Origin of the sequence: Streptomyces sp. NPDC026672, from assembly GCF_040638185.1 — a bacterium.
Classification (GTDB): domain Bacteria; phylum Actinomycetota; class Actinomycetes; order Streptomycetales; family Streptomycetaceae; genus Streptomyces.
Genome location: NZ_JBEZXS010000019.1, coordinates 56,568 through 164,018, shown reverse-complemented (window position 1 = coordinate 164,018; position 107,451 = coordinate 56,568). Strand labels below are relative to the sequence as shown.

General features: G+C 69.1%; 91 protein-coding genes and 15 pseudogenes (1 of these 106 cut by a window edge). 59 read left to right on the top strand and 47 right to left on the bottom strand.

The genetic code is table 11. From position 1 onward, the window contains the following. Window positions 1–1,785: 1,785 nt before the first annotated feature. A complete protein-coding gene (locus AB0F77_RS22985; protein ID WP_361951585.1) occupies window positions 1,786–3,201 on the bottom strand; it encodes an MFS transporter in 1,416 nt (471 codons plus the stop codon). Between the two features lie 370 nt (window positions 3,202–3,571). On the opposite strand from AB0F77_RS22985, the gene AB0F77_RS22980 reads away from it, so the two are divergent. From AB0F77_RS22980 to AB0F77_RS22965, 4 genes are all read left to right on the top strand, one after another. Then, window positions 3,572–5,350 carry a fatty acyl-AMP ligase gene (locus AB0F77_RS22980; RefSeq protein WP_361951582.1) on the top strand — a complete coding sequence of 593 codons (1,779 nt, stop codon included), beginning with the start codon at window positions 3,572–3,574 and terminating at the stop codon, window positions 5,348–5,350. Then, window positions 5,347–12,081, top strand: coding sequence for an SDR family NAD(P)-dependent oxidoreductase (locus AB0F77_RS22975; RefSeq protein WP_361951579.1), 6,735 nt, complete (start codon window positions 5,347–5,349; stop codon window positions 12,079–12,081). Before AB0F77_RS22980 ends, AB0F77_RS22975 begins: the two co-directional genes overlap by 4 nt. A gap of 391 nt (window positions 12,082–12,472) precedes the next feature. Then, window positions 12,473–13,483, top strand: coding sequence for an alpha/beta hydrolase family protein (locus tag AB0F77_RS22970; protein WP_361951576.1), 1,011 nt, complete (start codon window positions 12,473–12,475; stop codon window positions 13,481–13,483). Between the two features lie 4 nt (window positions 13,484–13,487). After that, window positions 13,488–14,735: a glycosyltransferase gene (locus AB0F77_RS22965; RefSeq protein WP_361951573.1), complete on the top strand. Its 1,248-nt coding sequence runs from the start codon at window positions 13,488–13,490 to the stop codon at window positions 14,733–14,735. Window positions 14,736–15,175: 440 nt separating this feature from the next. Here the strand turns inward: AB0F77_RS22965 and AB0F77_RS22960 are convergent, their stop codons facing one another. Continuing rightward, the gene (locus AB0F77_RS22960; protein WP_361951570.1) at window positions 15,176–15,997 is read right to left on the bottom strand and encodes an IPT/TIG domain-containing protein; all 822 of its coding nucleotides are present in this window, start codon (window positions 15,995–15,997) and stop codon (window positions 15,176–15,178) included. Window positions 15,998–17,441: 1,444 nt separating this feature from the next. Between AB0F77_RS22960 and AB0F77_RS22955 the strand changes: the two genes are divergently transcribed. Then, on the top strand, window positions 17,442–17,789 hold the full coding sequence (locus AB0F77_RS22955) for a hypothetical protein (RefSeq protein ID WP_361951568.1): 348 nt from the start codon (window positions 17,442–17,444) through the stop codon (window positions 17,787–17,789). Between the two features lie 59 nt (window positions 17,790–17,848). Here the strand turns inward: AB0F77_RS22955 and AB0F77_RS22950 are convergent, their stop codons facing one another. Beyond that, window positions 17,849–18,337: a MarR family transcriptional regulator gene (locus AB0F77_RS22950; RefSeq protein ID WP_361951565.1), complete on the bottom strand. Its 489-nt coding sequence runs from the start codon at window positions 18,335–18,337 to the stop codon at window positions 17,849–17,851. Window positions 18,338–18,520: 183 nt separating this feature from the next. Between AB0F77_RS22950 and AB0F77_RS22945 the strand changes: the two genes are divergently transcribed. From AB0F77_RS22945 to AB0F77_RS22935, 3 genes are all read left to right on the top strand, one after another. Further along, on the top strand, window positions 18,521–19,867 hold the full coding sequence (locus AB0F77_RS22945) for an aldehyde dehydrogenase family protein (RefSeq protein WP_361951562.1): 1,347 nt from the start codon (window positions 18,521–18,523) through the stop codon (window positions 19,865–19,867). Between the two features lie 119 nt (window positions 19,868–19,986). Further along, window positions 19,987–20,733, top strand: a complete 747-nt coding sequence (locus AB0F77_RS22940; protein ID WP_361951559.1) for an SDR family oxidoreductase — start codon at window positions 19,987–19,989, stop codon at window positions 20,731–20,733. A gap of 642 nt (window positions 20,734–21,375) precedes the next feature. After that, entirely contained in the window at window positions 21,376–21,633 is a 258-nt protein-coding gene (locus tag AB0F77_RS22935) for a hypothetical protein (protein ID WP_361951556.1), read from the top strand. Between the two features lie 123 nt (window positions 21,634–21,756). On the opposite strand, the gene AB0F77_RS22930 is transcribed toward AB0F77_RS22935, so the two are convergent. Next, on the bottom strand, window positions 21,757–22,032 hold the full coding sequence (locus tag AB0F77_RS22930) for a hypothetical protein (protein ID WP_361951619.1): 276 nt from the start codon (window positions 22,030–22,032) through the stop codon (window positions 21,757–21,759). On the opposite strand from AB0F77_RS22930, the gene AB0F77_RS22925 reads away from it, so the two are divergent. The 3 genes from AB0F77_RS22925 (at window position 22,011) to AB0F77_RS22915 (ending at window position 24,221) form a co-directional block, all read left to right on the top strand. Next, window positions 22,011–23,042: a homoserine O-acetyltransferase gene (locus AB0F77_RS22925; protein ID WP_361951608.1), complete on the top strand. Its 1,032-nt coding sequence runs from the start codon at window positions 22,011–22,013 to the stop codon at window positions 23,040–23,042. The genes AB0F77_RS22930 and AB0F77_RS22925 overlap by 22 nt on opposite strands. Window positions 23,043–23,357: 315 nt before the next feature. Further along, complete coding sequence (locus tag AB0F77_RS22920; RefSeq protein WP_361951606.1) at window positions 23,358–23,441, top strand: putative leader peptide; 84 nt, start codon at window positions 23,358–23,360, stop codon at window positions 23,439–23,441. Window positions 23,442–23,657: 216 nt separating this feature from the next. Beyond that, window positions 23,658–24,221, top strand: coding sequence for a winged helix-turn-helix domain-containing protein (locus AB0F77_RS22915; protein WP_361951553.1), 564 nt, complete (start codon window positions 23,658–23,660; stop codon window positions 24,219–24,221). Window positions 24,222–24,450: 229 nt separating this feature from the next. Here the strand turns inward: AB0F77_RS22915 and AB0F77_RS22910 are convergent, their stop codons facing one another. Then, window positions 24,451–24,693, bottom strand: coding sequence for a hypothetical protein (locus AB0F77_RS22910; protein WP_361951550.1), 243 nt, complete (start codon window positions 24,691–24,693; stop codon window positions 24,451–24,453). Window positions 24,694–24,906: 213 nt separating this feature from the next. Here AB0F77_RS22910 and AB0F77_RS22905 point away from each other — a divergent pair, with 213 nt between their 5' ends. Both AB0F77_RS22905 and AB0F77_RS22900 read left to right on the top strand, forming a co-directional pair. After that, window positions 24,907–25,410 (top strand): AAA family ATPase, encoded by a 504-nt coding sequence (locus AB0F77_RS22905; protein WP_361951548.1) that lies wholly within the window; start codon window positions 24,907–24,909, stop codon window positions 25,408–25,410. A 150-nt stretch (window positions 25,411–25,560) separates the two neighbouring features. After that, window positions 25,561–25,702 (top strand): annotated as a pseudogene (locus AB0F77_RS22900) (ABC transporter permease subunit); the annotation flags it as partial. A 635-nt stretch (window positions 25,703–26,337) separates the two neighbouring features. Here the strand turns inward: AB0F77_RS22900 and AB0F77_RS22895 are convergent. Further along, window positions 26,338–26,844, bottom strand: a complete 507-nt coding sequence (locus AB0F77_RS22895) for a cupin domain-containing protein (RefSeq protein WP_361951545.1) — start codon at window positions 26,842–26,844, stop codon at window positions 26,338–26,340. Window positions 26,845–27,043: 199 nt separating this feature from the next. On the opposite strand from AB0F77_RS22895, the pseudogene AB0F77_RS22890 reads away from it, so the two are divergent. The 8 genes and pseudogenes from AB0F77_RS22890 to AB0F77_RS22855 all read left to right on the top strand — a co-directional run. Further along, a pseudogene (locus AB0F77_RS22890) lies at window positions 27,044–27,749 on the top strand (hypothetical protein). 473 nt (window positions 27,750–28,222) lie between these two features. Beyond that, a complete protein-coding gene (locus tag AB0F77_RS22885) occupies window positions 28,223–29,785 on the top strand; it encodes an ABC transporter substrate-binding protein (protein WP_361951542.1) in 1,563 nt (520 codons plus the stop codon). Between the two features lie 45 nt (window positions 29,786–29,830). Next, window positions 29,831–30,619: an ABC transporter permease gene (locus AB0F77_RS22880; RefSeq protein WP_361951539.1), complete on the top strand. Its 789-nt coding sequence runs from the start codon at window positions 29,831–29,833 to the stop codon at window positions 30,617–30,619. Window positions 30,620–30,655: 36 nt separating this feature from the next. Beyond that, on the top strand, window positions 30,656–31,996 hold the full coding sequence (locus AB0F77_RS22875) for an LLM class flavin-dependent oxidoreductase (protein ID WP_361951536.1): 1,341 nt from the start codon (window positions 30,656–30,658) through the stop codon (window positions 31,994–31,996). A gap of 10 nt (window positions 31,997–32,006) precedes the next feature. Next, entirely contained in the window at window positions 32,007–33,743 is a 1,737-nt protein-coding gene (locus AB0F77_RS22870; protein ID WP_361951534.1) for an FAD-dependent monooxygenase, read from the top strand. A gap of 20 nt (window positions 33,744–33,763) precedes the next feature. Further along, the gene (locus tag AB0F77_RS22865; protein ID WP_361951531.1) at window positions 33,764–34,594 is read left to right on the top strand and encodes an LLM class flavin-dependent oxidoreductase; all 831 of its coding nucleotides are present in this window, start codon (window positions 33,764–33,766) and stop codon (window positions 34,592–34,594) included. A 1-nt stretch (window position 34,595) separates the two neighbouring features. Then, window positions 34,596–35,351 (top strand): alpha/beta hydrolase, encoded by a 756-nt coding sequence (locus tag AB0F77_RS22860; protein WP_361951529.1) that lies wholly within the window; start codon window positions 34,596–34,598, stop codon window positions 35,349–35,351. Between the two features lie 56 nt (window positions 35,352–35,407). After that, window positions 35,408–35,566, top strand: a pseudogene (locus AB0F77_RS22855) (FMN reductase (NADPH)); the annotation flags it as partial. 225 nt (window positions 35,567–35,791) lie between these two features. Here AB0F77_RS22855 and AB0F77_RS22850 read toward each other — a convergent pair. After that, a complete protein-coding gene (locus AB0F77_RS22850; RefSeq protein WP_361951526.1) occupies window positions 35,792–36,601 on the bottom strand; it encodes a LysR family transcriptional regulator in 810 nt (269 codons plus the stop codon). Window positions 36,602–36,798: 197 nt separating this feature from the next. On the opposite strand from AB0F77_RS22850, the gene AB0F77_RS22845 reads away from it, so the two are divergent. Next, on the top strand, window positions 36,799–37,284 hold the full coding sequence (locus AB0F77_RS22845; RefSeq protein ID WP_361951523.1) for a nuclear transport factor 2 family protein: 486 nt from the start codon (window positions 36,799–36,801) through the stop codon (window positions 37,282–37,284). 122 nt (window positions 37,285–37,406) lie between these two features. On the opposite strand, the pseudogene AB0F77_RS22840 reads toward AB0F77_RS22845, so the two are convergent. From AB0F77_RS22840 to AB0F77_RS22830, 3 genes and pseudogenes are all read right to left on the bottom strand, one after another. Beyond that, window positions 37,407–37,992, bottom strand: a pseudogene (locus AB0F77_RS22840) (transposase); the annotation flags it as partial. Continuing rightward, complete coding sequence (locus tag AB0F77_RS22835) at window positions 37,967–38,905, bottom strand: DUF6192 family protein (RefSeq protein ID WP_361951520.1); 939 nt, start codon at window positions 38,903–38,905, stop codon at window positions 37,967–37,969. The gene AB0F77_RS22835 and the pseudogene AB0F77_RS22840, both read right to left, overlap by 26 nt. Further along, on the bottom strand, window positions 38,880–39,293 hold the full coding sequence (locus tag AB0F77_RS22830) for a hypothetical protein (RefSeq protein WP_361951517.1): 414 nt from the start codon (window positions 39,291–39,293) through the stop codon (window positions 38,880–38,882). Before AB0F77_RS22830 ends, AB0F77_RS22835 begins: the two co-directional genes overlap by 26 nt. A 172-nt stretch (window positions 39,294–39,465) precedes the next feature. Between AB0F77_RS22830 and AB0F77_RS22825 the strand changes: the two genes are divergently transcribed. Next, on the top strand, window positions 39,466–39,609 hold the full coding sequence (locus tag AB0F77_RS22825) for a hypothetical protein (protein ID WP_361951514.1): 144 nt from the start codon (window positions 39,466–39,468) through the stop codon (window positions 39,607–39,609). Window positions 39,610–39,823: 214 nt separating this feature from the next. Here AB0F77_RS22825 and AB0F77_RS22820 read toward each other — a convergent pair. The 7 genes and pseudogenes from AB0F77_RS22820 to AB0F77_RS22790 all read right to left on the bottom strand — a co-directional run. Beyond that, window positions 39,824–40,148: pseudogene (locus tag AB0F77_RS22820) on the bottom strand (hypothetical protein); the annotation flags it as partial. Between the two features lie 82 nt (window positions 40,149–40,230). Next, entirely contained in the window at window positions 40,231–41,610 is a 1,380-nt protein-coding gene (locus AB0F77_RS22815; protein ID WP_361951511.1) for an LLM class flavin-dependent oxidoreductase, read from the bottom strand. Further along, on the bottom strand, window positions 41,607–42,980 hold the full coding sequence (locus AB0F77_RS22810; protein WP_361951508.1) for a hypothetical protein: 1,374 nt from the start codon (window positions 42,978–42,980) through the stop codon (window positions 41,607–41,609). The genes AB0F77_RS22815 and AB0F77_RS22810 overlap by 4 nt, the downstream gene beginning before the upstream one ends. Then, window positions 42,980–44,176, bottom strand: coding sequence for a membrane dipeptidase (locus tag AB0F77_RS22805; RefSeq protein ID WP_361951505.1), 1,197 nt, complete (start codon window positions 44,174–44,176; stop codon window positions 42,980–42,982). The genes AB0F77_RS22810 and AB0F77_RS22805 overlap by 1 nt, the downstream gene beginning before the upstream one ends. Before the next feature lie 258 nt (window positions 44,177–44,434). After that, complete coding sequence (locus AB0F77_RS22800; RefSeq protein ID WP_361951616.1) at window positions 44,435–44,605, bottom strand: hypothetical protein; 171 nt, start codon at window positions 44,603–44,605, stop codon at window positions 44,435–44,437. An 85-nt stretch (window positions 44,606–44,690) separates the two neighbouring features. Further along, window positions 44,691–44,807, bottom strand: a pseudogene (locus tag AB0F77_RS22795) (alkene reductase); the annotation flags it as partial. Between the two features lie 33 nt (window positions 44,808–44,840). Next, on the bottom strand, window positions 44,841–45,005 hold the full coding sequence (locus AB0F77_RS22790) for a helix-turn-helix domain-containing protein (protein ID WP_361951502.1): 165 nt from the start codon (window positions 45,003–45,005) through the stop codon (window positions 44,841–44,843). 128 nt (window positions 45,006–45,133) lie between these two features. On the opposite strand from AB0F77_RS22790, the gene AB0F77_RS22785 reads away from it, so the two are divergent. The 3 genes from AB0F77_RS22785 to AB0F77_RS22775 all read left to right on the top strand — a co-directional run bounded on the left by AB0F77_RS22785 (window position 45,134) and on the right by AB0F77_RS22775 (window position 48,503). Beyond that, a complete protein-coding gene (locus tag AB0F77_RS22785; protein ID WP_361951499.1) occupies window positions 45,134–46,045 on the top strand; it encodes an alpha/beta hydrolase in 912 nt (303 codons plus the stop codon). Window positions 46,046–46,804: 759 nt separating this feature from the next. After that, entirely contained in the window at window positions 46,805–47,812 is a 1,008-nt protein-coding gene (locus AB0F77_RS22780) for an alcohol dehydrogenase catalytic domain-containing protein (protein ID WP_361951496.1), read from the top strand. 109 nt (window positions 47,813–47,921) lie between these two features. Further along, on the top strand, window positions 47,922–48,503 hold the full coding sequence (locus AB0F77_RS22775) for a nitroreductase family deazaflavin-dependent oxidoreductase (protein WP_361951493.1): 582 nt from the start codon (window positions 47,922–47,924) through the stop codon (window positions 48,501–48,503). A gap of 123 nt (window positions 48,504–48,626) precedes the next feature. On the opposite strand, the gene AB0F77_RS22770 is transcribed toward AB0F77_RS22775, so the two are convergent. From AB0F77_RS22770 to AB0F77_RS22760, 3 genes are all read right to left on the bottom strand, one after another. Next, complete coding sequence (locus AB0F77_RS22770; protein ID WP_361951491.1) at window positions 48,627–49,001, bottom strand: nuclear transport factor 2 family protein; 375 nt, start codon at window positions 48,999–49,001, stop codon at window positions 48,627–48,629. Window positions 49,002–49,273: 272 nt separating this feature from the next. Continuing rightward, window positions 49,274–49,660, bottom strand: a complete 387-nt coding sequence (locus AB0F77_RS22765; RefSeq protein WP_361951488.1) for a TfoX/Sxy family protein — start codon at window positions 49,658–49,660, stop codon at window positions 49,274–49,276. Window positions 49,661–49,748: 88 nt separating this feature from the next. After that, window positions 49,749–50,738, bottom strand: coding sequence for a YafY family protein (locus tag AB0F77_RS22760; RefSeq protein ID WP_361951485.1), 990 nt, complete (start codon window positions 50,736–50,738; stop codon window positions 49,749–49,751). Window positions 50,739–50,909: 171 nt separating this feature from the next. Here AB0F77_RS22760 and AB0F77_RS22755 point away from each other — a divergent pair, with 171 nt between their 5' ends. Beyond that, a complete protein-coding gene (locus AB0F77_RS22755) occupies window positions 50,910–51,287 on the top strand; it encodes a nuclear transport factor 2 family protein (protein ID WP_361951482.1) in 378 nt (125 codons plus the stop codon). A gap of 239 nt (window positions 51,288–51,526) precedes the next feature. Here the strand turns inward: AB0F77_RS22755 and AB0F77_RS22750 are convergent, their stop codons facing one another. Together AB0F77_RS22750 and AB0F77_RS22745 are read right to left on the bottom strand one after the other, a co-directional pair. Next, on the bottom strand, window positions 51,527–52,969 hold the full coding sequence (locus AB0F77_RS22750) for an aldehyde dehydrogenase family protein (RefSeq protein WP_361951479.1): 1,443 nt from the start codon (window positions 52,967–52,969) through the stop codon (window positions 51,527–51,529). 485 nt (window positions 52,970–53,454) lie between these two features. Then, window positions 53,455–54,321 carry an SDR family NAD(P)-dependent oxidoreductase gene (locus tag AB0F77_RS22745; RefSeq protein WP_361951476.1) on the bottom strand — a complete coding sequence of 289 codons (867 nt, stop codon included), beginning with the start codon at window positions 54,319–54,321 and terminating at the stop codon, window positions 53,455–53,457. Between the two features lie 99 nt (window positions 54,322–54,420). Between AB0F77_RS22745 and AB0F77_RS22740 the strand changes: the two genes are divergently transcribed. Together AB0F77_RS22740 and AB0F77_RS22735 are read left to right on the top strand one after the other, a co-directional pair. Next, a complete protein-coding gene (locus AB0F77_RS22740; RefSeq protein WP_361951473.1) occupies window positions 54,421–55,086 on the top strand; it encodes a TetR family transcriptional regulator in 666 nt (221 codons plus the stop codon). A 608-nt stretch (window positions 55,087–55,694) separates the two neighbouring features. Further along, a complete protein-coding gene (locus AB0F77_RS22735; RefSeq protein WP_361951470.1) occupies window positions 55,695–56,288 on the top strand; it encodes a hypothetical protein in 594 nt (197 codons plus the stop codon). 109 nt (window positions 56,289–56,397) lie between these two features. On the opposite strand, the pseudogene AB0F77_RS22730 reads toward AB0F77_RS22735, so the two are convergent. Then, window positions 56,398–56,955: pseudogene (locus AB0F77_RS22730) on the bottom strand (transposase); the annotation flags it as partial. A gap of 190 nt (window positions 56,956–57,145) precedes the next feature. Further along, window positions 57,146–58,699 (bottom strand): glucosidase, encoded by a 1,554-nt coding sequence (locus tag AB0F77_RS22725; RefSeq protein ID WP_361951467.1) that lies wholly within the window; start codon window positions 58,697–58,699, stop codon window positions 57,146–57,148. Window positions 58,700–58,959: 260 nt separating this feature from the next. Between AB0F77_RS22725 and AB0F77_RS22720 the strand changes: the two genes are divergently transcribed. The 4 genes from AB0F77_RS22720 (at window position 58,960) to AB0F77_RS22705 (ending at window position 61,755) form a co-directional block, all read left to right on the top strand. Beyond that, a complete protein-coding gene (locus AB0F77_RS22720) occupies window positions 58,960–59,316 on the top strand; it encodes a hypothetical protein (protein WP_361951464.1) in 357 nt (118 codons plus the stop codon). Between the two features lie 199 nt (window positions 59,317–59,515). Next, entirely contained in the window at window positions 59,516–59,908 is a 393-nt protein-coding gene (locus AB0F77_RS22715; protein WP_361951461.1) for an FAD-dependent oxidoreductase, read from the top strand. 130 nt (window positions 59,909–60,038) lie between these two features. Then, window positions 60,039–60,479: a hypothetical protein gene (locus AB0F77_RS22710; RefSeq protein WP_361951458.1), complete on the top strand. Its 441-nt coding sequence runs from the start codon at window positions 60,039–60,041 to the stop codon at window positions 60,477–60,479. Between the two features lie 631 nt (window positions 60,480–61,110). Next, window positions 61,111–61,755, top strand: a complete 645-nt coding sequence (locus AB0F77_RS22705) for a dihydrofolate reductase family protein (RefSeq protein ID WP_361951603.1) — start codon at window positions 61,111–61,113, stop codon at window positions 61,753–61,755. An 18-nt stretch (window positions 61,756–61,773) separates the two neighbouring features. Here the strand turns inward: AB0F77_RS22705 and AB0F77_RS22700 are convergent. Continuing rightward, window positions 61,774–62,000, bottom strand: a pseudogene (locus tag AB0F77_RS22700) (IS630 family transposase); the annotation flags it as partial. A 401-nt stretch (window positions 62,001–62,401) separates the two neighbouring features. Next, window positions 62,402–62,779, bottom strand: a complete 378-nt coding sequence (locus AB0F77_RS22695) for an HIT family protein (protein WP_361951455.1) — start codon at window positions 62,777–62,779, stop codon at window positions 62,402–62,404. An 81-nt stretch (window positions 62,780–62,860) separates the two neighbouring features. Here AB0F77_RS22695 and AB0F77_RS22690 point away from each other — a divergent pair. Both AB0F77_RS22690 and AB0F77_RS22685 read left to right on the top strand, forming a co-directional pair. Then, window positions 62,861–62,993 (top strand): annotated as a pseudogene (locus AB0F77_RS22690) (IS5/IS1182 family transposase); the annotation flags it as partial. A 42-nt stretch (window positions 62,994–63,035) separates the two neighbouring features. After that, the gene (locus tag AB0F77_RS22685) at window positions 63,036–63,485 is read left to right on the top strand and encodes a tyrosine-type recombinase/integrase (protein ID WP_361951600.1); all 450 of its coding nucleotides are present in this window, start codon (window positions 63,036–63,038) and stop codon (window positions 63,483–63,485) included. Window positions 63,486–64,017: 532 nt separating this feature from the next. Here the strand turns inward: AB0F77_RS22685 and AB0F77_RS22680 are convergent. Continuing rightward, window positions 64,018–65,337: a NucA/NucB deoxyribonuclease domain-containing protein gene (locus AB0F77_RS22680; protein ID WP_361951452.1), complete on the bottom strand. Its 1,320-nt coding sequence runs from the start codon at window positions 65,335–65,337 to the stop codon at window positions 64,018–64,020. 382 nt (window positions 65,338–65,719) lie between these two features. Here AB0F77_RS22680 and AB0F77_RS22675 point away from each other — a divergent pair, with 382 nt between their 5' ends. After that, a complete protein-coding gene (locus tag AB0F77_RS22675; RefSeq protein WP_361951449.1) occupies window positions 65,720–66,265 on the top strand; it encodes a hypothetical protein in 546 nt (181 codons plus the stop codon). A 248-nt stretch (window positions 66,266–66,513) separates the two neighbouring features. Here the strand turns inward: AB0F77_RS22675 and AB0F77_RS22670 are convergent. The 6 genes and pseudogenes from AB0F77_RS22670 to AB0F77_RS22645 form a co-directional block, all read right to left on the bottom strand. Continuing rightward, window positions 66,514–66,741 (bottom strand): annotated as a pseudogene (locus tag AB0F77_RS22670) (transposase); the annotation flags it as partial. A 29-nt stretch (window positions 66,742–66,770) separates the two neighbouring features. Further along, window positions 66,771–67,090 (bottom strand): annotated as a pseudogene (locus tag AB0F77_RS22665) (RacP protein); the annotation flags it as partial. 2 nt (window positions 67,091–67,092) lie between these two features. Next, window positions 67,093–67,266 (bottom strand): annotated as a pseudogene (locus AB0F77_RS22660) (DUF6192 family protein); the annotation flags it as partial. Between the two features lie 70 nt (window positions 67,267–67,336). Continuing rightward, window positions 67,337–67,594, bottom strand: coding sequence for a hypothetical protein (locus AB0F77_RS22655; protein ID WP_361951446.1), 258 nt, complete (start codon window positions 67,592–67,594; stop codon window positions 67,337–67,339). A gap of 625 nt (window positions 67,595–68,219) precedes the next feature. After that, a complete protein-coding gene (locus tag AB0F77_RS22650; protein WP_361951443.1) occupies window positions 68,220–69,239 on the bottom strand; it encodes a carbon-nitrogen hydrolase family protein in 1,020 nt (339 codons plus the stop codon). Window positions 69,240–69,567: 328 nt separating this feature from the next. Further along, window positions 69,568–70,545 carry a zinc-binding alcohol dehydrogenase family protein gene (locus AB0F77_RS22645; protein WP_361951440.1) on the bottom strand — a complete coding sequence of 326 codons (978 nt, stop codon included), beginning with the start codon at window positions 70,543–70,545 and terminating at the stop codon, window positions 69,568–69,570. Window positions 70,546–70,768: 223 nt separating this feature from the next. Here AB0F77_RS22645 and AB0F77_RS22640 point away from each other — a divergent pair, with 223 nt between their 5' ends. From AB0F77_RS22640 to AB0F77_RS22620, 5 genes and pseudogenes are all read left to right on the top strand, one after another. Beyond that, window positions 70,769–71,674: a helix-turn-helix transcriptional regulator gene (locus AB0F77_RS22640; protein WP_361951437.1), complete on the top strand. Its 906-nt coding sequence runs from the start codon at window positions 70,769–70,771 to the stop codon at window positions 71,672–71,674. Window positions 71,675–71,755: 81 nt separating this feature from the next. Continuing rightward, a complete protein-coding gene (locus AB0F77_RS22635) occupies window positions 71,756–72,955 on the top strand; it encodes a homogentisate 1,2-dioxygenase domain-containing protein (protein WP_361951434.1) in 1,200 nt (399 codons plus the stop codon). Window positions 72,956–72,957: 2 nt separating this feature from the next. Continuing rightward, complete coding sequence (locus AB0F77_RS22630) at window positions 72,958–73,812, top strand: hypothetical protein (protein WP_361951431.1); 855 nt, start codon at window positions 72,958–72,960, stop codon at window positions 73,810–73,812. After that, the gene (fahA, locus tag AB0F77_RS22625) at window positions 73,809–75,038 is read left to right on the top strand and encodes a fumarylacetoacetase (protein WP_361951428.1); all 1,230 of its coding nucleotides are present in this window, start codon (window positions 73,809–73,811) and stop codon (window positions 75,036–75,038) included. The genes AB0F77_RS22630 and fahA overlap by 4 nt, the downstream gene beginning before the upstream one ends. A gap of 181 nt (window positions 75,039–75,219) precedes the next feature. Then, window positions 75,220–75,650, top strand: a pseudogene (locus tag AB0F77_RS22620) (DUF5937 family protein); the annotation flags it as partial. A 330-nt stretch (window positions 75,651–75,980) separates the two neighbouring features. Here the strand turns inward: AB0F77_RS22620 and AB0F77_RS22615 are convergent. After that, entirely contained in the window at window positions 75,981–76,313 is a 333-nt protein-coding gene (locus AB0F77_RS22615) for a metalloregulator ArsR/SmtB family transcription factor (RefSeq protein ID WP_361951425.1), read from the bottom strand. Window positions 76,314–76,371: 58 nt separating this feature from the next. Here AB0F77_RS22615 and AB0F77_RS22610 point away from each other — a divergent pair, with 58 nt between their 5' ends. Both AB0F77_RS22610 and AB0F77_RS22605 read left to right on the top strand, forming a co-directional pair. Beyond that, the gene (locus AB0F77_RS22610) at window positions 76,372–77,631 is read left to right on the top strand and encodes an MFS transporter (RefSeq protein ID WP_361951423.1); all 1,260 of its coding nucleotides are present in this window, start codon (window positions 76,372–76,374) and stop codon (window positions 77,629–77,631) included. A 127-nt stretch (window positions 77,632–77,758) separates the two neighbouring features. After that, window positions 77,759–77,932: a hypothetical protein gene (locus AB0F77_RS22605; RefSeq protein ID WP_361951420.1), complete on the top strand. Its 174-nt coding sequence runs from the start codon at window positions 77,759–77,761 to the stop codon at window positions 77,930–77,932. A gap of 327 nt (window positions 77,933–78,259) precedes the next feature. On the opposite strand, the gene AB0F77_RS22600 is transcribed toward AB0F77_RS22605, so the two are convergent. From AB0F77_RS22600 to AB0F77_RS22570, 7 genes and pseudogenes are all read right to left on the bottom strand, one after another. Next, window positions 78,260–79,069 (bottom strand): IclR family transcriptional regulator, encoded by an 810-nt coding sequence (locus tag AB0F77_RS22600; RefSeq protein WP_361951597.1) that lies wholly within the window; start codon window positions 79,067–79,069, stop codon window positions 78,260–78,262. Between the two features lie 50 nt (window positions 79,070–79,119). Continuing rightward, window positions 79,120–79,938: a phosphosulfolactate synthase gene (locus AB0F77_RS22595; RefSeq protein ID WP_361951418.1), complete on the bottom strand. Its 819-nt coding sequence runs from the start codon at window positions 79,936–79,938 to the stop codon at window positions 79,120–79,122. Between the two features lie 208 nt (window positions 79,939–80,146). Then, a pseudogene (locus tag AB0F77_RS22590) lies at window positions 80,147–80,837 on the bottom strand (IS5 family transposase); the annotation flags it as partial. Beyond that, a complete protein-coding gene (locus AB0F77_RS22585) occupies window positions 80,818–81,684 on the bottom strand; it encodes an alpha/beta hydrolase (RefSeq protein WP_361951415.1) in 867 nt (288 codons plus the stop codon). The gene AB0F77_RS22585 and the pseudogene AB0F77_RS22590, both read right to left, overlap by 20 nt. After that, window positions 81,684–82,097 (bottom strand): hypothetical protein, encoded by a 414-nt coding sequence (locus tag AB0F77_RS22580; RefSeq protein WP_361951412.1) that lies wholly within the window; start codon window positions 82,095–82,097, stop codon window positions 81,684–81,686. The genes AB0F77_RS22585 and AB0F77_RS22580 overlap by 1 nt, the downstream gene beginning before the upstream one ends. A gap of 112 nt (window positions 82,098–82,209) precedes the next feature. Next, window positions 82,210–83,112: an arginase family protein gene (locus AB0F77_RS22575; protein WP_361951409.1), complete on the bottom strand. Its 903-nt coding sequence runs from the start codon at window positions 83,110–83,112 to the stop codon at window positions 82,210–82,212. Then, a complete protein-coding gene (locus tag AB0F77_RS22570) occupies window positions 83,105–84,550 on the bottom strand; it encodes a cytosine permease (RefSeq protein WP_361951406.1) in 1,446 nt (481 codons plus the stop codon). The genes AB0F77_RS22575 and AB0F77_RS22570 overlap by 8 nt, the downstream gene beginning before the upstream one ends. Window positions 84,551–84,826: 276 nt before the next feature. Between AB0F77_RS22570 and AB0F77_RS22565 the strand changes: the two genes are divergently transcribed. The 4 genes from AB0F77_RS22565 to AB0F77_RS22550 all read left to right on the top strand — a co-directional run bounded on the left by AB0F77_RS22565 (window position 84,827) and on the right by AB0F77_RS22550 (window position 88,303). Further along, window positions 84,827–85,738, top strand: a complete 912-nt coding sequence (locus AB0F77_RS22565) for a helix-turn-helix domain-containing protein (protein WP_361951594.1) — start codon at window positions 84,827–84,829, stop codon at window positions 85,736–85,738. Between the two features lie 106 nt (window positions 85,739–85,844). Continuing rightward, the gene (locus AB0F77_RS22560) at window positions 85,845–86,528 is read left to right on the top strand and encodes a cyclase family protein (RefSeq protein ID WP_361951403.1); all 684 of its coding nucleotides are present in this window, start codon (window positions 85,845–85,847) and stop codon (window positions 86,526–86,528) included. A gap of 146 nt (window positions 86,529–86,674) precedes the next feature. Further along, the gene (locus tag AB0F77_RS22555) at window positions 86,675–87,769 is read left to right on the top strand and encodes an MBL fold metallo-hydrolase (protein WP_361951400.1); all 1,095 of its coding nucleotides are present in this window, start codon (window positions 86,675–86,677) and stop codon (window positions 87,767–87,769) included. Window positions 87,770–87,823: 54 nt separating this feature from the next. Beyond that, window positions 87,824–88,303 carry a hypothetical protein gene (locus AB0F77_RS22550; protein WP_361951398.1) on the top strand — a complete coding sequence of 160 codons (480 nt, stop codon included), beginning with the start codon at window positions 87,824–87,826 and terminating at the stop codon, window positions 88,301–88,303. Window positions 88,304–88,363: 60 nt separating this feature from the next. Here AB0F77_RS22550 and AB0F77_RS22545 read toward each other — a convergent pair whose 3' ends face one another. From AB0F77_RS22545 to AB0F77_RS22530, 4 genes are all read right to left on the bottom strand, one after another. Further along, entirely contained in the window at window positions 88,364–90,472 is a 2,109-nt protein-coding gene (locus AB0F77_RS22545) for an MMPL family transporter (protein ID WP_361951395.1), read from the bottom strand. A gap of 245 nt (window positions 90,473–90,717) precedes the next feature. Continuing rightward, window positions 90,718–91,635, bottom strand: a complete 918-nt coding sequence (locus AB0F77_RS22540) for a 2-dehydropantoate 2-reductase (protein WP_361951392.1) — start codon at window positions 91,633–91,635, stop codon at window positions 90,718–90,720. Window positions 91,636–91,712: 77 nt separating this feature from the next. Then, entirely contained in the window at window positions 91,713–93,281 is a 1,569-nt protein-coding gene (locus AB0F77_RS22535; protein ID WP_361951389.1) for an MFS transporter, read from the bottom strand. A 63-nt stretch (window positions 93,282–93,344) separates the two neighbouring features. Continuing rightward, a complete protein-coding gene (locus AB0F77_RS22530) occupies window positions 93,345–93,527 on the bottom strand; it encodes a hypothetical protein (RefSeq protein WP_361951386.1) in 183 nt (60 codons plus the stop codon). 550 nt (window positions 93,528–94,077) lie between these two features. On the opposite strand from AB0F77_RS22530, the gene AB0F77_RS22525 reads away from it, so the two are divergent. Both AB0F77_RS22525 and AB0F77_RS22520 read left to right on the top strand, forming a co-directional pair. Further along, window positions 94,078–95,055: a helix-turn-helix domain-containing protein gene (locus tag AB0F77_RS22525; RefSeq protein ID WP_361951383.1), complete on the top strand. Its 978-nt coding sequence runs from the start codon at window positions 94,078–94,080 to the stop codon at window positions 95,053–95,055. Between the two features lie 170 nt (window positions 95,056–95,225). Next, window positions 95,226–95,501 (top strand): hypothetical protein, encoded by a 276-nt coding sequence (locus AB0F77_RS22520; protein ID WP_361951380.1) that lies wholly within the window; start codon window positions 95,226–95,228, stop codon window positions 95,499–95,501. Window positions 95,502–95,600: 99 nt separating this feature from the next. Here AB0F77_RS22520 and AB0F77_RS22515 read toward each other — a convergent pair whose 3' ends face one another. Next, the gene (locus AB0F77_RS22515) at window positions 95,601–97,883 is read right to left on the bottom strand and encodes a SpoIIE family protein phosphatase (RefSeq protein WP_361951377.1); all 2,283 of its coding nucleotides are present in this window, start codon (window positions 97,881–97,883) and stop codon (window positions 95,601–95,603) included. 350 nt (window positions 97,884–98,233) lie between these two features. Here AB0F77_RS22515 and AB0F77_RS22510 point away from each other — a divergent pair, with 350 nt between their 5' ends. The 3 genes from AB0F77_RS22510 (at window position 98,234) to AB0F77_RS22500 (ending at window position 100,537) form a co-directional block, all read left to right on the top strand. Then, window positions 98,234–98,572, top strand: a complete 339-nt coding sequence (locus tag AB0F77_RS22510; protein ID WP_361951374.1) for a 4Fe-4S binding protein — start codon at window positions 98,234–98,236, stop codon at window positions 98,570–98,572. Then, window positions 98,569–99,537 (top strand): amidohydrolase family protein, encoded by a 969-nt coding sequence (locus AB0F77_RS22505; protein ID WP_361951372.1) that lies wholly within the window; start codon window positions 98,569–98,571, stop codon window positions 99,535–99,537. Before AB0F77_RS22510 ends, AB0F77_RS22505 begins: the two co-directional genes overlap by 4 nt. 169 nt (window positions 99,538–99,706) lie before the next feature. Further along, window positions 99,707–100,537, top strand: coding sequence for an IclR family transcriptional regulator (locus AB0F77_RS22500; protein WP_361951369.1), 831 nt, complete (start codon window positions 99,707–99,709; stop codon window positions 100,535–100,537). Window positions 100,538–100,582: 45 nt separating this feature from the next. Here the strand turns inward: AB0F77_RS22500 and AB0F77_RS22495 are convergent, their stop codons facing one another. Next, a complete protein-coding gene (locus AB0F77_RS22495) occupies window positions 100,583–101,446 on the bottom strand; it encodes a fumarylacetoacetate hydrolase family protein (RefSeq protein ID WP_361951366.1) in 864 nt (287 codons plus the stop codon). Between the two features lie 222 nt (window positions 101,447–101,668). On the opposite strand from AB0F77_RS22495, the gene AB0F77_RS22490 reads away from it, so the two are divergent. The 7 genes and pseudogenes from AB0F77_RS22490 to AB0F77_RS22460 form a co-directional block, all read left to right on the top strand. Then, entirely contained in the window at window positions 101,669–103,126 is a 1,458-nt protein-coding gene (locus AB0F77_RS22490; protein WP_361951363.1) for an aldehyde dehydrogenase, read from the top strand. A gap of 137 nt (window positions 103,127–103,263) precedes the next feature. Beyond that, window positions 103,264–104,259 (top strand): NAD(P)/FAD-dependent oxidoreductase, encoded by a 996-nt coding sequence (locus tag AB0F77_RS22485; RefSeq protein WP_361951360.1) that lies wholly within the window; start codon window positions 103,264–103,266, stop codon window positions 104,257–104,259. A gap of 109 nt (window positions 104,260–104,368) precedes the next feature. Further along, on the top strand, window positions 104,369–105,151 hold the full coding sequence (locus AB0F77_RS22480; protein WP_361951357.1) for a fumarylacetoacetate hydrolase family protein: 783 nt from the start codon (window positions 104,369–104,371) through the stop codon (window positions 105,149–105,151). Next, window positions 105,148–105,948: a fumarylacetoacetate hydrolase family protein gene (locus AB0F77_RS22475; protein ID WP_361951354.1), complete on the top strand. Its 801-nt coding sequence runs from the start codon at window positions 105,148–105,150 to the stop codon at window positions 105,946–105,948. The genes AB0F77_RS22480 and AB0F77_RS22475 overlap by 4 nt, the downstream gene beginning before the upstream one ends. Window positions 105,949–105,972: 24 nt before the next feature. Further along, window positions 105,973–106,191 (top strand): annotated as a pseudogene (locus AB0F77_RS22470) (tautomerase family protein); the annotation flags it as partial. Then, a complete protein-coding gene (locus AB0F77_RS22465; RefSeq protein ID WP_361951351.1) occupies window positions 106,188–106,928 on the top strand; it encodes an alpha/beta hydrolase in 741 nt (246 codons plus the stop codon). The pseudogene AB0F77_RS22470 and the gene AB0F77_RS22465, both read left to right, overlap by 4 nt. Then, window positions 106,925–107,451: the 5' portion of an aromatic-ring-hydroxylating dioxygenase subunit beta gene (locus AB0F77_RS22460; RefSeq protein WP_361951348.1), read on the top strand. The gene runs 28 nt beyond the window's last position; 527 of the gene's 555 nt are visible here — the first part of the coding sequence; the start codon lies at window positions 106,925–106,927; its stop codon lies beyond the right edge, outside the window. The genes AB0F77_RS22465 and AB0F77_RS22460 overlap by 4 nt, the downstream gene beginning before the upstream one ends.

Here is a 107,451-nt window from a genome sequence, read left to right as displayed (position 1 = left end):
CCGTAAAACACACCCACCATCCCGGCCAACGGCACCCATCTACCCCCGGACACCAAAACAAGAATCACCCCGGACAACGCAGCGAAGACCTCCACGGGGCCGGTGTGCCCGGTGAGGTGAAGTCCATGGACGGCGTCACGGAGCAGGAGCAGTGCGCGGCGGTGGGAAGAGTCCGCAGCGGCTCTCTGCAGTCGGCTTCCTGGCGCAGGCCTGCGGTGCTTGTGGCCCTGATGCTGGCCGTCTTCACCTTCAACACGGTGGAGAACCTGCCCGTCGGCCTGCTCGAGTTCATCTCTGGAAGCCTTCGGGTACCGGTGTCAGCGGTCGGTCTGCTGGTTACGGGGTACGGCGTGACGGTGGCTGCCGCGTCTGTGCCGCTCGCCCACGTGACGCGGTCTGTGCCCCGGCATCATGTGCCCGCAGGTGCTGGCCGTGCAGGTCCTGTCCAGTGGCTTGGCGGCGCTGGCCACCTCGTACCGGCTGCCCCTGGTGGCACGGCTGCTGACCGCACTCGCCCAGGCACTGTTCTGAGCCGTGATGGGCCCCGTCGCAGTAGGCCTGTTCACGCCCGGGGGCCCGCGGGCGTGTGGTCGGAACGCTGCCGATCGCCGGTTCGCTCCCCCTCATACTCGGGATTCCCGCCGGAACCCGGCCGGGCCGGCACAGCGACTGGCAGGTGCCCGTCGCCATACCGACAGCGTTGGAGCTCGTCTCTCCGGTAACGATCGCCGTTCTGCTTCCGACATCACGTCCGGAAGGAACCCGCCGCCTACACGGCCCGTCCCCACGTGCAGCGGTCCGGGACCGTACTGGCGGCCGGGGCCCTGCCCGCCACCAGGACGTTCGCGGGACACACCTACATCGTAAAATTCCCGGGCGACATCAGCGGGTTCTCCCCCAGCACGGTCAGTATCCTGCTCGTGGTTTTCAGAGCCACCTGCCTGACCGGAATGAACACCACCGGAACGTTACTGGACCACTTCTCGGAGTCCGTCACTACCCACCACCATAACCACACAGGCCATAACCACACAGGCCATAGGCACACAGGCCATAGGCACACAGGCGACGGGCATGCTCAGCCTGCACCCAGCCAGCGCCCATCCAGTCGCAGCAGTCATGCCCCTGGCCCTGACGGACGCTACACCCGGACCAGCACTCACAACCACCCCAAAACCACACACCCCACCACACACACCCAACTCCAACACCTACAACGCCGGTATCGCGGCCGGCGCCGCCCTCGGGGCACTCGTCCTGCCGCTCGCCGGGGTGCGAGGCATCTTCCTTGTCGGTGGGCTGCTGAGCGTCGGGGCCTGTGCGGTACTGCTCGGTGGCCGGCTGCTCTCCGGGAGCCCGCTCCAGCGCTCCCCCGGCCGGTGCTCGGTCGGCGGCCTGCGCTGACGAGACCCGTCTTATGTGCCTCAGCCGACCACGCTCGTCCGGCCTGGGAAGGCAGGTGCGGGATTCGGAAGGGCGCCGTGGGCAAACCGGACGAGATCATGCCTGGTCACACCGTTCGGGGCACAGCACGCCTCGTCAGAAGCGGCCCCGGGTGTCCTCGGCCCACGATCCCTCCGGTGGCCTCCCGCACCAACGGCCGACTCATGCGCGGACAGACGGACGCGGCCCTCCGCGTGCGCGTGCGCGTCAAGTGGCCGGCACATGCTCGTTCTTCCCCCTGCCGTATGCCCGGGGCTCGCGCTCGCGCACCGGGCAGGCGGGGGACGCTCAGTGGTAGTCGTGGCCTCGCAGTGACCGGCAGTTGTGGTAAGTCGCGCCGTTTTACGGCCTTGGTTCCGGGGTGCGTGTGGGGGTGTCTCTGTCGGTTTTCAGTGGGCTTCTGTGCTGTCGGAGCGCCCATAGAGCTACGGGTGCTCCGGCCGCGACCAGTGCCGAAGCGAGACAGAGGCCGGCTTGGTAGCCGGAGAGGAATGCGCCGGAGTTGTCGGATCCGGTGGCGGCTGCGGTGTGTTCGGCGAACGATACGATGGCGCCTACCAGGCCGATCCCGATGACTCCCGATGCCTCGCGGACGGCGCTGAAGAATCCGGCGGCGATGCCGGAAAGGTGATCCGGTGAGGATTCCAGGGCGCGGGTGGTGAGTGGAACGGCCAGTGCGGAGCCGAAACCGATGGCCGATAGTCCGGGCAGCATACCGACGAGCTTTCCTGCCGAGCTGCCCCACATGACCATCAGCAGCCCGAGGCCGACAAGGAGCAGGCCCGCAGCGGAGATCCGGCCGTCCCCCCATCGGCGTGCCATTCGCGCGATGAAAGGAATGGTGATGATCAGGGAAAAAGCTACGGGTGTGAATGCCAGTCCGGCCGGCGTCGGGGCGAGGCCGAGGCCGTTCTGCAGGAACCGTGATGTGAAAAAATAGACGCCGCTCACGCTCAAGCCCCATAGCATTTGAGTAATGATTCCGCCGACGAAAGGGCGTTGCCGGAAGAGAAGTCGCAACACGGTGTTCCTTTGCGATCTCAGTTCGCGGAACAGAACAACGGCCAGCGCGACGATGACGCCTCCTGACAGGGTGACGGGAAAGGCGTCGAAACCTTGTTCAGGTCCTTCGATCAAGCAGTATGCGAGGGCCGCCAGCGAGCAGCAGGCCAATGCGACGATGCGCAGTGAGAGCGTGGCCGAGGCCGGGGGCGCGGTGCGGGCTGAGGGTCCGGGCCGGGGGATGAGGAAGCCGACGAGGAAACTCGCGGCGCCCAGTGGCGCGTTGAGGGCGAACACGGACTCCCAGCCCAGGTGTTGTGTCATGACGCCGGAGACCACGGGGCCGCAGGCCAGCGCGGACGCCAGCGCGGCGGTGGCGGCGCTGAAGGCGGCGGTGCGCAGGCGGGGCGGCAGATCGTGCGACTGGATCGCCAGTGAGGCCGGCAGGATCAGTGCGGCGCCTGCTCCCTGCAGTCCCCGGCAGGCGATGAGGGCCGTCCCCGAGGGTGCCGCGCTGCATCCCATTGATGCGGCGGTGAAGAGGGCGACACCGAGCGACAGTGTCGCGCGCCGTCCGGCGGTGTCCGCCAGATGGCCGCCCAGGAGCAGAAGGCTCGCGAGGGCGAGGGGATAAATGGCCGCCGTCCATTTGAGTTCGGCCTCGCTCAAGGCGAGTTCGGCTTGAATCTGAGGCAGTGCCACATTGACGACGGTGTTGTCCAGAGCGGTCATGAAGGACGGCAGCAGTACGGCCACGAGGATGGTGAGGACATGCGGTCGTCTCACGGTACCTGCCTTGATTAGCCCGAATGGCGGTAAGGGGTTGCCGTGTTCCGCGCGCCCTTATTCGTACTCTGCCTCGCGGGCATGGCCGGCGCGACTCTCGAACGCCCTGGTCGTGGTGTCCGGCGACTGCCGGATAAATACCGGCCGTTCCAGTGGGTCGGCCGGGCGGGGCTCTCGGCGTGGCGCTGCATGTCTGGTATGTCAATATGTTTAACTGATCGCGCATCAGTGCTACGCATTGGCGATCGATGACGGGCGGAGGCGGAGCTCGCCCATTTGACCGACAGGCCGACGGCCGGGGAGACCCGCTGCGTGTCATGGACAAGGGTTCGGTGACTTCATGCTGAAAACCATGGATGAGACGATCAGTCATCATCTCACCCGGGCCGCAGCGCAGGCCCCGGTCGATAAAGCGTTCACTTTCGTGGACTTCAGCACCGATCGCGAAGGCGTGTCCACCTCTCTGACGTGGCGCCAGCTGGAAAAGCGGGTACGGATCCTGGCGGCGGCCCTGCGTCACGGCGGTGCGGCCGGTGAGCGGGTGGCCCTCGTGGGGCCGCAGAATCTGGATTACGTCGTCGGTTTCCTCGCGGCCACCTGCGCCGGTGCGATCGCCGTTCCCCTCTTCCCCCCTGTTCTGCCGGGGCATGCGGAGAAATTGGCCGCCGCGCTCGCCGACGCCGACCCGGTGCTGGCTCTCACCAGTCCCGGCTCGCTTCAGGACGCGGAGAAGTTCTGCGCCGACCAGAGCGGCCTGCGCGTCCGGGTGACCACCGAGGAGGACCTGCTCTCGGGCTGGACCGCACCGGGCGAAGCAGCGGACGGCGGGCCTTCTCATCCGGGCCCCGGGCAGCTCGCCTACTTGCAGTACACCTCGGGCTCCACCCGCATGCCGTCGGGCGTGGAGATCACCCACGCCAACGTCTGCGCCAATGCGCGCCAGGCGCTGACGGCGTACGGCATCCGCGCCGGGCGCAACTGCACCGTCGGCTGGCTCCCGCTCTACCACGACATGGGGCTCGTGCTGGCGGTCGTACTTCCCGTCGTGGGCAACGTCCATTCCGTGTTCATGGATCCGCTCGCCTTCGTGCAGCAGCCCGTGCGGTGGCTGCGGCTGCTCAGCGGCCACCCGGGAGCGCTCACCGCCGCCCCCAACTTCGCGTACGACTACTGCGCGCGCCGGGTCACCGCCGAGGAGCGCGCGACGCTGTCGCTGGGGTCGGTCACCGCCATGGTCAACGGCAGTGAACCCATCGCCGAGCAGACGCTCCAGCGGTTCCAGCATGCCTTCGGCCCGGTCGGCGCGGTCCCCACGGCGATGCGTCCGTCCTACGGGCTGGCCGAGGCGACCGTGTTCGTGTCTGCCTCACCAGCCGGTGAGGTGCCGACCGTCACCTCCTTCGACCGCGACGCGCTGGCGGCCGGCACCGCCCGGCCGGCCGAAGGCGGCGGACAGGCCGTGACCTGCCTGGTCGGCTGCGGGCGGCCCACCGGCCAGGAGGCCGCGATCGTCGACCCGGTCAGCCTCGTCCGGCTGCCGGAGGGGCGTGTGGGTGAGATCTGGCTGCGCGGGCCCAACGTCGGACGCGGTTACTGGCAAAACCCAAAACAGAGCGAGGCGACCTTCCGCGCCGCCCTCCACGGCGACGACCCTGGCGAGAGGCCGCAGCGCTGGTTGCGCACAGGAGATCTCGGAGTGCGGCACGACGGCCACCTCTACATCACCGGTCGTCTCAAGGACCTCGTGATCATCGACGGGACCAACCACTATCCGCAGGACATCGAGCACACCGTCGAGAACGCCCACCCGGCGATCCGCCGTCATCACACCGCGGCGTTCTCCGTCCCCGCCGACGGCGGGGAACGTCTGGTCGTTGTGGCCGAGCACGCCCGTGACCTCGCGGAACCCCACAGGGTCGGGGACGAGGTGACACGCGCTGTGCGGATGGCGGTGTCGGCTGCTCACGCCCTCGCGGTGCACGATTTCGTCCTCGCCCCTCCCGGCACCGTACCCCAGACCACCAGCGGGAAGATCGCTCGCGGCGCTTGCCGTGAGCGCTACCTCCGAGGTGCCTGGATCTCCGCCCCGTGTGCACAGAAGGAGACCGACAACGTATGAACCACCCAGGCAGACACCAGGACACGGTCAAGGGCGACACCGGGGCCAATGCCTCCAGCGGGGACGGCCGCCGCGGATCTGGCGCTGCCGAGCTGCGGAGCGCTCTGGTGCGGCTGGTCTCGGACGTCAGCGGTATCCCGCCGGAGCAGCTCGATGACGATCAGCCACTGGCGGAGTACGGTTTCACCTCGCGCGACGCCGTGGGGCTGACCGGCGAACTGGAGAAGATCCTCGACCGATCGCTGCCCGCCACGCTGTTGTGGGAGTACCCCACGATCGGGCAGCTCGTGGCCGGCCTGGCCGACGCCGGCCAGGGCGATGCCGCGCGGTCGGGCCGGCAGTCCGGTACGTCCTGCGAGGCGGACGCCGCCGCCTGCGCCGGTGCCGGTGCCGTCGCCGTCATCGGTATCGGGTGCCGGCTGCCCGGCAACGTGCACGGGCCGGAGGCGTTCTGGGACCAGCTGGTGACGGGAACGGACACGGTCGGCCAGGTGCCCGAGAAACGCTGGCCGAACTTCGCCGGGACGGCGCCCGACGTCACCGCGCTGATGGAGTCCACCACACAGTGGGGTGCCTTTCTCCATGACATCGAGGGGTTCGACGCCAGGTTCTTCGGCATCACGCCTCACGAGGCCGAAGTCATGGATCCCCAGCAACGGCTGCTGCTCGAGGTCGTCTGCGAGGCGCTGGACCACGCGGGGGTGTCCGCGCCCTCCCTGCAGACCACGCCGACCGGCGTGTTCGTCGGTCTGAGCGCCCTGGAATACGGGCATCTGACGACGTCGGATCCCACCCGGTTGACCGCGTGGACCAGTACGGGAGCTGCCGGCAGCATCGCCGCCAACCGCGTGTCCTATCAGCTCGACCTCCGCGGCCCCAGCATCACCGTGGACACCGCCTGTTCGTCGTCCCTCGTGGCCGTGCACCTGGCCTGCCGCAGCCTGCGCAGCGGGGAGTGCGACACGGCGCTGGCCGCGGGAGTCAACCTCATCCTGTCCCCGACGGTCACGGCCTCGCTCGGCCAGGCCGGCGCGCTGGCCGCGGACGGCAGGTGCAAAGCCTTCGACGCCGCGGCGGACGGGATCACCCGCGGTGAGGGCTGCGGCGTCGTCGTACTCAAACGGCTCGCCGACGCCCAGCGCGACGGTGACCGGGTGCTGGCCGTCGTCAGGGGCACCGCCGTGAATCAGGACGGCCGTTCCGCGGGCCTCATGGCGCCCAACCCGGCCGCGCAGGAGGCGTTGCTGCGTGACGCCCTGCGGGACGCGCGCCTGCACGCCACCGATGTCGATTACGTCGAGGCGCACGGGACCGGCACGCTGCTGGGAGACCCCATCGAGGCGACCGCCCTCGGGACGGTCGTCGGACGTGGCAGACAGCCCGACCGGCCGCTGCTGATCGGATCGGTCAAGAGCAATCTCGGCCATCTGGAGGGCGCGGCCGGCATCATCGGCCTGATCAAGACCTCACTGGCCCTGCACCACGGCCGTATCCCCGCGAGTCTGCACTTCCACAATCCCAACCCGCACATCGACTTCACCGGCCTGGGCCTGCGGGTGGTCACCGAGCCGACCCCCTGGCCCGCCGCCGGGGACCGTCCGGCGCGCGCCGGCGTCTCGGCCTTCGGCTTCGGCGGTACGAACGCGCACGCCGTACTCGAGCAGGCGCCCGCGGCCGGCCGCCGGGCGCGGGCCGAGGACGAGGACGTGGACGTGGAGATGGGCCGCCCGCACATCCTGGTGGTGTCGGCCCGTTCCTCGGACCGGCTCGCCGACGTGGCCGCGGGTCTGTCGCGTTGGGTGGCGTCCGACAGCGCGCCCTCTCTCACCGACATCGCCCACACGCTTGCCTCGCACCGCCGTGGCCCGTCCTGCGCCGCCGTCGTCGCGCGGACCCGCACGGACGCGGCTGCCGGGCTGGCCGCGCTGGCCCGGGGGGAGACGGTGCCCGGTGTGGTCGCCGCGTGCACCGACGCACGGGCGACGCAGCCGTGCGCGGAACGGCGGCCGGTCTTCGTCTTCTCCGGATACGGGTCGCAGTGGGAGGGCATGGGGCGGCGTCTGCTGACCGACGACGCCGTCTTCGCCGCCCATGTGCGCGCGCTCGACCCGCACTTCCGCACCGAGACCGGCTCCTCCCTGACCGATATGATCATGTCCGAGTCCGCTGGGACGATCGACCGGGTCCAGCCGCTGATCTTCGGACTCCAGCTGGCCCTGGCGCGGACCATGCAGGACCACGGTGTGCAGCCCGCCGCCGTGATCGGCCACTCGATGGGCGAGATCGCGGCCGCCGTGGTCGCCGGTGTTCTCGACGACCGCGACGCAGTGCGTGTCATCGCCCGCCGGTCGGCCCACCTGGCCACCGTCGAAGCCGAAAAGGCCGGCGCGATGGCCGCGGTGGAGCTGCCGGTGGAGTCCCGCGCGGCCGTCCTCGGCCGCTTTCCCGGAGTCGAGGTCGCCGTCGAGTCCTCCCCCCAGCGGTGCACCGTGGCCGGCCCGGCCCGGGCGGTGCGCGACCTGGTGGACGAGCTGACCGAGCAGGGCCTGCTCGCCCGGCTGCTCGAGCTGAACGGGGCCGCCCACACAGCCTTCGTCGACCCCGTCCTGACGCGACTGCGCGAAGACCTCGCCGACCTGCGTCCGCACGCACCCGTCACCCCCTGGTACAGCACCGTCCTCGATGATTCCCGCGCGGGCACGCCGGCCGGTACGGCCTACTGGTGCGCCAACGTCCGGCGCCCGGTACGCCTGCAGCAGGCGGTGACAGCGGCGGCCGAGGACGGCCATACGCTGTTCCTGGAGATCTCACCCCACCCGATCGTCGTCCTCCCGATCGCGGAGAGCCTCGACGGCACACCGGCGGGCGACCGGGCGCTGATCGTCCCGACCCTGCACAGGAACACCGACGAGAGCGTCCAGGTGCGGGCTGCGCTGGCGCGGCTGCACTTCGCCGGCGTCCCGCTGAGCGCCGGGCTGTGGCCCGCCGGTGCGCGCACCGCGCTGCCCACGCCCGCGTGGCGGCACGAACGGTTCTGGTTCCCCCGCTCCGCCCCACCGGCCGAAGCCGGCGGCCATCCCCTGCTGGGGGTGCGCACCGACGACCCGAGGACCGGCGCCGTGCTGTGGCAGGGAGACGTCGGCACCCGCCGGCACGGCACCCGCCAGACCGTTCACGGCAGAGCGGTGCTGACCCTCTCCGAGGCCGCCGAGCTGATGATCGAGGCCGGCCTGGACCTGTGGGGCCGGGAAGGCCTCACCCACCTCGGCATCGAGGACCTGCAGATCCACCAGTGGCTCGCCATCTCCAGCAGCACCCCCCTGACCACGGTGTGGGAACCGGGTTCCGGCACACACGGAACCCTCGCCCTGCATGCCCGCGGAGCCGACACCGTGTGGCGCTGCTACGCCTCGGCCCGCATCACCCGGGACCCGGAACACCAGGGCAGGCCGGAACACCAGGGCAGGCCGGAACCGCAGCCGGCGCTCGTCCAGCACTTCGTCCCCGAGGACTCGCGGCCGTCCCGCCGGTCGTCCTACGCACCCGTCCTGGCCGCGATGCTGGCGGCGCACAGCACCGCGGACACCGCGCCGGCCGGCGACCGCGCGCACACCGTCCCGGTCGGCGTGGGATCCCTGCTCGTCAAGGGCCCCGGCATCATCGACGTCGGCTACGACATCGCCTGCACGCCCGTCGGCGGTGCCGGCCCGGCGGGCGCGGGCGCCGGGCAATGGCACGTCTGCGCCCGGGGGGACACGAGCGAAATCGTCGCCCGGTCCCTTCAGCTCCGGCCCGTCGAGCCGCACGAAGTGCCGCGCTCCCTCGAGACGTGCACGTACGACATCCAGTGGGAGAAGTCGACCCTTCCCCTGCCCGTGCGGCGTCTTTTGCGTGTCCTGCTCATCAGCGACGAACCGGACGCCACGGGCGGCGCCACGGCCTCACTCGCGGCGGCCCTGGAAGCCGGCGGTGTCGAGACCACGGCGGCCGACGCCGGGGACGGCACCTGCGATGCCGTACTCGATGCCTGGCTGCAGACTCCGCAGGACGGCCCGAGCGCCGTGGTCCTCCTCTTCCAGCAGCACGAGCACGACGACGACATGCGGCCACTGCACAGGGCGGCACGGCTGGCACGCCGCCTGGCCGACGCCACGCACCGGCAACCGCCGCGCCTGTGGATGGCCACCGTGCTGGCACAGGCGACGGGCTCCGGGAACCCCGGAACGCCGTCCCTGGCCTGCCTGCGTGGACTCGTCCGGGTCCTCGCGCTCGAACACCCCCAGCTGCGGGCCTCACTGGTGGACATCGATGGACAGCCCGGGGCGTTCGACGACCTCGCCGACGAACTCGTCTCGGACGACGCCGCGGACGAGATCGCCTGGAGGGCCGGCACACGCCTCACCGCCCGTCTGGCACGGGCCGACCTCGACGCCCTGCGCAACGACGCGGTGCCCTTCGCCCGTCCCGACGGCGCGTACATCATCACCGGCGGCCTGACCGGCCTGGGCCTGGCCACGGCGGACCGGCTCGCCGGGCAGGGTGCCGGGCGCATCGTCCTCAACGGACGCCGTGACCCGAGTCCCGAGACCCGGGCCCTCCTGGCCGGACTCCGGGAACGGGGCACCTCCGTCACCGTCGTCCAGGGGGACATCGCAGATCCCGGCGTGGCCACCGACCTGGTACGTGCCGCACTCGCCGACGGCCACACCCTGCGCGGCATCGCGCACTGCGCGGGTGTCCTGCACGACCGTCTGATCACCGACCTGGAACCGGCGGACATCGATGCGGTGCTGCGGCCGAAGGCCCTGGGAGCCCAGCACCTCGAGGCGGCCACCGCCGGGCACGATCCGGACTGGTGGGTGGTCTACAGTTCCGCCGCGGCACTGCTCGGCTCACCCGGACAGTCCGCCTATGCAGCCGCCAACGCCTGGCTCGACGCCGTGGTCCACCGGCGCAGAGCCGAGGGCCTGCCCGCGACCTCCATCGCCTGGGGCCCGTGGGAGAACGTCGGCATGACGGCGGGGAACCCCGTCCTGGCGCTGGAACCCATCCGGATGAGCGAAGGAATGGACGTCCTGCAGGCGCTCCTCACCCGCGACTGCGCGCACGTGGGCGTCGTCCACCTGGACGCGGAGCGCGTGCTGGAGGCGTTCCCCGGCCTCTCCGCCCTCCCCTTCTTCTCCGACATCTGCGAGGACGGTTCACCCGGCGCCGACGACTGGGCCGGCCCCCACCGCATCGAGGCACTCGGCAGCTCCGCCGCACACATGGTGTACGCCCGCCTGGTCGGCAGGACGGCGGCCCTCATGGGGTTCGCGGCCGCCGAACTCGGCGAGACGGTCCCGCTGACCGATCTGGGCCTGGACTCCCTGGTGGCGGTGCGCATCCGCAACACGATCCGCCAGGACTTCGGTATCGACCTGCCCACCCCGCAGTTGCTGCGCGGTGCCAGCGTGCAGGAGATCGGCCGCGCGGTCCTCGAACAACTGGGACTGGACACCACCGCGCAAACGGCCGGTGGCCGGCAGCCGGCGCCCGACGGCACGCACCGGGCCGACGGCACGCATCAGGCCGACGGCACGCACCGGGCCGGGCCGTCCGGGCCGTCCGGGCCGTCCGCGCTCACGCTGCCGAGCTTCCTCGGCCCCAGGGATGCCGCGGAGCGGCTCGTGGCGAGCTCCTGGGGCGAAAGCCTGCGGCAGGGTCCCCGGGACATCCGGGAGGACTTCACCACCGCCGGCGGCGACCGGGACGCCGCCGCGGCTGTGGTGGACGTCATCCGCCGTCGTCTCGGCGGCGACACCGAGTTGAGCCTCACGGCCGACGACATTCTCGAGCGGCGCACCGTCGCGGCCATCGCCGAACTGATCCGGCCCGTCGTCAACAGAACCGGCAGATCGGCGCTGACCACCCTGCGTCCCCCCCTGCCCGGGTCGCCATGGCCGCCGCTGTTCACTTTCCACCCCGCCGGCGGCCCGACCTCCGTCTACCTGCCGCTGACGGGGCTGCTGCCGGCCGAACAGCCCGTGTACGGGCTGGAACGCGTCGACGAGCTGAGCACCATGGAGGAGAAAGCGGCCCGCTACCGCACGCTCCTTCGGGACGTCCAGCCGGAAGGGCCCTACCACCTGCTCGGCTGGTCCTTCGGAGGGTGTCTCGCCTACGAAGTGGCGCGTCAGCTGGGAGAAGAGGGACAGAAGGTCGGGTTCCTCGGGCTGATCGACACCATCCTGCCCCCGCCCCTGCCGGAACCGGAGTCGGGGGAGTTCCTGCTGGAGCGTTTCGGCCGCTTCGCCGAGTACATCGAGAAAACGTACGGACACCGTCTCGACCTGCCCTACGAAGAGCTGGCGGCCACTGCGGACAATCAGCAGATCGACGTGGTCATGCGTCTGGTCGCCGAAGCGGGGCTCGACATGAGCCCGGGGATCATGGAGCACCAGCGGACCTCGTACGTCGACGCCCGCGTCGGCGAACGCTATGTCCCCCGCCCCCAGGCGGGCCGCGTCGTCCTCTACCGCGCCAGGCAGCCACAGCAGCTCACCACCGCTCTGGACCCGCGCTATCTGCGGCAGGACGCCGACCTCGGCTGGGCGCCGCTGTGCCAGGACCTCGAGATCGTCCCGGTCGACGGCGACCATCTGTCCGTCATCGACCCCCCGCACGTCCACACCATCGCGCGGCACGTCACCCGGGCCATGGGGTGGCCCATGGGGTGGCCCATGGGGTGACCCATGGGGTGACCCATGGGGTGACCCATGGGGTGACCGGCGCAGTGCGCCTGTTGTGCGGGGCCCACCCGCGGAGCAGGCGCAACCGCTCCCCACCGTCCGGGATCCCCCGGGAGCGGGTGACGCCTCTCACCCCGCGAACGCGGCTCGGCTCGGCTCGGCCGTACGGGCCATTGCCTCCGTCGCGCGAACGCAGCCCGGCTCTACGGGCCAGGCCATTGCCCTCCGTCGCCCGAACGCGGCTCGGCTATACGGGCCATGCACTGCGTTGCGCGAACGCAGCTCGGCCATACGGGCTATTGCCCTGCACCCCGCGAACGCGGCTCGGCTGTACGGGCTATTGCCCTGCATCGCGCGGGGTGTTGGCTGGTGGTGATCAACGCGCTTCGTCATGCTCCCGCCTGTGTGGATCATTTTCAGGAAGTACGCAAAAAAGAACTTGCTCTGCCTCTCGCTCGCCGCCGCTCTCCTCTCGGCCGAGGCACACGCGGCCGAGCGGAAACCGGACGCCTCGCACCGGCCTCACCCCACGGACGCCCGTGTCACCGGCGTGAAAGTCCTCGACAAACGGACGCGCGATGTCACCGTCCGTTCCCCGGCGATGGGCACATCCGTCCCGGTCCGCGTCATTCTCCCCGTGAACTGGAACCGAAAGCCGAAAGCCACCTTCCCGGTTGTCTACATGTTCCACGGCGGCGACGACGACTACACGTCGTGGACACGCGAGACGGACGTGAAGGCGTTGGCGAAGAACTCCGACGTGCTGGTCGTCATGCCGGACGCCGGAAGGAACGGTTACTACAGCGACTGGTTCGCCGGCGGTCCCCGCTGGGAGACCTTCCACACCCGCGAGCTCGTGCGGCTCATGGAGAAGGAGTTCCGCGCGAGCCGCTCACGGGCCGTCGTGGGACTGTCCATGGGAGGCCTGGGCGCGCTCAACTACGCGGCGCACCACCGGGGGATGTTCCGTTACGTGGCCTCGATGAGCTCCTACGTGGACCTGAACGACCCTGCCGTGCGTCTGGAACTGGCACTCGGTACCAGGCAGGAGGGCATCGACATCAAGGACGTCTGGGGCGACCCGGTGAAGAACGCCAAGGTCTGGCAAGCGCACAACCCCGCCGCGATGCCGCGTGCCTTCCGCGGAACGCACATCCATCTCTCCGCGGGCAGCAGCGAGCCCGGCCCCCTGGACGAGGGACGCTCCTCCGGTGTGGTCCTGGCGAGCGTGCTGGGCGAGGCACCGCTGCAGGGACAGGTCACCGCATTCGCGCGGTCCCTCCGCTCCGCGGGCGTCGACGTCACCACCCATCTGTACAGGCCCGGGACGCATTCCTGGCCGTACTGGCGGGCGGAGCTGCACGGCATCTGGCCGTCGGTCATGAAATCGATCAGGCAGTGACGTCATGCGGACAGTGGTGATTTTCGCCGCGGGATCACGCGGCGACGTCCAGCCCTGCCTGGCACTGGGCCGGGCCCTGTCCCGGCGGGGTGACACCGTGAGGATCCTGGCCAGCGACCGCTACCGGCACCTGGTCGCCGAAGCGGGCCTGGATCTTCATCCCCTTCCGGTCGACCCGGTGGAGATCATCGAGTCGGCCGAGGGGCAGGAACTCCTCGCCGGGCGACGCAACCCCGTGGCGTTCATCCGCCGTATGGACCGGGTCCTGCGACCCCGCATGATGTCGATGCTCGCGCAGACACAGACCGGCGCGAAAGGAGCCGACCTGGTCCTGGCACCCACCTTCAGCTTCCTCGGCCTTCACCTCAGCCAGTACCTCCAAGTGCCGCACGCCATCATCCACTTCCAGCCGAGCCAGCCGACGAAGGCTTTCCCGCATCCGTTCGTACCGGCCGCCCGGCTGCTGGGCGGCACGGGCAACCGGCTCAGTTTCGGTGCCGTCGACCTCGGATCCTGGACGGTGTTCCGACGGTTCGTCAACACATGGCGCACCGAGGGCCTGGGCCTGCCGCCGCTGTCCCTGCCGGCCCCCTTCCAGCAGGTCCGCCGAGCACCCGTACTGTGTGCGTTCAGCCCCACCATCGTGCCGCGGCCCTCCGACTGGGGACCGAACGTCCACGTCACCGGCTTCTGGCACCACGACCGGCCCCTGTGGAAACCACCACGGCGACTGCTCGCCTTCCTGGCCGAAGGCCCCCCGCCCGTCTACGTCGGATTCGGCAGCATGAAAACCGGCGACCCCGAGGCGACCGACGCCCTGGTACGCCAGGCCCTGCGCCGGGCGAACCTGCGCGGAGTACTGCCAGGAGATCCCGCCACCAGCGAGGACGACATCCACGTCGTGGACGACACCCCCCACGACTGGCTGTTCCCCCGGATGGCCGCTGTCGTCCACCACGGCGGAGCCGGCACGACGGCCTCGGCACTACGCGCGGGAAAACCCTCCCTGATCTGCCCGTTCTTCGGAGACCAGCCCTACTGGGCCGCGCGGGTGCGGGACCTCGGCGCGGGACCCGCACCCCTGCCGGCGGGTGAACTCACCGTCGCCGCCCTCACCCAGCGACTGCACACCCTCACCCGCCACGCCGCCTACACACAGACCGCACGCACACTCGGCCGGGCTCTGACAGCCGAGGACGGAACCACCCGGGCCTGCCAGGCCCTGGACCCCTTCCGAGCCGACCGCAGGTAACCGCACGCGACCGCACCTGACCGCGTCTGATCGCGTCTGACCGTGTCTGATCAGGACGTCAGGGACCGCACCAGGGCCCGCACCGGTCACCGGCCGGCATCGGCGGAGGATCCGCGACCGGCGTCAGCGGGGGATCCGCCTTCGCGGGCGGGCGACAGCCGGCAGCCGGTAGCCGGAGAGCGCGGTCGAACGCCGGGGGCGGTTCCCACGACCTGCCCGGCGTCGTCACCTCCGGCCTCCACCACACCCGGTCTCCACCACGCCCGGTCTCCACTGCGCCCGGTCTCCACCACACCCGGTCTCCACCGCGCCCGGTCTCCGCCGGGTCTTCGGAGCGGACGTCGAGGCGGGTCGTGTGTCACGCACAGGGCCGCGGACGGGGCCGCGGACACGGACGCGCCAGTGGCCCGGCCGGACGGCCGGGCCACAGCGCCGCGCGGTCAGACGTAGGTGAACCCACCCGGGACGGTGGCACTGCCCGACGGGGTGGTCACCGTCACGGCGACGTTGCCGGCCGCTCCCGCAGGAGTCAGGCCGACGAGCACCGTGCCGTTGGCGGTGACGACGACGTTGGCCGCCGGGGTGCCGCCGAAGGTGACACCGGCACCGGTCAGCGCCGAGCCGGTGATCACGAACGGCGTACCGCCCGCGCTCGGCCCGATCGGCGGGGTGATGGCCGTCACGACCGGCGGGGGCGGCGCGATGTAGGTGAATCCGCCGGGCACGGTGGCACTGCCGGCCACAGTGGTCACCTGAACGGTGGCGTTGCCGGCCGTTCCCGCAGGAGTCACACCGGTCAGCAGGACACCGCCGATCACGTTGACGCTGGTGGCCGCAACACCGTTGAAGGTGACCGAGGCACCGGTGAGGTCGGTGCCCACGATCGTGAACGGCGTACCACCAGCGGTCGGCCCGGCCGGCGGGGTGATGGCGAGGACGGTGGGCGGCGGGGGCACCGGAGGCCCGACGTAGGTGTAGCCGGCCGGGTTGCTGGTCCCCGCGGGGGTGGTGACGACCACGGGGACGTTGCCGGGCGCGTGGGGCGGTGCGGTGACGGTGAGCAGGACACCCGACGGGTCCTGCGAGACGATCGTGGCCGGCGTACCGCCGAAGGTGACGGACGTCGCCCCGTTGAGGTTGAGGCCGATGAGCAGCACGGCGTTGCCACCCGAGGTGGGCCCGAAGCCCAGCACGGCGGCGAACAGCGTCGGCTGCGTCAGGACGGGAGGCAGAGGCAGGCCGGAAATCAGTTCTGCGGACATGGACGTCTCCTGAACACGAGTCACTGGTGTGGTTCGGTGGATGTCCGCGGAGACGCACACACGGCCCGAGCAGACCGGCCCGGTCCTGGGCGCGGCGACGCTCCCTGCCCTGCGTGCGGTGGATGACTCCGGCCGGGACGAGAGGCCACCGGAATCCTCGTGGTGAGCGGATTCCGTGTGGATCGCCGTACGGCCTGCTTGCCCGTTGCCCGAGCGAGGCAGCGGAGAAGAAACTGAAACAGCTCTCCGAGGCAAGTCGGCGGACATCCCAGATGTGGCTGTCCGGCACGGATGGGCGGCCTACCGGTATCCCAGTAGTAGAGGCAGAACGTCACCCCAGGCAAGAGACCCGCATAAGATTCACCCGATGGTGGAAGCATGTCACCTTGCCCCCACACACCCGCCCACCGCGGAAAACGTGACGGCCGGCATCCCCCGTCCCACCAGGGCCATGAGGACCGGCGACGAAACCACCCGGTTCATGTCCTGCCGGCCGACTGCTCCTGCGATTCCGACCCGGCGGACGGCGTCACGACTACCGCCAGCCGACCCGACTACAGCCAACCCGCCTGCGGCCGATGCGCGCCTGCGGCCGATGCGCGCCCGCGGTCGATGCGCGCCTGCAAGGGCGCACAGTCGTATGCCACCCCACGGTCTGCAGGGGCGCAGTTCGGGGTTGGCGTGGTCGGGTGGCGTGGTCGGGTGGCGTGGAAGATCGTACGGGCGACCAGATCGGCTGCACCCAGCACGGGAACGTGTCCGCAGCCGTGCAACGGCACCAGCCGGGGCTGGGGGAACACGGCCCGGGACCCGGGCAGCCCGCCAAGACGGCAGGATGCGGTCGCAGGTGCCCCAGGCGACGGTAACCGGCACATCGGGGATACCACCGGTGAACAGACCCGGCACGCGCCCGGCCCGCACAACTGCGACCGCGAGTGTCCACTTCAACGACCACAGGACCGCGGACACTACCCGCGGCGAGCACGCCTCAGCCCAGCCATACAGGGCACCGGACAACACCGCACGGGCAGGAGCACGGTGCTCACCACTACCTCCAAAACCGACCCGGACAGCAACCACACACCGCAAAAGGCGGCGTGCGAGCACGGCATAGATGTAACGGCGCCCGACGGGAATCCACAAGCCCGCCGGGCCAGCACGGTGACACTGCACGCAAGACCAGCCTCCCCCAGGCACAGGGCGAGCAGCCCACCCAGCAAATGGCCCACCACATACGGCCACTCCACCCCCAGGACGGTGAAGACCCAGCTCAGCCAGAGCAAGGCCGCCTCCGGGCCACGGAGAACACCGGAAGCCAGAACGGGAGACCGCCCGGAACCGGACAGACCCACCGCGATGATCTCCCAGTGGGCCCGCGGCGGTCAGCAGCGGGACGACCGGATCCCAGGACTACCGGAGACATCCCAGGCCATGCAGCCAGGCCATGCAGCAGGACGACCGGCTCACCGATCCCCTGCCGCACATACACCACCCCCACACCAGCCACACCAGCCACCCGGCGGCGGAGGAATGGCGGCGACGCTACCCACTCTTCCCACGGCTGCTGTTCGTCCTGGACCGCACCGGACCCACCGGGGTCAAGAACCGCATCACCGCCCTGCACGCCGCAGCTCAGGACCTGACGGCGTCCCCCTACCTCTACGACGTCCCCCTCCTCGCGGCACCGCTGGCCGACCTCCTCCAACACAGCCCCTCCGCACCCGTATGGCGCCCCGTCCACAACCCCGACCAGCGAGCCGACTGGACCATGGACAGGCGCCGGCCGACGTGACGTGCGGGCCGCCAGTGTGGGAACTGAGGCGAGCCATGTGCCGCAGGATTTAGGGTCGTTCAGATGCCGTTCTTGGGGAAGACCTGGGCGAGCAGGTCGTGGAATGCCTGCCGCTGGGCGGGGTCCAGCTGTTCCAGAGCGGTCATGCCGGACATCAGGTCGGCCCGGATCAGGCGGATCACCTCGGTGCCCTGCTCGGTCACCGCGACGTTCTTGATCCGCCGGTCGTTCTGGTCGGTCTCGCGGCGGACGAGATCGCGGGCCTCCAGCCGGTCGACGATCCCGGTGACGTTGGAGGCGTCGCAGCCCATCAGCTCGGCCAGCCCGCGCATCGACATGGGCCGTCGCAGCAGGCTCAGCATCTTGCCCTGCATGAAGGTCAGGCCCTGTTCCGCGGCCACGACGCCGAAGGTCCGGTAGTAGTCGGAGGCGGCCTGCGCGAACTGCTCCATCAGCTCGGCCGGCGTCGGTGCCGGGGCGTCTGCAGGAGTCGATGGCGCGGCGTCCGCCGAGTGCGTCGACCGGCGCCGCGCGGAGAGATCGGTCATGGAACCAGTCTAAACGGATTGCTTGACGACCTCAAGCATTGAGGTTTACCGTCGATTCATCGCTTGAGGTCTTCAACCATTGAAGTTGGCGACCTTTTGGCCCACGTGTCGGTGCGGGCAGCCGCCGGGCGTGCCGCCCCGGCCCCGCAGCTCCGGCACACCTCCCGCCTCCTCCGAAGGACCATGACCATGACCTCATCAACAGCACCGGCGCCTGTCAGGCACTCGGAGAGCGCCGACGCGGTCGTCGCCCGGCTGCGCCGTACCTTCGAGTCCGGCCTGACCAGGCCACTGGAGTGGCGGCTGGGTCAGCTGGCCGCCCTGCGCGCCCTGCTGACCGAGAACGGCGACGAACTGCGAAAGGCCCTGCACGCCGACCTGGGCAAGAGCCCGAGCGAGGCGGACCGCTACGAGATCGGCTACCTGATCGGCGACATCGACCACACCGTGCGGCATCTCGCGCAGTGGCTGGCCCCCAAGCCCGCGGCAGTCCTGGAGCGGTTCCTTCCCGCCGAGGCGCGGGTCGTCCGGGACCCGCTGGGTGTCGTCCTGGTGATCGCTCCCTGGAACTACCCGCTGCAGCTGGCCCTCGCCCCGACGGTGGGCGCGCTGGCGGCCGGGAACACGGTGGTCGTCAAGCCCAGCGAGATGGCCCCGGCCACCTCGACGGCGATCGCCCGCCTGCTGCCCCGCTACCTGGACGCGCAGGCTGTCGCCGTCGTGGAAGGCGGCGTCCCGGAGACGACCGCCCTGCTGGAACAGCGTTTCGACCACATCTTCTACACCGGCAACGGCGTGGTCGGCCGGATCGTGATGACCGCCGCCGTCCAGCACCTCACCCCGGTCACGCTGGAGCTCGGCGGCAAGAGTCCGGCCGTGGTCGAGCCCGGTGCCGACCTCAAGGCCACCGCCCGGCGGATCGCCGTGGGCAAGTTCGTGAACGCCGGCCAGACCTGCGTCGCACCGGACTACGTGCTCGCCATCGGCGACACCGCCGCGCTGCTGGAGAGCGAACTGACCGCCGCCATCAGGGAGCTGTACGGGGACGACCCGGCGGCCAGCCCGGAGTACGGCCGGATCATCAACGACCGGCACTTCGAGCGCCTGACCGCCTTGATGGCCGACGGCCGGGTCGTCACCGGCGGCGGCCACGACCGGTCGAGCCGCTATCTGGAGCCGACCGTGCTGGCCGACGTCGACCCCGCCGCGCCGGTGATGCAGGAAGAGATCTTCGGCCCGCTGCTGCCCGTCATCAGCGTGCCCGACCTGGACGCGGCGATCGCGTTCATCAACGACCGGGACAAGCCGCTCGCGCTGTACGCCTTCACCGAGTCCGAGACGACCAAGCAGCGGCTGACCGAGGAGACGTCCTCCGGGGGCCTCGCCTTCGGGATCCCGGTCGCCCACCTGGCCCTGCCCGAACTGCCCTTCGGCGGTGTCGGCGCGAGCGGTATGGGCCGCTACCACGGCGAGTACTCCATCGACACGTTCAGCCACTCCAAGGGAGTCCTCGACAAACCGGTCAGCTGAACAGACCCCGGTTCCCCGATCACCGTTCCCCGCACGCCCCGGGGCCGCAAGCCCGTAGACCAACACATGTCCGCGGCCGGCCCACGGCCCCGGCGATCCAACGAACAGAGAAGAACACCATGGCTTCAGACAACCTGACGGGGCGCACCGCCCTGGTGACGGGCTCGACGAGCGGCATCGGCAGGTCCACCGCCCTGCTCCTGGCCGAACGCGGCGCACACGTGCTGATATCCGGCCGCAACAAGGAACGCGGCGCGGCGGTCGTGGACGCCGTCCACAGCGCAGGGGGCAAGGCCGCTCTCCTGACCGCGGACCTGGTCGACGCCACCTCCGGCATCGACCTCGCCGAGCGCGCGCTCGAAGTGACCGGTGCGGTCGACATCCTGGTCAACAACGCCGGCACAGGCACCCCCGCCTCGACCGCCCTGACCACCGAGGCGGACCGGGACGCCACGATCGGCACCAACGTCAAGGCGCACTTCTTCCTCGTCGGCCGGCTCGCGCCGCTCATGACCGAACGCGGCCGCGGCGCCATCGTCAACGTGACAAGCATGGCCGGGCAGTACTCGGTGGCCGAACTGGGCACCTACGGCGCAAGCAAGGCCGCGCTCAACCTGCTGACCAAGTCCTGGGCGGCCGAGTTCGCGCCGCACGTACGCGTGAACACCGTGGCACCCGGCACGGTCCTCACCCCCCTCGTCGAACCCATGGGCGACTGGATCAACACCCTCGCGGCGCAGGCCCCCCTGAGCTACGTCGCACAGCCCGGCGAACTCGCCACGACGATCGCGTTCCTCGTGAGCGACCAGGCAAGTTTCGTCACCGGCGCATTGCTCAACGTTGACGGCCGCCGCACCGCAGTCTGACCCCGCACATCCTGCACAACCTCATCCGGCCCGGCGGGACCGCTGGCAAGGACCAACCGGCCCCGAGGACCACGGAGCCGGCACCCGGAGCCGGCACCCCGGGCCGGCACCCAGAGCCGGCCGAGGCACCCCGGGCCGGCCGAGGCACCCCGGGCTGCGGACACACCCGCAGCCGAAAGCCGCTCCCTGCACACCCGGACCCCCGGCCCGCATGACCACAACGCCCCTCCCGGAGCCCGCCCGGCAACCATACTTGGACACATTCATGACAAAGATCCCGCGCCTGAGCAGCGTTCACCACCTGAAACTCCCGGCCGCCGACCACGAACGATCGATCCGCTGATCCGCTGGTACGCCCACGTACTCACCTACCAGAAACCCACCGAGGTCATCAAAACCGGACACCTGACGGATGCCTACCCGCGCCACCCCCACAGCAGCCCGGACCTCGCCCTGCGGCTGGACCCGGAACACACCCACCGCACCGCCGGCTTCGAGTACTTCGTCATCGCCCTCCCCGACCTCACGACGATCCAGGCCCTCACCGACGCCCTCACCACCAAGGCGGAGAAGCACGCCGACGTCATCGAAGCGGCCTCCGGCTGAATGCCACCCAGACTGCACGACCCCGACAACGCGGCGATGACTTACATCGCACCGGCCGACGCACCGGACGCCAGCGACGTACTCACCTCACTGATGCAACTGGGCCCGGTACTCGGCGTCGCCGTCTACGCATCCGTGTTCCTCTCACTGGCTGCGCATCACAAACCCCACCCGACAGCAGTCGCCGAGCACGACACACCGTTCCTGGTCGCCGGAGGAAGCATCGCGGCAGCCGCAGCGGTCGCGGGCACGCCCGCCCTGACCCACCGACACCACAAGCGGCTACTCACCTAGCAATACAGTCCCTCCGCGGGGCACCAGTCGCTCACGTGCCTCCCTGACCCACCACCGCCGGAGCATGACCGCCACTCCTGCAGACCATCAAACTCCGCGCCGCCGGCGCCTGAGTGCCAGTGATCAGCTGCCGGCACCGGACGCCTGGGCCTCCCAGGCGTAGTACCCGGGCCCGAGAACGCTGTCCACCTGCGCAACATCGACCTCACCGCCATCCTCGTCAACAAAAGCGAAATGCACGCGCCAGTTCGTCTTGCTGTCAACGAGCACCGAGAAGGGGCCGTAGCCATTGGGGCAATTTACGTTGCCCCACTCAAGGAACGCACCGACCTCAAGGCGGACCTGGAGGCAGGCTTCCGTGCGGCGAAGGGCGCGTCCTGAACACCGTACTGGCGACATCCGAGGTCCCCCTCCCGCCGGCCTCCGGGGCCTGGCGGGAGGGGTACCCTCCGGGGCGCCGCCAACGGCACGTACGGGAGAAACCGCTGCCGCTCGAAGCCGGAGGTGAACTGCCCGGTGTGCGGCTCGCGTTCGAAACCTGGGGACGGCTTGCACCGGACCGGTCCAATGCCGTACTCGTGCTCCACGCGCTCACCGGCGACAGCCATGTCGCCGGTCCGGCCGAACCCGGTCATCCCACCCCAGGCTGGTGGGACGGGCTCGTCGGGTCCGGTCTGGCACTGGACACCGACCGCTGGTTCGTCGTCGCTCCCAACGCGCTGGGCGGCTGCCAGGGCAGCACCGGGCCGGCGTCCTTCGCACCGGATGGACGCCGCTGGGGTGGCAGCTTCCCTTTCCTGACACAGCGTGACCAGGTGGCCGCCGAGGCGGACCTGGCGGACGCGCTGGGCATCGACCGCTGGGCACTGGTCGTCGGCGGGTCGATGGGCGGAATGCGGGCGCTGGAATGGGCCGTGTCGCATCCGGAACGGACGCGGGCGCTCTTGCTGCTCGCCACGACTGCCGCAGCGCGCGCGGAGCAGATCGCCTGGGCGAACATCCAGCTCCACGCCATCCGCGGCGACCCTCACTGGCGCGGCGGCGACTACCACGACGCCGGCCCCGGACTCGGCCCGCACGCGGGACTCGGCCTGGCCCGTCGCCTCGCCCACGTCACCTACCGCAGCGAGCCGGAGCTTCAGGTCCGCTTCGGCCGCACGCCGCAGGGCACGGAAGACCCCTGGACCGGCGGCCGGTACCAGGTCGAGTCCTACCTCGACCACCACGCCGCCAAGCTCGTGCGCCGCTTCGACGCAGGCAGCTACCTCACATTGCCCCAGCAAGCGGAGTTGGCGGCCGGGATCCCTACAGCGGATCACGTCCGGGTGGTCGAATCCCCGTACGGTCACGACGGCTTCCTCATCGAAGTGGAACAAGTCGCCGCGCTCGTGGGCGAACTCGTCGGCTAGACGGCCCTGGGCGGCCGCGTGGGCTCGCCCTCCGGCCCTCGCCGGACTACCGGTCACGACTAACTACGTCGTCACTGTCGTCATCTTGTTCCTCATCACAGCCCGACGCCCTGGCCGCGCCCGCCGTTGCACCGGGTCCTCCCGAAACCGCCTCATGGCGCACGTTCTGATGCCCTGTCCGAACTGACCGCCGCTGTTCGGACCACTGCGTCAACCGCCACTTCCAGCAGCCCCGCTCAGTGAGATTCCCCACTATCCCTACCGATTCAGTAGGGAAACGTTGACGCCGTCGATGCGCTCACCCACCATGGGGCCATGTCCCGCGCGCAGCTGCCTCTTGTACGCCGCCTGCACGTCGACTTCCGTCGAGTGGCCAGCGCCGTCTGCCGACGCGGCTAGGAAGCGACCGGCGCTCTGGGGCGCACCTGGTCGACCATCGCTTTCCTCTCCTTCGACTCGTAGGTCCAACAGGTGGCTGAGCCGTCGCCGGGCCAGGTCTCCAGCGATCTCCCATCGAACAGTGCCTCCGGCTCGTCCGGGTTTCTATCTATCTGGCTCGACGCCTCGACCTGCCCCCCTATACAACTCCCCCTACGCCGAGAAGGAACTACAGCCATGGCGTCGACACCCTCGCCTCACCTCACTCTGCTCCACGCCTCACCGACCACCCCTCGTCGCCTGCATCTTGTGTATGAAGACACGCAAGAAGAAGGAGGGGACCGCACACCTCCCGACGACGGATCACCGCTCGTCGGCTATCTGGTGTTCCTTCCCAAGGATGTCGACCCGGCCGCCCTTTTCGCCGACGCAGGGCTGCGGCCACAGATCCACCCGGTCACCTCCGACGCCGTACCGCTCCCGACGCACACGCAGGACCAGCCGGCCTCGGCTGGCAACCCGATCCGTATCGACACCGAACGCCATGTCGCCGAGCTGGAGGGAAAGGAACTCGACCTCACTTACCTGGAGTTCGCCCTGCTGGCCCGGCTCGTGATTCATCCGCATCGGATCCATACACGCGAACAGTTGGTCGAGCATGTGTGGGGACACCCTCACCTGGGGGACGGACGCACCGTCGACGTGCACATCGCACGTCTGCGCCGAAAGCTGGGCGCGGTCCACCGGCAGCGGATCGTCACCGTGCGACGCGTGGGGTACAAGTACGTACCCGCGACCTGAGACGGCCGTCCGGGACGGTCCCGCGATCGGGACACCCGTCGGTGGTAATCCGGGTCCTCAGTGGTAATCCGGGCTTCGTGAGACGCGGCGGCGGTCCGCCTGCGCGACGCCGAGCGCGTCCGCAGGGCAGTTCGCCGCACCCAGCGGGCCCAGGGAGCCGGCCGTCCAGCATCTTCCGACACGGGCACATCCATACCGGAAAGGTCTGCTCACGTCGGTATCAGCCGTGTCACGGGCCGTTACACAGCGAGGCAGGGTGTGCCGCCGACCGCCGTGCGTACGCCCCCATGTGGGGGTGCTCGGTGATGCGGTGCACCGGGGTGGCGTCCAGGCGGAGGCTGTGCGCCGCGTCCAGCTGCACGAGCGCCGCGCGCAACTGGGCTTCACCCAGAGTGAGTTCACCACCCAGCACGTGCTCCCCGGAGTCGAACCTCCGCTCCGGCGCATTCAGCGTGCGCAGCAGGGTGGCCAAGACGGTGCCGCGTGCCGCCAGTTCGCCATCGGACTGCCCGACGCGATGGGCGGCCCAGGTGATGCCCTGGGGGATGCGACCGACGTACTGCTGTATTGCGGCGCCGCCATTCCGGCTCCGTTCCGCGGGCGGTCCGCGATCTGCACGAACTTTTCGTGCGCAGCGACCAGGCGCACTGCGCTTCTTCGCGACGGCTGACGGAGGGATGCTCCTGTGCTCATCGTCATGGGTGACCTGCCCGGTACCGGCAAGACCACGCTCGCGCGTCTCCTGGCGGCCCGGATCGGTGCGGTGCATCCGCGGGTCGACACCATCGAGCAGGCAATCGTCAGTTCCGGGATGGCCCGGCACCCGGTTGGTCCCATGGGCTATGCCGTGGGATATGCCCTGGCCGAGGAACATCTGCGGCAGGGGCTGACCGTGATCGCGGAATCGGTCAATCCGCTGAGGGTGACGCGTGACGCCTGGCGGGACACGGCCGTCGGGACGAGCGCTCGTGTCATCGAGGTGGAGGTGGTGTGCTCGGATCCGGCGGAACACCGGCGCCGCGTAACCTCGCGGTCGACCGACATTCCAGGCCTGCCGCTGCCGGACTGGCAGCAGGTTGTCGACCGGGAGTACGAGCCGTGGGACCGTGCGCGCGTCGTGGTCGACACCGCGGGACAGAGCCCGCACCAGTCACTGTCTCTGCTCCTCCGTGGCCTGGCATCGGGCTGACGGGTGCCGGGCGGCCGTCTGTGCAAACGCACCCGGCTCGGCCAAGTCGCCACATACATACGGTGGTTCAAGCACCTCGATGTCGGAACCGGATTCGAGGAGGCGGCGCGGCGTCGGGCCACGAGCGGAGAGTTGCAGCGAAGAACAAACGCACGGGCCAAGGGCGCCGGGCGCCGGCGTTCATCTGCGGCATGCGCTGCGCAACACGTCGCTGCCCGCGCTGACGGTCGCCGGTCTGCTGGTCGGGCAGTTGATCGCCGGCTCGGTAGTCGTCGAGACAGTGTTCTCACGCGCGGCCTCGGACAGGTGACCCGGAGCTGCGCCTGGAGCTGCCGTACGAGTTCCATCGCGAGGAGTACGAGCAGATCCTGCACGACGTACGGCATCTGATCGCCCCCGAGCTGGGCCGGCGCCCCGCTCCCCCGGCGTTTCCGAGGACGGGTCGGTGAGTCCTGTTCCGGAGGACCCGGTCCGGCCGGAGATGCACCCCGCGAGCCGTTCGCCCAGGCACACCGCCTCCATGGCGCCTGGGAGTACGAAGCGCTCACCGCAGTCGTCCACTACGGCATGGCTCCGGCGGCACCAAAATTGGTAACGTCAGGAGGCCGAGTCGCCACAACTGGTCACGGCGTCGTAACGGCAGGGCGGTCCGCCGGCAACCGCAGCCCGACATCTGTACCGCGGTGGTCGGAGAAGCGCAGCGCCTGGCCAGGTGCACTCCATAGCTCGACCGTCAGGGCGTCAGCGGCCTGGCGCACGCGATCGTCGTCGGCCACTTCCACGTCGTCCGGCTCGCCGGCAAGAAGCTCTCCACGGTGGAGTGCCGCACCACCTCCGAGATCCAGGCCGACGCGGACACGCCACCGACCCGGAGCAGACGGCCGGACGACGGCCTGCGCAGGGGGCAAAGCACGCCGCGAGTCCTCCTCAGGACTCCCCTGCCCTCAGCGCATACAGCCCCGGAAGGTTCACCACGATCGCCTCCTGCGTGCTGCGCGCGATCACCACCACGGCTTCATCGGCCGGGTCCGGGTTCTCTTCGCGGTGCGGCACGAACGGGGGGACGAAGATGTAGTCCCCCGGGGAGGTGCACAGGCGTACCTCCTCCGGCTCCGGGCCCGTATCGTCGAGGAAGACGAACTCGGGGTGTCCGCTCACCACGTAGATCGCGGTCTCGGACTCGCCGTGGTGATGGTCGGAGGAGGAGGTGGAGGGGGCTACGTGGGTCTCGCCCATCCACAACTTCTCGGAGCCGACCATCTTGCCGCTCACCGCAGCGAATCTGCGCATGCCGCCGCTCTGTGCCGTGTCACCGTCGAGGGCGTCGGCGCGGATGTGGTGCAGACGGGAGCGCAAGGGGGCTGCCGGCTGTCCTGCGACATCGTGAAGATGGGGGTGGAAACCTTCGCCGGGGGCTGTCAACGGCTCGCTCATGGTTGGGGACGCTAGAGCCGCTACGAAAAGGATGTCAAGAGATGTCCATTCAGCTTCACCTGCGGCAATGTTCATGCAATGTGTGAGGCGAACCGGGTGAACCGCCGGCCGGACTCGACTACCCCGGTCCCGCTTCCAGCCTCCCAGGGGTGTGGCGTCGTATCGAGGCCGAAGCCGCCGCCTTCCCGAGGCCAATCCCCTGTACCCCTGGGCGCCCGGGGTTCGGAACACGTGTTCCGTCGGCTCCGCGCGACGCTCGCGGGGCAGGTCCATTGGCGTCGGGCATACCGCATCCTCTTCGACGACGGCTCAGCGCCCGACCTGGCGGCGGAAACCGCCTGGTACGCGCGCTACGTCGAGGACATCAGCGCCCACACCCGTGCCCCGCGGGCCGTCCACCTGCGGCGCGTTGCCGCGAGTTCGTTGCTGGCCTCGCTGGTCGCCAAGGCGGCCGGGGCGCAGGGCGCCGGACGCGGACGGTCGGGTGCTGCGCCGGCTGGGAGAGAGTGTGTTCGTGCTCGGGGAGCCGGCGGGCACCTCCGCCCTGGCGGTGTCCACGGCCTCGGGTCTTCCCGGCCTGGATGTCGGCCGGCTCGCGACCGACGCGGCGTCGGCGGATGTGCTGGAGCGGGCGCGCGTCGACCGGATCGAGGCGCGCCAACCGGTCGACGAGGTGCTGTCGGTGCACGGCTGCGAATCGCCTCATCACAGCGCCGCCAAGGAGGACCCGACGGTCAACACCGGTACGCGCTGGCGACGTTGCTGGTGCGCGGCGCCGTCGGACACCGTGCGGTGCCGGCCGTGTCGACACCGGCAACGGTCCGCTATGGCCGTACCCCGAGGAGGCCACAGTGCACCCCCGCGGTCGGCCGCGGCGCTCCCTCCGCGACCGACCGGTCCTCTGAGCAGCGGTCAGAGGCCGTCCCGCCGAATGAGATACCAATTGGTGTCCATTGACAGCCGCCGACGGTGGGCCCCAGGATGTGGAACATGCTCACGACGCACCCCGGTGTGGTGTGCCGCTACGTGGACCTGCGGCGCACCTGTAGCGCTCTCTGTCGCTGACCCGCCGCCCGCGACCCACAGGCGCCTGACTCCGCTCCCGTAGGTACCGGCGCCCGCCGCCTCGCCGACCGGCGCTCCGTCCGCTCGCGGCGCGTCGTTCGCGCCTCGCCGCCTTTCACTCTGCCTCCGTATCCCGGTCCCCTCTGCGCTCCGCCGACACCTGTCCTGGGCGTGGTATGCCGTCGTGCCCCGCGAAGCCGCACCGGTATGCCCGTCGTCCCGGTGCGTGTGGCGTCCGGTGTCCGGGTGCGCCGCCCCTGCTCCCCCTCCGCCGCCCCGGCGCGGCCGGGAGCTCTCGAAGAAAGAAACAAAGATGTCCGGACGACTCACGCCACGCAGAAACAGGGCGGCCTTCCGGCCCGGTCGACTGCGTGCCGCCGCCCTGGGGGCCGCTCTCGCCACCGTGCTGGTCCCCACGCTCAGCGCCTGCGGAGGGGACACCTCCACGGCCGGCGGCAGCGCCACGCTGAAGTGGGCCTCCTCCTACTTCCCCACCCACTGGGACCCGGTGGTCAGCGGCAGTGGTGCTCAGTTCCGCGAACTGGCCCTCGTTTATGCCTCGTTGACCCGTACCGACGCGAGCGGCAAAGCCGTGCCAGACCTGGCCAAGAGCTGGGAGTACAACGCCAACGGTGACGAGATCACCTTCCATCTGCGGCCGGGCCTGAAGTTCAGCGACGGAGAGCCGGTCGACGGCGCCGCCGTGAAGGCCGCCATCGAACGGGCCAAGAACCAGAAGAACTCAGCGCTCTTCGGCGACCTCACCTCGATCAAGTCGGTGGACGCCGAGGGGCTGGACGCGGTGCTCCACCTCAGTCAGGTCGACTACCAGATCCCCCAACTGCTCGGTGAGCGCGTCCTGCAGATCGCCAGCCCGAAGGCGGCGAAGTCCCCCACCAAGCTGGACCAGAACCCGGTCGGTGCCGGCCCGTTCATCGTCACGCAGCTCGTGCCGGGCACCAAGGTCCTGTTGCGGAAGAACCCGGACTACTGGGACGCCAAGGACATCCACATCGACAACGTCGAGCTGACCTCGGCCCCGGACGCGTCGACGGTCGTCTCCGGGCTCCAGACCGGTGTCTACAACTTCGCAGACATCCAACCCAGTCAGGCCGAGGACGCCAAGAAGGCAGGGCTCGACGTGTTCGTCCAGCCCGGCTTCAACGCCAACAACATCAGCCTCAACATCAACAAGGCGCCGTTCAACAACGACAAGGTCGTCGACGCGGTCCGCTACGCGATCAACCGCCAGGAGTTCGTCGACAAACTCACCTTCGGCTACGGCTCGGTGACCAACCAACCGTTCCCCAAGGGGTACGTGGCCTACGACCCGCAGTCCGCGAACGACTACGCCTACGACCCGGCGAAGTCCAAGAAGCTCCTCGCCGAGGCCGGTTACAAGGCAGGCCAGATCAAGCTGAACCTCGTCATCCCGGCGGAGGACCCCCAGGCGGAGATCGTCCAGTCACAGTTGGCGAAGGTCGGCATCACCGTCACCATCAAGATCAACAAGAACTGGGCGACCCCGTTCTTCGCCAAGAACCTGACGTTCTCGCTGTATGGGACGACCGGACGTGACTCGGCCGCGCAGACCCTGACCGCGCACTTCGGTCCGAACGGCCCGCTCAACCTAAGCTCGCCCTACAAGCCCGCCGGCTTCGAGGCGGCCATCGCCAAGGTCCGGGAGACCCCGCTGGACTCGCCCGACTACGCGAAGGTCCTCCAGGCGGCGACCCGGGCCGGACTGCAGAGCAAGGCGCTGGTCTTCACCTACTCGTCGCCCAACCTCATCGCCAAGAGCAAGTCCGTCTCCGCCCTGCCCAGGAATCCGGCCCACATCGACTGGACCGGTGTGACCGTCTCCGGCGGCAACTGACCGTCCGCCAACTCGCAGGCAGTCCACACAGAGAGGGGGCAGACCATGACGACGACGGAGGCACCGGCCACACCGGCCGACGTCCGTCACCGGGGCGCCACGACCGGGGCGCGGCACACGCTGGGCCGCGTCCTGGTCACCCTCGCCCGGTCAATCGCGATCTTCGTGCCCGTTTACCTGATCGCGACGTTCATGACGTTGGCGCTACGGTCGCTGAGCGGGCTCGGTCCGGCGCGGATCCAGCCGGGCGAGGAAGCGACTCCAGAAACGATGGCGAGAGTTGAAGCACAGTGGGGCCTCAACCGGCCCTTCCTCCTCCAGTACGTGGACTGGCCGGGCGGCGTCCCGCACGGACGACTCGGCACCAGCTGGACCAACGGCGCCGGCATCTCCACGCTCATCGGCCTCGGCCTGGGCATGAGCCTCGCGATGGCGTTCCTCGCACTGATCACCGGCATGATCACGGTCTTCGCCATGGTGATCTCGGTGATGCCCGCCTTCGTCGTCGGCAGCGTACTGGTCGCGGTGTTCGCGGTGGGCCTGCATGTGCTCCCGTCCACCGGGTACATGCCGGCAGCGCTGAGCAGCAGCCTCATCGCCTACCGCGAGAACCATGCGACCGGCGCGGTCGTCCGGGGGCTCAGCCCACACCGGATCTTCTTCGGGCATGTACTGCGCAACGGGCTCGGTCCGGCGCTCGTCGTGCTCGGCCTGGTCAACCAGTCTCGGCCGAACTACACGCGCCTGCTCGTACGGTCCGCTGCGACCCTGCGCAGCACGGCGGTCGGCCGGGCCGAACGCAAGGTCGTCCTGCGCGCCCTGCTACATGTCTGACACTACGTCAACTCCACTGTCCGAAAAGGAAATACCATGTCCCGAAAGCTCCACCTTGCCCTCCACCCCTACGGGGTGGGCGGTCCCGGCCAGCACGGTCTGTGGAAGGACCCGCGGGTCGCGAAGAATGCCAGCATCGACGTCAACTACTACATCCGGTTGGCGCAGACGGCCGAACACGCCCTGTTCGACGCGCTGTTCATCGTCGACAGCCAGTTCATCAACGCCACCTATCCGGCGCACTACCTCAACCGCCTCGAACCACTGACCCTGTTGTCGGCCGTAGCCACCCACACCAAGCACCTCGGCCTGGTGGGCACGGCGAGTTCGACGTACAACTCGCCCTTCAACCTGGCCCGCCGCTTCGCCTCGCTCGACCACATCAGCGGCGGGCGGGCCGGGTGGAACGTCGTCACCAGCTTCGACACCGGCGCGGCACGCAATTTCGGGCTCGACGAGCACCCTGACTACTCCACCCGCTACGGCCGGGCACTGGAGTTCGTGCAGGTCGCCCGGGGTCTGTGGGACTCGTACGAGGACGACGCGTTCCCGGCTGACGTCGAGCGGGGTGTGTTCCTCGACCCGGCCAAGCTGCACGCACTCGATCACGCGGGCGAGCACTTCAAGATCGCGGGCCCGCTGAACCTCTCCCGCTCCCCGCAGGGCCAGCCGGTGGTCTTCCAGGCCGGTGTGTCCGAGGAGGGCCGTGATCTCGCCGCGCAGGTCGCCGAGGGCATCTTCGCGCCCGGGGGCAGCCTGGAGCAGGCGCGGGACTACTACGCCGACATCAAGAAGCGCACCGCCGCCTACGGCCGCGACCCGGACCACGTCAAGATCCTCATCCACGGCGGCCCGGTCGTCGCCGCCACCGACGAGGCGGCGCGCCGTCGGGAGCGGGAGATCTTCGAGGAGGACGACGACTTCGACCGCAACCTGGCGCTCCTCGGCCGCTCCTTCGGGGCGTACGACTTCAGCGTGCACGACCTGGACGCGCCCTTCCCGGATGTCGCCCACCTCGCCGAGAAGGGCGGGCGCACGGGGGCCGCGCAGCTCATCGAACAGGCCCGGAGCGAGAACCTGACCTTGCGCCAGGTGGCGGAATCCGTGAACCAGTTCCGCCGGTCTCCGTTCGTCGGGGACCCGCGGACCGTGGCCGACGCCATCCAGCAGTGGTTCGACGCCGGCGCCTTCGACGGAATCAACCTCGCCTTCCGCACCGAGGAGGAACTCGACTACTTCATCGACAGTGTCGTACCGATCCTCCAGAAGCGCGGCCTGTTCCGTACCGCGTACGAGGCCGACACCCTGCGCGGCAACCTCGGCCTGCCGGTCCCGGCCAACCAGCACACCCACAAGCGCCGCCTCGAGAACGGCTGAGGCCCGCGCCATGAACGAACTGTCCGCGACCGGGGGCCGGGACGTCCACACCGTCCGCTTCCCCACCACGACTCCCCTGCCGGCGGTCGACGTCCTCGTCGTCGGCGCGGGCCCGGTGGGCCTCGCGGCGGCCGTCGAGCTGACCTCGCGGGGCGTGCGGACCGCCGTGGTCGACCGCGCCCGCGCCGCGACCCTGGTGCGGGCCGGTGCGATGGGCCACACCCCTCGGGTCGTGGAGCATCTGCGGCGCTGGGGGCTGCTCCAACGCGTCCGGGACGCGTGGACGTACCCGCCGGAGTGGCACCGGGGCACCAGGCTGGTCACGTCCCTGGCCGGGCACGAACTGGCGCCGGTGCCCGCCCCGTCGTTCACCGACCGGGCGAGCGCCGCCGGACACTCGTCGGACGAGGCGCTGCGCCGTCCGCAGACCGTGTTCCAGCGGGTGTTCCTCGACCATCTGACGGAGCGGGGCGTACCTGTGTCCGGGGGCTGGGAGTTGACCGGTCTCAGCGAGGATGCGGACGGTGTGGACGCGCAGGTCGTGGACGTCGGATCCGGGCGCTCGCACACCATTCGGGCCGCCTATGTCCTGGGCACCGACGGGGGCCGCAGCACCACCCGCCAACTGGCCGGCGTCGACCGTACCGGGGAGCGCGCCAACGAGAAGCGGCTGCGTCTCATCGTCCGCACCGGCGACATCTCCGACCGGGTGGGACCCGCGCCGAGTGCCACGAACATCGTCGTCAACGACCGCGCGTCCGGCTTCCTGGCCGCCGTGAGCACCCGTGAGTGGCGGGTGTACGCCGGCCCGTATCCGCTCGAACACGAGCCCGCCGAGGGCGAGTTGCTGGACATCGCGCGGGCGGCGTTCGGCCTGGACATCAAGCTGGACCTGGTGTCCGCGACGACCTTCTACCACGCCACCCGGATCGCGCAGACGTTCCGCCGCGGCCGGGTCCTGCTCGCCGGTGACGCCGCACACGTGCGTACGCCCGGCGGCAACCTGGGCGAGGGCATCGGTGACGTCGTCAACCTGGGCTGGAAGCTCGCCGCGGTCCTCGACGGCCATGCCCCGCCGAGCCTGCTCGACTCCTACGACCAGGAGCGCCGCCCGCACAACTGGCGCGTCGCCGACCACTCCCTGGAGCGTGCACGCCGCACGCAGACGACGCTGGCCGAGATCCGGGCCGGCGGGATCCCCGACGACGCCGACCACGGCGACGAGGCTGTACGGCGGCGGGCCGAGATCGGCGCACGCCTGCGCCGGGACCGTTCCGGCAGTGACGGCGTCACCTTCGACGAGCGGTACGACTCCTCGGCGGTCGTCTGGTACGAGCCCGGCCAGCTCGCCGCCGAACCCCCCTGGCGCGCCGACGTCTACGAGGACGACCCACGCCCCGGCCACCGCGCTCCCGACGGTCCCGTCGACCCGCACGGCGGAACGCTCTACGACCGCCTCGGCGCCTCCTTCGGCCTGCTGGTCCTCACCGAGGACCGAACCGTCGAGCAGTCCTTCACCGCCGAAGCCGCTGCCCGCTCCCTGCCGTTCACGATCGTCCACCTCACCGACCCGGCCGCGCGTGCCGTCTACGGCACCACCAACGTCCTGGTCCGTCCCGACCAGCACGTGGCCTGGCGCGGCACCCGGCTGCCCGGTGCCGGAGCCGGTGCCGTACTCGACCAGGTGCTGGGGTGGATCGGGTCTTCGGCGCCGCGTACACCGGCTCCGGCCACCACCACAGCCTGACACGGAGAGGCCACCACCCCATGACAAGCGAGAGACCACGCCTCCGGCTCGGCACCGCCATCAGCGTCCTCCCGCTGGAGGATCCGGTCCGGCTCGCCGAGGACATCGCCACCGTCGATACGCTCAGCGGGGGCCGCGTGGAGTTCGGCGCGGGCAGCGGGTCGAGCGGTCTGGAGTACGCGGCGTTCGGCAAGGCCGCGGCCCGCAAGCGTGAACTCACCAGCGACAACCTCGACATCGTGGCCCAGGCCCTCGACGGCCGCGAGGTGGGCGCCCCCGGCTTCCGCATCCAGCCCCGGCCCGGCGACTTCAACGACCGTGTCTGGCAAGGGGTGTTCAGCGAGCAGGGGGCGGCGTTCGCCGCGCGGAGCGGTTCGAACCTGCTCCTCAATCGGGCCGCCTACGGCTACGACGCCCCCACCGACGAGGTCCAACGTCCCTGGGCCGATGCCTACTTGGCCGCCTGGGACCGGCCGCACCGCCCGCGCATCGGTCTGTCCCGCTTCGTGTTCCCGGCCAAGGACCGGCGCACCGCGCTCGCGGCGATCGGCGATGACGTCCACCGGGCCGCGCTGCGCATGGCGGAGCACGGCGCGTTCCCCAAGGGTGTGAACGCGGACGAGGCGTTGCGCCGCTTCCACTCGTTCTTCGGCCATCCCAAGGAGATCGTCGCGGCCCTCGGGCGGGAGAAGGTGCTGCCCGTCGCGACCGACCTGATCACCCAGTTCAATCCCGCCGTCCCCGACCACGACGCCACGATCCGTGCCCTCGAGCTCATCGCGACCGAAGTGGCACCCGCGTTGGGCTGGAAGCCCGCGCAGGCGGCCGAATCCGCATCCGCAGGAGTGTGACATGACCCAGTACAGCGACCACTTCGGCCCAGAGGGCCTCCTCGTCCGCGGCACGGTCCTCGTCGTGCCCGGCCGTGGCGAGACCCGGGCGACCTACGCCCGCTTCGGCAGGCGGCTCGCCGCCGACGCCTACCGAGTCCGTGTGATCGACGCCCCCGACCTCACCACCGAGGACCTGACCTCCCTCGCGGCCCGCCTCACCGAGGCCGCCGAGAACACGACAGCCGAGGAGGGGGCCGTAGGCCCCCTCGTCCTGGTCGGGGCCGACTCGGGCGCCGCCGCGATCGCCGCGCTGCTCGCCCGGGAAACGGCCCGCCAGCCCGACGCCGTGGTCCTCGCTGGCCTCCCAGGCCGCGCGCCCGCGGCCACCCCCGCCGCCGGCACCTGGGACGAGGAACTCGACGTCCGCACCTCCTGCCCCACCCACCGGAGCACCCTCACCCAGGACCCCGAGGTGCGCCGCGGCTCCCTCGACGACGCAATACCGGACGCCGTGCTCGCCGCCGCGTACAACAGCGACGCCGACGTCCCGGCCCTGCTCCTGGTCGGCGACGCCGACCCCCTCGCCGACCACGAGGCGCTCGCCCGTACCGCCAAGTCCCTGGCCCGGGCCCGCCTTTCGGTCGTCCACGACGCCCACCACGACGTCCTCAACGACCTCCAGCACCGCACGGTGGCCGCCGAGGTCATCACCTTCCTGGAAAACCTGCGCAACGACCTGCGGCCCCTGATCACGGTGCGGTCGAGCGCCTGGTGAGCATCGCGCCGCCCGCTCGTCACGCCGTCTGAACCCCGACTCCGGAAGGTCCCGCCATGGCCTCGATCCTGTCCGTCTCCGGAAGCCCCTCCCCCACCTCCCGCACCACCCGACTCCTGCGTCACCTGGACGACCGGCTCCGCCTCCAGGGCCATGACGTCACCCCGCTGGAGGTGCGCACCTTGCCCGCTCAGGCGCTGCTCGGCACCGACTTCGGGTAGCGGTCGCGGGCCGAGCAGGAGCGCGTCTGTGCAGGTACGGATCGCTGCTTTGGCTGAAGTGGGCAGTCAGGCTGGACGCGGAACTCGCCAGCTGTCGCACCGGGGAAGTCACCGTGGCCGGTCGGCCAAGTCGGCTCGTCCTGGCCGATCGTGAATTCCTCGATGCCCAGCGATGGCACGCATTCACCACCGCCCATGCAGGACGTCGAAGACCTGGTCTCAGGTCGGGAGATCGGTGTCGGCAGCGAGTAGCCTGGCGCGCCTCGCGAAGGTGGTGGCTGCCGGCCGGGCCAGGTGATTGGGCCACCCGAGCACCAGCACGGTCGTCGGCAGATCACTCACCGGAACGGCGACCACCCCCGGGATGAGCCGCCGTGCCGTGGCCGATCCCGCAATGGTGATCAGCTTCCCGAGAGCGACCCGGTCGAGGATCTCATCGAGTCCGACGGGCGGGCAGCGCTCCCGCCACCGAGGATCGATCCGCAGTTCGTCGGTCATCACGGCCGTGCCGTCGGCCAGTGCATGGTCGGCGGGAAGGAGCGCCACGGGATCCTCCCAGCCGACCTCGGTGGTCTCCAGGCCGCTGAGATCGTCGGTCTCCCGACACAGCAGCGCCAAGTCGGCGAGGCCGTGGCGTACCGCAGCGGCCTGATCGTGGGTGAAGACGATCTCGGGCTGGTGTGACTCGGCCGCCGACAGCAATCGTAGGAGCAGGTCGGTGCCCATGCCTGGGCGTACCGCGAGCGCGAGGCGGTCGCCCTCGGCGGCTCGCCGGGCACGTGCTGTGACTGTGTCCAATTCGCGCAGCAGGCGCCGACACTCCTGGCTGACCACTTCCCCGGCGGGTGTCAGCACAACGCGCCGACTGGTCCGCTCCAGCAGCCGTACCCCGATCCGGCGCTCCAGACGGGCGACAGCACGCGACAGCGGCGGCTGCGTCATACCGAGCCGCTCCGCTGCCCCGGTGAAGCTCAGTTCCTCAGCCACAGCCAGAAATTGCTCCATCTCACGGGTCTCCATGCGATCCATACTCCAAGAGTATGGCAGCAGGCAAATGGTTCCCACAGCACTCACCAGGCACTCTCTGGCGGGTGTCTTCTCTGATCAGCGCGGATCCCTGCTGACTGGCCATCCGGACCGACCGCACGGGGATCGATTCCTTTTGAGTATGTGTTCATACCCAGGTGATCATTGTTCCGGCCGACCCTGCGCGGTGTACTAGGCCTATGACTGACCGCGAAGAAATCATTGAGGTTCTGGCCCGTTACGTACGCGCCAACGACACCCGCAACGGCTCCGCCCTGGGCACGCTGTTCACCGAGGACGTACTGATCGAAGTGTTCCAGCACGACGGCAGCGGTGGGCGCGTCGAGCTCGCGCCTCCCACCCGGGGCCGGGACACGCTCGTGCACATCTACGACCACCTCATGCCCCCGCACGAGCCGGGCAACTGGAGCCACCACGTCACCTCGGACCATCTCGTCACGGTTGACGGTGACCGTGCCCAGGTGAACGCGCAGTTCATGATGTTCCGCGTACGCGGGGCGGAGCAGCCGGCCGGCGGTTGGCCCGAAGGCACCCGCGGCGCCCAGGGGACCATCACCCCCGAGGAAAGCGGCTACTACGAGACCGATCTGGTGCGCGAGGGCGGTGGATGGCGTATCGCTCATCACCGTGTCCTTCACGACATCCCGTTCGTCATTCCGTCCTGAGTGCCTGAGCTCGATATCGAAACCGGTGAGAGGCCCGGCCTTGGGTGGCGTGTCGGGTGGACAATGCGGGCATGGCGCCGACCGCGGTCCCTCGACGGACGTGACGGCTGCGGGTCGCTCCGGAGAGACCGTTCAACGACCCAGCGGCGTGGCAGGACGATGAAGCCAGGGGTGTTCGGTGGGCAGCGAACTGTTTTGGGGGTGATGTTCAGGCGGTCCTTCGCCCAGGTCACGAGCTGTCCGACATAGCCGAAGTCCGCCCAGACGATGGCGATCGGGGTGCATCCCGACCAGGTGCCGCTTGCGCCCGTTGATCTTCTTCGCGCCGTCGTAACCGCGCGAGTCCCGCCCGACGGTCTCGGAGGCTTTCACGCTCTGGGAGTCGACGACCACGGCGAGGGCCTGCGGGGTTTTGCCGGCGGAGAGCCGGACAGCGCGGCGGAGGTGGTCGCGGATGAGGCCGATGACGCCGGCGGCGGCCCAACGGCGGGCGAATCCGTAGATCGTGCGCCAGGGCGGGTAGTCAGCGGGCATCGCCCACCACTTGATCCCGTTGCCGACGACATAGCGGATGCCTTCGACGATGTCGCGGCGGGGCCAATTCTCCGGCCGGCCCCGGCCCATCTCGCAGGCCGGAGGCGGCAGCAGAGGCTCCAGCAGGGTCCAATCGGCGTTCGTCATGTCAGAGGGGTAGCGGTATCGGCGCATCGGAGGATCGTCGGGGTCCTGGCCGATCCGTGTGGACCGGGGCCGGCCAGGACCCCGGTCCTCTCCGGTCGTTTCGGCGTCCCCGGAGGCGAGTGTTCAGCCGCTCTGCGAGGCCGCCATCTCCAAGGTGGCCTTCACCGCTTCGATCTGGGTGCTGAGGTAGTTCGCCCACTGGCTCTTGGGGAACAGGGCCAGGTGCGGCCCCAGCGTGCCGGTGATCATCCGCTTGAACTGGGTGAGCTTCTCGCTGACCCAGGCCCGCTCCCACTCCTCCAGCAGGGCGATCTGGATCAGCTCGGCATGACGCTCCGCTCACGTCCCGCAGCTTGGGGACCGCCTGGGAGGCTTCGCGCACGAACCGGTGGATCGAGCCGAGCAGGTCGACGAAGTCCTCGGTCGGCTCGATCCGCCGGATCGCCGGCGCGACCGGCGACTTCCGCCGGAATGCCTTGGCTTGCTGGCGCGAGCGTTCGACCTGGGCCTGGTTGACCGCCAGCCGGGCCCGGTCATCAGCCGCCACCCGGGCGGCGATCTCCGGCCGGCGCAGCACGTCAGCGGCCGGCTTGGCCGCCGCGAGGTCGTCAGTGACCACGTGGTGCACAGCCTCCACGCGCTGCTCGGGCGTTCGGGCATCGTTCAGGGTGCGGCGCACGTCGGTGTCCTGGAGCAGACGCGCCGCCACCGCGGGCCGCCGCAGCACGTCCCGCGCCGCGGTGACCACGACGCCCTCATCGAGGGCCAGGTCGTGGATGCGTTCCACCTTCTCCTGGACCGTCCCGGGACGCTCCGGCCGGTGGCCGGCCCGCTTCTTGGCCAGGTCCGTCGTCCACCGCCGCACCCCGGTGACCTCGTCGACGGGCACCTTGTCGATCGCGGCGAACCGCTCCTCATCGTCGGGGATGTCGGCCAGCACGGCGTGGACCTTGTGGGGAGACCCCGTCGCGGCGTCGGCCGGCGGGCCACCGGTGCGAGGTGAACTGGTAATGCAGCACCGTCTTGAGCGACAAGCCGATGTCGGCGGCGTAGATCTGCAACGAGGCGTTCACCCCGAACAGCGCGTCCGAGGCCGGCGCCGATCCCCCGACCGGCCGCACCGGCTCGATCTCCAGCGCGTGGTCGCCGATGGTGAACATCGCCCGGCCGATCTGGGTGACCAACTGCCGGTCACCGGAGACGATCTCGTCGTAACGGCGCCGGGAAACCTGTCCGACTTTCTCTTCCGAGATGGGGAACACCACCCCTTTGTCCGAGGCCGGGTGCGGCACCAGGCGCCGCGAGGAACCCACCGCCCCTTGCTCCATACGGAGGGTCCCCCCGCAGCAAGATCGTCAACAAGACGCGACGTCAACTCCAAATAAACCGGCGCGAGTTGGCCAATCGGAGCGTTCATATCAGCGTCACTGTGACGCTGTTCCGGACGCTTCCTGTCGCTGTCGCCAGGCTCTCGTCCGGCACCGCGGCGAGCAGTAGACCGTGCCCGGCGGATACTCCACCCCCGGCATCCACCGCGTCCCGCACGACGGACACTCCGCGGCGTCCCCGGCCTTGGCCAACGCCACCGCCCTCGCCCTCGCCCTCGCCCGCACCCGCACCCGCACCCGCACCCGACGGGCCTGATGCCAGTGCCTGGAGCGACACACCGCGGAAGAGAACCGGGCTCGCGGGCCGACGTCCGGCCGAAGCCGTTCACCACAGACCGGGCAGTACCGGACCACCGCCCGGTCATCACCATCGGTCACCACTCCAGGCCAGGCCCACCAGAAGATCACTTCAGCGACTTCGAAAAACGGGCACTGAGCGGGGCTGGTAGCGGGCGATGATCCGGTGCTCGGTCCGGCTGGTGTTCCGGGTCTCCGAAGTCAGGGTTGGTGCAGTCCGGGCTGCCGAGGCTCGGGCGCGTGCCCGCGGAGGGCCCGTCGTTCGGGCTGCGGAAACCCAGGCTGGTAGCCGCATTTCGGCAGCCGGGCCGTCGGCGGCGACGGTGGCGTGCGGTGCAGGGTGGCCGCCGTACCGGGGGGGGCGGCGAGTGATTCCCGCAGGAAGGGCAGGATGCCGCGCTCCAGCAGGGCTTTGCGCCAGACCTGCCTGGCCCGGGCCACCTCCTCGCCCAGTTCTCCGTACGGGTCGGCCTCGAGCGAGGGCTGGCTTCGCTGGGCAATGCGCGGCAGGGGCACGAGCGCGTGGGTCGCGACTGCTGTCCCACCGCAAGACCCGAAGTGGGGCCACTCCGCCTCACCGTCATCCTTCGGACGCTCCGACAACCCCTCCCGATGGGTCCGGTTGGATCGCCTCGGTGGGGCCGCTGAACGCCGACGTAGCCACCTCAATGCCCAGATTGCCGCGTAGGGTGGTGCTCTCGTACCGGCTGCGGAACAGGCCCCGGCGCTGGAGTTCGGGCACCACGAGGCGGACGAAGGCGTCGAGGTCCTGGGGCGCGAGGGCCGACATGACGTTGAAGCCGTCCGCCGCGCCTTCGGTGAACCACTCCTCCATCACGTCGGCGACGTCGGTCGCGGTGCCGACCGCCTCCAGATGGCCGTTGGCTATCGCCGTGGCCTGATAGAGCTGACGTATCGTCAATTTCTGTTCGCGCGCCATCCGCAGCCACAGCCGACGGCGGCTCGGCACTCCGGGGTCGTCCTCCAGGTCGGGAACGGGACCGTCCAGGTCCCACTGCGACAAGTCCCCGAGGAAGAGGGCGAGATGGGCCAGACCCAGGTGCGGGTCGATCTGCTCCCGCAGCTCCCGGAGCCGGTCGTGGGCGGCGGCCCGGGTCTCGCCCAGTACGGGCAGGATGCCGGGCAGGACAAGCAGGCCCGCCGGGTCACGGCCGTGGGCAGCCGCGCGCTGCTTGACATCCCGGTAGTAGGCCTGGGCCGCGGGCAGTTCGTTCTGCACGGTGTAGACGATCTCAGCGGTGCGCCCCGCCAGTTCGCGGCCCGCCGGAGAGGCCCCGGCCTGGACGACGACGGGCCGACCGGTCGGCGTACGGGGCACGTTGAGGGGGCCGTCGACGCGGAAGTGGCGTCCTCGGTGATCGAGGCGGCGCACCTTCGCGGGGTCGAAGTACCGCCCTGTCCCCACGTCGTGGACGAAGGCGTCGAAGTCCCAGCTGTCCCACAGGCCGGCGACCACGTCCACCGCCTCCTCGGCGCGCCCGTACCGCTCCGTCTTCGACGGCATGGCCGCCAGCCCGTGGTTGCGGGCCTCCTCCGGCAGGGTGGAGGTGACGACGTTCCAGGCCGCCCGGCCGCCGCTGATGTGATCGAGCGAGGCGAAGAACCGGGCGATGGTGTAGGGCTCCTGGAAGGTGGTGGACATGGTGGCCGCCAGTCCGATGTGGCGGGTCAGCGGCGCGAGCGCGGCCAGCAGGGTCAGCGGTTCGAGATCGGTGACCGTGCTGGCCCGACCGAGTGCGCCGCGCGGGACGTCGTACATCGCGGCGGCCAGCCGGTCGGGGATGAACAGCAGGTCGAACAGCCCCCGTTCGGCGATCTCGGCCATCGTCCGGTACAGCGCGAAGTCCGCCACCGGCGGCACTCCGGGGATCATCCAGCCGCTGGCGTGGTAGCCGAGGCCCTTGACCGAAGCGGCCAGTCGGATCCGACGGGTGGTCATGCCCACTCCCTTTCCGCACAGTCGGTGCGAGCGGCCGGGGGCCGGAACGAGCCGGAAGGCCGCACGGGCAGGGGCTCCACCGTCTCGGCGGCGGGCTCCGCGCACAGGGCCAGTGCATTGCTCGTGCCGGCGTGCACGATGTCGGCGGTGCCGGCCAGCACCATCGCCCCGAGGTAGGTGCCCAGGGCGCACAGCACGCTCAGCTTGGGAATCCGGCCGGTCACGCCCTGGTACTGCGCGTCCCATGCCGCGTCGCGGGCGTCCAGCGCCTCCTGCACGATCCAGGTGCGGCCGGTCGCGGACTGCTTCCGTGCACGTGCCAAGGCGTCACCGGCGCGCGGCGACAGCCGGTCGAGGAGGTGGATGCCGGCGCCACCGCTGCCGCGGTACACGTCGTGGCCCGCGTACTTGAGGAAGTACGGCGTCTTTGGCAGGTCCGCCGCGAAGGCGCGGTGCGGGACCACCTGCCCGTCCGGCATCTGCACTCCATCCGCCTCCAGGACCGCCGTGTAGGGGAACAGCGACCGGTCCGCGTCGGAGAAGAAGTCCCGGGTGAACCGCCAGAACGGCAGCGCGGTCGTGATCTTGCTGAAGAACATGGCGTTCAGCGAGGGGTCGTACAGATACGGCTCCCGTGCCGCACGCGCCATGTGGCCGAACGGATGCTGCTCGGTGAACAGGCTCGGGAAGGAATGGGACCGGATGTGCCGTACGTCGTCGGGGCCCACGCCGGAGTCGAGGCCGTAATAACGGGCCCCTGCGGCGCGCGTGCGCTCCACGAAGTAGCGCACGCCGGTCTGGCCGGTCGCGGTGTCGGTCAGGTACAGCACGGCCGGTTCGTCCGTGCCCACGGCCCGCCGGAGGGCGTCGACGTACCGGTCCGCCACCGTGGCGGCATCGGGGGCGGCGCCGGGGTGGAAGGCGGCGGCGTGGTCTGCGAGCAGCAGGTACTCGCCCCAACCGGAGCCCGGTGCCTGGATCTCGTACAGACGGCCGTCGAGCGACTCGTCGGTCCGGTAGCTCCACGGCACGGAGGCGGCTGCCGCCCCGAGTGAGCGGTGGAAGTCCAGCCCCAGATGTGCCGGGAGGTCCCCGTACAGTGCGCGGGCCACCACGGGCGGCACCTCGTCGTCCAGGACGGCCCGGTAGACGCGCAGGCAGTTCCGGAAGAACGCGTCCACCGCTCGCGGCCGGTCCCGGGACAGCCGCACCCGGGCAGCCGACGGGTGGAAGGGCCGGGGCGCCGGTGTCAGCGGCACGACGGCGCGTCTCCCGAGCCACGTGCGGAGGTGCGTCAGCAGCCACACCTGTTCCCGCCGGGCGAGCCACGGTGCGTCCGCGTTCCCGAGTCCGGCATCGAGACCGGTCATCATCGGCCGGTCCCCCAGATCCGCTCCAGGACGCGCAGCACGTTCCCGCCGAGCACGGCGGCGATCGATGCGTCGTCCCACCCGTCGCGCACCAGGCAGCGCACCAGCGTGGGGAAGCACTCGCCCGGGTTCTCCAGTCCCCGGACGTAGTCGGTCGGCGTGAAGGGCGGACCCGCCGCGTGGAAGGCGGCCAGGCCCAGCGTGCCCGCGAGTTCGGCGTGGAGGGCGACGTGGTCACCGAAGAAGGTGTCCGGGCCGAAGGCCACGTGCTCGACACCCACCAGGTCGACGCAGTACCGCAGGTGGTCGAGGACCGACTCCACGTCGTGCCGCGGGTGCGCGGTGCTGAGGGTGGTGTGCGGCGCGGCTTCCAGGCCGATGAGTCCACCGCGCGCGGCACACGCGGTGATGACCTCGTCGGGTTTCATCCGCCGGGTGTTCCACACGGCCCTCGCTCCCGCGTGGGTGATGAGCACCGGGTGCTCGCTCGCGTCGATGACGTCCAGGGTCGTACGGTCACCGGCGTGCGACACGTCGATCGCCATGCCGAGGTGGTTCATCCGCCGCACCGCCCGGCGTCCGAAGGCCGTCAAGCCGTGGTCGACCGGGGCCTGCAGTCCGTGACCGAGGGCGTTCTCGGCCTGGTAGACGACTCCGAGTTGACGCACTCCGAGCCCGTACAGCACGTCGATGCGGTCGAGGCTGCCGGCGATGGACTCCGCGCCCTCCAGCCCCGTCACCAGGGCGAGGCGGCCGGAGGCATGAGCCTGTCGGATGTCGGCGGTGGTGCGGGCGTGCCGGACGAAGTCCTGATGGGCGAGGTCGCACAGGCGCATACCCAGGTCGGTAACGGTCTCGTCCCACGACCATCCGGGTCCGCCCACGTTGTCGAACACGGCGCTCATCCCGGAACGGGCGAGCCCCGCATAGCCGAGGGCCACCCGTCCCGAACGCTGGTAGGCGCGCAGCTGCGACAGGTCGGCGGGGAGCCGGAAGGGATGGTCGTGCAGCGAGACGACGAGGCTGTCGGCGAGGAGCGCGGTGGCGCGCTCCTCCTGTCGCGGGGTGAGGCCGACGTCGTACGCCGGCAGGCGATCGACGTCCGGCGCCAGCGCGAAGGGCGACGGGGCGGCGTCGGGCTCCAGATAGGAAAACGCCTCGTAGTCATGGAATTCGGAGGACAAGGGTGAAGTCATGCAGTCATCTCCCGGACAAGCACTGAGGACCGCGGCAGGATGTGCGGCGGCCCGATGGGCGACTGGTCTGCGCGGCGACCATAGTGGCTCAGAGGAACACGTTCTTCTCCTGCTGCGAGTGGAGACAGCCCTCCGTCTTGAGCACGGCGATCCCCCCCGGCCGGGTATGTGGTGTACCTCGTGGAGCTGCCCGTACCTCCGGGCAGCTCCACGAGTGCTTTACCCGTCCGCACGGCAGGTCAGTGGCGGGGCGGGGGCTCAGGCATCGACGGTGGGGAAGTCGGTGCGGCCGGTCGGGTCGCCGCCGTAGTACAGGTCGGGGCGGTCCGTGTTGAGGGGAAGTCCCTCGCGCCGGCGCCGTACGAGGTCCGGGTTGGCCAGAAAGGGGCGTCCGACGGCGACGGCGTCGGCGAGGCCCTGGGTGAGCATGGCCGCGGCGGACTGGTCCGTGGAGGCTCGGTGAGATGCGGATGCCGACCCGCTCGGGTCCGATGGCCTCTGCCACCGCCCGCGTGACCTCGATGACGAACCGCGCACGTGCCTGGGGGCTGCCGCCGTAGCCGTCGGTGCGCAGGTTGCTGTTCCGGTCGAGGAACTGGTGCAGCAGGTAGCCGTTGGCGGCGTGCAGCATGCTCTGCGCAGTAGTCCTGCAGAGTCCGCACCTCTACAGACCATGCTTGCTGCCGAAGGCGCTGTACAGGCTCTGCGATGCCACTCCAGTGGCATCGCAGAGGTCCTGCATGCTGGTCGCCGCGTAGCCGTCGCGCCAGAACTGTCTGCGTGCGGCGAGGAGAACCTCGCGCTCATCGAATTTCCTGGGGCGTGCCATGGTGCGAGCGTAACTCATTATTGGTTGCCCGACCAGAAACCAGGTATGCTGCGAGCGTTCTTGGTCGAACGACCAATAATGACGTTGCGCACCGCGCGCTCACCCCCCGGACCGAAAGAGCGATCATCATGAGCAGCCCCGAACTCAAGCACATGGCCGCGTTCTACGAGGACATGGCCACCAAGTTCCTCCTCACCGACAACATCGGCATCTGGCGCGACGTCGCCGAGTCCCTGCACCTGCTCGCGAGTGAGCCGGAGGGTGTCACCTACCGGGATGTCGACGCCGGTGGCGTGCCCGCGCTCTGGGTGGTCCCGGCCGACAGCTCCACCGAGCACGTGCTGCTGCACAGCCACTCGGGCGGTTCGGTGGTCGCCTCCATGTGGATGGACCGCAAGGCGGTCGGCCACCTGGCCCGTGCCACCGGTGTCCCGGCCCTGCTGGTCAACTTCCGGCTGGCGCCCGAGCACAAGTTCCCGGCCCAGATCGACGACGTCGAGGCGGCCTACCGGTGGCTGCTCGACCAGGGGTACGACTCCGCGAAGATCGCCGCAGTCGGCCACTCCATCGGCGGCAACTACGCGGTGAACCTGGCCCTCACCGCCCGGCGCAAGGGACTGCCGCTGCCCGGCGCGGTGTTGTCGATGTCGCCGTGGTTCGACATCGCGCTCGACAACCCCTCGATCGACGGCAAGGCGAAGCTCGACAAGTCGCTCGGCCGCACCCAGCTCACCGCCTTCGGCGAACTGATGCTGGACGGCACCGGCGTGACGAAGACCGACCCCCGGATCAACATCGCGCACGCGGATCTGACCGGGCTGCCGCCGACCTTCGTCCTCTACGGCGACCAGGAGATCCTGACCGATGACAGCGAGCAGTTCGTCGCCCGGGCCCGGACGGCCGGCGTGGACGTGCGCCTGGAGGTGATCCCGGACGGACAGCACAACTTCCTGTTCGGCGCCGGAAAGGTCCCCGAGATCGACGAGGCGGTCGCCGTGATGGCCGCGTGGCTGCGCGAGAAGCTCGCCGTCCCCGCGTAAATGGCCTGATCCTGCACCCTCGGCTCCCCGTCCGTCCGCGCCGTGCGGTACGGCGGGGAGCGCGGCCCTTCTTGCGGCACGAAAGGGACTGATCCGGGGGGTCGGCCGGGCGAGCAGCACCAAACGAGACGATCACGGGGGCTGATGACGTCGGGGAGCAAAGGGGACGGCGGCCGCCAAGTCCGCCGCAACGGCGGGGAAGTGCGCACGGAGCGCAGGGACACGCGCCCGTCCCCGCCTGCGAGGACGGGCGTGACCAGCGGATGGCGTCGCCCGAGCAGACCGGGCGGCCCGACGGGGATGTGAGCGATGACGGCGGCTGATGCCGCCTCGCGAGCTTGTTGCCGTGTCCGCCGAAGGCGGCACGCGGGCGGCGCTGAAGATTCCGGGCGAACAGTTCGCGCTTCCTGCCGAACGCGCCGCACAGGCTCTGCGAGTGAGTCCGGGCCGCTGGCGCACAGGTCCTGCATGCTCCCCCGTCTCGCCCGTGCGCCAGAGCCACTTCCCCCGCATCGCGCGGCTCGTCCTCGTCGAACCTGCGCGGTCGCGCCATGAGCTCGGCGTACGGCTCAGGGAGGCCCGACCGAGGATCCGGCGCTCAGGTGCCGGGGGCGGGTCCAGCGCGGCGGGGGGGCAGCCGCCCAGGTACCGGGTGTTGCCGGCCGGAGCGGTAAGGCCACCAGTTTTTGACCGACCAACCAAAAATGACTTAGGTTGGGAGGCTAGAGGCAGTAACACGCCAGCACCTCAGGAGGAGCGATGCGCGGCATCGTCCATACAAGGCCGGGCAACCCGGCCGACGTTCTCACCTTGACCGACGGGCTGCCCGAACCCCGCCCGCGCCCCGGCCAGGTGGCAGTCACCCTGCGTGCGGCCGCGATCCACGCCGGCGACCTGCTCGGCGTGCGCGAAGGCTGGGCGGCGCCGACCACCGCGCTGCCCGCCGGCGGCGGCTCAGCGGGCAGCGGGGTGGTGCGGGCCGTCGGCGAGGGGGTGACGGGCCTCGTACCCGGCGACCGGGTCGCGTTCTTCGGCGCCACAGGCGCCTGGCAGGACGTGCTGCTGGCACCCGCCGCCCACGTGCACTCCGTACCCGACGCACTGCCGGACGACGTGGCCGCGCTCGCGCTGGTCAATCCGCTCACCATGCGCATGCTCATGCGGACCGTCGACCACCACGGAGCCGGGGCCGCCGGAGTGGACGGACCGATCCTGCACGCCGCGGCCGGGTCCGCGGTCGGCACCCTCGTCAGCGCTGCGGCCGATCGCCACGACCTGGCCCTGGTCGCCCTGGTCCGCACCGCGGACACCGCAGCCCGCTACCGGGCACGATGGCCAAAGGTCCCCGTCATCACCACCTCGGCCGATGGCTGGACCGAGCGCCTGGACGAGGCGATCGGTGACCGGCCCGTACGGGTGGCGCTCGACCCGGTCGGCGGACCGGTGAGCCGGGCGATGTTCGACCGGCTCGGCGAGGGCGGCACGCTGCTCTCCTACGGCCGCCTCGACCCCAGGCCCTCGGGCTTCGAACCGTTCGATCTGGTGCGGCGCCAGCGCGTGGCGGTCGGCGTCAGCATCGAGCAGTGGGCCGGGCTGGACGACGTCACCCGCGCCGACGATGTCGCCTTCGCATTCGACCTGGTGGCCACACACCCCGACCTCGCCGAGATCGCCGGCCACTACGACCTCGCCGAGCACCGCGCAGCGATCGCGCACGCGCAGCGCCCGGGCCGGACCGGCACCGTCCTGCTGACCAACCGCCCCTGACCGCGGCCCCTGACCGCGGCCCTTGACCGCGGCCCTTGGCCAACCGCCCCCACCGCGACCGCGCATGCCCGGGGCCCCGAAACCACCCCGCACCAGGAAGTGAGCCACAGTGCTGTTCCAGGAAACACACATCAAGGCGTACGAGGAGACCGCCGGCGCGGTCGGGCACGAATGGCGTCCTGGCCTGTTCACCCTCATCCTGCACACGGTCGGCCGGAGCAGCGGACTGCCGCGCAAGTTCGCCGTGATCTACCGGGCGACGGGCGACTCCTTCGTCCTCGTCGCCTCCCGCGGAGGCCACGACCGGCACCCCAACTGGTACCTCAACCTGCTGGCTCACCCGGAGATCGAGATCCAAGTCGGCGCCGAACACCTGCGCGTCCGGGCCCGCACGGCCACCGGCGCGGAACGGGACCGGCTGTGGCCGCAGATGGTGGAAACCTTCCCCACCTACGCCGAGTATCAGGCCATGACCGCGCGTGATCCCGGTCGTGGTCCTGGACCGGATCTGACGGGCGCTGCCAGCTCGCCACGCCCCGCATCCGGTTCCGCACCAGGACCGGGGAAAGCTCCCGCTGCTCCCACGCGGTGCACGAGGTCGGAGCCCTGCTCTCCGTCGGCGGTATCCACCACACCGGTCACACGCTGCCCGACGTCGCGCAGCTCCGCGCGGACTTCTACACCTGCTTGAGGGGCGTGCGCGGCGGGATGCGGCGCAGCCCTCCCTACTCGGATGGTGCGCACGCCGAGAGACCAGGAAGCCGAGCTGCGGCCCGCCCCGTGAAGGGGACGGCCGCAGCCTTCGGCAGAGAGATCAGCTCTGAGGAGAAAAGCCGGCCTTGATCGCGGGCGACAGGTCGAAGACGCTGGTTGCGTGGGTGATCTTGCCGTCGGCGACCGTGAGGTACTCCATGCCGCGGAAGTCCTTCGCGAACGGCGTCTGGACGGTGTAGACGGTCGCGACGTGCTCATCGTCGCCCAGCACGTCCACCAGCTCGCCGCCGGCCAGCGACGACGCGAACGGCTCCAGGAACTGGCGGTAGCCCTCCTTGCCGGTGATCGGACCGTAGGGGGCCTGGCAGATGATGTCGTCAGCGATGAAGCCCATCGCCTTGTCGACGTCTCCGCCCAGCCATGCGCGCACGTACTGTTCGGCGACCTTCTTGGCGGATCCGGTGGTGGCGGTCATAGCGCTGATTCCTTTCCTGAGGCGCTGCTCCGCGAGATCCCCGGGCCCGTGGCCGGTGGATCGCTTCCGGAGCGGCGGGGCCGCACCCTGCGACCCGACGACCACAACCCTTCCCGACTTATATGACATCCTCTGTCATATAGGTGAGGGAAATTCTTGAGCGATGAAATCCGACCGCCTGCTCTCGATCCAGCTGCTGCAGAGCCACGGACAGCTGGCCTCCTCCGACCTGGCCCGCCGCCTGGAAGTCACCGGGTGAGTAGGGCATTGCTTCAGCCCCGGCGTTGAGTTCGGCGGCCGGTGGCCTTGGACGGCAGCCTGTGCACGTATGCGATTCCCTGGCCGACCCAGAAGTCGAGCTGGGAGTCGGTTTGTAGGTCGTCGAAGCCGATGCCGGCCCAGCCGGTGAAGGTACGGCTGCCCATCGTGAGCGGATGTGCTTCGGGTCGGCTGAGGAGTTCGTCGGATCGCGAGGGGTCGATACGGATCATGAGTTCGCCTCCGGCGCGGACACCGACTGCGGCGTGGCCTGCCACGAAGGAGGTCACCACGCCGAACATGGACCGTTCGTCGGATGGGGTGTTCATGCTGGCGATGCATGCGCGGACTCGTTCGACCATGTCCTGGCGATCGCTGTCGGGGCCGTCTTCGCGGTTCACGGGCATCTCCTCACGTTGTTCTGGTCGGCACCGATGTGGGATGCCGTCGGTGTCGCAGCACGTGCCGCAGGTGGGCGGCGAGGGGGCGTCATCTGTCGGTGAGGTAGAGCTCGGCGGTCTCTTGGGCTTTGCGGGCCATGAGTTCGCGCAGGTCCTGCGGGGTGAGGACTTCGATGGCGGGGCCGAAGGCCAGGAGGGCAGTGGCGGCGAAGAGTGACTGGAAGCGTAGTTCGACCTCGGTCCATCCTTCTTGCGTGCTCGCTGTGCCGGTGGGGTCGTCCGGGGAGGGGGCGAGGTCGGCTTGGTGTACGCGCAGGAACATGGCGAGTGTGTCGTCGCGGACGCGGGTGGTGACGGTGAGCGGGGTGGGGAGGTCGTCGATGCCTCGGCGCAGGTGCTCCCACAGATCGGTGAGGTCGGTGTCTTCGCGTCGACGGACGGGTGTGGGGAGGACGGTGGCGGTCTGGGTTCGGTCGGTGCGGAAGAGGCGGGGTTCGCCGTTGTGGTCGGCGACCAGGTACCAGACGCCGGCCTTGTTCACGAGGCCGTAGGGGTCGAGGGTGTAGACACTGACGCGGTTGTCCCGGCCGTGGCGGTAGCGCAGTCTCAGGCGGCGGTCGGTGAAGACGGCCTGCTGGAAAGGGGCGAGGTCGACGGCGGGGCGGCGGGCGCCCGGTGTGCCGCGCCAGCGGACGGGGTCGATGATGATGCGCCGGCTCATCAGGTCGGCGTCGGGACGGTGCGCGGCGGGCAGCGCGGTCATGACCTTGCGCAGGGCGGAGCCGAGGGCCTGCCCGAGTCCGAGGTCGGTGTGGGCGGAGCCCGACACCAGGACGAACAGGGCCCGGGACTCGTCCGCCGTCAGACCGGTGACATCGGTGCGGTAGCCGGGGAGCAGAGCGATGCCGCCCTGCGGTCCGCGGACGGTGTAGACGGGCACGCCCGCCGCGGACAGGGCCTCCACGTCCCGCATGATCGTGCGGACCGACACCTCCAGGCGGTCGGCGAGGTCCGCGGACGGTAGCTGCCCGTGGGCTTGCAGCAGAAGCAGGATCGACAGCAGACGGTCGGATTTCATGGCAGCAAAACTCTCTCCTGTATATGGCAGAGGGTGTCATATACAGGGCCAATGATGCAGTCATGGGGCGCGCACCGAGCACGGCCCACTCACCGAAAAGAGAACCCCCTCCGATGCACGGCCGGTCTGTGCGGCCACGGCAACGGTGGGCTGAGGAAGGAAGCAACCGCCATGACTGCCACTCCCGAAACCGCCCGGCAGACCGCCGAGGAGTACGTCCGCGCCTGGCTCGCCGGCGACGCCGACAAAGCGCTCGGCTTCATCGCCGACGACGTCGTGTGCGAGGCACCCGGCGGCCGCATCGAGGGCCTGGCGGCCTACCGCGACTTCCTCGCCCCGTTCGTGGGCGGCCTCCTCGGCGGCCGGCTGACCGACGTACTGGTCAGCGACGACACCCACGCCGCGACCGTCTACACCGTCGACCTGCCCTTCGCCAAGGACTTCCGCGGCATGGAGTACCTGACCGTCAAGAACGGCCGGATCACCGAAGTGGTCAGCGTCTTCGACCTCACCCCGATCATCAACGCCGGCGCCGCCCCCCAGAACTGACCCACCCGTACCCGGACCCGCGACCGCTCCCCCGGCGGTCGCGGTCCCATTCCCTCTCACGGGTCAGGCAGGCCAGGCAGCGGGCGCAGGCTTGCCAGAGCCGTCCGATGATCTGATGCAGCCTCTGGAAGGCGGCCTTCGCCAGGCCCGGCACAACGGCGACCAGTAGGGGACGGGTCAGGGCATGCTCGCTCTCCCGCGCCTGCGCGCCGCCGCGCCCGCGGCAGATGGGTTGGCCCTCACAATTGGATGGCTTTGGTTTCCAGGTGTTCTTCAAGGCCATAGCGGCCGAATTCACGGCCGCCGTTGCCGGACTGCTTATATCCGCCGAACGGGGCGAGCATGTTGTACTGGCCGCCATTGACGTCGACCTGTCCGGTGCGCAACCGGCGGGCAACGGCCAAGGCGTGGTCGGGCTCGCCGAACACGGCGCCGTGGAGCCCGTAGACACTGTTGTTGGCGATGGCCACAGCTTGTTCCTCGTTGGTGTAAGGGATGACGGACAGCACCGGGCCGAAGATCTCTTCCTGGGCGACCACCGAGTCGGGGTCGACGTCCGCGAAAATCGTAGGCCGGACGTAGGCGCCACTCTCCAGGCCCGCCGGTCGGCCGGGACCGCCGAGGACGAGAGTGGCACCGTCGGCCACGCCCTGCTTGATGTAGTCCTCGACGCGCTGCCGCTGGGTCTCCGAAACCAGAGGCCCGAGTCGGGTCGCTTCGTCGGTCGGGTCGCCGACGCGGTACTCCTCGGCTGCGGCGAGGAGCAGGTCGAGAATGTGATGCTGACGGTCGGCCGGAACAAGCAGACGGGTCCAGGCCGCGCAGACCTGTCCGTTGTTGAACCAGGCGCTGGCCAGGCTCCGGGCAGCGGCCGTGGGGATATCGGCATCGCCGAGAATGATGCTGGCCGACTTGCCGCCGAGTTCCAACGCCACGCGCTTGACGGTGTCCGCGGCGGCCGCGGCCACGCGCTTGCCGACCGTGGTGGAGCCGGTGAAGGTCACCATGTCCACGTCGTGGTGCCGGCTGATCGCCTCGCCCACCACGGGGCCGGCGCCGTGCACGATGTTGAGCACGCCGTCGGGCAGTCCGGCCACGGAGGCGGCCTCCGCAAGAATCCGCGCGGTCAGCGGCGTGACCTCGGACGGTTTGACGACGAGGGTATTTCCGGCGAGGAGTCCGGGAGCGACCTTCGACATCATCTGGTTGAGCGGGAAGTTCCACGGAGTGATGGCACCGACCACGCCCAGCGGTTCCCGCACGACCAGCGAGTTGCCGATCTCCTCGCTCCAGGGGAAGTCCTCGACGACTCCGGCGAACGCCCTGGCCAGCGCGATGGGCTGGGCCGCCTGGCCGATCCGGGACTCGGCGGCGGGAGACCCGAGTTCCGCGGTGATGGTGGCCGCGATCTCCTCGAACCGGCCCTCCAGCGCGTCGGCCATGCGGCGTACGACCGCGACGCGCTCGGCCGGACTGGTGGACGCCCAGGCAGGGAAAGCCGCGCGGGCCGCCGCCACTGCCGCGTCTACGTCGGCCGCAGTGCCCGCCGGGACGGCCGCTACGGTCTGGCCGGTCGCAGGATTGACGACGTCGATCGTCTCCGGGCCGCCCTGGACCGGTCGGCCGCCGATCCAGTGGGCGGGTGCAGGGAATTGCGTCTTCTTGTCCTCATGAGTGGTCATAAAGCACCTCCGGTAAAAGGCCATGGGAGTGGTGTGTCAGTGCGGCGCGGGTTGTTCGCGCGAGAGTCAACGCGGACAGGGCGCGCAGGAGAGGTTTTTGAGTGGAATGCGCTATTCGGCAAGGGGAGGTGGCCATGTCCCCTCCGGGGGGGCCGCCTGCTGTGCGGCGACGCCCTGGCGAGGATCTCCGGCGTCGGCAAGTTCGGCGGGGGTGCCCATCTTGGGCGCGCCCCGGTGTCACGGCCCGGTGTCACGGCCCGGTACGAGTTGTCGTCACAGCCGCCGCGAATGGCGGTCCCGCGACTTGCGGGAGTGATGCCCAGGGACCGTGCGGGACGGGCTTCGGGGCGCCCCTGGCAGGGCTGCCGAGGCGAGCCCGACGTCGGCGGGATTGAGTGTCGCCGCCGCGCACGAGGGCCACCGGCCTTGGCGCATGGACGACGTGGTGCGCGATGCGCAGTACCGCTGCCGCCCCGGAGGGGTGTTCAGTCGGCGAGGGCGAGATACGCCTCGGAGGCCGCGGTGACTTTGCCGCCGTCGAGGTCGGCCGCGAGCTTGGGTGCGACGAAGTCGACGGCCCACGGGGTGCTCTGGCGCCGCAGCGGCGGGTTGTCGGAGACGAGCAGGTCCAAGAAGAGCGGGCCGAGTTCCTCCACCGGCTGCACACCCCCGGTGTTCGCGATGATGCGCGACAGCAGATCCCAGGGATCCGGGTAGGGGTTGTCCGGGATCTCCTCGTAGGGCAGGAGGTTCTCCAGGCGGCGCGGGGCCATGACGTCGGTGGCGACGGGGCCGGGTTCGACGATGGTGGTCTTCACACCGAAGCGGGCCACGACCGGGGCCAGGGACTCCACCGCGCCCTCCAGGGCGAACTTCGAGGAGGCATAGGCCTCGTTGTAGGGCGCGCCCATCACGCCGTTCGCGCTCGTGACCACGATCAGCCGGCCCCTGGTTGCGCGCAGGTGGGGCAGGGCGGCCTTGATGACGGCGAGGTTGCCGAAGAAGTTGGTCTCCATCACGAAGCGGTAGCCGTCCATCGTGATCTGCTCGGCCGTGCCCAGGGCGAAGATTCCGCCGGCGTTGGAGACGACCGCGTCGATGCGGCCGTAGGTGTCGGCCACGTCCACGACCAGGGCCTTGACGCCGTCGTGGTCGGTGATGTCCAGGAACTGGATGTCGAGCTCGACGCCTCGACGCACGGCTTCTCGCGCCAGGTCCTTCATCCGCTCCACATCCCGGCCGGTGGCAACCACCGAGTAGCCGGCCGCGGCCGCGTCCAGGGCGACCACGCGGCCGATGCCGGATGTCGTTCCGGTCACGAGCAGAACCTTTTTGCTGCTGTTGGCGGTCATGGGAAAACCTCCATGGGTAACGCACACTCTGTGCGCTATCCACGATAGGACGACTACGGCGGAAGCGCAACGCACTCCCGGTGCGTTAATCTCGGTGCCATGTCCACCCCTGCGTTCCAGCGCGCACGCTCGGCCGAGAGCAAACGCCAGCGCTCCCAGGCCCTGATCGACGCCGCCCGCTGCCTTGCCATCGAAGGCGGAGTCGCCTCGGTGACACTGACCGCCATCGCCAAACGCGTCGGCGTTCACCACTCGGCCATGCGCCGCTACTTCGACTCCCACAAGGACGTACTGCTCCAGCTCGCCGCCGAGGGATGGATCCGCTGGTCACAAGCCGTTCGCGACGCCCTCCAGGGGGAAGAAGCGGTCCCCCCGCAGCGCCTGGCCACGGTCCTGGCCGCCACTCTGGCCGCGGACCCCCTCTTCTGCGACCTGCTGGCCAACGTGCCCCTCCACCTTGAGCACGAAGTCGCCGTCGACCGCGTCATCGACTTCAAGAAACGCACCGGCCGGCCGATCGCCGACATGGTCGATGCCATCACCGCCGCCGTGCCCTCATTGGATGCCAATGGTGCCCGCGATATCGTCCTGGCCGCCGACGCACTCGCCGCCACGCTGTGGCAGGTCGCTCACCCGGCGCAGAGCCTGGCCGCGGCCCAGGAACGCAACCCCGGCCTCACGGTCATCACCGTCACCGACTTCCCCGGCACCCTGACGCGTCTGCTCACCGCCACCTGCCTGGGCCTCGCCGGCGACAACCGATGATGGCCTCGGAGTCCGCCCGGACACCAGCCGCAAAGTAGCGGGTGACCACGCACTCATCGGCACGGGGGCCTGCTCGTCGTGTTCCCGCAGCGTCCGCATGACGGTGGCGGGCGAGAGGTGCTATCCCCTATCGCGCCGGTGACCATACCGAGTCGCTTGGCGATGTCGCGCAGGCTCGTCTCCTGGCCACCCAGGTGGAGCGCCATGGACAGCATGGAGTCGTCAGCGACGCCCGCGCCCCGATGGTCTTGCCGCGCTTGCGGGCGGACTCGTGGCCTTCGACGGTGCGGGCGCGGAGGTATTCGCGCTCCACACCCGACATGGGTCGTGAGCACGGTGAATACGAGGCTGGCCGGGTCGAGTGAGCCCTTCAGTTCCCTGGTGTAAAAAATCCAGGCCAACGTCGCTTGCGCTCAGTTCGTCGGAATGGATGGCGAGCCCGATCGTCCTGGACGGCGTGTCGACGGTCACGTAATTCCCCACCAGCGGCGTCAACTTCCCCGCCCACACGTTCGAACGAGGCGGGTTTCTCCTGCGACCGATGATCCGTATGCGGTTTGCTCCGGTCGGCTCAGCCGATAAGAGCTGGTTCGCGTCCCGTCTCATGCGTGAAGATTCTCGGTGTGGCAGACACAGAACCTACGGAAGAAAAGACGCCGGACGGGCTGCTGGGCTGGTGCCTGGTGGCTAACGTGGCGCGGGAAACCGTGCGCGGAGAGAGTGGTCTCGACATCCAGCGCGGCACGAAGCACTTCCCGGTAGGCGCCCTGCTGTGGATTCCACCCGTGCGCTGGGACCCTGGCTGGGGTCGCTGGCATGCGGTCGGAAGGCACAGAGGCAACGGCCGCCGGTACGTCAACATGGTCGTGCGCGCGGACGACCTGGAGAACTTCCGGGTCAAGGGTGTCTACAGCGAAGGTCTCGTCCGCAGCCTCAACGGCTACGACCACGACCCGGCAGCCCCGCGCACCCTGCAGAACCCGTGGACTCGCGAGCGGGCCCAGAGCTGGGCGGACGGCCGGAACGACCTGCGCGAGAGCATTGTCATCGACGGCCAGCGTCACCCTCGGATCTCCGTTTCCAACCCTCCTCCGGCAGAGCTCCAGGTCGGCGGCGAAATCGTGCACCTCGCCCGGTACGGAACCAGGGGACCCCATTACAGTCGCATGCCCCCTCCCGTGGAATGGGTTCCCGAGACCTGAGGCGTGGCGTTCGAACGTGCGGGCGGGGAAGTTGACGCCGCTCGTCGGGAATTACGTGACGTTCCACACGGCGGCGAGTTTGTCCGGCTGGGTGATGAGGCCGACTGCCGTATCCCTTGCCGGCGTGCAGTTCGTCGGGCTTGCGCCGACGGGGGCCTCGCCGGGATCGGATCGGCGGTATGCCCTTCACGAGCGGGATCAGGGCCTGGCTGTCGTGAACGTTGGCACCAGAGACGCCGACAGGCGGGGGCAGACCGGTCCACTCGGTGATCAGGTGAATCTTCGAGCCGTACGTACCCCGGTCGACAGGATTCGGACCTGCCAACTCCCCTTTTTCAGGGCCCGCATGTTCACCGGGTCCATCGCACAGCGAGACCGGTCCAGGTCACCGCGGGAGCCTAGTTCGTCGAGGAACACGCGGGCCCTCGTCCACTCGGTGAACCGGCGGTGAGCTGTCGCCCCGGACGGTCCGAACGACGACGTCGGCAACTGCTGCCACGTGCGGCCGACGCCGCCACGAACACGATCGCTGCCAGCACCTCACGGCCTCCGTGCGGCGCCGACCACCACCTTGAGACCACGATGGCGCCTCCGGCACGACCCACTGGAACAGTTCCCACAACTCGTCCGACACCAGCCGCCCAATGATCCCCACCACGACCGACAGCCCACTCAGCCAAATGAGATGACGTCTTGGAAGTACGGCACGCTGACGGGACTAGTTTCCCGCTTCCACCCCTGCGCAGCGGGCTCGGCGGCGGCGGGCATTTTCGCCGCGCCTTCTCCGTCACCCGCGTAAGGGGGCCGGCCAGGTACCGGAAGCGTTTTACCAGTACCCGGCCGGGGCCGGACCGGGATCAGTGAGCGGATCCGGCGGTTCCCTTCCATCGATAGGTGGCGAACGAGCCCGCCGGTACGGTCGCCACGAAAGCATGTCCGCCGACGACGACGCGGACGGTGCGGTCGGCCTCGGAGCTGTTGCCGAGGACTGCGACATAGCCGCTCCTGCCGGAGCGGTAGACCACGTTGCTCACGCCGTTCTGCGCGGCGCTGGACTCCAGTCGTCGGTCACCGGGCGAGAGGTACTTCGCGAACTGCCCCATGGCGTAGAGCTCGTCGCGGACGGTGAAGTCCTTGGTGCTCGTGTTCACCTTCACCAGCCGGTCCGGCCACTTGGTGGTAGCCGCAACCTCGTCCCAGTTGATGTTGTTGTCGCGGGCGGGCGTCCAGTGCAGCGTGCCGCCGTCCTGGTCGGTGGTCTGCGCCCACAAGATGTACGAACCGGCGTCGAGACGGAAGTAGTCGAGGATGGTCGACGGTGACAGGTCGCTCGTCTCCGTCATCTCGACCGGCTTGCCCGTCTCCTCATAGGCATCGCGCATGACCGTGGGATCGCCCCAGTACGGATGGAAAGCTATGGCATCGGCCGCCTTGCGCACCTGCTCGCCCTTCACCGAACCGTCCGGTGCGTCGTCGAAGATGCGGTGGTAGTTCTTGGTCCCGGTGCTGTTGGGGTCGCGCCAGTCCCAGAAGTTGAAGTCGTGTACGTACAGCCGGGTCTTGAGCCGGGCAGAGGTGAACTCCCGCTTCATCGCCAGGGCGAGCTTCTGCTGCTGGGCGATGCTGATGTCCATGGCCGGGTAGACGACGTCCATGCCGGGCTCGTTGAGCAGGGTCAGCGCGTCGACGCGGATGCCGTGCCGGGCGTACGCCTGGACGTACTTGACGTAATAGCGGGCGAAGACCTCGATGCAGTCGTCCCGCAGCTTGCCGACCTGGTAGTAGTCCGTGGTGCTGCCCGGCTTGAGCGCGACCTCGCCGGTGAACCGGTTGTTCGTCTTCATCCACGCGGGCGCGCTCCACGCCGAGGCGAAGAACGTGGCGCGCGGGTTGTAGTGCTGGATGAGCTTGATCGTGTCGATGATGTGCAGGTCGACGTCGCGCTGGATGGAGAAGTACTTCAGGCCGAAGTCGTCCTTCACGCCCGCGGGCAGGTCGTCCTCCGACCAGAAGGGCAGGTGCTCGATGAGGTCGGGGCTGCCGATCGTCAGCCGGAACCGGTCGAGGCCCGCGCCGTGCACGGGGTCGACGAGCAGCCGTATGGCCTCACGGCGCTTGGCGGGCGTGAGCTTCCACAGGTTGGACACACTCGTCTCGTCCAGCGAGAAGCCGATGCCCTCGTACTCCTGTCGCAGGGCGCGGGTGTCGGCGATGACGGTGGCGTCGACCGGACCGGAAGAAGAGCCTGTCCGAACGGGCGGCAGCGACTGCCAAGCGTGCGCGGCCCCTGCAGAGAAGGTGCCGGCCACGGCGCTGCCGCGCCCTGCCGATGCCTGGGCGTCCCGGTCCGCGTGGGCGGCAGGGCTTACGCCGAACAATACGGACAACGTCGTGGCCGCGACGGCCGCCATGGTTGTGAAAGTACGTCTCACGGTCGCAACTCCCCACTTCGGCAGCATCGTTGCGAGGCGATCCAAGCAATGTCCGTACTGTTAAGTCAAGGCTTGAATAAAGAAATGAGATCCCAGAGTGGATCCTGTCCGCGGCATTTTCCGGGGACGACGCCGATGACGACGCCGGGTCAGGCCCCGATGGTGGACCAAGATGATGCTGGGCCGACTACCAGACGTTGCTGGCCTACATGTCGACCTATATGACCACGGTGGGCAAGATGTCCACGAACACCTCGCTGGTCATCAGTTTGTTCGCGTTCATCGCCTTCGCGTCCGCGTGCACGCTTTTCGGCCTGCTCACCGACTTCGTCGGGCGTAAACCGGTGCTGATCGGCGGGGCGATCTCGATCGCGGTGATCACGATACCGACTTACCTGCTCATCATGGCCGGTGAGTTGTTGTGGGTGGTGGTCGCGCAATTACTGCTGGTCCTGCCGATCGCTGCAGTGCGGGCAGCGGGCAATACGATGGCGGCGGTCTACGGCGTCGCGATCGCCGTGATCGACATTCCGTTGCTCGCCAAGGGAATCCCGGAGAGCTACAAGTTCTCGATCAAAACCGGACACGCGTCCTAGCCGCCCGTCCTACCGCTGCTGATGCGGTTCGCCGGGAGCGGCAGGGTCAGTCAACGGGCGCAGCCCCGCAGGCAACCGGGGAACAGTTCGGTCGCGGGCGGGACCGGTGTCATCCGCGCGATGAGCATTTCGGCCCGCGATGCCGGTGAAATGGGGTGGACAGCCACGGAACGAACGACTCGCAGAAAGAGCCTCCATCGTGGATGTCGACCATTCCCAGTACGTCGTCGTCGGAGCGGGACTCGCAGGCGCGACCACCGCATGGCAACCGGCCGCGGCCGGGCACGAGGTCACGATCGTCGAGCGTGGCACACCCGCCGACTCAGCCGGCTGCTCGCGCGGATCGGCGAGGATCTTCCGCTGCGCCTACCCATCCGAGTTCTCCACACGCCTGGTCGCGCGTTCGCGCGCACTCTGGGCGCAGCCGGAATCGGCGAGCGCCCAGGCTCTGATCACCACAACTGGCGCTGTGGATTACGGCCACGTCTTCGCCGTCCGGCGAGCGGCTGAATGCCATTGCCAGGCTTCTCGTGCGCTGCTCGAGGTCCCAATCGGCGACACAGCCGTGGGTACCAACGCACCGTTGACGTAACGGCACTTGTGACACCAGTGACAGGACCGCGACAAAAGAGCCCACAACTCTCAGGGGGCCTCCCCGGTCTCACTTGGCGTGGACGGCGACGACCGGCCGTCCAGTCAAGAATCCAACCGGGGGGAACACCATGAAGTCGATCCGCCGCAAGGCAGCTACCGCGGGCGCCCTTGCCGTCCTCGCCCTGGGCGGCACGCTCGCCGCGACCGCACCGGCTTCGGCCGCCACGGCCGGCGCCTACAACGGAGTGTGCGGCACAGGGTATGAGGTCTTCATGTCGACTCCGATCAAGTCCTCGCAGACCACCGTGGTCGCCACCACGTACGTGGCCTACAGCTCCGCGGACAAGCAGTGGTGCGCTGTGACGGTGCGCAACAAGCCCGGCGCCCGCGTGTTCATGGAGGTCACCCTGGACACCTGGCCGACCGGCAACAACCCGGCCAGGGACGCCGGCTCCTACACGACCTACGCCGGCCCGGTGTACAAGGACCTCCCCGAGCCCGGCCAGTGCATGACCTGGAGCGGTTCGATCGACATCTACTACAACTCCGACCAGGGCCTGTGCCCCTGACCCAACGAGCTGCCGGCGTGGTCGACTCCCGGGCCGATCACGCCGGCTGCCTCCGCAGCGGCAAGACCGTCTGCCGACCGCCGGCGCCGCCTGGTCCAGACGGCCGGCGGGCCCGTAATCCGCCTCCCACCCCGCGAACGACACCAGCCGGCACCCGTCCGTCATCCCGCGCCGACGCCAACCGCGATGTTCGCGAAGCCCTCCCGCCACCAGCCCTCCACGGGCTTCGCCAGCGAGATCGACGACATCGTCCTCGCGTGGCACCGGCCGGGTCATCATCCCGTCGCTGTCCATAATGGCCGCCGAACGGCAGGTCGTCGGTGCCAGCAAGCGGCCGTTCAGCGGAGTGCACGTGGTGCTTGCGATGGACGGGCGACATGTCGCGTGGCAGGCGGTAGTAGAGGCGGGAAAACTGCACTGTTCTGTCGCTCAAACCACAGCTGTACACCGGCCACTGGCGCCACTCCACTCAATCCGACCTGATCTTCCGCCTGCCGGGCCGACGATGTCGGCCACAGACCGTTGCCCGGAAAAGGTTGCGGGCCGCTGTCGATCCGGCCGCGTCCCGTTCGACGTCATGGTGTGCGGCACCTCGCTGCACAATGACGCGACAGGACTGGGGAGGACGCACGTGGATCAACTGCTAAAAGTCATGAACTTCAACGTCTCGAGTGATGGAATCGGCGCCGGTGAGCACCAGAGTCTCGAGCGGCCGTTCGGCCACGACCATCCCGAGAGGCTGTTCGCCTGGGCCGGGGCCACGGCGAGCTGGCTCAGGCGCACGGATCCCGGGGGGAGCCGGGGCCTCGACGACTACTTCACGCGGGACTTTGCGCGCAACATCGGCGCCGAGATCATGGGCCGCAACAAGTTCGGGCCCCAGCGTGGGCCCTGGCAGGACCATGAGTGGCGCGGCTGGTGGGGGGAGGAGCCCCCGTTCCGCACCCCGGTGTTCGTCATGACCCACCACACGCGTCCGTCGTTCACGCTCGGCGACACCACGTTCCACTTTGTCGACGGCGACCCGGCCACGGTTCTCGAACGGGCGCGGGACGCGGCGCAGGGCAAGGACATCCGGCTCGGCGGCGGGGTCACCACCATCCGGCAGTTCCTCGATGCCGACCTCGTCGACACGCTGCATGTGGCGGTCTCGCCGGTGAAGCTCGGGGCCGGACTACGGCTGTGGGAGTCCCCCGACGAACTGCTCGACCGGTTCCACCTGGAGGTCGTGCCCAGCCCGAGTGGTGTGACGCACCACCTGTTCTGGCGAAGGTGAGGCGAGGGACCACTCGAGTCAGGCCGCGGCGGTGAGGGGGCGTCCGCCCCAGCGGATGCCCTTCTCACTGCGGATGGGGGCGCGTTCCTTGCGTTCGGCAGCCAGTACCTCGCGGTGGCGGGCGTTGGCGTTGCGCCGGCGGAGGTAGGCGTGCAGGGCCCGGGTCTGCACGGCATGGCTGGGTGATCGGAGTCGGCGATGGTGAACTGCCTCAGCGGTCCGAAGTGCGCTTCGACCGGGTTCGCGCGAGGAGGCGGCGGGCAGTGGTGGCGTTGATGACGGTGCCCTCGAAGCGCGGGGCGCGGGCGGTGTGGTGCGCCGGGCGGCCGAGCCAGAGAGGCCGCCGTCGGCCTGGAGGTCGTCGTTGAGGTCGGCACCGGTATCGGCCACAGCGCGGACGGTTTCGATGTCGATCAGTGTCCCGGTCGACCTGGTCCTCGTAGCGGTCGGCCCGCTTGTCGTCTCGGGACTCGGGAGTCAGAACGGTCAGCGGCTGCTCGTCGACCCACTGAGCGGCCAGGGCCCCGATGCCGGCGGGCCTCCAGGACGGGAGCAGGGCGCTCCTGTCAGGGGGTGGGGCCCGCCAGGACCACGGAGGCTCCGGCGGCGGGCAGGGTTTCGCGGGCCATGACGAGGTTGATGTTGCTCACGAGGAGGTTCCGTTCTGCGCACTGGCGCGGGCGGTGTGCTGCGGAGTCCAGGGCAGGGGCAAGTCGTCGTCCGTCTGTCGGGGCACGACGTGAACGTGGAGGTGGAAAACGCTCTGGGTCGCCTCGATGCCCTTCGAGGTGATGATGTTCGCGGCGGGGAGTTCGGCCATGAGCTCGGCGGCGCGGCGCATCACCGCGGCGGTGGCCCCCGGGTCGGTGCCGGCGTCCCGGACGTGGACGCGCGGCAGGACCATGACGTGCCCCTTGGCCACTCCGCCGCTTTGCGGGCGGATCACGACGGCGTCGGCCCATTCGCGGATGATGACGGCCGGGGCGGTGCCGGCCGCGATGGCGCAGAACGTGCAGGTCTCCATGTCGGGACTCCTTACGAGTTGGTGCGTGACAGCGGGTGAGGCGTCGTGTCTGGCCGGTGGCATGATCTGTCTGTGGTGATCATGGTCAATCGGGCAGTGGTGGCGTATCGGCTGTTCAGAGGAGTTGGCGGAGCCGTGGCAGGCCGGGGTTGAGGGTCGTCGCCATGCCGCACGAGGCGGGGTCCAGAAGCGGGCCTCGGGAGCCGGCGCCCGGCGAGACCCGACCCGACCCCTGACCTACCACGGTGCCCACCGGATGTTCGAGCGCGTCAACGCCTCGCTCGGCGCCGACTGGACACTTCACGACCTGCGGCACAGCGCGGCCGCCCGCATGGTGCGAGACCCGAAGCTGACGCTGTCCGACGTGCAGTGGGTGCTCGGACACGCTCACCTGTGCGCCACGGAGGTATATCTGACGCCGCACAAGGACGAGGTCGTGGCCGACGTGCCGGCGCACCACGCGCGCCAGGTCCGCGAGAACATCCAGCCAGTACCTCCAGACCGGCACCGGGCTACGACCCAGGATCGCTGGACGTCCTGTTCGGGCGCTCGTCATGACGGCTGTCGTCAAGCACGCGACACGCAAGCCGTTGAAGATCACGCACGTGACCGCGGAGCAGGCCCAGGCGCGGAACAGCCGGCTACGCGAGCAGTTCCCGGCCCGGACCGCGGAGCGGTGGTGGTCCCAGACCGCGCAGTCGTCTGAGGAGACGCTGCGACGCGTGACGGCGCCGCCGTTCCTCCCTGCGGCGAACGGCACCCGACCTGAACGCCGCCGTGGGATGACCAAGCTGCTGCATCGGCTGTCGGGCCAGCCCGGGGACACATGGCAGCAGCGCTGGATGGCCACGGGGGCCGAGGACTTGTGCGGAGCCGCCTGGGTGGGGCTCCCACAGCGGTGGCTGAGCGAACACGGGCCCTCACGTCGCATGACCGGGAAGACCTGGTCTCTGGACTGCTCATGCTCCGGAGCCCTCGGAGGACGAGGACGATACCGCGTCATGATGCCCACCAGGGTGAGGTTCCCCTGAGTACTCCCGGAGATCATGGGCTCGCTGTCTGTCCTCTTCGTACGCGAGCGCCTCGGCCAGCCTGCGCGAGAGCTGGAACACGATCCGCCCGGCTGGGGCGGACCGTACGCGGAACCGGACGGGTGTGGAAGTGGCCTGACGGGCGGCAGGGGGCGCCCGCTGCCGTGGCGGGCGCCCCCTCTGCCTCTCCGGGAGGTGTGCCGGTGCTCAGTCCTGGATCTCGACCCAGTAGGGGTCGCGGTCGTACAGGATGCGGTCGCTGAAGAGGTACCACCTCAACAGGCCACCGGCGGACCGGTTCTGGCTGCGGTCCACGGCGCGCACCGAGAAGGCCCAGTCGACGCTGGCTGCTCCTTCGTTGGTGACGGAGAAGGGGTACTCGTCACAGTCGAGTGTGCTCGTGTCGTAGGGCGGCAGCCCCCAGTCACCCTCGTAGGGCGGCCGGCGGTTGCAGGCGTTGTCCTTCATGTTCTCGTTGAGCGTGTCGATGATGCCGCCGTCGGGAACGCGGGTCAGACCCCGGCCGTCGCGCGTGCCGGTGTACTTGCCGGGGATGTCCTTGGTCTCGTCCAGCTCGACGGGGTAGGTGCGGGTGGGATCGTCCTGCGCGAAGCGGATGTGCCGGGCGACGGCTTCGACGCGGGTGTCGCTGATCTTGTAGATGAGGTGCGGGACGACGTTGTAGTTGACGCAGGCCCTCGGGTAGTCGACGCCGAAGTTGGAGAAGTAGTTCGCCGAGTCGCAGCGGATCTGCCAGCTGTCGGTGCGTCCTTCGGGGCCCTTGTACTCGTCGTCCTCGCCGCCGCCGAAGCGGAAGAACCAGTCGTGGAAGAGGACCTTGTCCACGGCGGTGCTGGCTTCCTCGTGGGAGTAGATGTCCCAGTGGAGCCACTCGTCGTGGAAGTCCCACTGATCCCAGGTGTGCTCGACGCCGCTGCCGGTCCCCTGGCAGTAGTCGTAGCCGTCCGCGCAGTCGGAGAGGATGTACATGTGCAGGTCGGGCGCTGTGAACCAGCGGTCCCACAGGTCCCAGTCGTCGTACGAGACCGAGCCCTCCTCGACGCGCAGATAGGTTCGGATGCCGCGCTGGGTACCGCTGCCGACGGCTGCCGCCTGGGCGACGAAGGAGTTGGTGCCCTGGTACTCCAGCTCGCCGTTGCTCTCGACCTCCCAGTAGCGCAGCCCGATCCGCATCCGGTGGCACCACACCCACCGGTTGAACGTGAGCCCGCCGGGCTGGTTGACCGCGTCACGGTCGAGGCAGGTCTGGCCGTCCTGCGGCGGGGTGTCACCCCAGGAGGTCGGCGGTGCGGCCGTGACGGCCACCCCGTCGGCCCGTAGGGAGACTTTGGAGGTGTCCCCGTATTCGGAGGCGCTGGCCCCTCTAGTCGCGACTTCGGCCAGTTTGGCGTTCGCCTGCGCCTCGGTGAGCGGCTTGCCCTTGGCTGTCGCCTTGGCGGCGACCGTCCAGTCGGACCGGTCGAGCGTTCCCGCCGCCTTCAGTCCGTCGTACCGGGCCTCGCTCATGACGACAGGTTCGACGACGTAACGCGATGTCGCGGACGGACGTTCCGCGCCGGTCGCGTCGGGTGCGGCCAGGAAGGCTGATAAGAGCACCGCGGCCAGGGTTGAACCCGCCAGTCTGATCCGGTTTTTGGCTCTTTTCATAGGTACGTTCAACCCCATTCCTTTGGTGGAGTGTTGGTGCGCGGTTGACACTGCCGATACGTCATGATCACGTCAACCCATTCGACAGTCCGAGCTCCGAGGGTCCGGAGACGTCGTGGTGACGAGCGTTGCGCGACAAGCCGATGCGGCCTGGACCCGGATCGAGGCATGGCTCGCCCGCCACGCCCCCCGGGTTCATGCGGCCCTGTGCCCGCCCGCGCCCAGGCACACCCTCAAGCTCGTGGAAGAGACGACCGGCGCCGCGCTGCCCACGGACCTCGCCGCCTGGTGGGGCAGGCGCCACGGGCTGCGCCGGTCGCCTTCGTCGGGCAGCCTCTTCCCGGACCGCTACGACCCGCTCCCCCTGGGGGACGCCCTCCAGCACCGGGCGCTCTTCCTGGACACGGCCCGCCGCACCTGCCCTCCGGAACTCCAGCCGCAGTTCGAGGCGTTCCAGGACCGCTGCACCCGCGAGCCGGCAGGCACGCTCTATCCCGGCGAAGCCCTTCTCCTGTGGCTGCCCGCCTGGATTCCCATCGCCCACGACGCGGCGGGAGGCGGCCTGTTCGCCGACCTGCGTGCGGGGCGACACCACGGCTGCCTGGTCCGCTACACGGACCACGGCCACGCGCCCGAAGCCGCCTGGCCGGATCTCGCCACACTGCTGACCCACGTGGCCGACACCCTCGAATCACTCGACGATGCCGACCGAGCGACTGGCGCCGCGGTGACAATCGGCCGCTGGACCGTGCCGGGGCCGGGATCGGGGCCGGGGCCTCTTGAATGACTGACGCCCAGTGGGCTCACCTGCCGGAGAAGTACGGCAACTGAAGAGGCGTCCACAACATGTTGCGGATGTGGGCCGTCCCCTGCTGTCCGCCTTGCCCGCGACCGGGCTCCGCCCCGATGGTCTCCGCAGCTTTCACGCCCTGGGAGTCGATCACGGTGGCAATCGCCCGGGGGCCTTTGCCCATCTCGCGGCGGATCCTCCCGGTTAGACGGTCACGGACCTGCCCGATGCTCCCGGCGGCGGCCGCGGGCCATGAACCCCCAGACCGTGCGCCAGAGCGGGAAATCCGCAGGTAGGGCCCGCCATTTGCAGCCGGTGTCCACGACGTAGCGGATCGCGTCGACGATCTCGCGGCGTGGATACTTCTCCGGCCGGCCGCCCTTGCTGGTCTCGCAGGCCGGGGTCGGCAGCAGCCCTTCGAGGAGGGCCCATTCGGCGTTGGTGGTGTCCGAGGGGTGGCGGCATCGGCGCATGGCGGATTGCCTTCGAAGGAGTACGGCGAAGCGACGGTGCCGGTGATGATCCGGCGGAACTCTGTCAGCTTCTCCCTGACCACCGCCCGCTCGTATGCCTCCAGCACCACCCGATCGGCGCCGAGCTGGTAGCCCGCTTGCCGGGTCCAGATCAGCAGGGCCCAGCCCTTCTCCGCGGTCTGGTCCTTCAGCGCGGAGAACCCGGAACGGACCTGACCGGGGACAGGTCACTCGCGCTTACCAACTGAGGAAACTCAAGTCCGGTGGGTCTGGCCTCGGACAGCACGAACCGCAGGGTGTCCGCGTGGCGCCTGGCGGCACCACCCCGTCGCCGTGAGGCGCGGGGCATTCTCATTCGGCTTTGAGCAGACGGGCCAGTTCGTCGTCGACGTCGACCTTTCCGGTGTCGACGGCCGTCTCGATCCAGTCGAGTGTCGCCCGGACGCGAACAACGTTCTCGTGCACGATCGTGCGTTCGTCGTCGTTCTGGGTCCGGTCGCGCAGGCCGAGGACGGTACGGCCCGACCGGCGTCCTCGGATACCCGGGCAGCGTAGGACGCCGGGCTACTCAGAAACGGGGCTCAGAAACACGCACTCAGTGGGCTTCAAGAACCAGCGGTTCAGACAGCCGAACGCCTCCGATGAGATCCTTCAGGATCTGCTGCACCTGAACTTGGCGCTGGAAGCCCGGCATTTTGCATTCGGCATCCATTTTCGTACCTACGGAAAGATACGCCTCTTCATAGTTGGGGTATCCATCGACCAAGTAGAAGTGGCGCACCAAACGGTCGCCCTCTCCCGCGAAGCAGACTTCCACGAGCCATTTACGCGAGTCGCCCATCACGAGGTTCATAAAGTCTCCAGAATCGAGCTCCAGGGGGTGCAACGTATTCGGCTAAACCATGCTCGTGCGGATCTTAGGAATTGGACATCGCATGCGGCTGGTTCCCGAGACGTCGCGCCCGCTTTCGTCGACAATACGTCCGACTTTGTCGGCTTCCGGCACGAGCTTCACGGCTTTTGTAGCAATGTAGCCGCTATTACGTTCGTGCCGTCATGTCCGGCTTCTCACTACAGCCTGGCATCATGGGGACCGCTATGGACCGCTCATTCATGCCCAGCTGAACCTAGGTCCAGCTGGGCCACCCTCGGCTAGATGATTTGCTCGGCGAGAGGAGCGAAGACGCGCCAAGGCATCGGGCGCCGAGCAGGCGCAGTCATCAGGGATCAGCGGTTTCGCAAGATGCCTGATATCGCAGTCTCAGTGCAGGGAAAGCCTCGTTGGCCGGAAGCACGCCATCCTGCCCAGCAACTATCCGGCGGCACGGCGGCAGTTGAACGGCGTGATCGGTGAACTGGGCAGCCGAGCGCGGGCGACTTCCCCGCTGCGTGATCAACGACCACGTGTTGTACTGATCATCGGAATCCGCCTACCGAGTCCTTGGCGTGCGACACGCGTCGAGGTGCAGCAGGCAGTGTTACACGTCCGCGCCGGCCTCGACCGGCTCCGGGAGGACCGCCTCGGTCGAGGCCGGGGTGTCCGTGTGAACAACCCGACGGGACTGCACGGGCGCGCGGTTGAGGTGAAGCTGGTACACGTCGGGGCGGGAGTAGTGGCCGACCGGGTCGGCGGCGGACTTCGCGACGGCGATGAGGTCGAAGTCCAGCTCGGCGAAGAGGAGACCCTCCTCGGTCTCCGCCAGCGGGGTCGCCAGTTCAGTGCCTTCAGGGCCGTAGATGCGGGTGTGGCCACCGCCCAGGGGCAGGAGCCGGCGCTTCTCGTCGGTGTCGCAGAACAGGTCCTGAGTGGCCTGGCCGACGACCGCACACGAAGCGAGGGTGAAGGTCTGGGTTTCCACCGCGTAGACGCGGCTGATGGCGGTGGCGACTTCCGATCCGAGCGCCGTCCCGCCCTCTTCGTTCTCGTAGATCGAGAAGCTCGGCCACGCGGCGGCGTGAATCTCCTCGTTGAAGCTGGCCATCGCATACTTGGTCAGCGGCTGGAGGTGCTCCCAGCAACTGAGGCCACCGATACGGCCGATGCGGGTCTCGTGGACCTGGAGGTCGCTGCCGTCGCCCTCACCGAAGACGCTGCGCTCCACGTGCGTCGGCTTCAACTTGCGACGCACAGAGATGATCCTGCCGGTGTCGTCCATGAACGCCTGCGACATGTACAGGGTGCCGTTCTCGCGCTCGCTGAAGCCCAGCACCACATGGATGCCGTGCTCGCCGGCGGCGGCAGCGATCCGCTTCATGTGGGCGCCGTCCCTCGTCAGGGAGTTCTCGAAGTAGCGCGGAACGAACTTCATGCCCGCGGCCGGGTTGTCGAGCCAGATCCACCACGGGAATCCGGATGCGTAGGTCTCCGGGAAGACGACGAGTTCCGCACCGCCGCGGGCGGCCTCCGCGATCAGGTTGATGATGTTCTCAGTGGCCGCCTCGATGTCGAACCACTTCGGCTCCGCCTGGACGGCGGCAACGCGAACCTTCTTACTCATTGTCTGGCCTCTCGATGAATCGGACTCAATGGACATGTTCGCCAGCGCGTAATTTCGCCGGTATGACGAGCCGTGCCAGTTCACTGACCAGCCGTGCCTACGTGTCGACCGTCCTGCTGAGGTCTGCGGAATTGCGCGGGAAACCTCGCTGCTGATGCGCCTGCCGATGCGGTCCTGCCGGCGTGCGCCAGGGTGCTGGCCGCCGACTGGATGATTCCTGTTCATGCCGACTGGCAGCGAAATTCTTCCCGAGGGTCACTTTTCGCATCGACACAGGAATTGTTCTGCGCGCCTCGGCGTAGCGCGTCTGAGGTAATGGGGACCGCGGCTACAGTTCGATGACGATGGATCCGATGGCTTCGCGCGATGCCAGGCGGGTGTATGCGGCCTCGAAGTCAGCGAATGGGAACCGGCTGTCAATGATGGGCCGGAGGGTCCCGTTGGCAGCCAGTTTACCCATGCCTCGGAGTGCCGGGGCGATCGCTGCGATGGAGTGCAGGAAGACATCGACGCCCGTGATGGTGGTTTCGGGACCGATGAGGTCCATCACCTGCAGTTCGGCCCGCATGCCGCCGGAGAACCCGATCGAGACCAGGGTGCCGTGCGGACGGAGCGTACGCAGCAGTTCGCCCAGGAGCGAGCCGCCTACGGGGTCGAGCGCCACATCGACCCCTGCACCGTCGGTGAGGCGTGCGACCTCGTCGGCGAGGTTGCTGGTGGACCGGTCGATCACGGCCCAGGCACCAGCCTGCTCAGCCCGAAGAGCCTTCGCCGGCGACGATACGACGGCGACAGGGCGGGCGCCGAGCTCGTTGGCGGTCTGGATGGACGCGTGGCCCACCGAACCGGTGGCACCGGCGATCAGCACGGTCTGTCCTGCCTCGACGCGTGTGCTCTTGGTCAGGGCGAGGTGAGCCGTGAGGTAGTTGAGGGTCAGTGCTGAGCCCTCTGCCCAGTCCAGGCTGTCCGGGATCACCACGAGATGGTCCTCGTCGACAGCGACCCACTGCTGGAACAGACCGTCGGTGCTCGTGCCCAGCTCAGCTCCGCCGTAGACAGCCACTCGGGTGCCGGGCGCGAATCGCTCGCCCTCCTCGACGACGCCTGCGCCTTCGACACCGAGCACAAGCGGAGCCTTGGCGTAGTCGGGACCGAAAGCGCCGGTGCGAACGGCGTTGTTGTACGGGCTGATCGTCGCCGCGCGCACCCTGACCAGCGCCTGACCGGGCTTCCGGACAGGAATCGGCCGCTCTTCCACCGCCATGTCCGGCGTGGTTCCGAAACGTCGCACCACAATAGCTTTCACGATGCACCTTTCTGAGGTTCGTCCGCTGCGATAAAAGGGCTGCATGATCCCGGACGCAGGGCGCGCGGTATGCCGATGGCTGTCTCATTGCACTCAGCCCTGTGGTCTACCTTGCACTGCGCCGCCCAGGTGGCAGAGCGCTGTACCGGACCCAGCCGAACCTAGGTCCAGCTGGGCCAGCCTCGCCGGGATATTCGATGCACGACCGGCGCACAATGGGCCCATGGACCAGAACGCCGAGCTGGGAGATTTCCTCCGTTCACGCCGGGCCCGTATGACTCCGGAGTCGGCGGGCGTGAGTCCGGGCGGTGGTGCCCGCCGGGTCCCAGGTCTGCGACGGGAAGAAGTCGCGCGCCTGGCCGGAGTGAGCAGCGATTACTACACCCGCTTGGAACAGGGGCGGCATCCGAATGTCTCGGAGAGCGTGCTGGACGCAGTGGCTCGTGCGCTGCAACTGGATGATGTAGAACGCGGCTATCTCTTCAATATCGTCCGACCCCGTGCCGTGCAATCAGCTCGCCGGCGGACCTCACCGCCGCAGCGGGTGCGGCCAGAGGTCCATCAGATGTTGGACGTCCTGGGCAGCGTCTCGCCCGCCTTTGTCGTCAACCACCGGATGGACGTCCTCGCCTCCAACCACCTGGCCCGTGCTCTGATCACGGACTTCGACGCGCTGACGAACCGAGAGCGAAATTTCGCCCGCTTCGTTCTGTTCGGTTCCGCCGCCCGGGATCTCTATGCGAACTGGGAGCGAACCGCGGAAATCATCCTGGCGAGCCTCCGCCTCGCATCCGGGAGCCATCCCGACGATGCGCAGTTGAACGAGCTCATCGGTGAGGCGTGCGTCAAGGTGCCAGAATTCAACGCTTGGTGGGCGAGCCACCGCCTCGACCTGTGCTCCTACGGCGCCCAGCATTTTCGGCACCCGGTAGTCGGCGACCTGACTCTGCACCACGAGACACTGGCTTTCCCGGGCGATCCGGATCAGACCATCTGTCTGTACACCGCCGAGCCGGGTTCGCCTTCCGCGCAGGCCCTGGCCCTTCTGGCCAGCTGGAGCGCGCCCGACAACTCCGCCGACACCACTGCGCCCGAGAGCCCGAGCTCCGACACGACCCGCCCCGCGTGAAGTCGGACCGGCATGGTGATTCCCCGAGGCCGGCAACGTATAAGTGCTGAATACATACTTTGCGCCAGCAAGGAGAGCAAGATGGCGTACTACCGCAGCGTGGGAAGCGTCCCGCCGAAGCGGCACACTCAACACCGCACCCCTGAGGGGGGTTTGTACTACGAAGAGCTGACAGGTGAGGAAGGATTCTCTTCCGACTCTTCGCTGCTTTACCATCGCGCCGTGCCCTCGGCGATCGCCGACGCCACTGCCTGGGAGCCGCCCGATACGACTCTCACCGAGAACAGCCCCCTCAAGCCACGACACCTGAAGCTGCACACACTCTTCGCAGACCACGAGTGGAAGAGCACCGACGTCGTCACCGGCCGCCGACTGGTGCTGGGCAATGAGGACGTACGGATCTCATACGTGGTCGCCGGAGAACCCTCTGCGCTCTACCGGAACGCGATCGGCGACGAGTGTGTGTACGTCGAATCCGGTGAGGCGATCGTCGAGACCGTCTTCGGCGCCCTTCCGGCCCGTACCGGCGACTACGTGATCCTCCCCCGCGCCACCACGCACCGTTGGGTGCCGCAGGGGACCGAGCCGCTCCGCGCCTACGTGATCGAGGCGAACTCGCACATCGCACCGCCGAAGCGATACCTGTCCCGCTACGGCCAGCTGCTGGAGCACGCGCCCTACTGCGAACGTGATCTGCACGGGCCGACGGAGCCGCTGCTGACCGAGGGCACGGACGTCGAGGTGTTCGTGAAGCACCGCGGCACCCGCGGCGTCACCGGCACGCGCTACGTGTACCCGACGCACCCGTTCGACGTGGTCGGCTGGGACGGGTGCCTCTACCCGTACACGTTCAACATCGCCGACTACGAGCCCATCACCGGCCGAGTGCACCAACCGCCGCCCGCTCACCAGGTCTTCGAAGGACACAACTTCGTCATCTGCAACTTCGTACCGCGCAAGGTCGACTATCACCCGCTGGCCGTTCCGGTGCCGTACTACCACTCCAACGTGGACTCCGACGAGGTCATGTTCTACGTCGGCGGCGACTACGAAGCACGCAAGGGCTCCGGCATCGCGCAAGGATCCATCAGCCTGCACCCCGGCGGCCACAGCCACGGGCCACAGCCAGGCGCCGTAGAGCGATCGCTGGGTGCGGAGTTCTTCGACGAGTTGGCCGTGATGGTCGACACCTTCCGCCCACTGCAACTCGGAGAGGGCGGCCACGCCGGCGAGGACCCGGGCTACGCCTGGACCTGGGCAGGCCGGGGCCCACAATCATGACCATGACCGAACGCGGTATCCCCTCCCTGTTCGCGGGCATCTGCGACGACGCCGCGATCTTCCCGCCCGGCCTGGCCCCGCTGCCGGAAGCGGTTGACACACACGTACGGAACCTGGACACCTGGTTCGCCGCGCTGACGGGCCCCCTGGTGGTGCCCGCCGCGGCACTGGCGGATCTGCAGCCGCTGCTGGCCCAGGTACCCCATCGCGCAGGCGGCACGGCAGATCTCGGATTGGCCGTCACTCTCCCTGGCGGACCGGCAGAACTTCCCAAAGTGCTCGCCTCCGGCCTCCCCATTCACAGCCTGGAGATCGCCCTACCCGCGGGCATCGGCGTGACCGAACTGCTGGACCGGCTCGGCGATGTGGACGTGCCGGTATTCGTGGAAGTGCCGAGAGACGGACGTCGTGACGTCCTCCTCTCGGCGCTCACCGGCACCCCCTACCGCGCGAAGTTCCGCACCGGGGGCGTCCGGGCAGAGCTGTACCCGGACGCGGCAGAGCTCGCCGACGGCGTCCACGCCTCCGTCACCACAGGAGTTCCCTTCAAGGCGACCGCAGGACTGCACCACGCCGTACGCAATACCGATCCAGACACCGGCTTCGTCCAGCACGGCTTCCTCAACTTGATGGTGGCGGCGTCCGCTGCAGCATCCGGACGCTCAGCGGCGGACCTCGTTCCACTGCTCGAAGAGCGTGATCCGGAGACCGTAGCCGACTGGGTCGGCGGTCTGGACGCCGGCGACGCCCGTACGTGGTTCGTCTCGTTCGGCACCTGCAGCATCACCGATCCGCTGAACGAGCTGACCCAACTGGGCCTGATCACCGCCCCCGAGACCGAAGGAGTGCTTGCGTGACCCGCATCGAAATACCGGAAGGCAGCCTCTACGGTCTGAACAACGTTCCCTACGGTGTCTTCTCCGAAGGCCCGGAGGGGCCTCGTCGAGTCGGCGTGCGAGTCGGCGACTCAGTGATCGACCTCGCGTCGGCACTCCGTGACCCGGTCTTCGCCGAGCCCACGTTGAACAGGTTCCTGGCTCAAGGACCCATCCGTTGGCAGGAGATACGCCAACGGGTCCAACAACTCGCCGCGGGAGACGTACCTGACCGTTCGGTCCACCACCTCGGTCATGTCACCCTCCACCTGCCCTTTGAGGTGGCCGACTACGTCGACTTCTACGCGTCCGAGCACCATGCCGGCAACCTCGGCCGCCTGTTCCGTCCGGACGCCGAACCGCTGCTGCCGAACTGGAAGCACCTGCCGGTGAGTTACCACGGCCGGGCCGGCACGGTCGTGGTCTCCGGAACTGACATCGTGCGACCCCATGGGCAACACAAGGCACCGTCCGGTGAGACGCCGGCGTACGGCCCGAGTGTCCGGCTGGACATCGAGGCCGAGCTCGGGTTCGTCGTCGGCGTCGGCTCGGCGCTCGGCGACCGGATCAGCGTCGACGACTTCACCAAGCACGTCTTCGGTGCGGTCCTGGTCAATGACTGGTCCGCCCGTGACATCCAGGCTTGGGAGTACGTGCCGCTCGGCCCCCACCTGGGAAAGAGCTTCGCGACGTCCATCGCGGCGTGGGTCGTGCCACTCGACGCGCTCGATGCGGCGCGAATCCCCCTGCCAGGCCAAGACCCCGCCCCGCCCGCCTATCTGCTGGGCGGCCCGGACTGGGGCCTGGACGTCGACCTCGTCGTGGAGTGGAACGGCGAGGAGGTATCGCGTCCCCCGTACCGGGACATGTACTGGTCACCGGCGCAGATGCTCGCGCACATGACCGTCAATGGAGCCTCGGCGCGCACCGGAGACCTCTTCGCGTCCGGCACTGTCTCAGGGCCGGGGCCACGCCAACGTGGTGCATTCATCGAACTCACCTGGGGTGGCAAGGAGCCCGTCACTGTGAAGGGGGAGGAACGCTCGTTCCTCCAGGACGGCGACGAGGTCCGCATCACAGCGTCCGCCCCGGGAATCGGGGGCGCCAGGATCGGATTCGGCGACGTGGTGGGTACTATCCAGCCGGCTTCACTGTCCGAGGGTGCGACGACGCCCGATCAGGCTCCGTTGACGTCACCAGCCGTGTGAGTCCGACGCGTTCGTCGGTCCGGGAAAACGGCACGGGCGCCGCAGCCAAACCCAATTTGTCGACGTGCGCATTCTGTACCGGCGATGGGGCGGCACGTCTCTGCCCAGACAACTGCGCTCTGGGCATGACATCGCAGTCGCGATAACGGTCGCCGGCCATCCGACCAGCGATGCCGGCGAGATGACGTTGAGCATCGACATCGGCGGCCTGCCGTCCGGGCAACTGCGGTTCGCTGCCTACCCGCTTGCCGAGCCGACCGCGACGCTGCACGTGCTGGCCGAACCCGGACACCACCCGCAGCTCGCCGGCCGGGCCGGAGACGTCTGGGCTGGGCTGCCGCCGGAACTGGCCGCACGGCTCAGGGAGGCGGAGCTCCTCGGGCGCTCCTCACGAGCCGACTTCGTGGTCCCCGCCCATCCCCGGCCGACTCTCACCGAAGATCTGGACGATGTAGACCCGGATCGACGATGAGACCCATGTGATCGCCACGATCATCACTACGTGCGGCAGCAACCGGGCCCACTTCGCCGGGCGGGTCGCCACTCGCCGAATCCACGGCACGCGAGCGGGCCCTGGACCGAGCCCAAGCCCGCGGAGCGCTCCAAGGAGCCTCCGGTCGGTCAAGCACAGGACGCGCAGGGCCTCGGCGATCCGCCCTCCAGCGCGCAATCGCGTCGCCAAGCGGAGTCGGTCGGTCGACCCCGGGGGGGCCGGGACGGCCGGGGTACCGGATTCAGCTCGGTTGCTGCACTAGGCCGGCGTGGTCAAACACGGTCTGGGCACAGCCCTCGTACCGGATGGATGACATCGGCAGGGCACTCCGCGCCGCCCGTTCCATCCGCACTGATCGATCACCGATTCACCGATGCCTCACGCCTCCGCACCGGACCGTGGGCGCCGGCGCTCTGCGGCAGCGGCAGCGGCAGCGGCAGCCCCACGGGCTACTTCCCTTCGGGCCGGGTCAGCACTGCAACGAGGCCAGGGAACCGGGACTCGAGATCATCGGTGCGGATCGAGACCCATGCCTGTGTGCCCCTGCGCCGTGTCTGGGTAACGCCCGCTTCCCGCAAAAGCCGCAGGTGGTAGCTGTTGGTCGAGGAGGGCATGCCGAAGACCTCACCGACCTCTGAGCAGGTGCGCTCCTTTTCGTGCACCAAACGCACGATCGCCAGCCGCAACGGATCGCCCACGGTGCGCAGGATCGTCGCGAGGTCGAGCGCGGCGGTGTCGGGGTGGTGGTACCGGCTCGGTCGTTCAGTGGTCGCAGAGCTCATGACACCGATGTTACCGTAAGCCTGAACTTCCAAACTTTTGGAGATAAGGAACTATGGAATGTCTGCTCCCTTCATGGCGCTCCGTCGGCCGCTGAGTCCGCGGGCGGCTTACGCGCTTCCGGCCGTGATCATCGGTCTGTCGCTGTACGCGTCGAGCGCCCCGTCGCCGCTGTACGGCATGTACAGCGCACTGTGGGGGTTCTCGCCGGCGATCCTCACGCTCGTCTATGCCACCTACGCGGTCGGTGTGCTGATCACCCTGTTGCTTGCCGGACGGCTTTCAGATGAGATCGGCCGCCGTCCGGTGATGCTGGCCGCAGTCGTGGGGATCATGGGTTCCACCGTCGTGTACGCACTGGCCGACTCGGTTCTGTGGCTCTTCGTCGCCCGCGCCCTCCAGGGCCTGGCCACCGGCTTGGCCCTGAGCGCTGCCGGCGCCGCCCTGTTCGATCTCCACCCCCGGCGCGACCACGTCAGCGTCGGCCTGGCCAACGGCTTCGCCTCCGCCAGCGGAGCAGGACTCGGCATCGTCGTCTCAGCGGCCCTCGTCCAGTTGGCGCCCGCCCCGCGCGTACTCCCCTACGTCGTGCTGTTCGTCCTCCTGCTCGCATCGGCGCTGGCCGCCCTGCGCTTGAAGGATCCGATCGTGCCGGCACCCGGCGCACGCCTGCGATTGACACCGCAGCGCCCGGTGATCCACGCCGCCGCCCGGCGCCCGTTCCTGCTCGCCTCACTCGCTGTCGTGGCCTCGTGGTCGATCCTCGGGCTGTTCCTGGCGCTAGGACCCGACCTGGCCGCAGACATCCTGCACACCCACACGCTGCTCGTGAACGGGTTCGTGATCTTCCTGCTCCCCGCTGCCGCCTCCGTCAGCCAGCTCGTGCTCGGTCGTAGGGCTCCATGGGCGGGCGCGAGCATAGGTTCTCTTGGTCTTGCGCTGGGCATGGCGCTGCTCGTGGTGTCCGTCGCCTACACGGTGTCCGCCCTGTTCGTCATCGCTTGCCTGCTCGCAGGCGTCGGCTTCGGTGCGACCTTCCTCAGCGGTCTGCGCGCCCTGTCAGCAGCTGTTCCGCATGAGCATCGCGCTGGTGTGATGTCGGCCTTCTACATCGTGGCTTACATGGCGCTGTCGGTGCCGGCGATCATCGCCGGGTTCCTCGTCGCACCGCTCGGCCTGACCTTGACGTTTGAGATCTTCGGCAGCGTCATTGCCGCGACCGCACTGGGCGTTGGGCTGGAGGCCTGGCGAGGCCGGCCAGGTCGAACCGCGCTCGCCGCAGCACCCTCAAGGGAGGGCGCCGGCACCGAGTCGGCCTGACGCCCGCAGCAGCTCACAAACGCCGGTGGACGAAACGTACTTGCCGTCCACCGGCACCACGTCTGTCACCTGGAGGGCTGGGCCGATCATCAGAGGATCCGCAGCGCGATCCAGCTCCCGTGAGTAGATGGCCTACTGGAACAGCGGCGGCAGCCCCAGCAGTTGCCGCATGGCCTCCGCCTGCCCCCCTGCGGAAGGCGTCCTCCGGCATGCGACGTCCGGTGGCAACCCGCCCTTGGACAGGGCCCGTTCGCCCCTCGCCGCGCTGCGCCGCTGGTTCTCCGAGGCGTCCGGCCAGTAGACCGCGCCGTGGAACCACGCCGCCAGCGCCACCGCGAACGCGGGCCGCCGTCGGCCTGCTCGCCAGCACGCTCTCGCTGCCGAACTCGGCAGCACCCCCTGGACATTCCCCCACGCCCGGCGGGCGTTACGCCGCGCCGTCCGCGTCCTGCCCGGCCTCGACGCGTATCTGGCCGATGGCGCCGCAGGGTGTGAGGGAGTGACCGAGTTCCACGTCGGTTCCACCGTCCGGCGCCTGGTGGGGCATCCCCGTCGACGCCGCGGCGGTACCAGAGGGTGGCACGACACGGTCCCGGGTCGGAGTGCCCGCCCTCGTCTGGGCAGCAGTTCAGGCGGCGTTCGGCGGGAGGAGGGAGCTGATCTCGGCCGCGGCCGCCAGCACCAGCGGCGCGTACCGCTCGTGCAACTGTCTGGCGGACACCAGCCGGGTGGGCTGCGAGAGGTTGACCGACGCGATGACCGTCCCGTCCCGCCTCCTGATCGGGGCGCCCACGGAACGGTGTTCCAGCGTCACCCCCTGGTCGTTGAACGAGTAACCCCGTCGCCGGGTCGCCTCCAGCTCGCGCCGCAGATCCGTCGCCACCAGCGTCCTGGGCGTCGGCCTCCACTCTGCCGCCGACGCGCTCACGCTGCGGCTGCGCACGCCCACGTCCTGCCACGCCAGGATCGCCCGCCCCAGCGACCCCAGGAACAACGGCATACGCACGCCCAGATGCGAGCGGTGCGCCGGATACCGCAGCGACCTGAACCCACTGACGATCACCACGTGGTCGTTCTCCGGCACGCCCAGCTTCACCGTGCCGCCGCCTGCGTCGCGCAGCCGGGCCAGCGACGGCTCCGCCAGCTGCGGCAACGGCATCGCGTTCAGACTCGCCAGCCCCATGGCGACCGCCTGCGGCCCCAGCCGGTACCCCTTCGTGACGGGGTTGCGGATCAGGAACCCCGTACGCGTCATGGTGTACGCCGTTCGCAGCGCCGAAGCCGACGTGACGCCTGCCGCCTCCGCGATGTCGGCGAGCGTCAGCTCCGTACGCGTCGCGCTGAACCGCGCCAGCACCGCCAGCCCCCGACCCAGCGCCGCGACGTAATACCGCGGCCGCTCCCCCCGCTCCCCAACTCCGTCGCCCGCGCCTGTCATCGCCGTCACCGATCTCTGCCGCCGTCCTCCAGCGCCAGTATGCCGCGCACCTACGCCTCGTTACGGAACGCCCCGATGCGCCCGGACGTCAGGAACGCCCCCGAACGGAACGCGGCGAGCTGACCGACGTTCTCCAGGCCGGTGAAGATGTTCACGCTCGGCCCGAAGTTCACCAGCAGCCACGCCGCCAGCCGGATGTCACTGGCCTCCCAGAAGATCTGGTCCTGCGGCACGCGCCCCGCCAGCCGGAAGGCGAAATCCCGGTGCCACTTCGCCGGGTCGCGCCCGTCGAACAGGCCGTCCTCCTCGATCATCACCTTCCACGCCCCCGCCTCCAACAGCACGGCACACTCGTTGGCGATCTTGTCCGTGCTGATCCACGACCCCGGCAGGTAGCCCCCCGGCAGCGGCGGCGCCCCGAAGACCTCCGGCTTCGCCTTCAGCCCGGCCTCCGTCACCGCCCGCACGATCCGCGCCTTGTCCTCCAAGTCGAGGACCACCAAGCCCGTCGACACCTCGATGATGTCGAACCCGAGCTCTTTCGCCTCGCCGATGAACCCCCGTACCGCCTTCTCGCCCCGCGGGATCAGCACCTCCAGAAGCCCCCCGCTGGACACCTCGATCCCCTTGGCGTGCAGGAACGAGTTGATCTCCTTGACTTGCCGGCGTGTCACGAGACGCTGCGTGCCCACCGCCCACTTCACCGAGTCGACGTACTCCCCGAGCGTGTCGACGTACCCCCGTAGGAACCCCACGCTGTTCCCGTACGTACGCACCTCCGTCAGTCCCGCCGCCCGCGGCTTCGGCGGCCCCTCGACGATGGGCAGCAGACCACTGAACGCCAGCTCGTTGTCACGATCGACAGACATCCTTCGCACCCTTTCCTCCGGAACGGTCGCGCCGAGGCTAGGTCTGTCCCTCCTGCACGGGGGAACGGCTTCGCCCTGCGAAACGGCCCCTCGGGGGCGGCGAGCACCGTCGGCTCCGCCGTGGATCCAGCGGGGGTGCTCGCGCGGTTCTTCGCGTCCCTTGGGGTCAGCCACGGTCGTTGGCAGCCAGCCCGCCAGCCCGCCCGCCAAGGCGTCGGAAGCCGTGCAGCCACGCAGAGCTCCGTTCTACGACCGAGCGGTATGTGCCCAGTCCGGTGCCGTGCAGCGTATTGCGGCGTGCGATGGCAGGCACGATGCCGCGGGCGCGGACCTGGTCGCGATAGACGTCGTGGTCATGGCCGCGGTCGGCGAACAGCGAGTCGGGCTTGCGGCGGGGACATCCGACCCGGCCGCGCATCGGTGGGATCGCGTCGGGCATGGGGCAGCAGCTGGCTGACGTCGTTGCGGTTGCCTCCGGTGAGGATGACCGCGAGCGGGGTACCGTGTTCGTCGGTCATCAGGTGGTGCTTCGAGCCGGGCCGGCGGCGGTCGACCGGCGAGGGGCCCATGTGGGTCCCCCCCTTTTTTAGGGCTCGGACGTGGGAGGAGTCGACCACGCAGCGGGACCGGTCCAGGCGCGAGGCCGCATTGAGCTCGGCGAGCAGGACCCCGTGCAGCCGCGGCCCGACACGCGCCCCGTTCCAGTTCCGCAGCCTGCGCCAGCACGCCATGCCCGAACCGAAACCCAGCTCCTGCGGCAAGTACTCCTACGGGATCCCGGTGTGCAGCACGTACAGGATCCCGCACAGCACCTTCCGGTCCGGCAACGGCCTGCGATCCGGACACCGGAACGAGCTGACTCGACTTCGTCGAGGGGCGTTACCGCAGTGAGCCCACACTCGCCTTCGCCTTGATCTCCTCCAGGACGGGAACGAGGTAGGACTTGAACAGCTCGGGGTCCTCGTTCATCGGGAAGTGGCCGAGGCCCTTGAGCTCGGTGAACTTCGCCCCGGGGATCTTCTCCGCGATCGCGCGGCCCTCGGCGGCCGGGGTGGCGAGGTCCCATTCACCGTTGAGGATGTAGACGGGGATCCGCGAAGTGTCGATGTCCCCCGCCGTTTCGGTGAGGTCGTGCTCGATGCTGTAGTAGTAGAGGTCGCCCTTGAGCACGCGCAGCTCGCACTGACGGAACAGGTAGTCGTTCTCGCGGGTGTTGACCTCGGGCACCTTGGGCGACTGGATGCCGAGCATCATGGCCCCCTTCCCCTCGTTGCTGATGCGGGGGTGGTCCCAGTAGTCGACGAAGAATCCGGGCATCTTGGCGGTGGATTCGCAGCCGATGACGGCGCGGAACTCGTCGGGGTAGTGCAGGGCGAGCACCGGTGCGAGCGTGCCGCCTACCGAGCAGCCCAGGTACACGGGGTTGTCCAGCTCCAGGGCGTGGCTCATGGCGACGATGAACTTCGTGAAGAAGTCCTGGGTGAGGCGGTACTCCTCCTCCCACCACCGGGAGTCCGTCGGGGGCAGCGACTTCCCGTGGAAAGGCAGGTCGTAGGCGATCAGGCGGAAGTCCCTGGTGAGTTCCGGGTCCTCAAGCTGATGGCGCCACTGGCGGCCGTCCGCGCCGGCCGTGTGCTGCATGAGCACGGGGATCCCGCTGCCGGCCTCCTCGTAGTAGACCCGGTACTCCTGGCCGTCGACGTCGAGGTAGATGTAGCGCCCGACGACAGAGCTTGTCCTACTCATCAGACTTCCGCCTTTGCATGGTTGGCTTCGCGCAACAGATTGATGAGGCGTCGGACAGCGGCGTAGTACGCGTACCACATCCCTATGTCGCCGCCCAAGGAGATGAACTGCCGGGTGACCGCCGCGAAGAGTTCGTGGTAGAAGAGCTCGGGATCCGGGTCAAAGAACTTCTCCCATTCCTCGACCGGTGCGCTGAGCCGGATGTCGTAGTTGAGCGCCACGGGCCAGTCGTTGGCGTCAGCGGGACCGTGCTGGGACTGCACGACTCCGTCAACGACCTTGATGACAAACGATTCCTCGCCGATCGCCACCTGGACGATGCCCGTCCAGTAGCGGCCTGCCTGCCTGAACTCAGGATCGGCGTTCGCTCGATCTGAGAGACTCGCGAGATTCGCGGGATCTATGAAGGCCATGTCTGTACCTTTTCCGTGAGGGTTTCTCCGTTGGAACACCTTGGAAAGAACGCGGATCCAGCGACACTCCGCCTATGAAAAGGGCTGTCGCTCCGCCTGTCCGGGCAGGGGCTCAATCCGCCGCGGGCTTGCCGTCCAGCATCGGAAGGCCACGCAGAAACGACAACGTCCGGATGACCTGCCGCGGGATGTACTCCGCGACGGTCAGCGCGACGACGTCGGCCACGGCCGAGACGTCGGAGAGGATCCGCTTCACCTCGGTGGTCCGCAGCCCTCCCGGCTCCATGCCGAGTCCGAGGACGATCTCCTCGCTGTCCACGACATCGACATCGAGGTGCAGTGCGACCTTGCCGCACCCCGTGGCCCGCAACCAATCCAGCAGCGACTCGCTCGTCGTCCGCAGGGTGTCGGGCGGGAACGTACTGATACCCCAGGCGGCGACGTTGTCCAGGTCGTCGGAGAAGGTCGGCACGTGCATGCCGACGAGCGCGGCCCGGGACGGGTCCACGGTCGCGGGCAGCCGGTCGACGATCTCGGGTGCGCCGTGGCCGGTCAGCGCGGCGAGCGCCATCGCGTGGTAACCGTCGTACTCACTCGCCGGAACGCTTACATCCGGGTGCGAGTCGACCCACAGGACCGCCAGGTCGTCGCCGTAGCGGCGGGCAAGCTCTGCGAACGGGGCTACGCTCACCGAGCATTCCCCGCCGAGCGTCACGACGCGCTCGGGCCGGTGCTCGTCGAGGATCGCGAGCGCGGCGCCCAACTGCTCCACGACAGTCGCCTTCGCCGAGATCCCGTCCTCCAGGTCGAGGCCCCCGTCGTCCATCCGGACCGGGACGACGGCAGTCGGTCCGTCGTGCGGTGGCAGCAGCGCGGAGAGCACGGCCGTGCCGACGGTGTAGCCACGGCGGGCCTCGTCGAACGGCAGCTCGGGCGTCAACTCGGCGACGATTTCCGGCTCCGCCCCCTGCCACTGGGGCCAGACCAGGCGCAGCGTCGTGCTCTCGTCAGGCATCAACAGCCTCCGTGTTCTTGTCGGGTTCGGGGTCAAGGGTGTTGACGGGAGCCCGCTGTACCAGAAGGAACTCCGCGTCGAGGTTGTGGCTGCGCATGAGCAGCACGTAGCAGGTCGAGGAGACCGCCAGACCGATCGCGAACGCGATGTCGGCGCCGTGCAGCGCCGCCGCGGCCGGACCGGTGTAGAGCGAGGTGCTGAAGAACGGGACCATCGTGGCGAGCCCGACGATGTAGCTCGTCATCCCTCGGACGTTCCAGGGGCCGTACATTCCGCCGTCCGACCGGACGATGTCGGTGATGGAGTAGCGGCCGCGGCGCACCAGGTAGTAGTCGGTCAGGTTGATCGCGGTCCACGGGATCAACAGGTAGCCCAGCAGGACCAGGAACACCGAGAAGGTGGCCAGGATGTCATCGGGCAGCGCGAGCCCGGCGACGATCACCGCGGCACCGGCGACGGTCAGGGTGACCGTCCGCAGCAGCGCTGTGGAGCGCAGCGGCCGGAATGCCTCAAGCGTGCTAAGGAACGACACGGCGCCGCTGTAGAGGGCCACAGCACCCGTGACGACGCAGGTCAGCGCCGAGACGACCAGCGTCGTCGTCCCGAGCCAACTTCCGAAACGGTCACCGAGGCGGCCGATGCCGGAGATCACGTCGAGGTCGGGGTAGGACAACGCCACCGCCGCACCGAGGAACTCGATCCAGACCGCCGAGAGCAACGTCCCGAAGAAGACAGCGCCGGACACCGCCGCGGACCGGGTCCTCGACGGCAGGTACCGGGTGTAGTCCGACACGAGTGGCGCGATGGCGATCTGGTAGCCGGCCGCGGCGCCGAACTGGGCGAGGAAGCCGGTGAGCGTCCACGAGCCGTCGTGCATCAGCCTGCCGACGGGCAACTGCGTGACGGCGGCGACCGTCAGAGCGACCAGGTTGGCCACCGTCACCCATGCGAGCAGGCTCTGCGTGCGCAGGATCAGCGAGTAGCCGACGATCGCCAGCAGCGTGGCGACCACGCCGAGGACGATCTCCAGGACGTGTGTGTCGCCGCCCGCGAGCGTGACGACCGATGTCGCGCCCGTCTGCAGGTAGAAGATGCTGAACCCGAAGTAGACGACGGTGGCGACACCGATCGGGATCACCGCGCCGCGCGAGCCGAACTGCACCCGGCTCTGGATCATCTGTGGCAGACCCATCCGCGGCCCCTGAGCACCGTGGAAGGCCTGGAAGAGCGTGCCGAAGACCGAACCGGAGACGACCGCGATCAGTGTGGCCGGCAGGCCGAGGTGGAACAGCGGTCCGACGGCGCCGGTGAACGCGGTGATCAGCGTCGCGTTGACCATGAACCAGAATTGGAACTGCCGTGCGACAGTGCCGGTGCGTTCGCTCTCGGGGACGTGGTCGAACGAGCGCGCCTCGACGACATGCTGCTCGCCGGTCATCCGGCTCTCCACGTGAGTGATCCGCACATTGGTGGCGGGGCCATGACTGGCACCTCTTTCGGGGGTCGGACAGGGTGGACGGGCCGCTCGTGGAGAGAGGTTCACCCGTGCGGGGGCGCCCTTCCAAGGGGTCGAGGGGTCGCCTTCACCTGGCCGGAGCGAATCTCGCCGGGAACGCCGATCGTGTGGCCGGGAACGCCGATCAGCGATCTGTGTGAGTGCTGTCGGGAGGCTGGTTTTCGGCCACACCCGCTCAGTAGTCTGCGAAGGGTGGAGATGCTGACAGCGACCAATACGGACGAGTGGTCGGACACCGTCAAACGCTTCTGCTACCCGCTCACGCCGACCCGTGCGGCCCCCGGCTTCCGGGCCGACGTGCGGCACGCGCAGTTGGAGCGCGGCATCCACGTGGCCGACATCCGGGTGGAGCCGAACGAGTTGACGCGCAGCGCCCGGCTGGTGCGGCAGTCGCCGTCGAACGACGTGCTGCTGCTCGTGCAGCTCGCGGGGACGGCCGGGGTGCACAGCCACGAGAGGTCGGTGCAGCTGCCGGCTGGATCGGCGACGTTGTGCGACCCGATCACCGAGTACCTCGTGACCGCCGAGACGAGCTCGCGCCATCTGGTCCTGACGATGCCGCGCTCGGTCGTGGGGAAGCTGCCGGTGCCTGTCAGCGAGATGCGCACCCGGCCGATCAGCACCGACCTCGCCGCGTTGCGTGCGCTCGTCGCCGTTGCCGAGCAGCCGTTGAGCACGGGCGACGACCTGGCCTTCCACGAGTCGGATGCGTTCGCCGGTGCGATCCTCGACCTCGTCCGCTGCACCTTCCTGCGGGCCACCGACGACTCCGTGACGAGCACCCCACACGAAACTCTGGCCGCGGCGGCGATGGCCCACATCCGCGCGCACGCCGACGACCCGCGGCTCACTCCCGACTCGGTCGCGCGCGCCGTCGGTGTCTCGGTCCGCACACTCGCTACGGCGATGCGGCCGATCGGCTCACCCGCCGAGACGATCCGCGTCGAGCGGCTGCGGCGCGCCCGGGAATGTCTCGCGGACCCGTTCCTGGCGCGGTCCTCCATCGCCGAGATCGCCGCGACCTGCGGCTTTACCGACGCGACAACGTTCACTCGGGCGTTCAAGCGGGAGTTTGGAAGCCTGCCGTCGGAGTACCGCCGGCACCGGTAGTCCTGCCCGCACAAGGTCTGGCGCCTCGGGACGGGATCCTCTACAGTCACGCACCGCCCCCGGATGGCTGCCGCTCGCAACCGCAGGTCTTCCAGGAGGTTGTGAGATGCCGAACAACTCTCGTCGGTTCGTCGAGCTCAGCCACGAGTTCACCGCCGGCATGCAGACGTTCCCCGGGTTCCCCGTCCCCGTCATGTCCCAGCTCATCCCCTTCGGGGAGTCGGTGGCGAACACCGCGGAGGGCCAGGAGTACGTCATCGAATACGTCGGGTTCACCGCGGGCAGCGGCACCTACATCGACAGTGCACGGCATTTCTCCTCCAAAGGTGGGGACATCGCGTCGCTGTCGTTGGAAGGGCTCATCGACGTGCCGGTGGTCATCGTCCCCGCCCCCGAGGGGCGTCGCGAATACCTTCCCGAGGACTTCGCCGGCGTTGATGTCGCCGGGCACGCCGTGCTGGCGCACACCGGGTACAGCGCGTACTGGAACACCCCGGCCTACGCAGCGGGCTCGCCGTTCGTCGGGCGGAAGGCAGCAGAGCACCTGCGCGACGCCGGTGCGGCGATCGTGGGGATCGACGCGGTCCTCATCGATGACATCGAGGCCACCGGCCGCGTGGACTGGGCCGCGCATGTGACGCTGCTGGGTGCCGGGATCCCGATCATCGAGAACTTGACCGGCTTGGACCTGTTGCCCGCCACCGGTGTCCGGCTCACCGCCGCACCCGTGCGGGCGCAAGGGCTCGGTTCGTTCCCTGTCCGCGCCTACGCGACGATCGACGGCGCATAGGGCGGAGAACCAGCCAAGTAGTTTACGATTCAACCGTAATCGTTTATCGTTCAACCGAGTTGGTCAGTCCTGAGCCGTGCCGACGGGGCACGGTGGCCTGGCCGTGCCCTCGTCGTGCAGCAACTCCCGATTTCACAGGAGGACGAATGACGTCCAAGCCCACTGGCTCGCGATCCACCGGCGCGAACCGGCGTAGTTTCCTGAAGCGCGCGTCGGCTGCTGCTGCGGCTCCCGCCGCCGCTACTGTGCTGGGTCCGCTAGCCGGTGATGCTCATGCGGCCGACGCTTCCAGGCTGCCCGGCTTCGCGCCGGTGCCGGCAGGATCCATGGGCCCTTCGCTCAACACGGACGGCTACTACGTCGGCCGGATCAAGGGGAACCTGTACTGGGTGACCGACGCCTTCTATCAGGCAATGTTCCTCAGCACCCGGGACGGCGTGGTACTCGTCGACGCCCCGCCGACCATCGGCAACAACCTCCTGCGCGCCATCAAGGACGTCACGAGAGCCAACGGGAGGCCCAGCAAGGTGACACACCTCGTCCATTCGCATGCGCACGCCGACCATGTGGGAGCGTCCGCCCTGTTCGGCGATGAGGTCGTTCGCATCGGGCACAAGGTGAACCGCGAGCTGCTGTTGCGCGCCGATGACCCCAACCGGCCGGCACCGAGGGTGACCTTCGAGAACCGGTACACCCTCTCCGTGGGCGGCGAGCAGCTGGAACTGGCGTACCACGGGCCGAATCACGCGCCGGACAACATCTATGTCTACGCTCCTGCCTACAAGACCTTGATGCTTGTGGACGTGCTCTTCCCCGGATGGGTCCCGTTCAAGAACCTAGCCGTCTCCCAGGACGTCCCCGCCTGGATCAAGGCGCACGACGTGGCACTCTCCTATCCGTGGACCACCTTGGTCGGAGGTCATCTCGGCCGACTCGGGCTCCGGGCCGACGGTGAGTTGCAGAAGGAGTACATGACCGAGCTGGAGGCCGGCGTCCGATCCGCCATCAAGTCGGTGGATCCCACGCCGTACTTCCAGGAATACGGGCCCGGCGGGAACGCCTGGGCCATCTTCAAGACCTACCTCGACGCGGTGGCGCAGACGGCGGCCGAGCCGGTCGCCAACCGGTACGTCGGCAAGCTGGCGGGCGCCGACGTCTTCACGTTCGACAACGCCGCGACCCTCCTCGAGTCGTTGCGTATCGACGCCGGCGTTTTGGGGCCCTTCGGCATTCGGCCGTGACCTGTTCCGGCACTGGTCCGAGGCCGACCGCGACGGCTGCGATACCGCCCTGAGGTGCTGGAAGCCGAGGCCGTCGTCGTCCCAATGCAGAGCGGCGCGCGCGCTCACGGATATCGCCGCTGGGGCGGACCCGCTGACGCCAGCAGTCACGCATCGGTCCAGCGACAAGCCGTGACGAGTCGCCACTCCTACCGGACGCCGAGCAAGGGTCGCAGCTTCGGCCTCGGCGACGCGGTCGGCGTGACCGAGCCTCTCGGCCAGGAAGACCACCGAGGAGGTCTGGTACATGTTGACCGCGGACCGGATGCACGGCTCGTTCCCTGCCTGGCCAAAGAGGACGGTCGATTCCGCCAGGCCAGGGAGAATCGGGTGACAGAAGTAGGCGCTGGTGACACCTTGCGGGACGAAGGTCATGCCGCCGAGATCGTGAAAGTCGCCCACGACCACTTCGGTGCCTACGGAACAGGTGGCCACCGCCTGACGGGCCACCCGTGGCAGGCGCCGCCGCAACAGGTTTCGATCTGTCCCGGCTGAGTTACCGCGCTGGGGCCGGCGGGGAGGGGATGTGCCGGCCCCTGCGGACTTCGGTCGTGGTCATCCGACGGAAGTGAGGCCGATGCCCTCCTCGGATTCGGTGAGCCCCACGCGGTCGTGGAGGCGGCGCATGAGGCGGGGGGCGGTCCAGGCGTGCCGTCCGAGGAGCCGCATCGCGGCCGGGACGAGAATGCCGCGGATCAAGAGGGCGTCGAGGAGGATGGCCAGCCCGCAGCCGAGGCCGAACATCTGAAGGAAGCTCACCGATGCCGTACCGAAGGCGAAGAAGCTGACCGCGAGAAGGCCGGCCGCGGCTGACACGATCCGCCCGGTGCGCGCGAGTCCCTCGGTCACCGCCCGGACGTTGTCGGCGCCAGCGTCACGGAGTTCCTTGATGCGGCTGGTGAGGAACACTTCGTAGTCCATTGACAGCCCGAACGCGATGCAGAAGAGCGCCATTGTCATCGCGGTGTCCATCGGCCGTGGGGTGAAGCCGAACCACGAGGAGAGGTGTCCGTCCTGGAAGATCCATACCATCGCGCCGAGGGACGCGGAGATGCCGAGCGCGTTGAGGATCAGTGCGCGGATCGGCTGGGCGAGGCTGCCGGTGAACAGGAACAGCACGATCAGTGTGGTGAGCCCCACGAGACCCGCGACGTAGGGGAGGCGGCTGCTAATCGCGTGGTTGGTGTCGACGAGCCGTGCGGCGTCGCCGGTCACGAGGACGGTGGCATCGTGTGGGGCAGGCAGCGCCCGGATGTCGCCGACCAGGTGCTGGGCGGCCGTCGAGTGGCCGGCCAGGTCGGTGGACACGGTGACGAGGTGGGTGTCCTCGGCGGTGCGGCCGGTGACACGGACCACGTGGGGCAGCTCCCCGATCCGGTCGGGCAGTGTGGCGGGGTCGCCCTGGACAACGACCTGCAGCGTGGCCGCCTGGTTGCCGTCGAAGTCGGTACGCAGCTCGTCGGAGATCTGTCGTGAGGGGGCTGAGGCGGGCAGCACTCCTTCGTCGGGAGTGCCGAACACGGCGTGCGCCAGTGGGCTCGCCATCAGCACCAGGAGCGCCAGCGGGGCGAGGGCGATCAGCGGGCGGCGCGTCACCGCGCCGGCCAGCCGGCCCCAGAACGGGGCCTCGCTGCTGCGGTGCCTCTGCGACCACGGCAGGCGACCCGCCTCAACACGTGGGCCGAGCACAGTGAGCAGTGCGGGCATCAGGATCAGAGCCGCCGCGGCAGCGATGGTGGCCACGCCGATGCCCGCGTAGGCAAACGAGCGCAGGAAGTACAGCGGGAACATCAGCAGCGAAGCAAGCGCGGCAATCACGGTCGCCGCGGAGAAAAGGATGGTGCGGCCCGCGGTCTTCACGGTGGTCACGACAGCAGTGCGGGAGTCCACTCCCTGTGCGGCGAGCTCGCGGAAGCGTGCCACCATCAGCAGGGCGTAGTCGACACCGAGCGCCAGGGCGAGGGCGGTTGTCAGATTGATGGCGTAGACCGCCACGTCGGTGATGCGGCCGAGAAGCGAGAGCTCGGCGAAGGTGCCGAGGATCGCGACCAGCCCCACCGCCAGCGGCAGCAAGGCTGCCACGAAGCCACCGAATACCAGGACCAGCAGGAGCAGCGTGAGCGGGATGGCTATGGCCTCGGCTCGGGCAAGGTCTTCTCTGACATGGGAATTGACGGTGCGGTTGACCACCGCCCCTCCTCCGGCCTGCACGGTGACGGTGTTGGTGTCGCGTGCATAGGTCTGCGTGAGGTGGTCGATCAGCGTGTTGTCGTCCGCATCCACATTGGCGACGATCTCGGCGGAGGTGCCGTCCTTCGACTTCAGTGCCGCGTTGTGGGTCTGCCAGTACGAGGTGACGTTGCGCACGCCGGTCTCGTCGGCGAGATCGGCCGCAAGGGCAGCTCCGGACGCCGCTGCGGCAGGCGAATCGACGCTGCCGCTGCGCGCCTTGACCAGCAGGATGAGATCGGGCGGGCCGCCGAAGGTGTCGTCGACGATTTTTGTGGCGCGAGTGGACTGCGCGCCTTCCGCATCGAAGCCGCCGGCTGTGAGCCGGCCGAAGGCGCTGACTCCCAGCACGCCCATGCCGATGAGCGCGACGGCACACAAGACCAGCACGAGTTTCGCCCTGCGATGTACAACCTCAGCAAATGTGCCCAGCATGGGGCATTCCTCTCATGGAAAAGGATCACGTTTGTGGTAAGGGGCGCACTGCCTGCGGCCTGTGAAAGACAGGTCGGGCGGCGCTCGGCCGGCCGCGGCTCACGCGATGCGCGGCCGCCGGCAGCAGCCGGACGGGGAACGGGAACAGGCTCCAGGAGGGCAGGCCGGCCATGCCCGGAGACGGCGAGCACGGCGTCATCGAAGATCCTGGGCAGGGGCCTGGCTCGGTCACAGGCCGTCAGGTTTCAGGCGATGCCCACCTGGGCGTTGTGCGCTCGCAGGGTCAGAGCCGCGGCCTCGAGGCGGGGAGTTGACAAGCCGAATGTGCGACCGCGGTGGATCAAGTCACCGAGGACGTTCTCCACTTCGGTGGGCCGGCCCGCGAGGAGTTCACGCGACAGCGACGAGGTGAGGGGGACGGCAGCGGTGACCAGTTCGCGGTAGCCGGTGTAGTCGCTCTCACTCAGCGGGTGTCGCGCCGCCGCAGCGATCGACGCCGCCTCGTCGAGGGTGCTGGTCGCGAAGGCGGCCCCGTCCTCGACAGCAGCGGCGTCGCTGATCGTGCCGCGGACCAGCGAGGTGACTGCTCCGATCGTCGCGATCATTACCCACTTGGACCACATGGCGTCGACGATGTCTTCCAGCACAGTGACGTCGAAGCCCGGTATGGACAGGGCCTTTGCGGCCGCTTCCACCCGTTGGGAGACGACGCCGTCGATTTCGCCGAGATGGATCTGACCGCCTGGCAGCAGCTGGTGGATGTCGCCATTCCCGTCGAGCTGCGTGACGATCTTCACCACGCCACCGAGGACGGCTTCTCCGTATCGCTCGGTGAGCAGGTCCACATGGTGCATGCCGTTGAGGAAGGGCACCACCGCTGTTCCATGTCCGATGGCGGGCGCGAGGTCGTCCAGAACCGGGGGCAGCGCTTCGGGCTTCACGCACAGCAGGATGAGGTCGTAGGGCCCGGTCAGGGCGTCGGCCGTGAGACAGTTGACGTCGATCGTCTCGACCTGTTCGCCATCGACGATGCGCAGGCCGGATTCGCGTAGCTGGGCGGCGCGCCCGGGGCGGACCAGGAAGTCGACCTGCCGGCCGGCACTCACCAGTCGGCCACCTATGCAGCCGCCGACAGCGCCCGCGCCTACCACCAGAATTTTCATGATGTTCCTCCTTCAAGGAGCTATGCCTAAGAGCGATCACTTGGTGACGTGAAGGTGTGCAGTCGCTGCGCCAGGTCTCACGCCCCTGCCGGCCGTACGCCCGTGGATCGCTTTCCTGCTGCGGTGGGCAGTCGTTCGGTCTTCGATCCCGTGCGCAGGCCCAGGAGCGCGATCGCACAGGCCACGGCCATGACCGCCGCCATGCCGTACATGACCGGCCGGGTCGCCTCGGCGAACGCGAGCCGCACGAAGTGCGGGACGGCGGCACCGCTGCCACCGGCGCCCGGGTCAAGGCGCGCGATCCCGGCGGCCTCTCTGCTCGCCACGTCGTGCGGCAGACCCTGAGCGGTCAGCCCAGCCGTCAGCCGGGACTGCAGAGCAGCGGAGAAGAGAGGGCCGAGGACTGCCAAGCCCAGGCTCGCGCCGTAGTTGCGGACGGTCTGGGTGACGCCTGTTGCCTCGCCGTAGGAGGTCTCCGGCACCCGGTTGAGGGCATCGGTGTTGGACTGGCCGAGCATCAGACCCATGCCGGCGCCGGCCATCACCACGCACCAGACGATCGCGCCCTCGTCCAGGGCGGTCACCCTGCCGGCCCAGAGGAAAAAGCCGACCGAAGCCAGGGCACTGCCCAGCACCACCGGCCGTTTGGCCCCCACCCGGTCGAGCATCCGACCGCCGAGCTGCGCTGCGACCACGAATCCGAGGAAGAAGTAGAGCAGCTCCAGGCCGGCCCGCGAGGCGTTCATTCCGAGCGCGGCCTCTGCGTAGACGCTCGTGAAGAAGAACGTGGGCAGGAAGGCGGCCATCGCCACGAGCAGGATGATGTTCTGCACCAGGAAGGTCCGGTCCCGGAACAGCCCGATGTCCAGCAGAGGTGATGTGCTGCGCATCTCCACCCGGACGAACAAGGCCAGCAGCGCAACGCCGGCCGCGATGCAGAGCCAGGTTCCCGCAGACCGCCATCCCCACACGTTCGCCTGCTGGAACCCGAAGACGCTCAGACCTATGCCGCTCACGATGCTCACCAGCCCCCCGTAGTCCATCGGAGCCGGCCGGTGCGTTGTCCGCGGCCGGGCAAGGGCGATGAGCAGCAGCGCGACGAGGGCGACCGGGACGTTGACCCAGAAGATGGCCCGCCAGGTCCACTGCGTCAGGAAGCCACCGAGGATCGGGCCGATCGCGGTCAGTGCGCCCGCGATGCCGAAGAAGAGGGCAAGCCCACGGCCACGTTCGTGATGCGCGTAGGTGCTGACCACGATGGCCAGCGCTGCCGGATACATGAGCGCTCCACCTACGCCCTGCAACGCGCGGAAGATGACCAGCCAAGTTTCGGCGGCTGACCCCGCGGGGGTCAGTCCGCACAACGCGGAGGCGACGGCGAACACGACCACGCCGACGGCCAGCATGCGCCTATGCCCGACGGTGTCGGCAAGCCGGCCACCGAACGAGAAGAAGGCGGCCAGTGCCAGCAAGTAGGCGTTGACGGCCCATTGCACGTCGGTCCCGCTCAAGTGGAGTTCAGCCTGGATCCGGGGTGCTGCGATCGACACGATGGTCTGATCGATGAACGTCATGGCGACCGCGGAGATCGTCGCGGCGAGCGCGAGGTATCGCTGCAACGGGTTGGATGGGCCCGGGCTGGGCATGGAAGTGATCCCTTCAAGAAGGAAGTCGGCATTCCTGACACTCGGAAGGCGCAGGGCAGCCGGTCACAGGGACTGGCCGACAGCCGCCCTGTCCCGCTCTCGACGGCTTGGGGTGTCTTGCACCCTGGGCTGCCGCAGTGGCTGGGCGGACAGGAAGGCGGCAGCGAGGGTGGTGTCGAGGTTGATCAGGAGTGAAGCCGGCAGGAGAGCACCGAGCAGCATCGGCTTCGGCGACGCGCGAGTCATGGTTGAAGAATAGACACGGCTAGTTGTTTTTTTCCACCAAGTGATGGAAAGGGTTACACGTCGCCGTGCCCTGAGCACATGCGGACCTATGGTCAGTGCTGCTCGACAGCCCGCGCCCTCCTGGCACTCGAGCCGGGCCCTGAAGACGCTCGGCTTCTGGAGCTGCGAGACGGTGGGGTCCGCACGCGGCTCGGCCGCGAAACGAGCCTCCTACTCGAAGGACCGCCACGGGCCGTCCTTGGACTGCTCGGCGGGCTGATCGACCTGGAACGTGCCGGCCGGATCGGCCTGTCCGCCACCGGTCTCGTGCCGCACTGGTAGTGACCGCGCATCCGCAAGTCGTGCTCGTTCACGGAATCGACGAGCTCCGCGGCGCGGTGACGGAACGACAGCCATGGCTGAAGGCGTTGGCCACGGGCGTGTGCGTGGGGCCGGACAGCCGGAGCTGGTCTCGGCGATGGCCCTGGGCGTAGCCGCCCGCGGGACAGGCCCTTTACTGTTTCTTGGTGCGTCCAGGACATGGCAGCCTGTCGGAGTCCCAAGGAGTGGCATGGTCGAGAGGGTGTTCAGTACCGCCGATGTCGCGGTGGAGGAACGGTTCGACTACTGGCACGACTTCATGGTGTCGACGCTCGCCCCGATGGATGTCACCAGTGACTACGCCGACCGATTCGACGCCTATGCGCGTCTGCTCCAGTTCGGTGGAGCGACCGTTTGGCCGGCGGGCATGTCGCCCATGCGGTTCTCCCGGACCCCCAGGCTCATCCGTCAGTCGGACCCGGAGCTCTACCACCTCACCCTGACCGTCACCGGCACCGTCGAGATCGAACAGTCCGGCACAGCCAACGTCCACGGTCCCGGTGATCTGTACTTCGTCGACAGCTCACGGCCCTTCGAGTGCCAGGCCCCCGGCCCGTTCACCGGCATCGGGCTCGAGATCCCCAAAGCCCTCCTGCCCCTGCCCGCGGCAAACCTGGTCACACGCCCACTGACCACTCGTCAGGGCCTCGGCCGGCTCCTCGTCTCGTTCCTCACCCAGCTCGGCTCCGAAGACATCTCCCACCGTGCCCAGGACGGGGCGCGGCTGGAGACCGTCCTGGTGGACCTCTTCTCCGCCGTCCTCGCCCACCACCTCGACGACGAGGACGCCCTCCCGGCCGAGACCGCCCGGCGGACACTGCTCCTGCGTATCCGCTCCCACATCCGTAGGCACCTTCACGACCCCGAACTGACCCCCGCGGCCATCGCCGCGGCGCACCACATCTCCGTCAGCCACCTGCACCGCCTCTTCCGGACCGCCCAGGACACCAGCGTCTCCGCCCACATTCGTCACCAGCGTCTGGAAGGCGCCCGACGCGACCTGGCCGACCCTGCCCAACTGGCCGTCCCCGTCGGCCGTATCGCGGCACGCTGGGGCTTCCTTCACCACGCCGCCTTCACCCGAGCCTTCCACACCCAGTACGGCATGACACCGACCGACCACCGCCACGCCCACGCCCGGACTGACAGCGGGCCCGGGTCGAAGTAGCCCTGGTCGTGGCTGGTGTTCGCCGTCACCGTGTTCGTTCCTCGGCGGCGGCCCTCGCGTTCGGAGACGGAGCGTCAAAGTGTCCGCCACCGGAGGTCAACGACAAGGCACACCCCCGCGTGCCAAGCTCGATGCCCGAAGAGTCACACCGAGACCGTTGGAGGACCGATATGAGGCGCAAGATCTGGCTGCCGATTCTGGCGGCGATTGCTTCCGTCACCCCCTTACTGATGGCTGGTCCGGCACAAGCCACAGCGAAGGGGTGCACCGACTATCTCGCCGGGCAGGGATATGTCGTCGGGCCCAAGGTGACCAAGATTTGCGTGGTCACAGCGGAGAACAAGGACGTGAAAGCATGTCTCGGGGCCTTCGTGGGCCTGGGTGTGAACAAGCAACATGCCTCAACTGCCTGCGCCCGGGCAATCCAGAACTCCCCCAAGGGCTGAGCACGGCACTGGGCGCCACGGCGGGCCGGCTCGCCGCCCGGTCACCGGCCGGGCGCGGCAGCATCTTCACGTGCGGGGCAATGTGTTGTCTCTCCTTCATCAGCGGTGCTCCGGGAGGGACAGTTCGATCCAAGTGGTCTTCCCGCGGCCCGTCGGTGAGCTTCCCCACGCCGTGGCCAGTGCGTCCACGATGAGCAGGCCACGCCCGGACTCGGATGCCGCGTTCACGGCCTCGTCCGCGATGACCGCGGTGGGGACCGGCGGTTGGGGGCTGTTGTCCTGCACCTCGACGCGGACACCTCGAAGATGGCGGCGCAAGCGGACGTCGACATCGCTCTGCGCGTGGATCAGGGCGTTGGTGACCACCTCGGACAGCACCAACTGGAGATCGTCCACGAGCGACTCGAAGCTCCAGCGTTCGAGCAGTTCCCGCACACGATGACGGGTCGAGGCAACGGCCTGGAGGTCGTAGCGCTGGACGGACAGCCGGGCGACGTCCTGTTGCTCCCCGCTCCGAACGCCGTCATACCTCATCAGCAGGAGGGCCAGGTCGTCGTCCAGTGTCTCCTGGCACCGGCGCTCGCTGACCAGGTCATCGGCGAGCGTGTCCATGTTCTCGCGCCTCCCGCCGGCCAGTCGTTCCACCAGCCGCGCGAGTGCCTTGTCGGGGCCGTACGTGCGGACGTCCAGAAGGCCGTCCGTGTACAGGGCGACAACACCGCCGGGGGTCAAGGTGACCTCCCGTTGTTCGTAGTGATGGCCGTCGCCGAGTCCCAGCGGCGGGCCGACCGGCACGTCGAGCTGTGCCACCCTGCCCGGCGCGGGGCTGAACAGCGGTGGTGGATGCCCGGCCGCGGCGATCCTGGCGAGTCCCGTGGTCGTGTCGAGCCAGAGGCAGCAGCACGTCACGAATCGGGAGGCGCCCAGTACCCGGAGCAACCGGTCGATGCGTTCAAGGACACTCTTCGGTTCATGGCCCTCGGTGGCATAGGCCAGGACGGCGCTGCGCAGGTGTCCCATCATCCCGGCGGCCTCCACGCTGTGCCCCTCGACGTCCCCGATGGCCAGCCCGATCCCGCCGTCGGGGAGGGGAATGACGTCGTACCAGTCCCCGCCGACCGCGGCACCTTCGGTCGCGGGAAGGTACCGGGTCGTCACCACGGTTTCCGGCCGGAGCGGCAGGGTCGGCGGCAGCAGGCTCTGCTGCATGCTCCGGGCGAAACCGTGCTCCAGCTCATGGGTCCAGATCCGCTCCAGTGCCTGTCCGATCTGCCCCAGCATGAGGCTGACCAGAGCCATGTCCTCGTCGGCCGGGACACGGTGCCATTCCTTCGGGAACTCCATGACACAGCACCCGACCGCCCTGCCGTTGGCGATCAGAGGCACATAGGCGCGTGTCCGATCGTCCGCGGCACGGGCGGCACGGGAGCCACCCGGTACGTCGGACTGATCGTCCGAACGTCGCAGCGACGCCTCGACGCCGGTCACGGCGTCGGTCTCAGGTGTGGCGCAGGACAGCGGGGTGCCGTCCACACGGCCGACTTCGTCACGGGAGAATCCCGTGGCCCCGACGACTCGAAGGCGCCCTTCACTGACACGGCAGAGCATCAGCGCACTGGCGCCGAGAGGCACCATGATCTGTTCCTGGGCAGCGGCGAGGACGTCACGGACGTGGGCCGCGGCCGCCAGCTCCGTGGACAGACGCTTGAGCTGGTAGAGGAACGTGGTGCTGGTGAAGCGGTGCGAGAGCCGGTCGGGGCCGGATCCAGCACCGTTCATGGGCAAGGCCGTCGGGTCCGGCGGAATGAACACCGGGATGGGAGGCGCCTCCATCGGCGATCCCGTCTCGGCGAGGACGAGCAGCTCGTCCGCGAGTTTCCGGGCCACGCGCCGCAGGTGCCGCAACTCCCCCGGGTCGACCGCCGCGTTCCGGATCCGGGTGCGGGACCAGTGCACGCTGAGGCATCCGAAGGTCCGGCCTCCCGAGACGAGAGCGACGGAGGCCACTGACATGGGGAAGGGATTGTGCAGAAAGAGCGCCGGCACCTGGCGGGTCAGTTCTCGCAGCTCGGCCGCCTCGGCCACGACCAGATCACCGTGCCGGTACGCCCTTGCCGTCGGCAGCCGCATGTCGTCGACGTCCAGTTCCGAGGGAACCGTGAATGCGCACGGCGTGTCCACCGCCATGGCGATTCCCAGTGCGGATCCTTCCGCCACCGGTAGGTAAGCGGTGTACGTGGTTGCGGGCACCTGGCCGGCCAGGTCCAGAAGTGCCGAGGCGACAGCCAGGTCCCGCTGTCTGCGCGATCCCTCCGGCAGGCTGGTGACCGGTATGCCGTTGATACCCACGCCGCCCTCGCACTTCCATGGTGCTCGGCTCATGCCGACACGTCCACGCTAACGCCGCTTCCGGTGAAGTGCCCCTCCCTCGGCGATGCGGTCGGCACATCGAGGGAAACGTTGCCCAGGGCATCTCATGTGTCGTGTACGGACCCATCCTGCTCGGGCCCCCGTGCCTCGACGAACGGGGCGGACAGCTGATTGGACCGATGCAATTGCTGCTCCCCGACGGCATCGCCGAAAGTGGGCCGTGGATTTGGGCCGACGAAGGAGTGGCCGGTGGAGCTGCGACCGTCCGTGACGCAGGGCGGCCATCGTGTTTCCGTACTGTCGCCCGCAATGCCCTATGACCGTTTTCCCGAGCCGCATCGGGACATTCAGGGAGAAGCACTGTGCCTTTCTACATCGGCGAGTCCTGTGTCGACGAGATGGACAAGTCCTGCACCGAGGAATGCCCCGTCGATTGCATCTACGAAGGCGACCGGAAACTCTACATCAACCCCAGTGAGTGCATCGACTGCGGCGCTTGCGAGACGGTGTGCCCCGTAGAGGCCATTGGATCCACTCTGCGCGGTGAACCCAGCGCGGAGTGGGTGAGGGACAACGCCGCGTTCTTCACCGAGACGCTTCCGGGCCGTACGGAACCCGTGGGCAACCCGGGGGGCTCGCGCCGTACCGGCACCATCGGCACGGACACCACCAAGGTCGCCGCACTGGGGAGCCGGGCATGAGGATCATCGACACGCACACTCACGTCGTCCCGGTCGGTGTTCCGGCGCCGGACCATGACGCCCGCTGGCCCCTGCTGGCCGAACGGGCCGACGACGCGGCCGATGTCCTGATCGCCGGCCGGGTCTTCCGTACGGTGGGCCGGGAAGCCTACGACCTCGAGTACCGCGCCGCGCAGCTGCCGGAAGACCACATGCACGTGCTCTCTCCCATGCCCGAACTCTTCTCCTACTGGGGCGGGGCCGGGGCGGCGGCCGAGTACTGCTCCTCCGTGAACGAGTGGATCGCCGCCGGAGTGAAGGAGTTCCCGCATTCCTTCCGTGGTTTCGGCATCGCGCCGATGCAGGATCCGGACACGGCATGCGCGCAGTTGTCGCAGATCGCGGCTCTGGGGCTGCCGGGCGTGGAGATCGGCAGCAACATCGCAGGCGTAGCGCTGCACGACAAGCGCTACATCGACTTCTTCGACGAGGCCGCACGGCTGGGTCTTGTGGTCTTCGTCCATGCGTTCCACCCCCCGGGCATCGGTACTTTCTCCGATCCAATGGCGGGCAATGGTGTCACCTTTCCCAACGAAATAGGTCAGGCCATGGGCGGCCTGATCGCCGAAGGAGTGCTGGAGCGTTTCAGCGATCTGAAGGTATTGGCGTCCCATGGCGGCGGCTCATTGGTGAGTCTGCTGCCGAGGCTGCGTTTCATCGCGAAGAACTATGAGCGGGCCCGGGTCCTCATGCCTCGCGACCCGGCCGACTACGCGCGCAGGATTTTCTACGACCTGCTCGTCTTCTCCGCTCCCCTGTTGCATTTGTTGATCGACAGCGTGGGCGCCGGTCGCGTCGTGGTGGGTTCCGACAAGCCGTTCATGAACCATGATCCGGTGGCTCTCCTGGAACACTTCCCCCAGTTGGGATCCGCGACGATCGAGTCCGTCCGATGGGGAAATGCGGCGCGCCTGCTCGGGCTGTGATCACCTGCCGCGAAGATCTATTCCGTTTCCGTCCCACGGCCTGTGGCACAGCCCTCTCGCAGCACTTATGCTCGGGCGACTCCGCTCGGCCATCAGGTGCCGCCTCGGACCGCCGAGCGGGGGGACACGCAGGGGCCGTGCCTGCGCACGGCCCCAGGAGGAGACATCGATGCGGGTCAACGACAGCGACGAGGACCGGTCCGTCATCGGGCGTGTGATGGCCATCCTGGACGCGGTGGCCGCGGAGCCGGGTGAAGTGGGGCTCAGCGAGCTGGCGCGGCGCACGGGGATCAAGAAGCCCACGGTCCACCGGCTCGCCACCGAACTCGTCGAGCGCAGGCTGCTGGATCGCGGCGCCTACGGCTACCGTCTGGGGTTCCGGACCTTCGAGCTCGGGCACAGCGTGCAGGTGTCGCGGCTGCTGCGCAATCTCGCGCTTCCCTATCTGGAAGACCTCTACGAGATAAGTCACGAGATCGCGCAGCTGGCGGTGCTCGACGGCACGGAGATCGTGTACCTGGAGAAGATCACCGGACATCGGAGCTACCGTGCTCCGTCGGGTGTCGGCGAACGCTATCCCGCCTATTGCAGTGGTCTCGGAAAGGCCGTCGTCGCGTTCAGCTCCGAAGCCGTCGTGCGACGTGTCCTGGCGGCCGGACTTCCCCGGCGCACTCCGCGTACGATCACCGACCCCGGGCTGTTCCGCAAGGAACTCCAGCGCATCCGTGAGACCGGCGTGGCCTTCGACCGGGAGGAAGGCCATCCCGAGGTGTCGTGCGTCGCCGCGCCGGTCCTCAATCCCGAGGGACTGCCCGTCGTCGCCCTGTCGATCACCGGTCCTTCGTACCGCATGAACCTGCCTCGTCTCGCGACCGTCGTACGCGAGGCGTCCCTGACGCTGGCCCGTGCCGTCAACGGGCACGCCACGCTGCAAGCGCTGCCACGCCGGCACCAGCGGTTGGCGGAGGAACTGTTGCCGGACATCGGCGACAGCCCGTGACCGATGCCGTCGTGCTCCGCGAGGTGCCGACCGTACCTCGGGAGCTCAGTTCTCTGCGCGCCTGGCGTTACGGGTTTGCGCGGACCGCCGGACACCGACCCGGTGTCCGGGGCTGAAGTCCGCTTCCACCACGTCACCAGGAGCCAGCTCCACCGCTGTGGTCAGCCCACCGGTGATGACCAGCATGCCCGCCTCCAGTCCGGTGCCCTCCTCGTGGAGCCGGTGTACCAGCCACACGAGGGAGTCGATCGGGTTGCCGGACGCGGCGGCGGCCGCCGAACTCGACGTCAGCACTCCGTTGCGGTACAGGACGACACCGGTGTGCGCCAGACCGTGCGGAAGGACCGGAAGCAACGGGCCGACGACGACCTGCGCCGCCGATGAACCGTCCGCCGTGTTGTCCTCGGCCGTGAAGCGGTAGTCGGCCCAGAGGGAATCGACCACTTCCAGGCAGGCCACGGCGTATTTGACCGCTGTCAGTGCCTCGTGGCGGGTGACACGCCCGGCGAGCCGTCGCCCCAGCACGAGCCCGACCTCGGGCTCGACACGCGGCTGGAGCAGGTCGGGATCCGTGGCACTGTCGTTGGGCAGCAGCATCCGATCGGTGAGCGGCCCGTAGTTGGGCGTGGCGACACCCATCTGTTCCCGCATCGGTTTCGAGGTGTACCCGAGCTTGAAGCCGGCGGGCTTCTCGCCCTCCCGCAGCCGGGCCGCGTGCACCTCGCGCTGGATCCGATAGGCGTCGTCGAGACGGAGCGGTTCCCGATCGGACAGGGGATCCAGCAGTATCCGCCGGCGCCTGGCCGCCAGAAGCCATGCCGCCCGTTCCACCGCCCATCCCTCGTCATGTGTGCCGACGGCGACCGGAGAAGCGTCGGCCGGGGATGTCGTACGTGCTGTGGAAGCCATGGCGTTCACTGTCTTTCCTTCACTTGCCCGGTGGGAGACGGCAGTTTCAGCCTGCTCACGCCCGTGTCCGAGCGGAAGCCCAGCGGTCCGGACAGTGAACCGATGACCTTGTTCCGCTCGGCGCCCGCCCCGATGGTGATTCGACGCGCGCCCGACGGCACGGGACGCCGTCGGTGCCACACGGGCGCAATGCCGCGTCCGCTGTTCTCAGGAGAAGAACCTGTGGTCAACAAAACGGAGTCGCTGTACCTCGGCGGACGCTGGACCTCGCCCGTGGACTCCGGCCGTCGGCCGGAGCACGTCACCTTGTTGTCCGCCAGTACGGAGGAGTCGCTGGGCACCGTCGCGCTCGGCGGGCCGGCGGACGTGGACGCCGCCGTCGGAGCGGCGCGGGCGGCCTTCGACGCACCCGACGGGTGGGCTCAGTGGGAGCCGCGTCGGCGGGGCGCCGTCCTCGACCGCCTGGCCGACGCCTTGCAGCGCAGGGGTGAACTCATCGCCCGTGCCGTCTCGTCGCAGAACGGAATGCCCGTCGCGGTGTCCCGGCAACTGGAGTCGGGACTGGCCGGGGCGATCGTCCGATACTACGCGCACCTCGCGGGTTCCGCGGCGCTGGAGGAGACCCGCCCCCATCTGGTCGCCGGCACCACCACGGTGCGCAGGGAGCCCATCGGCGTGGTGGCCGCGATACCGCCGTCGAACTTTCCCCAGAGCCTGGCCGCCACCAAGTACGCGCCCGCGCTGGCCGCAGGCTGCACAGTGATCCTCAAGCCCTCGCCCAACACGCTCCTCGACGCGTTCCCTCTCATGGACGCCGCCGAGGAGGCCGGTCTGCCGCCCGGCGTCCTCAACCTCCTGCCGGCCTCGGCCGACACGGCCGCCTACCTGGTGGGTCATCCCGGTGTCGACAAGGTCGCCTTCACGGGTTCCACCGCGGTCGGCCGACACATCGCCGGGATCTGTGCGCCGCTTCTGCGGCCGCTCACCCTCGAGTTGGGCGGGAAGTCCGCCGCGGTCATCCTGGACGACGCCGATCTGGACCTGACGGTCATGGGCGAACGGCTCTTCCAGGCCACGCTGTTGAACAACGGCCAGACGTGTTTCCTCAGTACCCGCATCCTGGCACCGCGCTCCCGGTACGGAGAGGTCGTGGACACCTTCGCCGAGCTCGCCTCGTCGCTGCGTGTCGGGAACGCACTGGAGGCGGAGACTCAGGTCGGCCCCGTGGTCAGCCACGCCCAGCGCGAACGAGTCGAGGGGGCCATCCGCCAGGCCCGGACCGACGGCGCACGGCTCGTCGTGGGCGGGGGCCGGCCGGCGGGCCTGGACAAGGGGTGGTTCGTCGAGCCCACCGTCTTCGCCGACGTCGACAACAACAGCCGCGTGGCACAGGAGGAGGTCTTCGGACCCGTGCTGTGTGTCATCCCGTACGACGACGAGGACCAGGCGGTCCGACTCGCGAACGACTCGCCCTACGGCCTTGCGGGGACCGTGTGGAGTGCGGCGCCGGAACGCGCGCACGCGGTCGCGCGGCGCCTTCGCACGGGTTCCGTCGGGATCAACGGCTATCTCCCCGATCCGGGAGCGCCGTTCGGCGGTGTCAAGCACAGCGGTATCGGCCGCGAACTCGGTCCCGAGGCCCTGGCCCGGTACCAGGAGCCGAAGTCCGTCTTCCACTGACGGCCGGGGCGGCGCGGCCATCCCGCGACCGAGCCGGCCCGGCGGGACAGCGGCCCATCGATTGGACCGACGTCGTTGTCCCCGCCGACATGATCCCGAAATGCTGACGCAACCAGCAACGACGCCAGGAGTGAGTGATGACTGACCCATCCGCCCGGGATCGCGCGGTCGATCTCGTCATCGTCGGCGCGGGACCCGCCGGGTTGTTCGCCGCCTACTACGGAGGCTTCCGCGGACTGCGCGTGGCGGTGATCGACTCACTGCCGCAGCCGGGCGGACAGGTCATGGCGATGTATCCCGAGAAGCCCATCCACGACGTCGCGGGTTTCCCTTCCGTGCGCGGACGGGACCTCATCGACGGCCTGCTGCACCAGGCCGCGCCGTTCGAACCGCTCTATCTGCTCGGACAGCAGGCGACCGAACTGCACCGGGACGGCGGTGTGCTGACGCTGACCACCTCGGCGGGCGAGCGCGTCACCTGCCGCGCGGTCGTCCTCACCGCCGGGGTCGGCACGTTCTCCCCCCGTCCCCTGCCGGCCTGCGACTCCTACGAGGACCGCGGCCTGATGTACTTCGTGCCGCGCCCGCAGGACCTCGCCGACCAGGACGTCGTCATCGTGGGCGGCGGGGACAGCGCCGTCGACTGGGCCCTGCTGCTGGACGGTCTCGCCCGGTCGGTCACCGTCGTACACCGCCGAGCCCGTTTCCGCGCCCATGAGCACAGCGTGGCCAGGATGACGGCATCGCCCTCCATCGAGGTGCTGACGGACCACGAAGTCGTGGCGGCCGGCGGGACACACACGCTGGAGAGCGTGCTGGTGACGGACAAACAGGGCAGCCGGAGGCGGCTCAAGTGCCAGAGCGTGGTGGCCGCCCTGGGTTTCGTCGCCGATCTGGGTCCGCTCGCCGAGTGGGGCATCAACCTGCGTGATCGTCACATCCTGGTCGACAGCACCATGGCGACCAGTCTGCCCGGGGTCTTCGCCGCCGGTGACGTGACCGAGTACCCGGGCAAGGTCCGGCTGATCGCCGTGGGCTTCGGCGAAGCGGCGACCGCCGTGAACAACGCCATGACGCTGATCGATCCCTCGGCGTCGCTGTTCCCCGGCCATTCCACGGACCAGAACCCGTAGCCCTGCCGACGCGGAGCCGGCGCCCCTTCCGGACGTCGCTCCGCGACTGCGGTCCACCCCCTGGACCGACTTCATTGTTCCTGATCACAGCCCTGGAGAGACTCCGAGCATGGTGAAGAACCAACTACAGGAGGCCGCGCGCCGGCTCACCGAGGCCGAGCGTCACCGCCGCCCCATCAAGCCCCTCACGCAGACCTACGAGGGCCTCGACATCCCGGCCGCCTACGAGGTGCAGCGGGCGGTCATCGCCGAACGCGTCGCAGGCGGAGCCCGAGTGCGCGGACACAAGGTGGGCCTGACCGCCGCGGTCATGCGCGAGCAGTTCGGGGTCTCCGAACCCGACTACGGCGTCCTGCTCGACGACATGTTCCTGCTGGAGGGCACCGAGGTGCCCGCGGGCAGCCTGTTGGCCCCCCGGGTGGAACCCGAGCTCGCCTTCGTCCTCGACCGGCCGCTCAGCGGCCCGGGCGTGACGGTGGCGGACGTGCTGCGCGCCACGGCCTTCGTGACTCCCAGCCTGGAGATCATCGACTCCCGCATCCAGGACTGGGAGATCACCGTCCACGACTCGATAGCGGACAACGCCTCGTCCGCCCGGGTCGTACTGGGCGGAACGGCCACCGACATCCGCGACATCGACCCCCGGCTGCTGGGCGTCGTCCTGCGCCGCAACGGCGAGATCATCGAGACCGGTGCCACCGGCGCCGCGCTGGGCAATCCCGTGTCGGCGGTGGCCTGGCTGGCCAACAAGCTGGGTGAGTTCGGCGTCGGCCTCGACGAGGGGGCGGTCGTGCTCCCCGGCAGCTGCACCCGGGCCCTGCCCGTGTCGCCCGGCGACCACGTGCGCGCGGACTTCGGACAGATCGGCTCGGTCGGGGTGGTGTTCGCATGAGCGGCAATCGGAAGGACGTGTCGACGGGCGTCGACGTCGGAGCCCTGGCCACCCGCCTCGCTGCCGCCGAGCACGAGCGCCGGGACATCGTTCCCCTGAGCCGGGACGTGGAGCTGAGCGTCGACGACGCCTACCGCGTGCAGAGCGAGGTGCTGCGGACCAAGGAGAAGCAGGGAGACCGGCTGATCGGCGGCAAGCTCGGCCTGACTTCGCGTGCCAAGCAGATCGACATGGGCGTGGACAACCCGCTGTACGGCTTCGTGACGTCGGCGATGCTCCACGACGCGAACGTTCCGGTCGACCTGTCCACGCTGATCCATCCCCGCGTCGAGCCGGAGATCGTCTTCGTGCTGAAGGAGGAACTCGCCGGACCCGGCATCACCGCCGGCGACGTCCTCGACGCGACCTCCTCGGTCTGCGCCGGCCTGGAAATCATCGACAGCCGCTACCAGGCGTTCAAGTTCACCCTCCAGGACGCGGTCGCCGACAACGCCTCCTCCGCGCTGTTCGTGCTCGGCAACGAATTCGTCGAACCGCCCGGCGACCTGTCCCTGCTCGGCTGTGTGCTGGAGGTCAACGGCCGGCAAGTGGCCACCGCGGCCGGAGCGGCCGTCTGCGGTGACCCCGCCCAGGCCGTGGCATGGATGGCCAACGCCGCCGGGCGACGAGGCGATTCGCTCAAGCCGGGGTGGCTGGTGTTGTCCGGTGGGCTGACCGCCGCGGTGCCGCTGAGGCCCGGCGACTGCGTCGGCGCGGACTTCAGCCGTCTGGGCGGCGTCAGCGTGCGCGCCCTGTGACCGTGCCCTTCTGAAAGGACTGATGCAATGCCGTTCATCCAGATCACCATGGCCAAGGGGCGCACCGCGGAGCAGAAGAGGGATCTGCTGCGCGAGGTGTCCGCGGCCGCGGCGCGTGCCACCGGCACGCCGGAAGCCGCCGTACGCGTGTGGCTGGTGGAGGTCGACGCCGGCGAGGTCATGGCCGGAGGCACGATCCTGGCCGACAAGCAGGCGGCGGCAGCCGACCGGGCCACGTCATGACCACGTTCGTCCTGGTGCACGGCGCCTGGCACGGCGCATGGTGCTGGGACCGTGTACTGCCCGAACTCGAAGCACGCGGGCACCGGGCCGTGGCGGTGGAACTGCCGTCGGACGATCCCGCCGCGGACACCGATGCCTACCTGCGGGCCATCGACGACCATGTCCACGATCCCCGTTCCACGGTCCTGGTCGCGCACTCCATGGCGGGCTTGATCGCCCCCGTCTACGCCGAGCGCCGACCGGTCCAGGAGCTGGTGCTGCTGTCGTCCCTCCTGCCCCTCCCCGGCGCGAGCTGGCGGGACCAACTCACCAACTCCCGGCCCATGGCAGAGGACTTCTACAGCAAGTTCCTGCCCCACCAGCTGACGGACCCGCAGGGCCTCAGCCGCTGGCCCCCGGACATCGCCGCGGACCTCTTCTACCACGACTGCACTCCGGACGACGCGGCTGACGCGGCGGCACGATTGCGACCGCAGGCCGCGACCGTACTGCGCGAGAAGACCCCGTGGACGGGCGAAGTCCCCTCACCGACGCGCTACATCGTCTGCGAGGCGGACCGCGCGGTCTCCGGCCCTTGGGCGGAGGAAGCGGCCAAGGCGCGCTTCGGCGCGCACATCAACCACCTGTACTCGTCCCACTCGCCCTTCTGGTCCCGCCCCGCCGCGCTGGCCGCGCTGCTGACGGCCGATCACCAGGACGGCGGGAGCGGGCGACCGACCCAGGAGCAGGCCCGATGATCCCCAACGGCCTCACGTCCTCGGTGATCGAGCGCGCGACACCGACCGACGCCACCCGCGTGCGCGACGCGGAGGTCATCTGCGCCGTCGCCCAGTTCCTCTTCGACGAGGCGGCGCTGCTGGACGAATGGCGCCTCGACGAATGGCTCACGCTCTTCCACCCGGACGCCGTCTACCTGATCCCCACCCCGGAGACCCTCAGCGACGACCCGGCGACGACCCTGCACCTGGTGCACGACACCATGAACACCCTCGCAGGGCGTGTCGATCGGCTCAAGAGCAAGCACGCACACGCCGAGAGCCCCCGCTCGCGAACGCGCCGGCACATCACCAACGTACGCGTCTGGCAGAACGGGGACGGCCTCGCCGTACGCAGCGCGTTCCAGGTCACCCGTGTCCGGGGCGGAGCCGTCGACCGCTACGCCGGTGTGTACGAGCACTTCCTCGTCCCCGCGGTCGACTCCGAGTCGCCCTGGCTGATCACGCGCCGCCGGGTCGCCCTCGACCACAGCATCGAATCGGC

Excerpts from the sequence above, each read along its gene's own strand:
- AB0F77_RS22685 (WP_361951600.1), top strand. The coding sequence starts at position 63,036 with ATGTTCGAGCGCGTCAACGCCTCGCTCGGCGCCGACTGGACACTTCAC.
- AB0F77_RS22475 (WP_361951354.1), top strand. The coding sequence starts at position 105,148 with ATGAGCGGCAATCGGAAGGACGTGTCGACGGGCGTCGACGTCGGAGCC.
- AB0F77_RS22485 (WP_361951360.1), top strand. The coding sequence starts at position 103,264 with ATGACTGACCCATCCGCCCGGGATCGCGCGGTCGATCTCGTCATCGTC.
- AB0F77_RS22535 (WP_361951389.1), bottom strand. The coding sequence starts at position 93,281 with ATGCCCAGCCCGGGCCCATCCAACCCGTTGCAGCGATACCTCGCGCTC.
- AB0F77_RS22480 (WP_361951357.1), top strand. The coding sequence starts at position 104,369 with ATGGTGAAGAACCAACTACAGGAGGCCGCGCGCCGGCTCACCGAGGCC.
- AB0F77_RS22540 (WP_361951392.1), bottom strand. The coding sequence starts at position 91,635 with ATGAAAATTCTGGTGGTAGGCGCGGGCGCTGTCGGCGGCTGCATAGGT.
- AB0F77_RS22805 (WP_361951505.1), bottom strand. The coding sequence starts at position 44,176 with ATGACTTCACCCTTGTCCTCCGAATTCCATGACTACGAGGCGTTTTCC.
- AB0F77_RS22710 (WP_361951458.1), top strand. The coding sequence starts at position 60,039 with ATGAAGTCGATCCGCCGCAAGGCAGCTACCGCGGGCGCCCTTGCCGTC.
- AB0F77_RS22630 (WP_361951431.1), top strand. The coding sequence starts at position 72,958 with ATGACCGAACGCGGTATCCCCTCCCTGTTCGCGGGCATCTGCGACGAC.
- AB0F77_RS22970 (WP_361951576.1), top strand. The coding sequence starts at position 12,473 with ATGCTCCCGCCTGTGTGGATCATTTTCAGGAAGTACGCAAAAAAGAAC.
- AB0F77_RS22465 (WP_361951351.1), top strand. The coding sequence starts at position 106,188 with ATGACCACGTTCGTCCTGGTGCACGGCGCCTGGCACGGCGCATGGTGC.
- AB0F77_RS22895 (WP_361951545.1), bottom strand. The coding sequence starts at position 26,844 with ATGAGCGAGCCGTTGACAGCCCCCGGCGAAGGTTTCCACCCCCATCTT.
- AB0F77_RS22560 (WP_361951403.1), top strand. The coding sequence starts at position 85,845 with ATGCCGAACAACTCTCGTCGGTTCGTCGAGCTCAGCCACGAGTTCACC.
- AB0F77_RS22945 (WP_361951562.1), top strand. The coding sequence starts at position 18,521 with ATGACCATGACCTCATCAACAGCACCGGCGCCTGTCAGGCACTCGGAG.
- AB0F77_RS22575 (WP_361951409.1), bottom strand. The coding sequence starts at position 83,112 with ATGCCTGACGAGAGCACGACGCTGCGCCTGGTCTGGCCCCAGTGGCAG.
- AB0F77_RS22725 (WP_361951467.1), bottom strand. The coding sequence starts at position 58,699 with ATGGCGGCCGTCGCGGCCACGACGTTGTCCGTATTGTTCGGCGTAAGC.
- AB0F77_RS22545 (WP_361951395.1), bottom strand. The coding sequence starts at position 90,472 with ATGCTGGGCACATTTGCTGAGGTTGTACATCGCAGGGCGAAACTCGTG.
- AB0F77_RS22930 (WP_361951619.1), bottom strand. The coding sequence starts at position 22,032 with ATGTCGCCAGTACGGTGTTCAGGACGCGCCCTTCGCCGCACGGAAGCC.
- AB0F77_RS22950 (WP_361951565.1), bottom strand. The coding sequence starts at position 18,337 with ATGACCGATCTCTCCGCGCGGCGCCGGTCGACGCACTCGGCGGACGCC.
- AB0F77_RS22525 (WP_361951383.1), top strand. The coding sequence starts at position 94,078 with ATGGTCGAGAGGGTGTTCAGTACCGCCGATGTCGCGGTGGAGGAACGG.
- AB0F77_RS22920 (WP_361951606.1), top strand. The coding sequence starts at position 23,358 with ATGTCCCGCGCGCAGCTGCCTCTTGTACGCCGCCTGCACGTCGACTTC.
- AB0F77_RS22600 (WP_361951597.1), bottom strand. The coding sequence starts at position 79,069 with ATGACAGGCGCGGGCGACGGAGTTGGGGAGCGGGGGGAGCGGCCGCGG.
- AB0F77_RS22770 (WP_361951491.1), bottom strand. The coding sequence starts at position 49,001 with ATGACCGCCACCACCGGATCCGCCAAGAAGGTCGCCGAACAGTACGTG.
- AB0F77_RS22515 (WP_361951377.1), bottom strand. The coding sequence starts at position 97,883 with ATGAGCCGAGCACCATGGAAGTGCGAGGGCGGCGTGGGTATCAACGGC.
- AB0F77_RS22955 (WP_361951568.1), top strand. The coding sequence starts at position 17,442 with ATGCAGCAGGACGACCGGCTCACCGATCCCCTGCCGCACATACACCAC.
- AB0F77_RS22960 (WP_361951570.1), bottom strand. The coding sequence starts at position 15,997 with ATGTCCGCAGAACTGATTTCCGGCCTGCCTCTGCCTCCCGTCCTGACG.
- AB0F77_RS22655 (WP_361951446.1), bottom strand. The coding sequence starts at position 67,594 with ATGAACCTCGTGATGGGCGACTCGCGTAAATGGCTCGTGGAAGTCTGC.
- AB0F77_RS22965 (WP_361951573.1), top strand. The coding sequence starts at position 13,488 with ATGCGGACAGTGGTGATTTTCGCCGCGGGATCACGCGGCGACGTCCAG.
- AB0F77_RS22785 (WP_361951499.1), top strand. The coding sequence starts at position 45,134 with ATGAGCAGCCCCGAACTCAAGCACATGGCCGCGTTCTACGAGGACATG.
- AB0F77_RS22745 (WP_361951476.1), bottom strand. The coding sequence starts at position 54,321 with ATGACCGCCAACAGCAGCAAAAAGGTTCTGCTCGTGACCGGAACGACA.
- AB0F77_RS22860 (WP_361951529.1), top strand. The coding sequence starts at position 34,596 with ATGACCCAGTACAGCGACCACTTCGGCCCAGAGGGCCTCCTCGTCCGC.
- AB0F77_RS22845 (WP_361951523.1), top strand. The coding sequence starts at position 36,799 with ATGACTGACCGCGAAGAAATCATTGAGGTTCTGGCCCGTTACGTACGC.
- AB0F77_RS22940 (WP_361951559.1), top strand. The coding sequence starts at position 19,987 with ATGGCTTCAGACAACCTGACGGGGCGCACCGCCCTGGTGACGGGCTCG.
- AB0F77_RS22610 (WP_361951423.1), top strand. The coding sequence starts at position 76,372 with ATGTCTGCTCCCTTCATGGCGCTCCGTCGGCCGCTGAGTCCGCGGGCG.
- AB0F77_RS22915 (WP_361951553.1), top strand. The coding sequence starts at position 23,658 with ATGGCGTCGACACCCTCGCCTCACCTCACTCTGCTCCACGCCTCACCG.
- AB0F77_RS22640 (WP_361951437.1), top strand. The coding sequence starts at position 70,769 with ATGGACCAGAACGCCGAGCTGGGAGATTTCCTCCGTTCACGCCGGGCC.
- AB0F77_RS22585 (WP_361951415.1), bottom strand. The coding sequence starts at position 81,684 with ATGAGTAGGACAAGCTCTGTCGTCGGGCGCTACATCTACCTCGACGTC.
- AB0F77_RS22650 (WP_361951443.1), bottom strand. The coding sequence starts at position 69,239 with ATGAGTAAGAAGGTTCGCGTTGCCGCCGTCCAGGCGGAGCCGAAGTGG.
- AB0F77_RS22615 (WP_361951425.1), bottom strand. The coding sequence starts at position 76,313 with ATGAGCTCTGCGACCACTGAACGACCGAGCCGGTACCACCACCCCGAC.
- AB0F77_RS22780 (WP_361951496.1), top strand. The coding sequence starts at position 46,805 with ATGCGCGGCATCGTCCATACAAGGCCGGGCAACCCGGCCGACGTTCTC.
- AB0F77_RS22500 (WP_361951369.1), top strand. The coding sequence starts at position 99,707 with ATGCGGGTCAACGACAGCGACGAGGACCGGTCCGTCATCGGGCGTGTG.
- AB0F77_RS22635 (WP_361951434.1), top strand. The coding sequence starts at position 71,756 with ATGGCGTACTACCGCAGCGTGGGAAGCGTCCCGCCGAAGCGGCACACT.
- AB0F77_RS22885 (WP_361951542.1), top strand. The coding sequence starts at position 28,223 with ATGTCCGGACGACTCACGCCACGCAGAAACAGGGCGGCCTTCCGGCCC.
- AB0F77_RS22565 (WP_361951594.1), top strand. The coding sequence starts at position 84,827 with ATGCTGACAGCGACCAATACGGACGAGTGGTCGGACACCGTCAAACGC.
- AB0F77_RS22695 (WP_361951455.1), bottom strand. The coding sequence starts at position 62,779 with ATGGAGACCTGCACGTTCTGCGCCATCGCGGCCGGCACCGCCCCGGCC.
- AB0F77_RS22850 (WP_361951526.1), bottom strand. The coding sequence starts at position 36,601 with ATGGATCGCATGGAGACCCGTGAGATGGAGCAATTTCTGGCTGTGGCT.
- AB0F77_RS22875 (WP_361951536.1), top strand. The coding sequence starts at position 30,656 with ATGTCCCGAAAGCTCCACCTTGCCCTCCACCCCTACGGGGTGGGCGGT.
- AB0F77_RS22980 (WP_361951582.1), top strand. The coding sequence starts at position 3,572 with ATGCTGAAAACCATGGATGAGACGATCAGTCATCATCTCACCCGGGCC.
- AB0F77_RS22750 (WP_361951479.1), bottom strand. The coding sequence starts at position 52,969 with ATGACCACTCATGAGGACAAGAAGACGCAATTCCCTGCACCCGCCCAC.
- AB0F77_RS22520 (WP_361951380.1), top strand. The coding sequence starts at position 95,226 with ATGAGGCGCAAGATCTGGCTGCCGATTCTGGCGGCGATTGCTTCCGTC.
- AB0F77_RS22530 (WP_361951386.1), bottom strand. The coding sequence starts at position 93,527 with ATGACTCGCGCGTCGCCGAAGCCGATGCTGCTCGGTGCTCTCCTGCCG.
- AB0F77_RS22580 (WP_361951412.1), bottom strand. The coding sequence starts at position 82,097 with ATGGCCTTCATAGATCCCGCGAATCTCGCGAGTCTCTCAGATCGAGCG.
- AB0F77_RS22605 (WP_361951420.1), top strand. The coding sequence starts at position 77,759 with ATGGCCTACTGGAACAGCGGCGGCAGCCCCAGCAGTTGCCGCATGGCC.
- AB0F77_RS22865 (WP_361951531.1), top strand. The coding sequence starts at position 33,764 with ATGACAAGCGAGAGACCACGCCTCCGGCTCGGCACCGCCATCAGCGTC.
- AB0F77_RS22790 (WP_361951502.1), bottom strand. The coding sequence starts at position 45,005 with ATGGCACGCCCCAGGAAATTCGATGAGCGCGAGGTTCTCCTCGCCGCA.
- AB0F77_RS22555 (WP_361951400.1), top strand. The coding sequence starts at position 86,675 with ATGACGTCCAAGCCCACTGGCTCGCGATCCACCGGCGCGAACCGGCGT.
- AB0F77_RS22810 (WP_361951508.1), bottom strand. The coding sequence starts at position 42,980 with ATGACCGGTCTCGATGCCGGACTCGGGAACGCGGACGCACCGTGGCTC.
- AB0F77_RS22680 (WP_361951452.1), bottom strand. The coding sequence starts at position 65,337 with ATGAGCGAGGCCCGGTACGACGGACTGAAGGCGGCGGGAACGCTCGAC.
- AB0F77_RS22830 (WP_361951517.1), bottom strand. The coding sequence starts at position 39,293 with ATGGAGCAAGGGGCGGTGGGTTCCTCGCGGCGCCTGGTGCCGCACCCG.
- AB0F77_RS22495 (WP_361951366.1), bottom strand. The coding sequence starts at position 101,446 with ATGGCTTCCACAGCACGTACGACATCCCCGGCCGACGCTTCTCCGGTC.
- AB0F77_RS22870 (WP_361951534.1), top strand. The coding sequence starts at position 32,007 with ATGAACGAACTGTCCGCGACCGGGGGCCGGGACGTCCACACCGTCCGC.
- AB0F77_RS22760 (WP_361951485.1), bottom strand. The coding sequence starts at position 50,738 with ATGAAATCCGACCGTCTGCTGTCGATCCTGCTTCTGCTGCAAGCCCAC.
- AB0F77_RS22815 (WP_361951511.1), bottom strand. The coding sequence starts at position 41,610 with ATGACCACCCGTCGGATCCGACTGGCCGCTTCGGTCAAGGGCCTCGGC.
- AB0F77_RS22740 (WP_361951473.1), top strand. The coding sequence starts at position 54,421 with ATGTCCACCCCTGCGTTCCAGCGCGCACGCTCGGCCGAGAGCAAACGC.
- AB0F77_RS22505 (WP_361951372.1), top strand. The coding sequence starts at position 98,569 with ATGAGGATCATCGACACGCACACTCACGTCGTCCCGGTCGGTGTTCCG.
- AB0F77_RS22755 (WP_361951482.1), top strand. The coding sequence starts at position 50,910 with ATGACTGCCACTCCCGAAACCGCCCGGCAGACCGCCGAGGAGTACGTC.
- AB0F77_RS22880 (WP_361951539.1), top strand. The coding sequence starts at position 29,831 with ATGACGACGACGGAGGCACCGGCCACACCGGCCGACGTCCGTCACCGG.
- AB0F77_RS22570 (WP_361951406.1), bottom strand. The coding sequence starts at position 84,550 with ATGACCGGCGAGCAGCATGTCGTCGAGGCGCGCTCGTTCGACCACGTC.
- AB0F77_RS22720 (WP_361951464.1), top strand. The coding sequence starts at position 58,960 with ATGTCCACGAACACCTCGCTGGTCATCAGTTTGTTCGCGTTCATCGCC.
- AB0F77_RS22595 (WP_361951418.1), bottom strand. The coding sequence starts at position 79,938 with ATGTCTGTCGATCGTGACAACGAGCTGGCGTTCAGTGGTCTGCTGCCC.
- AB0F77_RS22975 (WP_361951579.1), top strand. The coding sequence starts at position 5,347 with ATGAACCACCCAGGCAGACACCAGGACACGGTCAAGGGCGACACCGGG.
- AB0F77_RS22935 (WP_361951556.1), top strand. The coding sequence starts at position 21,376 with ATGACTTACATCGCACCGGCCGACGCACCGGACGCCAGCGACGTACTC.
- AB0F77_RS22800 (WP_361951616.1), bottom strand. The coding sequence starts at position 44,605 with ATGCTCACCCAGGGCCTCGCCGACGCCGTCGCCGTCGGACGCCCCTTT.